The organism is Rhizobium nepotum 39/7 (assembly GCF_000949865.1).
Taxonomy (GTDB): Bacteria; Pseudomonadota; Alphaproteobacteria; order Rhizobiales; family Rhizobiaceae; genus Agrobacterium; species Agrobacterium nepotum.
This window is the reverse complement of sequence record NZ_JWJH01000002.1, coordinates 225,548-324,312: the sequence shown is the minus strand read 5'-3', so window position 1 is coordinate 324,312 and position 98,765 is coordinate 225,548. Positions and strand designations below refer to the sequence as shown.

Genomic DNA, 98,765 nt, shown 5'->3' with positions numbered 1-98,765 from the left:
GGATCAGGTCCCGCCGCTCCAGGTTTCTGTTTCAGCATCGGACGATCCGAAAACCGCGCACACTTTTCGGTCCGATGCCCTAGACTTCTGTTTTCACGAAGGAATTCACCGCAATGTGACTTCTTTTCGCCATGCGGAAAGGGCATCCTCGCGCCGTTGCATCTAGCGTCCGGTGCGCCTGCCGGAATCAAGGAGAGAGTGTATGAAACTGAAAACCATCGCGGCGGCCATGCTTTTCGGCTGTCTTTGCGCCGGAGCGGTTTACGCTGCCGGCGAAGTCGAAAAGCGTGAAGGCATGATGAAGCAGATCGGTGGCTCCATGGGTGCGCTCGCCGCCATCTCCAAGGGAGAAAAGCCTTACGACGCCGATGTCGTCAAGGCTGCCGTCACGACCATCAGCACCAACGCCAAGGCTTTCCCCGACCAGTTCCCGCCCGGCAGCGAGACCGGTAGTGCTGCGGCACCCGCCATCTGGGAAAACTTCGAGGACTTCAAGGCCAAGGCCGCCAAGCTCGGTACGGATGCGGATACGGTTCTCGCCGGTCTCCCTGCCGATCAGGCCGGTGTCGCCACCGCCATGAAGACGCTGGGAGCCGATTGCGGCGCCTGCCACCAGACCTATCGTCTGAAGAAATAATGTGTCGGAAGACCGCTTTCGAGCGGTCTTTTCCCGGTCGCGGGTAGGCCGTGAACCGCTCCCGCGTCATCCTCGCCCCTGAGGCGAGGATCCATAAGCCGTCGAATTGTGGATCCTCGGGTCAGGCCCAAGGAAGACGTTCAGCAAGCGGGAGGGCTATCGATAATCTCGACCGCCTTCGGGCGGCCAAACATGCTCGATCGGGCAAAAGGGGAGAGGGGTCATGTCTTCCATCTGGACGAAGCTTGCGGGCGGGATCGCGGTTGCGGCCATTGCGGGTTACGGAATTTTCGCGTGGGTCACTGCCCCTCAGCGGCTGGCGCCCAGCCATTGGGTCAGCCTTGGCGAGCCGGATCTGGCCAATGGCGAAACATTGTTCTGGGCGGGCGGCTGCGCAAGCTGCCATGCGGCGCCCGATGCCAAGGGCGATGCGCTTTTGACGCTTTCGGGCGGGCAGGCGCTGAAAAGCCCCTTCGGCACCTTCCATGTACCCAATATTTCCTCCGATCCGCAGCATGGCATCGGCAGCTGGACGCTGGCGGAATTCGGCGATGCCATGACGCGCGGTGTCGGCAGGAACGGCGAACATCTTTATCCCTCCTTTCCCTATGCCTCCTATGCCCGCATGACGCAAAAGGATATCAACGACCTCTACGGTTATCTGCGGGTTCTGCCCGCCAGCCCGAACGACGCGCCGGATCATGATCTGCCGTTCCCATTCAATATGCGGATAGCGCTGGGCGGCTGGAAATTCCTCTATTTCGATACGTCCGCGCCGCCCCGCGTCGAGCTTGCGAATGCCAATGCCGAATTGCTGCGCGGCCAATATCTGGTGGAAGGACCGGGCCACTGCGGCGAATGTCACACGCCGCGCAACGCGCTCGGCGGTTTTCTGGAAGGAAAATGGCTGGCCGGCGGCCCCAACCCGGAAGGCGAAGGCCGCATTCCCGATATCACGCCCAGCTCCGAAAGCATCGGAGCATGGGCGGCGGCCGATATTGCCAGCTATCTGGAAACCGGCTTCACCCCGGAATTCGACAGCGTCGGCGGCTCCATGGTCAAGGTGCAGCAGAACATGGCGCATCTGACCGCAGATGACCGCGATGCGATTGCTGCCTATCTGAAGGCCATCCCGGCGCGGTAGATTTGGGGTCGAAGACACGACGACCCGTCATGCCGGACTTGATCCGGCATCCAGCCACGGCGCGTCTGCGCCGTGAGAAGAGTCTTTCGCGATCAAGGACTTGATCGCGCTGGACCCCGGATCTAGTCCGGGGTGACGGAGGTGGAAGCGACGGCGCGCAGTTCGAACGAGAGCCCGCCATTGACTCCCGCACCCACCCGTCGGATAACAATCCCGTGATGGTTCCTTCCGGGCGTTCCGGAAGGTGAAAAGGGAACACGATAGGGAGACATCCTCATTCGTGGCTGCCCCCGCAACTGTGAGCGGAGAGCCTGAAACGAAATGCCACTGGTAAGCCATCTCGCCGAATCCGGGCGAGGGTGATGCCGGGAAGGTGTTTCAGGTTTTGACCCGTAAGCCAGGAGACCTGCCATCACGGAAATGTCCATGCCGGCGGGGTGTCCGGAAGAGCGGAATTTCAGGGTGGCCAGGCACAAGCTGCCTCCCTGTGTCAGTCTCGTTATCCCCGTGGTGAAGTGTATCGCATGCGGCTGCGCGGCTTTTTTCGCCGTTCCGCCGCATCTAAAGGCGCGGGGTCGCGCCGCAGGAGGGGTCACCATGTCCATCAACCAGAATACGGCGAATGCCGCCGTTTCAGCAAAAACGGGCAGCTTCGCGCAATCGCTGACGGCGATCGTGCTTGGCCTGTTCGTCGTCGGTTTTGTCGGCTTTTCGCATGTGGAAGCCGTTCACAATGCCACGCATGACACACGTCATGCCAATGCGTTCCCTTGCCATTGAGGGGTGAAGCATGTCGTTTTTTCGTAATATCGTTTTCACCGCCATTCTCGTCGGAATCGTTGGCGGTTTCGCCGTCTCCGCCATGCAGGCTTTCGGCACCACGCCGCTGATCCTGAAGGCGGAAACCTATGAAAATGCCGGCGGCGAAGCGCCCCACAGCCATGATGCTCCGGTCACGACCGGCGCTGCGGTTCCCGCGCACGAACATAATGAGGAAGCCTGGGCTCCAGCCGATGGCTTCGAGCGCACCGCCTATACCTTGGCCGCCAATATCCTGACCGCCATCGGTTATGCGCTGGTGCTGACGGGCCTCATCTCGCTGCGCGGCACCAATGCCGGCTGGCGCGAAGGTCTTTTGTGGGGTGTCGCCGGTTTTGCCGCCGTCATGCTCGCACCGATGATCGGCCTGCCGCCGGAATTGCCGGGCAGCCCGGCCGCAGCGCTTGAGGCGCGGCAGATCTGGTGGCTCTCGACGGTTGCCGCAACTGCGGGCGGCATTGCGCTGATCGCGTTCCGGCGCGAACCCTGGGCAATCGTGCTCGCACTGGTGCTGATCGTTGCTCCACATGTGGCGGGTGCGCCGCTGCCGCCGGAAGGCGAACATGCGCTGGCACCGCTGCCGCTGGAGCGCCAGTTCATCGTCGCCGCCACCGTGACCAGCTTTGTTTTCTGGGCCTTGCTCGGAACATTGAGCGCGTTTTTCCTGAAGCGCTTCCAGTCGGCATAAGCCTATGCAGGACGCAGCGGAATGGAGTGACGAACTCGATGCGCTGCGTTTTGCCGTTCCTGGTCACGGCGCTTTCTGCGCCGTGCACCGCCTTGCCTTCAAGGCAGTCCTCGGCGCCAGCCCCGAACGGGAAACGGCGCTTGCTTTTTTCCACGATCATGAGGCCGCTTTTACGGCCGCAGCGCTTGCCAAGATAAAACGCGCGGGCCTGCCCGCCGGTCGCAACCTGCATTTGAACAGCCGCGATATCCGCCGGGCGATTGCGGGCGAGGGTGCGGAGCCTGCGCCCCGCGTGTGCCGTGTGCTTGATAGAGGGTAATACCTGGTGAACTTTCTTCCGTCATGCCGGCCTTGGGCCGGTATCCAGCCGAAGCGCGTCTGCGCGGCGAAAAGAGTCTTCTCAGCCCAAAGACTTGGACTGGCTGGATACCGGCTCAAGGCCGGCATGACGGAGGGAAGGTCCGCAAACCATCCAGCCCATTGCTCCTCACCGGTGTTCCGCTGCAAAAGTTCCAAGTTCCGCCTCGGCTTCCGGACCAAAGAGGCCGAGGTTTTTCAGAATTTCCACAGCGAAACTGACCGGCGCACTGCCGGCTGCCGTGACGATGCCGCCATCGCTGACCGCCTTCGGCTGATCGCGATAAAGCCCATCGCCGCGATAGGCGGGATAGGCCTTGTGTGACGCGGGCGAGTTGCCGGTATGCGCCACATCGTTGAGGACGCCCGTGCCCGCAAGCGCGCTTGCTGCCGCGCAGATGCCTGCAACCAGCCGATCCCTGTCGCGAAACCGATGCACCAGCTCGCCAAGATCGGCAGCCGTTCCCTTTTCCCAGCTCAGACCGCCGGGAATGACGAGCGCATCGATGTTATCAGGGTCGAGCGCATCATAGGATGTGTCGGGCGTAACGTTGAGCCCGCCCATCGAAATCACGGGCCGCCCGTCCGGGGTAGCATAAACGATCTCGACGCCAAGATAGCCGCGCGCCGCCGCAGCAAGCAGCGCCGGTTCCCAGTCCGCAAAATCCTGCGCGAGCGCAATGGCGATCCGTGTCATGTCCGTCTCCGTTGGTTTCGATCAGGCGATGGGCTTGCATGTAGCGCATGCCGGTGACGAGCATATGGCGATCCGTGTCATGTCCGTCTCCGTTGGCTTCAATCAAGCGATCGACTGCATGTAGCGCATGCCGGTGACCGGCCGGGGCGCGAAATCCATGTTCTCGTAGAAACGATGCGCGGCTACATTGCCGGTCGTGGCGCTGACGGAAAGATAGTCGCAGCCGAGACGCTTGGCGATATCGCGGGCGCGGGAAACGAGGTGCTGGCCGGTGCCATGGCCGCGATGGCCGTCACGCACGAAAAGGTGGTGCAACTCAAGCCCACGACGGCCTTCCTGCGCCCTGTAGAGCGGCAGCATCAGCGCGTAGCCGATCAGTTCGCCGTCTGCTTCCGCCACGAGACCATGCACCCAGGGAAGCGGGCCGAACAGGTCGCGCTCCAGCTTCGCCGGCGTAATCGCCGCCGCATCGCCGTGGTAGGTGGCAAGCAGCGTGATCATCTCGTTCAGCTCAGGCAAATCCGCCTTGCGCGCGCCGCGTATGATGACGACGGGCGGTCTTTCCAGTGTAAGGGAGCTATCTTCGGTCATTTTTCTGGTCCTTCGGTTTTATCGGTGCCGTCAGGACGCTTGAAAAACAACAAAGCCGCCTGACGGCGGCTTGTTGACAAAATGATCTGTCGAGCCGCCCCTTACAGGTAGGCCCAAAAGTACGAGCAGGAGATGGGTGCGCGTTCGTTGATCATGCCAATGCAATGCGCCCGAATCTAAAATCTGTCAAGCCTGCTCTTCAGCCTCAATGTTCGCCCTCGCACATGCCGTGGTTGGAAAGCGCGCGGATGACGTAACAATCCTCGATCGAGTGGCCGTCGCAATGGGCGACGATGCGCTCCAGTTCGTATTCCAGATTCTTCAGTTTGGCGATTTTTTCGCGCACATCGGCCAGATGTTCGGCAGCGATGCGGTCCGCACCCTCGCAGGGCATCTGCCGATGCTGGCTGAGCGCGATCAGTTCGCGGATCGCGTCGATGTTCAGGCCGAGATCACGCGCATGGCGGATGAAGGCCAGCCTTTCGAGGTCGGATTTTTCGTAGCGGCGCTGGTTGCCGTCCGAGCGGTCCGCCTCGCGGATGAGACCCATCTGCTCGTAATAGCGGATCGTCGGCACCTTGACGCCGGTACGCTTGGACAGTTCGCCGATGGACAGCATGGCTTTCTCCCTATCTCCAGAGCGGCGGAGAGAAAACCGGTCCGATGCTCTAGTCTCTAGAGATATAGCTTTTCAGCCTGCCTTTCAATGGGTGTCAGGCGGTCTCGTCCACGCCGAGCGCCTGGGCCAGGGCTTTCAGAACTTCCGTCTCGATACCGGATGCGGCTTCAGGCTGCGCGGAGGCGGTCATCTCTAGAGCGGGATCGGCTTTGGCGGGCGCGCCGCTGTCGAGGTTCCACAATGCGGCGGCAAGGCCGGCGGAAGCGCTGGCGGCGGCCGGTGCGACTGCCGTGGCAACGCCCTCGGCACTTGAAATGGCGCGATGGGCCGCGCGGGTCAGTTCCAGCAGGGCCTCGGTGGCGGAATGGGTTTCCCTGTTTTTAGTCGGCTCAAGGGCCCGGACCGGAGTTGCGTAATAGCTGCTGATGCTTGCTGTGACAGTCGTCATGACTGATTCCCCCTAAATTCTGATGGGCTATTTCTAGGGGCCGAAACATTCGCGAAGATTGCGTCGCTGAGGGCTTGAACGAAAAATCGTCGCAATATAGTATACCCCCCTATAGTATATGAGGTACTGATGTCCCATACGATCCGCAACAAGGAGAAGCTTCTCGCCCGCATCCGCCGCCTGAAAGGGCAGATGGAGGCGGTGGAGCGCGCATTGGGCGATTCCAAACCGTGCGGCGAGGTGCTGCAATTGCTGGCCTCGGTGCGCGGCGCGCTTTCCGGCCTGACGGGCGAGGTGATGCAGGAGCATCTGCATGAGCACGTCGTGCATGCCGAAAACGAAGAGGAGCGGGCGCGGGCGGCGGAAGAGCTGGCCCAGGTGCTGAAGACCTACATCCGCTAGCATGTCTCCCAAAAGTCCCCGCGGTTTTGGGAAAAAGACATGCGCAAAACAAAATGCTCTAAAAATCGAACAGGATTAGCGACATGACGACGACATCCGAATTTCCCACTGCGGCCGGCCACGACCATGTTTTCCTCGGCCGGAACCATGAGCGCAACGAAAAGCGCGTGTGGATGGTGATTGCGCTGACCGCCGTCATGATGGTGGCCGAAATCGTCGCCGGCCACTGGTTCGGCTCCATGGCGCTGACAGCCGATGGCTGGCACATGTCCACCCATGCGGGCGCGATGCTTATCTCGGCGCTGGCCTATCTTTATGCCCGGCGCGAGGCGCGCAATCCGCGCTTCACCTTCGGCACCGGCAAGTTCGGCGATCTGGCGGGGTTTGCCAGCGCCATCGTGCTGGCGGTGGTGGCGCTGCTCATCGCCGTCGAAAGCGCCATGCGCCTCTTCAATCCGGTCGACATCGACTTCAATCAGGCGATCTTCGTCGCCATTATCGGACTTGTCGTCAATCTCGTCAGCGCCGTGCTGCTGAAGGACGATCATGGGCATGACCATGGACACGGGCACCATGCCCATGGCTCGCATGCCCATCACGATCATGGCTCCCACGCGCATCACGATGACAATGGTGCAAAGGGCGGCAGGGACAATAATCTGCGTGCGGCCTATCTGCATGTGCTGGCCGATGCGCTGACTTCGGTTCTCGCCATCGTCGCGCTGTTGCTCGGCAAATGGAACGGCTGGTCCTTCCTCGATCCGGCGATGGGCATCGTCGGCGGTCTGGTCATTGCCCGCTGGTCATGGGGGCTGATCCGCTCCACCGCGACGACGCTGCTCGATGCGATGCCGCAGGCCGAGGACTTGCCGCAGGAAATCCGCCAAAGCGTGGAAACGGACGAGGATCGCATCACCGATCTGCACGTCTGGCAGGTCGGCCCGGGGCATCACGCCGCCATTGTCGCCATCCATTCGCAGGCGCCCAAGGCGCCCGCCTTCTACAAGCAGAAGCTTGCCGCCATCCATGAACTCTCGCATGTAACGGTGGAGGTCAGCCCGGCAGGGGTCTGATGGGAATCGTCTATTTCAGTTGAGTGATGAAGGCGCTTGAATCCCCCTCCGTCATCCTCGGTCAAGCCCGAGGATGACGGAGAGTGCGGTAGAGGCTTCGTATTAAAAAGCCTATTCGGTATATTCAGAATAGGCGCTGCGCACCCATTCCGCTTTGGCTTCCACCTCGACTTCGGCAGATGCCGCAGCCGGCGCGCTGCCATTGCCCACGGCCCACAGCACATTTGCCAGCGAATGGGAAAGAATGGTGCTGGAAACGGTCGGGTTGCCGGGGCCGCGTTTTACAGCCTGTTCCTCGGGCGCGTTTTGCGCGCTGCCGGGTTTTTCGATGTCGCGGACACGAGCCTGATAATTGTATCCGCCAATATTGCTTTCGATCTGCATGCTGGTGATTCCGCGTTCAAAAGTTAACAAATGGTTAACGATGGCGGCTTGCCTGAAACTTGCGCTTGCTGCATTGCAACGACGTTCCCGGCTTGACAGGCGGCAAAGGGGTGCTTCGTTTTTAGATGGGGCGCAGATATGCGGGGGAGATTTGTGCGACGGAGACGAGGGAGGGGGACCCTGGCGTGGACAGGTCTTGCGCCCCACACTCGACGTCATCCTCGCCCTTGAGGCGAGAATCCATTTTACGACAATAAGCTCCCGGCCATGGATCCTCGCCTCAAGGGCGAGGATGACGTCGAGTGGGGGGCAAGGCGTGTCGACGCCCGGAATGCACGGGTCACGCCGTTTCCTTCTCGGCCAATGCAATCGGTTCCCGGATTGACATCCCCTCGATCTCGGCCTCGGGTTGCTGCGCTGCGGGCGTGACCATGGCCGCCACCAGCGTGTCGAGGCCGATGGCGCCGACCGGCTTGCCGTCTTCATCCACCACATGGGCGTTGGTCTCGTTCGCCTCCGACATATCGCGAGCGATGGTTTCCAGCGTTGCATTTTCCGGCACGGACATGCCCCAGGGTTTCGCCGTCGGCGGTTCCATCACTGTGGTCGCCTGAAGCACGCGGCTGCGATTGACGTCGCGCACGAAGTCGGTGACGTAACCATCCGCAGGGGACAGGATGATGCTCTGGCCGTCGCCCTGTTGCACCACTTTGCCGTCTTTGAGGATGGCGATGTGGTCGCCGAGCCGCAAAGCCTCGTCGAGATCGTGGGTGATGAACACCACGGTCTTTTGCAGCTCCTGCTGAAGATCGAGCAGCATCGTCTGCATATCGACGCGGATCAGCGGATCGAGCGCCGAATAGGCCTCGTCCATCAGGAGAATGTCGGCATCATTGGCAAGCGCGCGGGCAAGGCCGACACGCTGCTGCATGCCGCCGGAAAGCTGGTTCGGATAATAATCCTCATACCCGTCCAGACCGACGCGATTCAGCCAGTAACGGCCTTTCTCCTCGCTGTCCTTGCGCGGCATGCCCTGAATATCGAGGCCGTAGACGCTGTTTTCCAGCACAGTGCGATGCGGCAGGAGGCCGAATTTCTGGAACACCATCGCCGTTTTGTGGCGACGGAACTGCCGCAGTGCCGAGGCGCTCATACCGCAGATATCCTCGCCGTCGTAGAGAACCTCACCCGCTGTCGGATCGATCAGCCGGTTGATGTGGCGGATCAGCGTCGACTTGCCGGAGCCGGAAAGCCCCATGACGACGGTGATCTTGCCGCCCGGCATGGTGATGTTGATATCGTTGAGACCGAGCACATGGTTGTGTTTGTCGTTCAGCTCGACCTTGTCCATCCCGGCCCGCACCGCTTCGAGGTATTTCTCGGGATGCTTGCCGAAGATCTTGTAAAGATTCTTGATTTCGATGCTTTTAGCCATGGGAAACCTCGCGGTATTTCTGCAGACGTTTGCCGAAAGCCTGGCTCGCCCGGTCGAACATGATGGCGATGGCGACCAGAGCGAAACCGTTCAGGAAGCCCACCGTGAAAAACTGGTTGTTGATGGCTTGCAGCACATTCTTGCCCAGCCCGCCGACACCGACCATGGAAGCGACGACGACCATGGCGAGCGCCATCATGATGGTCTGGTTGATGCCGGTCATGATGGTGGGCAGCGCAAGTGGCAGCTGCACATTGAACAGCTTCTGGCCGTTGGAGGAGCCGAAGGCGTCTGCCGCTTCCAGCACTTCCCGGTCCACGAGGCGGATGCCGAGGCTGGTGAGGCGGATGACCGGCGGAATGGCGTAGATCACCACCGCAATCAGGCCCGGCACCTTGCCGATGCCGAAAATCACCACCACGGGGATGAGATAAACGAAACTCGGCAGGGTCTGCATCACGTCGAGCACGGGATTGATGATGCGCTGCAAGCGTTCGGAGCGCCCCATCAAAATGCCGAGCGGGAGGCCGATGACGATGGCGATCAGCGTGGCGATGGCGACGATGGAGAGCGTCGTCATGGCGTCACGCCACAGGCCGACGGCGCCGATCATGAGCAGGGAGATGGCGGTGCCACCGGTGATCTTGAAGCTGCGCCCGGCCAGATGCACGATCGCCAGAATGACCAGCATGGTCACGATCCACGGGGTCTGGATGAACAGCCGCTCCGAGGAATTGAGGAAGAGTTGCAGCGGATGCACGATCACATCGATCGCATCGCCGTAATTGCGCACAATGTCGCGAAAACCGTCATCGATGGTCTTGCGTGCCACGCGCATCGTGCCGTTGTCGATGGCCGGAAACTTGCACAGCATATCCGGCAGATAGTTACAGAGGGCCATTATTGTTGTTTTCCCTTTGGTTATAGGAGGCAGGATGGGCGTGGAGGTCGGAGCGCGGAGCACCCCCCCTCTGTCCTGCCGGACATCTCCCCCTCAAGGGGGGAGATCGACCTGCGGCGAGGTCTCGCCCATCACAAAAGTTGCGATTTGGAGGAAAGGGTGCGCCCTGCCGATCTCCCTCCTTGAGGGGGAGATGCCCGGCAGGGCAGAGGGGGGTAAAGCCACGGATAGAAACCGAAGCTTCCCCCTTCTGTCAGGCGATCACATCGAAGCCTTGATCTTCTCCGCCACCTCGGGCGAAACCCACTTCGTCCAGATATCCTCGTGGTTTTCGAGGAAATATTCCGCGCCGTCCTCGTTGGTGCCCTGGTTCTCGTCCATCCAGGCAAGGACTTCTGCGACCGTCTTGTTGTCCCAGTTGCGAGCCTTGATGTAATCCATCGTCACGCCGGCCTTGCTTTCGAAGTCCTTGGTGATGACGGTGTAGACATCGGCCACCGGATAGGCGTTGACCTTGGGGTCGGCGCAATCGACCTTGGCTGTGCAGTCGTCGAAATGGGCACGGTCGAGTTCGACGCCGTCATCCAGCTTCACCATTTCGTATTTGCCGAGAATGGCGGTGGGCGACCAGTAATAGCCGAGCCAGCCCTGCTTCTTTTCGAAGGCATTGGCGATGGAGCCGTCAAGGCCTGCGGCCGAACCGGTATCGACTAGGGTGAAGCCCTTTTTGTCGCCTTCGCGCGCCTTGTAGAGATTGGTGGTCGTCACTTGGCAGTTCCAGCCGGACGGGCAATTGTGCACGGCGCCCTTGCTGGCATCTTCCGGGGCGGGGAAGAGTTCGGGGTGTTTCAGCGCATCCTCGACGGTCTTGATATCAGGATGTTCGTCGGCGATGAATTTCGGAATCCACCAGCCTTCGACGCCGCCTTCAGTCAGGATTTTCGATGCTTCGATCATGCGGCCTTCCTTGACGGCCGCATCCAGAGGCTCGCGCACGGCATTCACCCACAATTCGGGCGCCATATCCGGCTGGCCTTTTTCGTTCATGGAGGCAAAAGTCGGCATGGTGTCGCCGCTGATGACGTTGACCGTGCAATCATAGCCGTTTTCCATGATGAACTTGTCGACGTAAGCCGCGACACCTGCGGATGCCCAGTTCATTTCGGCGATGGTGACGTTGCCGCACTCTTCGGCGGCATTGGCGGAATTTGCTGCACCGGCAGCGATGAAAAAGCCCGTTACGAGAATGGTCGAGGCCAGGAGTTTCTTCATGGGAGACCTCCAAGTCTGATGCAGTGTTTTCAACTGGCAAAGCGGGAGCACTGCAAAGCCCGGATTGCCAAGGGCGAACTGACATGGCGCGTGAAAATGCCGAAAAAATCCGGCGTTAAGAATATCCGCAAGACGTGTTGCAGGGTTGCCGCAGGAAGGGCGGCGAAAAGGCGCATGAATATGTCAACGACCGGCATAATACGGCCAGAAAGTGATATTGCAACGTGAAATGGCGCATTGCAGCTATGCGCTCAATTTTCGCAGGATTTTATAACGTCGTATAATACATGGGCGTTATTTTAATTTATGCAGGATATATTTTAAGTTGCAGTAACTGGAAATAAAAATTCATCTGTGACGGAAGTGGTGTTTATAGAAAAATCCAAGTCGAGTTTTTGTGGAAAAAAATATTCATAAAGAGGTTTTTGTGGGTATTTTCGTCCCACATGAGGCCGGGCGGCGGTTGAATCGCCGCCCGCTCTAAGTCAGTCCGTCACACGGCGTCCTTGCCCGCCACCTTCAGTGCGAAGGCATATTCGAAGGCGATTTCCTCCAGCCGCTGGAAACGGCCGGACTTGCCGCCGTGGCCCGCAGCCATATTGGTCTTGAGCAGGATGGGGGCTTCCCCGGTCGTCTTTTCGCGCAGCTTTGCCACCCATTTGGTCGGTTCCCAATAGGTCACGCGCGGATCGGTCAGGCCGGAAAGCGCCAGAATCGGCGGATAGGCTTTCTCGCCGACATTGTCATAGGGGCTGTAGGCGGCGATCCACTGATATTCCTCTTCCGATTCCAGCGGATTGCCCCATTCCGGCCATTCCGGCGGGGTCAGCGGCAACGTATCATCAAGCATGGTCGTCAACACATCCACGAAGGGAACGGCGGCGATGATGCCGGCGAACTTCTCCGGCGCCATGTTGGCGACAGCACCCATCAGCATGCCGCCGGCCGAACCGCCTTCCGCGATGATGCGGTCATAGGAGGTAAAGCCTTCCTGAACCAGATGATCGGCGGCAGCGATGAAGTCCTTGAACGTGTTCTGCTTGCCCTCCATCTTGCCGGTTTCGTACCACTCGAAACCCTTGTCCTTGCCGCCGCGAATATGGGCGATGGCATAGATGAAGCCACGGTCTGCCAAGGACAGCGTGGTGGTGGAGAAGGAGGCGGGAATGGAGATGCCGTAAGCGCCATAGCCATAAAGCAGGCAGGGGGCGGAACCGTCGAGCGCCACGCCCTTGTGATAGAGCAGCGAGACCGGCACCAGTTCGCCGTCATGGGCGGGCGCCATGATGCGGCGGGTGATGTAATCGTCCGGATTGTGGCCGGAGGGCACTTCCTGGGTTTTCAGCAGCGTGCGCTCGCGTGTCACCATGTCGTAATCGAACAGCTGGCTCGGCGTCGTCATCGAGGAATAGGAGAACCGGATGACGTCGGTGTCGTATTCCGCAGCGCCGTGCAGGCCGAGCGAATAAGCCTCTTCGGCAAAGGCGATGGAATGTTCCTCGCCGCTCCTGCGATCGCGGATGACGATGCGCGGCAGGCCGTCGCGGCGTTCCAGCCAGATCAAGTGGCGGGCATAGGCATCGACGGAGAGAATGAGGCGGCCCGGCTCGTGCGGGACGATCTCCTTCCAGTTTTCCTTGCCCGGCGCAGTAACCGGCGCTTCCATGATGCGGAAATCCTTGGCGTCGCCGTCATTGGTGAGGATGTAGAAGACGTCGCCGCCTTCGCACATCGAATATTCGATGCCCTCTTCGCGCTCCGCCACGACGGCAGGCTCGGCCATCAGGTCCTTCGTGGAAAGAATGCGGTATTCGCTGGTTTCATGGTCGTGAATGTCGATGAAGATGAAATCGTCCAGAACCGAAGCGCCGACACCCATGAAGAAGCCGGGGTCCTTTTCCTCATAGACCAGCCGGTCGGCCGATTGCGGCTCGCCGATAATGTGGTGGAAGACCTTCGAGGGGCGGTGGTTCTCATCCTGGAGCGTATAGAAGAAGCTCTTGCCATCAGGCGCCCACGCGCCACCACCGCCGGTATTTTCCACGACGTCGGCAAGGTCTTCGTCGGTTTCGAGATTGCGGATGCGTAGCGTGAAATATTCCGAGCCCTTGTCGTCATAACCCCAGATGCCGTGACTGTGATCGGAAGACTGGTCGAGACCGGCGAGACGGAAATAGTCCTTGCCCTCGGCCTCCTTGTCGCCGTTCAGCAGCACATGTTTTTCGCCGCCGTCGCGCGGGGTGCGGAAATAATGTGGCTGCTCGCCGCCGGTGACATACAGTGTGCCATAGGCATAAGGCCCGTCATTGACCGGAACGGAGGAATCGTCCTGCTTGATGCGGCCCTTCATCTCCTCGAACAGCTTCTCCTGAAGCGCCTTGGTGTCGCCCATGGCCGCTTCCATATAGGCGTTTTCCGCTTCCAGATGGGTGCGGATCGCCGGGTCGAGAAGGGTAGGGTCCTTGAACATGGCCTGCCAGTTATCGGCCCGGAACCATGCGTAGTCGTCGGTGCGGGTGATGCCGTGATGCGTGTCCTGAACGGGCCGTTTTTCGGCGGTCGGTTGAGCGGGCAGGTTTTTGAAAATCGGCAAGGGAAACTCGCTTTCCTGTAAAAATCCGTGGGCGGTACCAGATGCGGCACCAAGATGTAGAGCGCCCCTCCCGGCCGATCAAGTTTCAAATCTCCACAGCCGTAATGAGGCTTGGGCACAATTTCGTCAGCTTTCGATCACATTTTGGCAATATCTGGCAAATCGGCGATGATGCACGCCGGCCACCGGTCTGCCGCTCATCGACAAGAACAAACGAAAAAACTGACAGGATCCCATGCGAAAGCTTCTTCCCGCTGCCCTTTCTGCCTTTTTCCTTGCCTTGCAGGCTTTCACGCCCGCTTTCGCGATAGATGCCAGCGTCATGCGGCAGTTGAACGCGCTCGCTCCCGAGGAGCGCCTGGAGCAGCGCTGCGATATCGAGGCGATGGAGAGGATAGCGACCGAGCAGAAGGGCATGCGGCCGGACAAGGTCATCGCCTATACATTCGGCGATCCCGAGGTTGGCAATAATTCCATCAAGGCGCCGGGTGCGGTCTTCAGAAGCGCCGGCGAATGGTATAAGCTCAAATACAAGTGCCAGCTCAAAAGCGACAGCCTCAGCATCCAGTCCTTCGACTACCGCGTCGGCGACAGGATCCCTGAGGAGCAGTGGAAGAAGTTGTATCTTTACGACTGATCGCCGATTTTTCGGCTGCCGATGAGACTTTAGTCCCCGCTTTTCTTGCCGCCCCATCCAGCGCTCTGTAACCCTGTTCCCCGATCGAAATGAGGGACATGGACATGGCGACGCGATTCAAGGGACTTTCGGCTTTTCCGATCACGCCGGCCGATGAGGCCGGGCGGGTGGATACGCAAGCCTTTTCGGCTCTCATCGAGCGGCTTGATACGGCGGCGGTCGATTCCGTCGGCATTCTCGGCAGCACCGGCATCTACATGTATCTGTCGCGCGAAGAAAGACGCCGGACAGTCGAGGCGGCTGCGGCGGTCCTCAAGGGCAAACGCACCCTGATGGCCGGTGTCGGCGCGTTGCGCACCGACGAGGCCGTGGCGCTGGCGAAGGACGCGGAAGCCGCCGGTGCGGATGCGCTGCTTCTCGCACCCGTTTCCTACACGCCGCTGACGCAGGAAGAGGCCTATCACCACTTCGCCGCCGTCGCTGGCGCAACGGCCCTGCCGCTCGCCATCTACAACAACCCATCGACAACCCGGTTTTCCTTCAGCGACGAGCTTCTGGTGCGGCTTGCCTATATCCCCAATATCCGCGCCATCAAGATGCCGCTGCCGGCCGATTCGGATTATGCAGGCGAGCTTGCACGGCTGCGGCCGAAACTCACCGACGGTTTCGCCATCGGTTACAGCGGCGATTGGGGATGTGCCGAGGCGACGCTTGCGGGAGGCGACACCTGGTACAGCGTCGTTGGCGGCCTGCTGCCGGTTTCGGCGCTGCGGCTGATGCGGGCCGCTGAAGGTGGCGATGCGGAGGAGGTGCGCCGGATCGATGCGGCCTTCCAGCCGCTCTGGGCGCTTTTCAAGGAATTCGGCAGCATCCGCGTGGTCTATGCCGCCGCAAACATGCTGTCATTGACGGTGTGCGAGCCGCCCCGGCCGATCCTGCCGCTGACAAGTGCTGAACGCCAGCGGGTGGAAGAAGCGCTGGACGCCTTGTCTTCGCTGGAAGCCGCGCCATAATTCGGGCGTTTTGCAGGCGGATTGCCACGTCCTCACATTCCGGAAAATGAAAATGCTGCGTCGCCTGCCTTTCACCAGTCTGCCCTTTGCCGCTCTCTTCCTGTCTCTCTCGACCGCTGCTTTCGCGGGCACGGGTCTTGTCGAGCCGACCCTGAAAATGACGCCACGGCATGACGGCAAGGTGCGGGTAGCGATGACGCTGGACGCCTGCATGGGCAAGACCGATCACCGCATCCTCGATACGCTGGTGAAGGAGAAAATCCCGGCAACGATCTTCGTGACCGCCCGCTGGCTGAAGCATAATAGCGAGGCGCTCGCCGTGCTCATGGCGCATCCGGATCTGTTCGAGATCGAAAATCATGGCGAAAACCATGTACCGGCGGTGGACAAGCCCGTCTCCATCTACGGCATCGCCGCCGCCGGCTCTGAAATCGCGGTCGAGCAGGAGGTCGAGGGCGGCAGGCAGGCGATCGTCGCGGCCACCGGTCTTCAGCCGCAATGGTTTCGCGGCGCGACGGCGAAATACACCACCTCGTCCATGATCATCATCAACAGGCTCGGCATGCGGGTGGCGGGTTATTCCGTCAATGGCGACGGCGGTTCGCTGCTTGGCGCCGCCACGACGGCGAAACACATCGCCTCGGCCAAGGACGGCGACGTCATCATCTCCCACATCAACCAGCCCACGCATGAGGCGGGCGAGGGTGTGGTGAAGGGCCTTTTGGCGCTGAAAGCCCGCGGCGTGATTTTCACCCGCCTCGACGACCCGTCCTTTGCGCCGCCGGGGAATTGAGCGGAGCGGCTTTCTCCTCATTCCTGTGACAAGCACAGGAATGAGGTAGGCGAGGGTGCGTCTGCGTCCGTCATACATCCCCACATCCACGCCCGTTTTTCGGCGGCGCGCCGGCAAAATTTGCGTTAGCATCCTCTCATGCTGTTCAAACGACCCGACACCGAGACCCTGTATTCCGCCCTTGTGAACAAGGACCCCGCCTATGAAGGCGTGGCCTATGTGTGCGTGACCTCGACGAAGATTTTCTGCCGTTTCACCTGCACGGCGCGAAAGCCGAAGATCGAAAATTGCCGGTTCCGCGAGACCATCGCCGAATGTCTGGAGGCGGGCTTCCGCCCCTGCAAGCGCTGCAAGCCGATGCTGTCCTATGGTTCCGCCGACGAGACCGTCACTGCACTTTTGACGGCGCTGGAAAACGAACCAGCGCGGCGCTGGCGCGAGGAGGATGTGGTGGCGATAGGCCATGATCCCTCCACCGTGCGCCGCACCTTCAAACGCCGTTTCGGCATGAGTTTTCTGGAAATCGCGAGACTGCGGCGGCTGGGGGATGCGGCGACAAGCCTCGCGTCAGGTGAAGCTGTGATCGGCGCGCAGATCGATGCGGGTTACGAATCCGGCAGCGGTTTCCGCTCGGCCATCAACCAGTTTTTCGGCACGTCTCCCACCGCCATGAAGGGCAAGGGTTTCCTGAAGGGCGACTGGATCGACACGCCGATTGGCCCGATGCTGGCGGTTGCCGACGACCACGCCCTGCATCTCCTGGAATTCGCCGACCGGCCGGCACTTCCGGCCGAACTGAAGCGGCTGAAGGCTCGCACCGGCGCGGACATGGTGCTGGGCAGGACACCTGTGACCGGCCAGATCGCGACGGAACTCGCGGCCTATTTTTCCGGGCATTCGGCAGCCTTCGAAACCCGGCTTGCGGGCCACGGCACGCCGTTCGAGCGTGACGTCTGGCGCGCATTGCGGGAGATTCCGGCGGGTGAGATCGTCAGCTATTCTTCGCTTGCGACGTCGATGGAAAGGTCGTCCGCCGTGCGCGCCGTTGCCCGCGCCAATGGCGCCAACCAGATCGCCATCGTCGTTCCCTGCCACCGGGTGCTGGGGGCGGATGGCAGCCTGACCGGTTATGGCGGCGGGTTGTGGCGCAAGAAATGGCTGATCGAGCACGAGCGCCGCATGGCGAACAAGACGGCCCTGTCGTTGGCATCCTGAAGGGCCTTGGCGCGTTTTATCGCATTTTCGGGCGGAAAACCGGTACCCACTTTTCCTGGAACTGCTTAATCCGGCAGTTTGGGAACGACCCGGCGCGACGGAAAGAGTTCCCGCGTCAATGTCATGGCGATCAGTGACAGCGGCAGCGCCAGCATGGCGCCCGCAGCCCCCCACATCCATGTCCAGAAGATGATCATCACGAAGACGAGGAAGGGGTTTATCTCCATGTTGCGGCCCACCACCGCCGGAAAGGCGAGGTTTTCCATCAACAGGTGAATGGTGAAGAAGATCGCCGCCGGCAGCAGCGCCAGAATGATATTCTCATGGGTGATGATGCCTGCCACCGTCAGCGAAATCGTCATGGCGGTGATGCCGAGAAACGGCACGAAGCTGGAGAGGAAGGCGAACAGCCCCCATAAAAGCGGCATGGCCAGCCCGCCGAAATAGGCGATGACCACCATCGTCACGCCAAGCCCGGCATAGATCAGCGCCGCCGTGGCGAAATAGGTGCCGAGCACCTCTTCCACGGAACCGATGATGCGGATGGCCCGTAGCCTCTGGTGCCGGGCCGGAAAGGCCATGATGATCGCCTTGCGCAGCCGCAGCCGGCTGTAAAGGAACATCAAAAGCGCCGCGAGGAAGATCAGTCCCTGAATGACGGCGGGGGTGACGTTCGAACCGAGCACGGAAATGATCTCGCCGCTGCGCGAAATCAGCGATTCCATCGACATTGACCCCATGCTGAAGGTCGCCGCCGAAATATTCAGCCATCGCAGACTTTGCAGATAGGGCAGGAAGCGGTCGATGCTGCGTTCGATCAGCGCCGGTCCTTCCGTGGCGAGCTGCGACAGCGGATCGATCAGCGAATTGACGACGAGAAACATCACCGCCGCCACAAGGGTTGAGAGAATGAGCGCGACGCCGAAGCCGGGAATGCCGTAGGAGCCGAGTTTTTCCGCCGCGATGCCGAGGATCATGCCCACGACGATTGCCATCACCACCGGGATGAGGATGAGCGACAATTCGTGAATGACCGCCATCGATACGATGACGAAGATGCCGATCACCGACCATGCGACGACCACATCCAGCGCTTCCCGGCCAAGCGGTTGCTGGCTGCGCGCATCGTCGCGGCGCGATCCGTGCGTCGGCGTTTCCAGCGGATCGGCTCTTGCCACCGCAACGGCCCCATTGTTGGCAGCAGCGCTGGCCACAGTGCCGGTTTTGTCCGGTCTGGCATTTTCATTCATCGAACAGTCCCCCCAATAAAGTGAGAAACGTTCGAAAAATGTGGCGGTTCCGGGGCGGCGCCAAATTTCTGCCGCCCCGTTTCGTTACGCGGAAAGCTTGAGACCGATGCCCCAGGGATCTTTGAGGGCGATGCCGTCGCTTTGCCGTTCCGTGGCGATTTCCAGCCGGTCGAGTGCGGCGATGGCGTTGTCGAGAGCCGCGCTTTCGTTGAATTTCAAAGAATAACCGGAAAGGCCGGTCATATTGTCCTTGCGTTCCGTGGCGCCGCGGCTGTTCCAGATATTGGCCGCGACATGGTGATGATAGGCCCCGGAGCCGAAAAAGCTGGCCCCCGGATACCGCGCCATGATCTTCAGCCCCAGCACGTCCTGATAAAATTCATCCGCCTGCGGAATATTGCCGACCTGCAGATGGATGTGGCCGATCGCCGTTCCCTCGGCCGCACCGTTGAAGGCCGTCTTCGGTGCGTCGTCGTAAAGCGCCTGAAGATCGAGGCGCAGCGTGGCCATCTCCACCGTGCCATCCTGCTGGTATGTCCATTCGGACGGTGACCGGTCGCGATAGACCTCGATGCCGTTGCCCTCCGGGTCGGCGAGATAAAGCGCCTCGCTGACCATATGGTCGGACGCGCCCTGAAGCTGGATGTTGTTGTGGGCGGCATGCGCCAGCCAATGGGCGAGATCCTGCCGGCTCGGCATCAGGAAAGCGGTGTGGAACAGGCCTGCGGCATTGCGCGGCGCGCGTTCCGCAGCACCTGATGTGGAAAGCGTCAGCAGCGGCTGGCCGTTGACACCTAAAACCTCACCGCTCGGGCTTTTCTCGATGACGGAAAGACCGATGATCTTCTGGTAAAAATCCGACACGCGCGGCAGATCGTGAACGACGAGATGAGCCTGGCCGACATAAGCCGGGCGCGTCAGGGCGAATTGTTTGATTTCACTCATCATAATCTCCATATTGAATCCGATGCGCCGAGGCGTGGATCGCCCGTCGCCGACATCGGCCGACGCCGCTTCGCGGCGTTTGTCGAAAGTGAATATGGGCGGATTTCGTCGTTCAGCAAAGATCGCCGTCTGGCGATTGACCGTCCACTATTCGTTGACAATGCTCGGTTCCGGCTCTCGTCCCGGCTTTGACGTCGATCAAGGCGAAGGACGCGCTGGTGGGGAAATATGAGCTTGAGCCCGACACGCAAAACGGCAGATTACGCCAAAGGAGACAACCATGTACAAAAAGATCATCGTACCGGTAGACCTCAGCGCCATCGACAAGGGAGAAAAGATCCTTGCCAAGGCCAAGGCGCTGCTGGATGTCGACGGCGAGATCGTTCTCATCAACGTGGTCGAGGAGTTGCCCGGCTACATGGCGATCGACCTGCCTGTCGACCTCATCGAAAATGCCATCAAGGACGCCAAGACGAAACTTTCGGACATTCAGGCAAAGGCCGGGTTCAAAGGCAAGCACGAGATCAGAAGCGGCGCGCCGGCGCGTGAAATCATTGCGGCTGCTGAAGAGCACAAGGCCGATCTCATCATCATCGCATCGCATATGCCCGATTTTACCAACTATTTCATCGGCGCCACCGCCGACCGCGTGGTGCGCCACGCCAAGTGCTCGGTGCTGATCGACCGGTAAGGCTTGAGGTTACAGGGTTGCGGGCGAATATCCGCCCGCACCGGCTGGAGGAGAAGACCATGAATGTCGAAAGTTACGAGAAAATCCTGCGCGACCGCCAGCGCGAGCTTGATAGCCGCCTGCACAGGATCGAGGCCGATTTCGAGGAGCCGCGCAACCCCGATGACAACGACCGCGCCGTCGAGCGCAACAATGATGAGGTGCTGGACGAACTGGGGCAGGTGGGGCAGGACGAGCTGCGCGCCATCGACGCAGCCCTCGGCCGCATCGCGAACGGCACTTTCGGCACCTGCGTCAAATGCGGCAAGCGGATTTCGGAAGACCGGCTGAAGGCCGTGCCTTACACGCCGTTTTGCCAGGAATGCGCTGCGGCGCTTTGAGGCGTGACGTTGCCACTTGTTTCTTCTCCCCGCCGGGGAGAAGGTGGCCCGAAGGGTCGGATGAGGGGGAACCCTCACCGAATATCTCTACCCCCCTCAACCCGCTGCCGCGACCTTCTCCCAGGCGGGGAGAAGAAACAAGTGGCACGCGCCCGCTCCACAGGCGATTGCTCGGGTTAGTGGCATCACCCAACCTCTCATTTCGCAACAGCCACGAACGCAATTTGATCGCCGTTAACCCGCCGCTGTCTTGTTCCTGTCTAATATTGCCGTCATGCTTGGTCAAAAGCAGGCAAACGGGTATGGATTATGAGTAACGTGTGGCGGTTTGGGCGCCAGTATGATTTTCACGAGATCGTCGCCGATGGCATTGTGCACGGCGTCGGCATCGTGTTCGCGCTGGTGGGCGCCACGGCGCTTATTTTTTACGCCACCGCCTGGGGCAGCCTCAGCGCCATTGCGGCCGCCTGGATTTACGGTCTGGGTCTGGTCGCCTGTCTTTCCGTGTCCTTCACCTATAATATCTGGCCGCATTCCAACGTAAAATGGTTCCTGCGCCGGCTGGATCATTCGGCGATCTTCATCCTGATCGCCGCCACCTATACGCCGTTCCTGATGCGCGGCATTCACGAGCCGTTGATTGCCACCATGCTGGGGCTGATCTGGCTTGCCGCCATCTGTGGCATATTACTGAAATGCGTGTTTCCCGGCCGTTACGACCGCGTCGCCATCGGCCTTTATCTCGCCATGGGCTGGAGCGGTATCATGGTGGTGCAGCCGCTTTCGTCACATCTGGCGCCCGTCACGCTCTGGCTGATCGTCGCCGGCGGCGTCATCTATTCGCTGGGCGTGATTTTCCACGTCTGGGAAAAGCTGCGGTTCCAGAACGCCATCTGGCACGGCTTCGTGGTTGCCGCCGCCGTTGTCCACTATGTCGCCGTGGTCACCTCGTTCAGCCTCGTTCCCCTCGCATCCTGAAGAGTGCTTCCTGATATCGAGGGGGCACTGGACAGCCATCCACGCCATCGCCTAATGCTCGCCTGAAGATCGCGACGGCAAGACCGCCGGCGCGGTGCAGGCAAGAACGAGGGTGAACGATAATGAGCGTGGAACTGCGCGATGCGACCGTGGACGATCTCTCCGGCATCATGGAGATTTACAACGATGCGGTCCTGAACACGACGGCGATCTGGAACGAGGTGCTGGTCGATCTGGAAAACCGCAAGGAGTGGTTCGCCGCCCGGAAGTCACGCGGCTTTCCGGTCCTCGTCGCCATCCTCGACGGCAAGGTTGCCGGTTATGCTTCCTATGGCGACTGGCGCGCCTTTGACGGTTATCGCCACACCCGCGAACATTCGGTCTATGTGCATAAGGACGCCCGCGGCCACGGCATCGGCAAGCGGCTGATGCGGGCGCTCATCGACCATGCCTCAGGCAATGACGTGCATGTGCTGATCGCCGCGATCGAATCGGAAAACACAGCCTCCATCCGCCTGCACGAAAGCCTCGGTTTCACGGTCGCGGGCCGATTTTCGGAAGTCGGCACCAAGTTCGGCCGCTGGCTGGACCTGACCTGCATGGAGCTGAGACTAAGCTAACACCTCGGCGAGGATGTCAGTCAGGCGGGACGCCGGGCGAAGGCGAGCATGACGCCGAAAGCCATCATCATCGAGCCGCTGATCCGGTTGACGCGCTTCAGGGCGCGCGCATTGCGCATGAGACCGGACAGTCGCGAACCGACAAAGGCATAAACGGTAATCGCCACCACTTCGAGCAGCAGGAATATCCCGCCCAGCGTGGCGAAACTCTGCCAATAGGCGTCCTGCTGGATGAATTGCGGGAAAAAGGCGGTGAAGATCAGGATGGCCTTCGGATTGCCGGAGGCGACGAAAAACTCCTGCCGCAAATGGGTCCTGAGAACATTGCCGTTGCCCGAGGATACATCGGGAGCGGTAATGTCGGCCTTTGAGCGCATGAGCTTGAAACCGATCCACAGCAGGTAAAGAACGCCGATCCATTTGATCAGCGAAAACATCATCTCGGACGCCATCAAAAGCGCGCCTAACCCCAGCGCGGCAATCGCGATCATGCCTGCGAAAGCGACCAGCCTGCCGCTTGCCGCCATCACCGCCGTCGCCATGCCGTATCGCGCACCGACCGTCATCGACAGAAGATTGTTCGGCCCGAACGCCATGTTCAGGGCAAAGCAGGCGGGAATGAAGATGAGAATGGTTTCGAGCGCCATGGTCGTGATCCGGAAAGAGCGAGATGGCGATGATCTCACTCTCCGGCCCGGCTGTCGAGACGGCGGCATCAAATACAAAGGCCGGCGAGGAAGCCGGCCTTTCACCTGTCTTTTATCAAGCCTCTTTTATCAAATCGGTTCGAACACCATCGAATGGCCGTTGATGCAATAACGCAGGCCGGTGGGCGGAGGGCCGTCCGGGAAGACGTGGCCGAGGTGGCCGCCGCAATTGGCGCAGCGTATTTCGGTGCGCACCATGCCCAGCGTCGCATCGCGATGTTCCGTCACGGCGCCCGGTTTCACCGGCTCGAAATAGCTCGGCCAGCCGCAGCCCGCATCGAATTTGGTGTCGGAGAGGAACAGCGGCTCGTCGCAGGCGGCACAGCGGTAGAGGCCTTTCTGGAATGTATCCCAGTAGGGGCCGGTGAAGGGGCGCTCGGTGCCGTGCTCGCGCAGGATGCGATATTGCTCCGGCGTCAGCTGCTCACGCCAGTCGGCATCGCTCTTGTTCACTTTGGGAGATGTCAGATCGCTCATGGAATGATCCTTTCTGTTCCTGCCAGAAATAGTCATCGCTGCGGCCGATTGAAAGAGGCTAAATGTTATAACGAGTACGTTATGTGCGGGGGGCGAGAGTCGATTTGGGTTGAGATAGCGGTGCCTATGCCTTAACTGAAAAATCCGATTTGAAAAAGAACGCCATTCATTGGCGCGCAGGGGTGGGGGACACCCCGGGAGATGTGAATGACATCAGATGTCACGCCGCTGACATTCCTGTCGCTGTTTTTGCCGTTTCTGGCAGCGCTCGCCGCACCGGTGCTGGTGAAAAAATTGGGTCACAATGCCGCGTGGATATTGGCGATCGCGCCGGCGTTGGCTTTCGTGCACTTCGCGCTGATGCTGCCGGAGGTGGCGGCGGGCGGCGTGGTGACAGGCGGTTACGCCTGGGTTCCGAGTTTCAACCTCAGCTTCTCCTGGTTCATCGACGGCCTGTCGCTGACATTTGCGCTTCTCATCACCGGAATCGGCCTGCTGATCGTGCTTTACGCGGGCGGCTATATGAAGGGGCATCCGCAACAGGGCCGCTTCCTGTCTTTCCTGCTCTTGTTCATGGGCGCGATGCTCGGTGTCGTGGTCTCCGACAGCCTGCTGATGCTGTTCGTTTATTGGGAACTGACCTCCATCACCTCCTTCCTGCTGATCGGCTTCGATCATACGCGTCCCGCCGCACGCCGTGCCGCCTTGCAGGCGCTGGTGGTGACCGGCGGCGGTGGTCTTCTTTTGCTCGCCGGGCTGATTTTCATCTGGGACATGAGCGGCATGACGCAATTGTCGATGCTGGTGCGCGGCGGCGATATATTGCGCGACAGCCCGTTCTATCTGGCCGCGCTGCTTCTGGTTCTCGGTGGCGCCTTCACCAAATCGGCGCAGTTTCCGTTCCACTTCTGGCTGCCCAACGCCATGGAAGCGCCAACGCCGGTTTCCGCCTATCTGCATTCGGCGACCATGGTGAAGGCCGGCGTCTATCTTCTGATGCGCCTCAACCCCGTTCTTGGCGATACCGCCGCCTGGCAGATCCTGCTGCCGTTCTTCGGCGGGTTGACCATGCTCACCGGCGCGCTGCTGGCCGTGCGCCAGACCGATCTGAAGCTGATGCTGGCCTATACCACGATGTCGTCGCTCGGCCTGCTTGTCATGCTGACCGGCTTCGGTTCGGACCACGCCATCGAGGCGGCAGTGCTTTATCTGGTGGCGCATTCGCTGTTCAAGGGCGCGCTGTTCATGGTCGCCGGCATCATCGACCACGAGACCGGCACCCGTGACGTGACGAAGCTTGGCGGCTTGCGCAAGGCCATGCCGATCACCTTTGCGGCGGCGCTGGCGGCGGCGATTTCCATGGCCGGCCTGCCGCCCTTCTTCGGCTTTCTCGCCAAGGAAGAGATTTATTATGCGCTGGCGCATGGCAATCCCCGCGCAGTGCTGTTCACCGGCGTCGCCATTCTCGGCAACGCGCTGATGTTCGCCGTCGCCTTCGCCGTGGGCTTGAAACCCTTCATCGGCAGGCCGGTCAAGACCCCCAAACACGCACATGAGGGGCCGATCCTGCTCTGGCTCGGCCCGGCGCTATTGGCGGTGAAGGGGCTGACCATCGCGCTTTTTTCCGGCATCGCGCATTTCTACATTTCGACACCCATGGCGAGCGCTATCGCGGGCGAGGCGCGCCCGGTGGAAATCTCGCTCATTCCTCATATCGGCGTGCCGCTCGGCCTGTCGCTGCTGACGATCGCGCTCGGCGTCGTCCTCTATACGCAGCTATCCACTGTCCGTGGCCTGATGGTGCGCAGCTTCAAGGCGCTGGGGCCGGGGCCGGACAGGGGCTTCGACGTGTTCATCGCGGCGCTGGTCAAAATCTCGTTCCATGTGACGCGGCTCATCCAGCCCGGCAGGCTGGAATTTTACGTCACCGCCACATTCGCCATCGTCGCCGCCGCGCTGCTTGCGCCGCTGTTTCTCTATGGCGAACTTCCGGCCATGCCGGCATGGCCGCGCGACATGAAGATCCATGAGCTGACCTTCGTCGCCATTGCGGTTGCGGGCCTTGTCGCGGTGCTGACGGCTTCCAGCCGGCTTACCGCCATCATCGCGCTCGGCATTCAGGGTTTTGCCGTGGCGGTCATCTTCCTGCTGTTCGGCGCACCGGATTTGTCCTTCACGCAATTCATGGTCGAGACGCTGTCGGTGGTCATTTTGACGCTGGTGATGACGCGGCTTCGCCTGTCGCCGTCAGACCATCGCGGCCGTGGCCAGAAGCTTCTCGACAGCACCATCGCCATCGCCTGCGGCACCGGCTTCGCCCTGTTCCTGATGCGGGCGACTGAAGCGTCGTTCGACAATCGCCTCACCGATTTCTATAACACCTATTCCAAGGTCATCGCCCACGGGGCGAATGTGGTGAACGTCATCATCGTCGATTTCCGTGGCACGGATACGCTGGGCGAGATCGCGGTAGTGATGATAACAGGCCTTGCCATCCTCGCGCTCATCCGCATCCGCCCGGCCGCCGTCAAGGGACCGGCCAAAACCGCGAAGAAGAAGGGAGCACGGGCATGAACACGCTTATCCTGCGCACCGTTGCCCCTGTCGTCACCAGCCTCATGGTGCTGTTTTCCATCTTCGTGCTGCTGCGCGGCCATAACGAACCTGGCGGCGGTTTCATCGGCGGGTTGATTGCGGTTTCGGCGCTGGCGATCTACGGCATCGCCTATGGCGTGGCGGCAGTCCGGCGCGCCATCGTGTTTCATCCGCTCGCCATCGCCGGCGCGGGGCTGCTTATGGCGATGCTGTCCGGCCTCGTCTCGATTGCCGCAGGCGTGCCCTTCATGACCGGGCTCTGGGTCTATCCGAGCCTGCTCGGGGTCGAGATGCCGCTCTCCACCGTCATGTCCTTCGATATCGGCGTCTACCTCGTCGTGGTCGGCGCCATCACCTCCATTGCGCTTGCGCTGGAAGAAAGGGACAGCGACTGATGGAAGCGGTCTTCTCCATTCTCGTCGGCATCTTCTTCTCGGTGGCGATCTATCTGATGCTCTCGCGCCACAGCATCCGCATGCTGCTCGGCATCGCGATCCTTGGCAATGCGGTCAACCTTCTGCTGTTCACGGCGGGAAGGCTGACGCGCGAAGTGCCGCCGATCATTCCGCCCGGCATGGACGCCCTGCCGGCAGGCGCGGCCAATCCGCTGCCGCAGGCGCTGATCCTGACGGCGATCGTCATTTCCTTTTCCTTCTTCTGTTTCCTTCTGGTGCTGACCTGGCGTGCGTTCCAGGAATTGCAGACGGACGATACGGACGAAATGCGCACCGCAGAACCGGCAGGCGAGCCTTTGCCGCCGCTCGGTTATTGAGCGGGCGGGGCACAGACACATGGCTTCATCCACCACTTCCGCAATCTCCGATCTTTCCGCAGCACTCGTCGTCACGCCCGTGCCATTGTCCGACTGGCTGATCATTCTTCCCGTCGCGCTCTCGATCGGCGCAGGCGCGGTGCTGATGATGCTGCGCCACGCCATGCGCTGGCATGCGCCCATTGCCATCACGGCGCTCGTCCTGCTGGTGCTGCTCGATGCCGCTCTGTTGTGGAAGGTCGTGACCGAGGGGCCGTTCACCATGGTCATGGGCCGCTGGCTGCCGCCCTTCGGCATCGCGTTCACGGCTGATCTCACCGGCACGCTGCTGTCGCTCACGGCCGCCATCGTCGCGCTTGCCGCCGCCATCCATGCCAGCGCCGATATCGACGCCAGCGGCAGGCGATACGGATTTTATCCCTTCCTGATGCTGCTGATGGCGGGTGTCACCGGCGCATTTTTGACCGGCGACCTCTTCAACCTCTATGTCTGGTTCGAGGTGCTGCTGATTTCGTCCTTCGGTCTGATCGTACTCGGCTCCACGCGCGAGCAGATCGATGGCGCGCTGAAATACGCCATTTTGAACCTCATCGGCACGACGCTGTTCCTGATCGCAGTCGGTTATCTCTATGCCATCTTCGGCACGCTCAACATGGCCGATATCGCGCTGAAGGCGACCGGGCTGCGGGACACTGCACCGCTGATGACGCTTGCCAGCCTCTTCACTCTCGCCTTCGCCATGAAGGCGGCGGCTTTCCCGGTGAATTTCTGGCTGCCCGCATCCTATCACACGCCGCGCATCGTGGTTTCCGCGCTGTTCGGTGGCCTGCTCACCAAGGTCGGCATCTATGCGCTGCTGCGCGTCATGGTCATGCTGTTTCCGGTGGAGCGGGAGGAGCTGAGCATGGTCATCGCCATCTCTGCGGCGCTGACCATGGTGCTGGGCGCCATGGGCGCGCTTGCCCAGAACGACATCCGCCGCATGCTCGGCTACATCGTCATATCAGGCATCGGCTACATGATGGCGGGTATCGCCATCGGCACGCCTTCCGGTGTCGCGGGCGCGATCTTTTACGCGCTGCACTCCATGGTGCTGATGACGGCGCTTTATCTCGCTGCCGGCCACGCCGCGCGTCTCGGCGGCGGCTTTACCCTGTCGTCGCTCAGCGGCCTTTACCGGCAGGCTCCATGGTTTTCGGGCCTTGCGCTCGCATTGTTTTTCGCAGGCTCCGGCCTGCCGCCCTTTTCCGGCTTCTGGCCGAAGGTCGTTCTCGTCAAATCGGCGATCGATATCGGCGCCTGGTGGCTCGCCACCGCCATTCTCGCCTCCGGCTTCATCACCACCATCGCCTTCGGGCGGGTCTTCCTTCTGTGTTTCTGGCGACCGGCGGCGGCATCCACCGGCCAGCCTCCGGCACAGCCTGCGTCACCATTGGCTGTCCCGTCTTTCGCGCCGCTGGTCGGGCTGACATTGCTGGTGGTGTTTTTCGGCCTGTTTCCGGAAAGCCTGCTCAATCTCAGCCAGCAGGCGGCGGCGGGACTGGGCAATCCTGAAGCCTATATCCAGTCGGTATTTTCCGGGGGAGGCAGACCATGAGCCTCTATGTCGTGCAATTCCTGTTCGTCGCCGTGTGGCTTGCCGTAACCGGCAGCGTCACGCTGGCGAACATCCTCTTCGGTTTCATCGTCTCGCTGCTGGCGCTCGGTCTTATCCGCCACCAGATATCCGGCGGCGGTGGGGGTAAAGGTGGAGGGCGCCGGTTGCGTCCTGTCCGCGTGCTGTCGTTATTGCTGCTGTTCTTCAAGGAGCTGGCGTTGTCGGCCTGGAAGGTTGCCGTCATGGTGACGCGGCCGAAGCTGAACGTGCAGCCCGGCATATTCGCCTATCCGCTGGCGGTGGCGACTGATTTCGAGATTACGCTGCTCGCCAACCTCATCACGCTGACACCCGGTACGCTTTCGGTCGATATTTCCGAGGACAGAAAAACGCTCTACGTCCACGCGATCGATTGCAGCGATATCGAAGCCGCGAAGAACGACATCAGGAACGGTTTCGAAAAAAAGATCATGGAGGCGTTTCAGGGATGACGCCGGAACACATCGTTTCATTTGCAACTATACTTGCCACGGTTGTCCTTTCAGCCGCCTTTTTGCTGACAGTATATCGCGTTGTTGTTGGCCCCACCTTGCCGGACCGGATTGTCGCGCTCGACATGCTGGTCGGCATCGCCATCGGCTTCATTGCGGTCATCGCCGTCCGCACCGGCGTCGATCTTTATGTCGATATCGCCATCGCGCTCGGGCTGGTCGGTTTTCTGGCCACGGTGGCCTTTGCCCGCTTCGTGCTGTCACGCGGCGCGGATGGCCGGCGCAGATCGCAAACGGTGCTGGACGGTGAGCGGGCGTCGGAAACCGATGAAAATCCCGGGAGACCCCAGCAAGGTCGCGGAAAGAGAAAGGGCGGACGATGATGGACTGGTTCTTGGCTATTCTGGTTGCGGCGCTTACCCTCTCAGGCGCTGCTTTTTCACTGATCGCGGCGATCGGGCTCAATCGTCTGCCCGATGTCTACACCCGCATGCACGCGGCCTCCAAGGCCGGCACGGTGGGTTCTGGCCTGCTGCTTCTGGCCGTGGGCATTCACTCCATGGAACTATCGACGCTGGCGCGGGCGCTTGCCGGCTTCTTTTTCTTTGTTCTGACAGCGCCGGTCTCCGCACATCTTCTTGCCATGGCTGCACACAAGGCAGGTTATCCACTGTCCGATAAATCGGTAGTTGATGACCTAAAGAAAATTTGAAGTTGAATTACCCCTCAATAACAGGGGGTGTTCGTTTTCCATTACTACTTGGCATAGTATTTTATTACCCGTAATTTTTTGTATTCGAATTAGACTGTTTTGAACTGAAAAATTCATAATAGGAATTTGACTTTTGCTGTTTTGATGCTATCCAAATTAAGTGTAAAGTTGCTAGTCGTGACTTGCATCTAGCCTCTTCATAGTCGGCATAGGCATTTTATTAATGTCTAATCTATGGTCTGTCAGACCATTGCTGCCCATGTCGCGGGCACAAGTTGAATCTCGGATCAATTCGTTTCCGGTTTTCGCTTGAAATCTAGGGGTAGATTTCACGTTGGTTTCAACAGGGCGAAGGTGGGGCACCGGGTAACTTCACATCGCTCGATGCGGCGTTCGTCCGCGTCAGGGGATCAATAACAGGAGATACTTAAATGACGGAAACTGCATACGGTAACGCCCAGGATCTGCTGGTCGAACTGACGGCGGATATTGTGGCTGCCTATGTTAGCAACCACGTCGTTCCGGTAACAGAGCTTCCCGGCCTTATTTCGGATGTTCATACGGCACTCAGCGGAACATCGGCACCGGCATCGGTGGCGGTCAATGTTGAAAAGCAGAAGCCTGCCGTGTCCGTTCGCAAGTCGGTTCAGGACGATCATATCGTCTGTTTGGAGTGCGGCGGTTCGTTCAAGTCGCTCAAGCGCCATCTGACGACGCATCACAGCATGACACCGGAAGAATATCGCGAAAAATGGGATCTGCCGTCCGACTATCCGATGGTTGCTCCCGCCTATGCCGAAGCCCGTTCGCGGCTCGCCAAGGAAATGGGTCTCGGTCAGCGCCGCAAGGCAAACCGTTGATTTTTTAAAGACGAATCATGTCGGCCGTTTCTTCTCCCCGGCGGGGAGAAGGCGGCAGGGCATGCCGCAAAACTCGATCCTTTCGCCGGCCGGTCTCTTGACCGGCTTTTTTATTGCCGCGCATAATTTCGAAAGAGGAAAAAAATCCTCTGTCGGGTCTCGCATTTCTTCAAAAAATTAAACGAAATCAATCGCATGATTTTTCATGTCAAATTTGCACTTCCCCATAGCAGTCTCCGGATGTATGAATTAATTCCTATTCGTAAAGGAGTTGCATATGCCGCCGGACATAGTTTCTTTGCCTGCCCCCTTGCGGCCCTGCGTGCAGGCCACCGGTCGTAACTTTCGCCGCTTTCCGCCTGTGGCCGGACGGGATGAGATTTCGCAGGCTTGCCAGCTGGTCCGGCAACTGACCGGGGAGATGGTGCAGTTGACCGGGGATCGTCTGGCTGCGCGCCGGGACAGGCGGCGCCGCGAATGCCATATCCGCCAGATCGCCATGTATGTCTGCCATGTGCAGCTCGGCATCCCCATGTCGGATATCGGCCCCTGTTTCGGCAGGGACAGAACGACGGTCGGCCATGCCTGCCAGGTGGTCGAGGACCGCCGCGACGAGCCGGCCTTTGACGAATTCGTCGCCGTGCTGGAGCGGCTTACCGGCAGCATTTTCAACGTGATGAAGGGGGCGCGCGATGAGTGAGGCGAAAAGTGCTGCGGGCCTGCCTTCGGATCCCGTGCTGTTGCGGCTCTTGCGCTCCATTGCCGCGGGCAAGGCTGAAATCTCGGAGGATGGCGGCGATATGGTCTTACGCCGGCCCGGAGAAGAAAAAGAAAGGGCAGCGCGTCCGGCCCCGCGTTTTCCGGCCGCAACGGTCCGGCTCGCCATCTCGTCGGGGCTGATCGAGAGGCAGGAAACCACGCTTTCCGCTGCGCCACCGCTCGGCGCTTATCTGAAGCGGGCAATGGCCAAGGATCGCGAGGAGATTTTTCAGGAACAGCATTGGGATTTGCAGTCGGTGATCGTGGATGCCGGCGAGGGCAGGCAGTCGGCCCGGCTGAATCTCAACACCTCTATCCTGACGAGCCTTTCACGTCTGAAGGAGAAGGACGGCACGGCATTCTTTCCCCCGGATGCCCTGCAGGCGGGCGAACGCCTTGCCGCCGATTTCCACCGCGCGCACCTCAATTCCAGGGTAACGGCGACATGGGAGCCGAAAATAACGAGCCGCACCAGGGGCGAAGCGAGTGGCGGGCTCGATCTCACCGAGACGGCGATGGCTGCACGGGCAAGGTTTTCCCGCGCGGCCGATGCCATGGGGCCAGAACTCTGCGGCGTCGCCATCGATGTCTGCTGTTTCGAAAAGGGGCTGGAGGCGGTGGAGCGGGAGCGGCAATGGCCGGCGCGTTCGGCAAAACTGCTGCTGCGGGCCGCCCTGCTGTCGCTTGCCCGGCATTATGCGCCGCAGACGCAACGCGCCAGGCGGTCCAGCCATCACTGGGGCGACGAAGATTATCGCCCCCCGATGACAACAACGATGATGACGGGGTGAGGGGTCAGGCGGCCAGAAGTCGCGCTTCCTCGCGGATACGCTTGACCATGGAGCGCAGGCCGTTGGCGCGCTGCGAGGATAGATGTTCCACCAGCCCGATCTTGTCGAACACTTCGATGGCGTCGAGACCGGCGATTTCGGAGGCTCTTTTGCCGGAATAGACGGCGAGAACGATGGCGACGAGGCCGCGCACGATATGCGCGTCGGAATCACCCTCGAAGGTCATGAGAGGATCTTCCGCGCCGTCGCTGTGGCTGACGAGCCAGACCTGGCTCGCGCAGCCCTGCACCTTGTTCTCAGGCGTGCGCTTGTCCTCCGATAGATCGGGAAGCGCCTTGCCGAGTTCGATGACATAACGATAGCGATCCTCCCAGTCGTCGAGGAAAGCGAAATCGTCAAGGATCGTGTCGAGAGAGGCCATGTTTTGCGCCGTATCGTTCGTTATTGCATGTCTTGGCTACGATATAGGGCAAGTAAGCGCGGTTTTGAACCATGCGGGCCATGAAAAAGCCCACGGAAAGCAGGTTTCCGTGGGCAAGTCAGGCAGGCAGTCACGCAGACGGACATAACCGGCTGCGGAAAATGGATCGCGCGGCGATGTGCCGCCGGGAAAATTCAGGGTGCGGGGCGCTTCTGCGGCAGGGGAATGACAGTGCCGGTCTTCAGCATGTCGGTATCCTTGGGAAATTCGACGCTGATTGCCGGCGCTTCGGCCAGTTTTTCGTTCTCGCTGGCAAGCTCGGTGGCGGGAGCCGTTTTGTCGCCGGAGGCGAGCTGGGCGTCGAGCAATTCATAGGCGACCTTGGCGCCTTCCTTTGCCCGTTCGCCGAGCGCGTGGAAGGTTTCGGCGCCCTTGACGCAGACATCGGGTTTTTCAATGCAGATGGCGCTGACATAACGATAGGCCTCACCGGCTGCCGAAAAGGCGCTGGGAATATCGAATGCCGAAGGTTCCTTGGTAGGATCGTTGCTGCTGCCGAAATAGGACAGCGCCACGAGCACCAGCGAAAACCAGAATGTTCCTTTGATCAGAAACCACATTGTCAGACACCCTGCCAGATGATCTTTGTTTTGAAGCCCCGCCCGTTTCGGGTCATCGGCCTTTGTCCCGTTTTTCGGGCTTGAGAAGAAGCTACACGCGACCGGCGAACAGCCGATTGCAAAAAGCCGCGCAATTTAATTCAAATTGTATCTATTCTCCTCGCATCGGGACGTCGGCCAGCAATTCCTTCGCATTTTAACAGTCCATGTTAAGCATAATTACGACGGATGCCGCCTGTTCCGGGCAAAAGCTGGGGGTCGTGTTGCCACAAAGGTTAACGTGATGGCAAAAATGAAGCGAAATCCGTCGCTTACCCGTCATTAACCATGATTGGCAAAGCTTGGTTGAAATGCCCCGTAATGGGACTGAGGCGCATTTCACGGGCGTTTGCCGCCATTCTTTTTATCCATTCCTTAAGCCGGGGCCTTCTATTGTCGGGCTGTTAGATCCGTCTCAGGGATTCGGTATTGGTATTGCGTAACATGAGAAAAAAAGCGGTCGCATTGGTCGACCATGCCGCGGGCAGATGGCTTGCGCGTATGGAGGAGGACGCCGAAAGGCGCGCCGGAACCATTGCGCGCCTGCGCCGCCTGTTTGCCTTCAGCGCCGTTGGCCTTCTGGTTGTGCCTGCCCTGTTCAGCCTCGTCTTCAGCCCCGCCATCGCGCTGCCCATTGGCGCAGCCCTGGTGCTGGCGCTCTATCTGGCCGCAGCCGCCCTGCTGATCGCCTTTTCGCGTCCCGCGCGTGTCGCGGCGTCGCTCTCCGCCCATGCCGGCGACGACGACCTCGTTGCGGCCTCGCAGATGCCCGGCCTCGTGCTCACCATCAATGAAAACGGTCTCGTCGAGCGTGTCTCCGGCCGCGACCTTGAGACATTCCCGGCCGATCTTCAGGCCTGCAAGGGTCACGTCTTTGCCGAATATGTCTATGTCTCGGATCGTATCGAGCTGATGCAGGCTTTCGACCTTCTGCGGCAGGGCGAGGACAAGGCCGGCGCGGAACTGCGGTTCGAAACCGGTGCGAAATCGCGCCCGGTGCAATTCATTCACGCGCGTATGGAAATGACGGCGATCCGCACCGCCACCGGCCGGCTGCGCCGCGTCATCGCCCAGCTCTCCGATGTCACCGAGATGGAGCTGCTGCGCCGCGATGTCGCCCGCAAGGCGGCGGAGGCGGAATCGGCCAATGACGCCAAGTCGCGCTTTCTCGCCGCCGTCAGCCACGAGCTGCGCACGCCGCTCAACGCCGTCCTCGGCTTTTCCGACATTCTGGCGGGTGAATATTTCGGCAGGCTGGAAAACGACCGCCAGCGGGAATATGTCGGCTTGATCCGCCAATCCGGCGCGCATCTCCTGTCGGTGGTCAACACCATGCTGGATATGAGCAAGCTGGAAGCCGGCCGTTACGAGCTGATGATGGAAAGCTTCCCGATTGCGGAAACCATTGCGTCCTGTGAGGCCATGCTCGGTCTGCAGGCGAAGGAAAAAGGCCTGACGCTGACCAGTCGCATCCAGCGCGGTATCGGCGAAATTGCCGCCGACCAGCGCGCCCTCCGCCAGATTCTCATCAATCTGGCCGGCAACGCCATCAAGTTCACCGATGCGGGCGGCGTGATCTCGATCGATGCGGCGCGCGAAGGCAGGATGCTGAAACTGACGGTCAGCGATACCGGCATCGGCATCGCTTCCGACAAGATTGACCTGCTGGGCCAGCCCTTCATGCAGGTTCAGAACGAATATACCCGTCGCTATGAGGGCACGGGTCTGGGATTGTCTCTGGTCAAGGGGCTGGTAGCGCTGCATGGCGGCACTTTCGCCATTACCAGCCAGCCCGGCGAGGGGACAGTCGTAACGATCATGTTGCCTGCCGACGGTTCCGGCATGGCAGGTGGCGAAAACGCTGAAACCGAGTGTATGGTGGAGTTTCCGCCGCGCATCAGGCAGCTCGGCGAAATGGCCGCGATTATGAAAAAGGATGGTGACGATGGCCCCGCGAAAGCGAAAATCGCCTAAGAAAACAACGGCCCAGATCGGCGCCGGGATTGTTTCCTTGGTGGTTTCGGCCATCGGGCGCGAACTCCTGCGCCGTCCGAAACTGGTGGGCGGCTCAGGCGCCTTTGCGGTCGTCTTCGGTTTTGTCGCCGCCAATGCGCTCTGGTATCAGCCGGGCGTCCACCCGTCGCCTTTTCTGCGCACGCGGGATGCTGAAAATCCGAACGGCATTGCCGGTTATCGTGCGGCGGAGCCGCTCGGTACGCAGGGCAACGTCACCACCTTCCGGATAGAACGTCCCAGCGAAACCGACACGGCACCGCAACCTGCAGCCGAAACGGCGCCGCCCGCGACACCGCTTGTGGCGGAAAACCAGAAGCCGCAGCAGATCGTTGCCGATATTCAGGCCGAACTGAAAAAACGCGGACTTTATGAAGGCGAGGCGGATGGCCGGATGGGACCGCGCACGGCCGCCGCCATCATGTTCTTCGAGGAAACGCTCGGCATGGAGCAGACCGGCGAGCCGACGACACGGGTGCTGGCGGCGCTCAGGATCGACGGCGCAACCGTGGCCGCGATCCCCCGGGATCGGCCTTCCGACACCAGCGGCGGCATCGAGATCGACCCGGTCGCCGCGGCCATCCGCAAGGCGGAAAAACCGCAGGTCAAGGCCGAGCCGGTTTCCCTCACGGGCGGAGCTTCTGCCGCAAGGCCGGTAAACCGCGAGCTGATTGCCAAAATCCAGCAGGGACTGGTCAATATCGCCTATGCCGAGGTCAAGGTCGACGGCGTGGCCGGCGAGCAGACCCGCAACGCCATCCGCCATTTCGAAAAGCACTACCGTCTGCCGGAAACCGGCGAGCCGAGCGAAGCGGTGTTGAAGAAGCTGAAGTCGATCGGGGCGCTTTAGACGTCAAGGCAGGACGTTGCCGCTTGTTTCTTCTCCCCGCCGGGGAGAAGGTGGCCCGAAGGGCCGGATGAGGGGGCAACCTCTCAGCATATCTCTGGTCTCGCCCCCTCAACCCGCTGCCGCGACCTTCTCCCCGGCGGGGAGAAGAAACAAGCAGCGCCCTCTCGGCCCCATATACGCTTGCCCGGAAAGGCCTCGTCGATGCGCCTCAAATCCGAAATCTTCGTTTCAGCCCTTGTCCGGCGCGTCTTTTCCGCCGGTGGATTTGCTGCCGTCGAAAAGAAGGGCGCGGAGGCGGCGGGGGCAATCTTCGTGCGTCAACGTCTGCGGGACGGCCGCGAAAACCTCTACGGACCCGCGCCGCAAAGTTTTGCCGATGACGAGGAAATTCGTGCCGAGCGCCGCTTCGAGACGCGTCTTGCCGGCGTCGATGGCGAGGAAACCGCCGCCCTTCTGGAAAAGGAACGGCGGTTCGACAGCGATCTGTGGATTGTCGAGATCGAAACGGATGAGATCGGCGCTCTCCTGACGCTGGTGGATCAGCCTTAGGTCAGGGGCCGTCTGGTTCAGAACGGATCTGACAGATCCACGGAGAACCCCGGCGAGGTCCGGAATTGCTTCAGGTCCAGGCCGGCTTGCTTAACCTCACGTCCCTGTTTTGTGAACGACCGGAACGCTGTGGCTTGGCCGTTCGCGGCCATGCGTGTAGCTGTCGGCGCGCCGCCAGCTTTCCACCCGCTCTTCGCATTCCACGGTATCGAGACGGTCGAGCAGGGCTTCGGCGCGGCTCATGTCGCCTTCGGCGGCGGCAAGATGCGGATAGAAGCATTGCAGGATGAAGGCGGCCTCGGAAAATTCCATGCCGAGCCCGATGAGCGTGGTGGCGAGCTGCGCGCCTGATATATCGAGCATGATCCGCTCGGACAGCCAGTAGCTGGACGATAGCGAATCTGCCAGCGCCACCGCAAACTGCCGCGCATCGCGCTCGCGGGCAAAACGCACGAGCAGGGCTTCCTGCACGTCACCCAGACGTCGAAGACCAAGAACATCGCTTTCCGGCCTGTTGAGATGATGCGCCATCTGCTTGATCCGCTGGCGCATTTCCTCTTCGAGCGCGGATACGGCCGCAGTGCCTGCCGCTTCTTCTTCCGCTTTGGGTTCGGCGGTGCTGGCCACCGGCTGCGGAGCGACGGCAATCGTTTCCTCGTCGGGCCGCTTCAGGTCCTCGGTGTGGCGCAGGCCGACAAGCGCATCGATGACGGTTGGCGAAAGGTCGTCACGCCGGACGATGGCGCGGGCATGGGCGGCCCCTTGCGTGCGGGCAATGGTAATCAGCGTGTCGTCGTCGAGGCTTTTCGAAGAAATGAGGAATGGGGCGGCAATCGAAATCGGCTGGCAGGCGATGAAGAAGGCGACCGCCGAAGGCACGCTCGGATGCTGGGAAAGCGCTGCGATCGCTTCCCGCTTGGCTTCTTCGGTGGAGGCGTTGAAAAGCGGCATGAAAAGTTCGGCGAACTGCCGAAGGTCCGTTTTTGACGGATGGGACACAGTCTCGAAATTCGTCACCGTGGCCATAAGCACCACATCTTTCTTCCTCACGGCTCTTGGCCTCTCAAGTTCTCGAAACCGGTCGGTCAACGCACTACCCAACAAACGCAAACACAATATCGGTTCAAATTAGAGCAAATCCGTTGACACCCTGTTAACTATGGGGGCTGGCAAGCGATATTCTGCTGTTATCAACAAGGAATTTTTAAAACCTTCATGACGGGAAAAATGTCATGGAACTTTGCCGCATCGCCTTTGTTTCCAACGGATGTGGCTTTGTGAGGGATAAGTCGGCGCCCGGCGATTAGGGTTAACGGATCATTAACCTCTGTCTGTCTCTAATTTCATGGGCAGTATTAGGATTCCATGTTATTCTGATCCATGGAATAAACCCGAAAATGGCATGCCGAAGCCGTAATCTGCGCGTGATCCCGTATAAAATCGTCATCGGTTTCAGGGTCGTGCGAAAACCAGTCCGTGGACTGGAATATGCGCAATGTGATGGTGATGAAATTCCCGACGCAAGACGAGGCTTGCGCGGTCCCATGAACAACATTGACTCCCGAAGAGGAGACGAGCATGGCAGTTATTATTCCAATCGGCGACGCCCGACGAAGCCTGCGCCCCGCCGGCGTGGTCGGCAAGGTGATGGGTCCGGCGAAGGTCGTGCTGTTTACCGGCGTGCGTTATGAAAAACGCGATACGGAGCCGGACGGCAAGGATGCGCGCAAGAGCAAGCCCGCACCGGAAACCGTTTTCAAATCCTGATTACGCTTGATAGACCGGCGTTATTTCCACGGCGTCGGCTGGCATTTTGCCTCGTTCAGGAACCGTTCCGCTTCTTCCCCGAAACTTGGCTGCGGCACCATCGTGCGCAACACCACATACCCTTCCGTCTGATCCGATTCCGCCAGAATGGCCTGTGACAGCGACGGCGGCTGCGCCTTGCGGATCGCCGCGATCTGCACGGCATCGGCCACCAGAATATCCATCACCCCAGCGGCGGAGGTGCGGTCGTTCATGCTGAACACCTCGTTCGACGCCTTGTCGTAAACCGCGACGGACCAGAAGGGCACGGCGCCGACGGCGGTGAGTCTGACCGGCTTTTCCTCGATATTGAAGGTGCAGATCGCGACCCGTATGAAGGGATCGCCGCTTCCCAGCGTCTTTTTCTCCGTCGTTTCCTCAAGAAGATGAAACAGATGCGGCTTTCCTTCCGCCACCGCGCGTGTATAGGCGTCGCGATTGCTGAAATGCGGTATCGCCAGAAGAATGACGACATGCAGCACGGCAGCAGCGACGAGACCGGTGAGGATGGCGAGCAGGACCCTAAGCATTACCACACCCCAGCTTGCGGATTTGCGGCATGGCGATGTCGATCAGGCCGGAACTGCCGGCGACCGGCGTGTCGAGCAGCGTCATGACGAGCTTGAACGTCTGGCCCTGCGGCACCGCCAGCCAGTTATAGGTCTGGGCATCGGGGGCGATGGTGATGTCGATACCGCCGTCCGCGCTGCGCAGAAGTGTGCGCGAATTGAGCGCGAAGGGCCGTCCGGCATCCTCCGCCAGCACATTGCCCTGCTGGTCGGCAGTATAGAGCGTCCAGAAACGCGAGGGCGGCACGGCCCCCGCCAGCCGGTAGCGGCATTCGCCGGTCAGACGCTGGCCGTCGCTATCCACGGAAGCGGTAAAGGCCAGCCCTTCGGCCGTTCCGTAAAGCAGCTTTCCTGCATCCGCGCGGTGCGATTTGGCGTAGGGATCGGCCTCGATCGTCTGCGCTTCCGGAAAGGCGTCCCACGAGCCGATGCGGATCGAGCCGAAGCCGGATGTCGCCTCAAGTGCGGCCAGCGTCGCGGCAATGCCGCCGCCAAAGGCGATCAGTAGGGCGATGCCGACAAGGAGTGGAACTCGGAACACGCTGTTTTCCCGTTTTTGAACAGGTCGAGGACTATCACTGATTCCCTGTTTGGAAAATGGCGCGGCTTGTTTAGTCTTTGTGAAAATGATCAGAAGGGGGATTCCATCATGTCGCGACAAGTCGCCATATCTTCGCCGATATCCTGAAACTGCGCACCATCTGGGTGCCGCATTCCTATTCCGGCTGCTCGCAGCATGCGCCGAACGAACATCTGCCGAAGGAGATTGCCCGCGAGGCCCTTGCCATCATGGCCGGGCTTTATTGGGATATCGGAGAGGGGATAGTCCGCCGCTTTAGGCGCCCATGACCAGCTTGAAGGCGATGGCCCACATGGTGACGGCGATGATGCCTTCGAGGATGCGCCAGGCGGAAGGTTTTTCGAAGATCGGGCGCAGCCAGCGCGCGCCATAACCCAGCGAGAAAAAGAACAGCAGCGAGCCGGTGGCCGCACCCGCCGCAAAGGTCTTTTCGAAGCCCGGAAATTGCGTGGAGATGGTGCCGAGCAGCACAACGGTATCGAGATAGACATGCGGGTTGAGAAAGGTCAGCGCCAGGCAAATGGCGAGCGTCTGCCACAGGCTCGCCTCACGCTTTTCCGCGACGGAGAGCGCCTCCGATGAACGCAGCGCCGAATGCATGCTTTTGGCGCCATACCAGATGAGGAAGGCCGCACCGGCATACCGCATGATGGGATCGAGCGCCGGCATGACCGCACTTATGCGCTGAAAACCGAAAACACCGACGGTAATCAGCAATGCGTCGGAAACGGCGCAGGTGAAACACACGGCAAACACATGCGAGCGCGCCAGCCCCTGTTTGAGAACGAAAGCGTTCTGCGCGCCGATGGCGACGATGAGGCTCAGACCCATCGTCAGGCCGGTGAAAAATATCTGTATGTCCATGCTGGCTGCTGCCCCGTGCCTGTGCCTGTACGGATGGCCGATGCCACCACTTCCAAACAGAGTGCTTGGATATTTCGTTCACGTGGCTTAATCAAATTAAACAAATTCAGCTCAAATAAGAAAAAATAATGATCGGTCAAACCATACAACAGGGCGATTTTCTACGACGTTGTCTCCTCTCCACCCTCATTCCTGTGCTCGTCACAGGAATCCAGCCAGCCCAAGCCCTTGGGCTGAAAGGGCTCTCCCGCCGCGCAGACGCGCGTCGACTGGATTCCTGTGACGAGCACAGGAATGAGGGTGGAGAGTACTACCGCCCGGACGCTTCCCGCCCACCACGCCCATATCAACCTCTACAAGGAGGCCTTTGATGCTGGACTATCCCTCCATGCGGGCCGTCGCGCTCGTGGCCCAGACCGGCAGTTTCGAAAAGGCGGCGCAGGTGCTGTGCGTCACGCCGTCGGCCGTTTCCCAGCGTATCAAGCAGCTGGAGGAGCGGCTTGGCGTGGTGCTGATCGTGCGCGGCAACCCTTGCGTGGCGACGGAAAAGGGCGAATGGCTCTGCCGGCACATGGACCATGTCGGCATGCTGGAGAGCGAATTGTTCCGGCAGCTTCCGGCTCTCGCGGAAGCGGGGGAGGTGCCGGAGCGTGTGACGGTCAACATCGCCACCAATGCCGACAGCCTCGGTACATGGTTTCTGGATGCGGTTTCAAAATTCACCGGTGGGAGCGACTACCTCGTCAACATCGCGGTGGACGATCAGGACCACACGGTGGAATGGCTGCGCGGGGGCAGGGTGCTTGCCGCCGTCACCGCCCATGCCAAGCCCGTGCAGGGCTGCCGGGTCACTCCGCTTGGCGTGCTCAGATATCACGCCACCGCCAGTCCCGATTTCATGGCGCGTTATTTCGCCGATGGCGTTACGCCCGCCACGCTTGCCCGCGCGCCGGGGCTCACCTTCAACCAGAAGGACAGGCTGCAGGCCAGCTGGATCAAGATGACGCTGGGTGAGGATGTCTCCTATCCGACCCACTGGCTGCCCTCGACCGATGGTTTCGTGAAGGCAAGCCTTGCCGGCATGGGCTGGGGCCTCAACCCGGTGCAGCTGGTGCAGGATTACATCAAAGCGGGGAGGCTGGTGGAAGTCGTTCCCGGCACACCGTTCGATATCCCGCTCTACTGGCAGGTCAACCGGCTCGCCGCCGACCGCCTCAGCGCGCTGACCGCCCATGTGGTGGAAACGGCACGGGCGGCGTTGATGCCTTGAGCATTGGGCGCTCGATTTGCAGAGAAGGGGCTGTGGAGCGTGTGGCTCACCCCCCTCTGTCCTGCCGGACATCTCCCCCACAAGGAGGGAGATCGACCCGAGGCGAGGTCTCGCCCGTCTCAAGGTCAGTGAATGAAATGGCGGTAGCGCCGCTTGCCGATCTCCCCCCTTGGGGGGGAGATGCCCGGCACAGAGGGGGGTAAACCTCGCGCTCCGGCAGAAACCTACTAAGGCAAGGTACGCGGCCTTTACTGTCGGCCGGCCTGATCTTTGCCATCCCGCAACGAAGCTTCCGCCACCTTCTGCGTCGTCACGGTCAAAGGCGAGGCTTCCTTCATCTTTTTGGCGATGGAGCGGATGACGCGCGTTGCCTCTGCCGAAAGAGAACGCGGGCGGGTAAGCGCCGGCATGGCGGGCGCGCTGGCGGATGCGGCGGCGACTTCGGCCGAGGGCTGCGGGCGGGTGCCTGTCGGCAGCGGGTTCTGGATGCCGGGAATGGGGCGCAGCTCCATGCCCTGATGGGCATAATCCATCAGCCGTTTATAGGTCATGGCCGGAAGCGCGCCGCCGGTCATGTTGTTCATCGGCGTGAAATCGTCGTTCCCGAACCAGACCGCCGTGGTGTAATTGCCGGTGAAGCCCACATACCAGGCATCGCGGTAAGCCTGCGATGTGCCGGTCTTGCCGCCGGAAACGATGCCGTTTTCCAACGCGCCGCGCCGGGCCGTACCCATGACGGGAATGGTCACCAGCATCTGGTTCATCTTCGAATTGGCATCTTCGGAAAGCACCCGTTTGGCGGGCTCCTCGTCCCGGCCGAAATCGTAGAGAACCTTGCCCTCGTAATCCAGCACCTGTTCGATGCCGTGGCGGCGCGATTGCATGCCGTCGGCCGGGAACACGGCATAGGCCGTTGCCTGATCGAGAACCGTCAATTCCGATGTGCCGAGCGGGATAGTCTTGTCGCTGCGCAGCGGTGTGGTGACCCCCATCGCCTTGGCGGTATCGACGATCACCTGCGTGCCGAGCACGTCCTTGGCGAGCCGCACCGGCACGGTGTTGTAGGATTTGGCGAGCGCCACCTGCAATGTCACCTTGCCGGCATAGGAGCGGCCGTAATTCTGCGGCGACCAGCCGCGCCAGGTCACCGGCGCATCGGAAATCAGCGTCTCCGGCTTCATGCCCTTTTCCATGGCGGCCGAGTAGGTATAGACCTTGAAGGAGGACCCCGGCTGGCGCAGCGCCGCCGTGGCGCGGTTGAACTGGCTCTCGCCGTAATCACGCCCGCCGACCATGGCGCGCAATGCGCCGCCGTTTTCGAGCATCACCATCGCGCCCTGCTTGACGCGGTAGCCTTCGCCGAATTCGCGCAGGCTCATTTCCATCGCCTGTTCGGCCGCCTGTTGCAGGCCGGTGTCGATGGTGGTGCGCACGACGACGGTGTGATCCTTAAACTTGCCCTGCGCCGCCAGCCGCTGCACCTCGTCGAAGGCCCAGTCGAGGAAATAATCCGGCGCCTTCACATCGGCGCGGTCGATGACGGTGGCCGGGTTGCGCCTTGCGCCGATCACCTGACCCTCGGTCATCAGCCCGCTCTGCACCAGATTGGAAAGCACGGTGTTGGCGCGCGCACGCGCGGCCGGAAGGTTGACATGCGGCGCATATTTGGCAGGCGCCTTGAACAGGCCGGCCAGAATGGCGGATTCGGCAAGCGTCACGTCGGTCAGGTTTTTGCCGAAGTAAAATTGCGCCGCCGCCGCCGCCCCGAAGGTGCCGCCGCCCATATAGGCGCGGTCGAGATAAAGGCTGAGGATTTCCTTCTTCGACATGTTGGTCTCGAGCCAGAGCGCGAGGAAGGCTTCCTTGATCTTGCGCTCCAGCGAGCGCTCATTGGTAAGGAACAGGTTCTTGGCAAGCTGCTGCGTCAGCGTCGAGCCGCCCTGCACCACGCCGCCAGCGCGGGCATTCTCGCTCATGGCGCGGGCAAGGCCGATGAAATCGATGCCGAAATGGTCGAAGAAACGCCGGTCTTCCGTGGCCAGAACCGCCTTGATGAAATGATCCGGCATCTGGTCGATCGGGACGGAATCTTCATGAATGATGCCGCGATGGCCGATGGTGTTGCCGTAACGGTCAAGGAAGGTCACGGCGAAATCGCCGCGATAACGCCAGTCCTTCTTGGTTTCCTCAAAGGCGGGCATGGCAAGCGCCAGAAGCACGACGCAGCCCGCCGTTCCGAAGGTCAGCGCGTCGCAGGTCAGGTTGACGAGAAGTTTCTTCCAGCCGCGCACATGCAGTTTGCGCGAGGCGATGGTGACGTCTTCCCAGAAATCCACCAGCCTTGCCGCAGCCGTCCATAGGCCGGAGTCGATGAAGCTATCGATTCTCAGCAGGGTGTGTCGCTTTTTGCGACCGTTCTTATCGTCTTTTTCTTCCTGCACCTGGCGATGTTTTCCTGTTCAACGCAACGCGGACCGTCGATGTTTCTGCGCTTCACCCAATTCCGGACGCAAAACCGTGGCATGGTTCTGCCAGAATTGCTTGACGCGGCGGCTTGTCCCGGGCCAATGACCTTTTGCCACCCGCCAAAATGCTAAAATATCGTACAAACCAGCCCTTGGCGATACGATATTAAGGATTAGGGAACGGTTAAACCTTGCCCTCCAATAGATCAAAATGGAACGGAAATGTTAACGATGAATGACGCGCCGTTCTGGAAAACCAAATCGCTGGAGGAAATGACCGGCGAGGAATGGGAAAGCCTGTGCGACGGCTGCGGCCTGTGCTGTCTGAACAAGCTGGAGGACTGGGACACCGGCGAGGTGGCGTTCACGTCGGTCCGCTGTCAGCTGCTCGACGGCGAAAGCTGTCGGTGTTCCGACTATGATAACCGCCGCGCCACCGTGCCGGACTGTATCCAGCTGGATTTGAAGAAGGTCTACGAAATCGGCTGGCTGCCGCCCACCTGCGCCTATGCGCTGGTGCGTGACGGCAAGGATTTGTACTGGTGGCACTATCTCGTCTCCGGTGACGTGAACACCGTGCATCAGGCCGGTATTTCCGCGCGTGGCCGCACCGTCAACGAGCTGGATGTGGATGTTGACGACTTCGAGGATTATGTGGTCGACTGGCCGCTGACAGTGGGTGAGACGGCGGGCGAAAAGGCGAACGGATGACGGAAAGCGTCAATTTTCGCTTTGGTCCTATTCCTGCCCCATCGTTCTCTTAAGGCATGTCGCCCGAAAGTGTGCCGCGGTTTCGGGCGAACGGCAGGTCCAAAACAAGGACCGTCGTTCAGCCATTCCGGCAAATGATCCGCAAAATGCGGACGAGGGACATCAAAACGCATGCGCTATCGGCTGCCCGCCATCATTCTTTCGTGTATTGCCCTTCAGGGCATCCTGCCGTTTTCCGCCTCGGCCCAGCAATCGCAGGCCTTTGAATGCACGCTGGTCACCTCCATCGAAACCGGCGCGGTCATCAACCAGCAGGGCGCCTGTGACCAGCGCGTGGCGCCGGCCTCCACCTTCAAGGTGCCCCTGGCGCTGATCGGTTACGATGCCGGTATCCTGCTGGATGAGAAGACGCCCGCATGGGACTGGAAGCCGGGCACGGAGGCCCGCGCGCAGGACCGCAAGACGGTCGATCCGACCATATGGGAACAGGATTCTGTGCTGTGGTACTCGCGCGAACTCACCCGTAGGCTTGGCCCGGAAAAATTCGCCGCCTATGTGAAGCGCCTCGGTTACGGCAACGCCGATGTATCCGGCGAGCCGGGCAAGAATAACGGCCTCACCCATTCATGGCTCGGCGCTTCGCTGACCGTTTCGCCGGTCGAACAGGTGGGCTTCATCCGCCGCCTGCTGGCCGGAAATCTGCCGCTCTCACGCGATGCGCAGGCAAAGACCCGCGCGATCGTGCCGGTGTTCGACGCGCCGGAGAGCTGGAGCGTGCACGGCAAGACCGGCACGGGCTACATGCGTGATGAAAAGGGCAACCCCGACCGCAACCGCCCCTTCGGCTGGTTCGTCGGCTGGGCGGAGCGTGAAGGTCAGCACATCGTCTTCGCAAGGCTGCGCGTTGCCGACAAGCCATCGAACGAAGCGCTCGGCCCTTTGGTGCGCGACGCCTTCCTGCGCGATATTCCCCGGCTGGCGGTGCACAGGTAGCAGGGTCTACCGGGATCGTTCAGATCGCGTGTTTACCTGAAAAGTTCGGCATGCGTGCCGGTGCGCGTGAAGACGATGAGATTCTGCTTCTCATCAAGTGTATAGATCAACAGAAAGTCCCCGCCGGCATGGCATTCGCGATGATCGCGCCATTCTCCGGTCAACTCATGGTCACGAAACTGTGCCGGTAATGGCGCTTCGTTGGCGATGAGGAGAAGCATGATCTCCTTCAGCTTCACCATGTCGTAACGCCCGGAATTGTTCAGCCGTTGCCAGTCTTTAAGAAATTGCCTGGTGAAATCTGAACTTCGCGGCAGCACTGTTCGCTTTGATGCCGCCTGTTTTTCGTGACCTTTCCTGTCTGTCACCTTTTGTCGCCATCAAGAGCGTCGAACAAAGCTTCTGTCGTGCCGAAACGATTGCGCTTCGCGGCGGCGATAGCACGAGCGTCTTCAATCGCGGCAAGCGTTTCAGCATTCGGGCGCGTCAGTTCTATCGGCAGCGCTTTTTCGCGGGCAATTCGCGTCAACATCATTCGCATGACATCGGAAACAGTCAGCCCCAGACTATCAAGCACGGCAGTCGCATCGTCCTTGATTGCCTGATCGATGCGCGCTCTCACATATGCATTTGCGGTCATGATCGACCTCCTTTTTCAGATATCATATGTAGCTCAATTGAGCACCAATTTCAACGATCATGACTGTGTTGCCCGCATGCGTTCATAGCTGGCGACCGCACTCACTTTTCTGTGCGCAATAAAATGCATCCTCTTCCCTTGACCTTCCCATGATGGGAATCCCTACATAGGGTCTCGAAACGGGCAATGGTCGCCTATAGGGAAGTAACACTATGAATATCGGACAGGCATCGGAAGCATCCGGCGTTTCCGCCAAGATGATCCGCTATTACGAGCAGATCGGCCTCATCACCCCCGCCGCCCGCACCGGCAATAATTACCGAGTCTATGGCGAGCAGGACGTGCACAATCTGCGCTTCATCAAGCGGGCGCGCACGCTCGGCTTTTCGCTGGAAGAGACCGAAACGCTGCTGAAACTCTGGCAGGACAAGAGCCGCGAGAGTTCGGCGGTGAAGGACATTGCGCTCGTGCATATCGCGGATCTCGAACAGAAGATCGCCGAGATGAAGGGCATGGTGAAGACGCTGTCCCACCTTGCGCATTGCTGCGGCGGCGACCACCGGCCCGATTGCCCGATCCTCGACGATCTTGCGGCAGGCGTCGAAAAGACCGCCCACAAGCCCGCGAGAACCCACTGACATCGACTGGCGAACTCACATTGCGGACATGACGCGCAGTCATAGTCGGTGGAACGAATATGGAAGATGTGCTACTGAGTAGCATCATTCTCTTGAAACGGGACCACCGCTATGTCCGTAAAGGCATCTGTCTCCATTTCCGATCAGCAGGATATGTTCGCTCGCAGGTTGGTGGAGGAGGGGCGTTATGCCAGCCTCAGCGCCGTGGTCCAGCGCGGACTGGAATTGCTCCGGCAGGAAACCGAATTGAAGGAAGCCGAGCTTGCCGTCCTTCGCGAGTTGCTGGCTGAGCGCGGGCAGGGAGAGTTTATCTCCGTCGAAGATGGCAAGGACAGAACGGCGGCGATGATCGCAGCCAAAAAGGCCAGCTATGGCCTTTAAGGTGCTGCGTTCGACGGAAACGGATCAGGACCTCGGCCTCATTCTGGATCATCTCGTCCAGTCATATCTCGACCTTGGCGACGCCTTGCCAGGAGCTTTTACGCGAGCTGCGCGGCGCGTGGGCTCGATTGAAGCGGATATGGAAGCTCTTCACAAAGCGCCTTTTCAGGGGACGCTGTCACCCGAAATATTGCCCGGCCTTCGCCGGGTAACGAAAAATCAGGCGATTTTTTATTTCGATGTCGATGAGAGGGAAAAGACCGTTCGTATTCTCGCGGTGTTTTTCGGCGGTCAGGACCATCTGCGCCATATGCTGAAGCGCTTTGCATCCCCCGCTGACAGTCTTACCTAAACCTCGTCGAATGCGCCGCCTTCCCGCGAGGGGTTGCGGTTGATGACGCGCTCTTCCGCGTCGTCGGGAAGGGCTTCGTCGCTTTCCTGATAGGGATCGTCCTCGGTCTCGGTCTCTTCTTCCTCGATTTCCTGTTCGATCGACTGCGGAATTTCTCCCTTTGCCGGAAGGGCGTCGATGTCGAGATCGAGCAGGTCCTCGTCCATGGCATCTTCGTTGCGGGGCATGATTTTCTTGCGGTCCATGACGGTATCCTTTCTGTCGGTCATTGTACAAACGACCGGGGCGCGCAGAGGGTTCCTGATGCCAGCCAATTCGCGCAAACGGGAATAGGTGAAAAAGGCGCCTTGACCTCAATGGTGCTTGAGGTTCTAGTTTGCCGGCCGTATCGCAAAAAAAGAAAGGATACGGCTTTGACGAGTGTGGAAATGACGGAGAAAAATAGCTGGACGGAATTGCTTGGTGGGGCGAACCTCTCGCTTCTGACCGTTATTTCCTCCGGTATCGGCCTGCACGCCTTCAACCAGTTCGCGGTGGTGACTGCCTTGCCGGTCGCGGTGCGCGAGATCGGCGGCGCGGCCTTCTATAGCTGGGCCTACAGCCTCTATTTCGTCGGTTCCGTGGCGGGTGGCGTTACCGCCGTTCTGTTTCGCGAGCGTTTTGGCGCACGCAGTGTTCTATTCCTGTGCTGCCTGATCTTTTCATTCGGCTCCGTCATGTCGGCGCTCGCTGACAGCTTTTTATGGGTCGTCATCGGCCGGGCGTTGCAGGGGCTTGCCGACGGCCTGATCGTGGCTGTTTGCTACAGTCTCATACCCGCCGGTTTTCGTTCGGCCCTGCTGCCGAAGGTCTTCGCCATAGAGGCGGCCATCTGGGCGGTCGCGTCCTTCGTCGGGCCGCTGACCGGCGGTTTTGCAACCGAGCATATCTCCTGGCGCGCGACCTTCCTCCTGTCCGCGCCGCTGATCGTGCTGTTGCTGGCCTATACGGCGATTGCCGTCTCGGCGGAACGGCCGGTGGCGACGACGCGCAAGCCGCTGGTTCCACTGCTTCTCTGCCTTGTCGGCGCATTGGCCTTTTCCGCACCCTCCGCCTTTGAGGATGCCGGCCTGCGCATCGCCTCCCTGCTTGCCGGGGCGGCACTGTTGTGGGCCTCGCTGAAGGTGGGCACCCGCCCTGCCGCCGGCCTGTTCCCGAAGGATTCTTTCCGGCTGAAAACGGTGCTCGGCAGCGGTTTCTGGGTGTTGTTCCTGATGTCCTATGCCCATGCGCTGGGCAGCGTCTATCTCGCTTATGTCGCCATCAATTTCTGGCACCACGAGCCGACTTTCGCCGGTTTCATCGTCGTGACGATGCCGCTTGCCTGGAGCTTCGTGGCGATGCTGATCGGCAGTGTGCGTTCCAGCCGCCTGCGGGAGCTTTGCCTGCATTATGGCCCTTACCAGATGGTGCCCGGCTGCGCGCTGCTCGGGCTTGGGCTGGCGACGGGAAACTGGCCGGAAATGCTTGCGGGACAGATATTGATCGGTTCGGCTTTCGGCATGTCCTGGGCCGGCATCAGCCAGGCGGCCATGGAGGCTGCGCCGGAAGAGGAGCGCAAGATGACCGGCGCATTGCTGCCCACGGTCGCGACGCTCGGTGCTGCGGCCGGTGCGGGTGCAAGCGGTACGGTTGCTGCGGCAACCGATCTCGTCACGCAGATCGATCTTGCGGATGTAACGATGCCGATGGTCTATCTTTACGGGCTGGGTGTCATCGTGTCGCTGCTTGCGATCCTGACCACCCGCAGGCTACGGAGCGGCCAGCGCTAACGCCTCTACGGCGCGCGCGGTTACGACTGGGTGGTGGCGATGGTGATCGCCACCAGATAGACGACGAAGGCCATGATCGCGATTGCGCCGATAACGATGACAATGCCCTTGCCGGCGCGTTTTTTCTCGGCCTTGTTTTCGTTGGCTTCAGTCGGAAACAGGATGGGGTCGCGGGTATCGCGGATCTTGGTCATGCCGTTTCTCCTTTTGGCGGTTTCTGAATTATCAACCGCCATCTCCGCCAAAAGGTTCCTCATGGACGCAGCGCCCAGGTGGTGGCGTGGACCACCGCGCCGGGCGCCGCCGTGAGGAGGGCCGAACGCACTGGTTCGAAACCCTCGATACGTTTTGTCCCGACGTACCGGCCCCGGTTGGCGAAGACCTCGATGGAGCCGTAATCCAGAAAGATGCGGATGCGCGAGGCCCTTGCACCCTTGGCGATATAGTGAGGCGAGGGGCCGTCACGCCCGTCCTCGTGCCGGATCCACAGACCGGTTTCATCGGAAACGAGGCCAAGTTCGACTGTAGGATGATCGAGCGCAAGCTCGAAAGGCGCGCCGGGCGAGGCAAGCTCGATCAGCATCTCCACCGCCCCGTTGATGAAGGTGACGCGTTCGCCGGCCGCCAGGCGCGTGCGGTCGAGAATATGGCTGCGCAGGCTTTCCGTCGCGCCGATGGGTGGGGTCAGAAGCTCGCCGTTCAGATAGTGGAGCCGGCGCGGCAGCGTCATGGATGTGGGGAAATCGATCTCCGGATTGGCATCCGCCCAATTGGCGAGCCAACCGATGCCGATGATGCTGTCGCCATCCAGAAACGCCTGGAAGGCATAATTGTCAGTGCCGAAATCCAGCTCCTGGCCGAATTCCTTGGTGAAGACCTTGCCGTCGAACCAGCCGACATCGGCCATGGTCAGGTTCTTGCGGCCGGTCTCCGGGTCTTCCGAATGCATCAGCCCGTAAACCAGCACCCAGCGCGTGGAGCGGGCATTGGCCGGGCCGTCGAGCGGCAGCAGACAGGGGCATTCTATGGCGGTGGTCCTGTAGCGCGTTTCCACCCACAGCTTGCCCACATAGGTCCAGCCCGAGGCGGCGGTGGGGTCGAGCGTCTCGTATAGCAGGATGACGCCGCCGCCCTCGCTCTGGCTGCCCAGCACCATTTTCCAAAGCCCGTCCGGACCGCGAAAGACATGGGGATCGCGGAAATCCGGCGTCAGCCCCTGTCCGTCCGGGCGGGTCCCCAGAATGACCTCGGCCTGCCCGGCCATGATCAGATCGGAGGAGGTGGCGGTGAGCTGGATTTGCTGTTCGGGTATGCGGTCCTGAACCTGCTCGGTGAAGAACACCCGGATGCCGGTTCCTTCGACAAGCGGAATGGTGGAGCCGGAATAGGCGCCGCCGCGCTTGTCCGGCCGCGTCGTCAGGTCCTCGGAGGGAAACAGGAAGATCGGCAGATGCCGCCAGCGCAGATAATCCGACGAGACGGCGTGGCCCCAATGCATGGTGTTCCAGCGCAGCCCGTGTGAATAATGCTGGTAGAACAGGTGCGGCCGGCCTTCGAAGCGGCCAAAGCCGTTCGGATCGTTCATCCAGCCAAAGGGCGGGCGGAAGTGATAGCTGCCCGGCAGATCGGGGGCTGCATTGTCCGGCTTGCTATGAACGACGGTAATCCCGGTTTCGAGCACGTCGGCGGCGGTGAACCAGTAGATGACGGAAACGGCTGTGGTGACCGTGTCGTAGCTCAGCTCCACATGGCCGCCGCCGAAGACCTGATAGATTCTAAATCCGAACTCTTCGGTGTTGACGCTTGAAACTTCAGCGAATTTGCCATTCGCGTTGGAGAAGGAGACGGCGCCCGGTTCCGCCGGTTTTTTCGCCTTCAACCAGACATGGAAGGTGGCGTTGACCGGCAGGTCGGTATGAATTGTGCGGATTGCGCTTTCCGGCTCGGCGGTTACGGCGTCAACGATGGTCATTCCCGTTCCTTTTCGTTGCGGCTATTCTGGTTCAGGAAACGCAACGAATGGGACGAAAGAAAGTTCAACACAGGATGTTTCCCTCTCGCAACGAGCCGCTAAAAACGCCATATCAGGCAAAAGCAGGGAGTTTACCCGTGATCAAATTCGACAATTCCTATGCCCGCCTGCCGGAGCGATTCAGTGCCGCCGTTTTGCCGACGCCGGTGAAAGCGCCGCACCTCATCGCCTTCAATCGCGGGCTGGCCGACGAGCTTCTTCTCGACGTATCGGGCCTCGACGATGAAAAGCTGGCGGCGATCTTTTCCGGCAATGTGGTGCCGCAAGGGGCCGAGCCGCTGGCCATGGCCTATGCCGGCCACCAGTTCGGCGGGTTCGTGCCGCAGCTGGGTGATGGCCGCGCCATTCTTCTTGGTGAGGTGATCGACAGAAACGGCAAACGGCGCGATATCCAGCTTAAAGGCTCCGGCCCGACGCCGTTTTCGCGGCGGGGTGACGGGCGCGCGGCGCTCGGCCCGGTGCTGCGCGAATATATCCTGTCGGAAGCGATGTTTGCGCTCGGTATTCCCGCCACCCGGGCGCTGGCCGCCGTCCTTTCCGGCGAAAGGGTGCAGCGCGAGGTCGGCCTGCCGGGCGGCGTTTTCACCCGCGTCGCGGCAAGCCATATCCGCGTCGGCACCTTCCAGTTCTTCGCCGCGCGCGAGGATGACGAGGGGATCAGAAATCTCGCGGATTATGTGATCGACCGCCACTATCCCGAAGCGAAAGGCGCAGACAATCCTTACCTTGCAATGCTGCGCGGCATTGCAGAGCGGCAATGCGAACTCATCGCCCGCTGGATGATGGTGGGCTTCATCCATGGCGTGATGAATACCGACAATATGGCGGTCTCCGGCGAGACGATCGACTTCGGGCCATGCGCCTTTCTCGACGAATACCACCCGAACAAGGTGTTCTCTTCCATCGATGCGCAGGGGCGTTACGCCTTCAACAGCCAGCCGGGCATCGCCCAATGGAACATCGCAAGGCTGGCGGAATGCCTTCTCCCGCTGCTCGACCCGGAAGTGGAGAAAGCCGCCGAACTTGCCAATGCCGTGCTGGCGGATTTCGCCGCCGCCCTTCCCAAACGCTGGCTTGCCGGCATGCGCGAAAAACTTGGCCTGACGGTGGAGGAAGAGGGCGATATCGAGCTGGTGCAGGCGCTTCTGGCGCTGATGCAGGCATCGGAGGCGGATTATACACAGACCTTCCGGCGTCTTTCCCACGCGGCCGATGGCGATGCCGAGCCGTTTCGCGGCATGTTCATCGATATCGCAGCGGCGGACGAATGGCTGGCGCGCTGGCGGGAGAGAGCCGCGCGGGAAGATGTGTCCGATACAGAAAGGTCACGGGCGATGCTCGCCATCAACCCGGCCATCATTCCACGCAACCACCGTATCGAGGAACTGATCGCGGCGGCAGTGGAGGATGACGATTTCGAACCTTTCCACGCCATGCTGGCCGCGATTGCGACGCCCTTCGAGGAACGGCCGGACAATTTCGTCTACATGCAGCCGCCGATGAGCCATGAGAGGGTGTTCCGGACGTTTTGCGGGACGTAGCGCAGCCGCTCCACAGTATTGGACCGAGCGGATGCCACACGTTTCTTCTCCCCGCCGGGGAGAAGGTCGCGGCAGCGGGATGAGGGGGCAAGGGTGCGGTCTATCGCTGGCGTTGCCCCCTCATCCGACCCTTCGGGCCACCTTCTCCCCGGCGGGGAGAAGAAACAAGCTGCAACGCCACGCGCCATAGATGCCCTTAATTCACCCTACCCGCGCCAGCGGCTCATGCGCGCCATAATATCGGCCAAACCGGTTTTCGAGGAAATGCGGCAGCGTCACTTCTTCCTGACGGACGAAGCCCTTCTGCGGCAAAGAGCCTTCCGCCAGCAGATCGAGAACCGTGCAGATTCCGGCGGCGGTGGTGATCTGGATCGCGCTCATCATGCGGCCGGAAACGGGGCCGGCATAGACCTTGTTGGCATAGGTTTCCTGTAGGAAACGGCCGTTGCGGGTGCCGCAGACGGTGACGAAGACGATGACCACGTCCTGCATCGTGCCGGGCAGCGCGTTTTCGAACAGATCCTTCAGCACGTCGCGGCGATTGCGCAGGTTGAGGTCGTTCAAAAGCGCCTTCATGATCGCCACATGGCCGGGGTAACGGATGGTGCGGTAATTCATGGTCCGCACCTTGCCTTCCAGCGTGGCGCAAAGAGTGCCGAGACCGCCCGAGGTGTTGAAGGCCTCATAGGTGACGCCGTCGAGTGAGAATTCCTCGCGTTCCTCAAGGGCCGGAACGGCGGTGAGGCGGCCTTCGACGATCGCTTCGCAGGGCTCGATATATTCGTTGATCAGCCCGTCCGTGCTCCAGGTGAGGTTGTAGTTGAGCGCGTTGGACGGATATTGCGGCAAAGCGCCGACGCGCATGCGCACGCTGTCCAGCTTGTCGAACCGGGCTGCAAGATCGGCAGCGACGATGGAAATGAAACCGGGTGCAAGGCCGCATTGCGGGATGAGCGCGGTCTGTGCCGTTTCCGCCAGTGCCTTGACCTTGCGGGTGGATTCGACGTCTTCGGTGAGATCGAGATAATGCGTGCCGACAGCGACGGCCGCTTCCGCGATGCCCGCCGTCAGATGGAACGGGGCGGCGGACAGCACGGCAAATTTGCCTTTCAGCAGCGCTTCCAGCGCCGGGCGGTCGGCTATGTCGACGATTTCGGTGTCGATACGCTCATGCGCCGGCACATTCGCCAACTGGTCTGCCGAGCGATCCGCAACCGTGATGCGATAATCGCCGGTGACGGCCAGCATCCAGGCGATGGCCGAGCCGATATTGCCCGCGCCGATAACGACAATGTTTTTCATGTTCTTGTTCCCCGCAGTAAATTCGCATGTTTCCGCGCACAGGATGCGCCTCAAAGACAGAATGACAGCTTTCATTGGCGATTCGCAGCTTCACTATGTGCGGATAGTGGGTTAATATTGCGCAGTTAGACGATAGGATTGGTCACTATGACGATAGCCGAGAAGGACCGGGCGCTGCTCGCCCTGCTTTCCGAAAACGCCCGCATGCCGGTTGCGGAACTGGCGCGCAAACTCGGCTTTTCGCGCACCACGGTGCAGGCCCGCATCGAGCGGCTGGAGGCGGACGGTGTGATTGCCGGTTATGGTTTGCGGCTTTCGGAAAGCTATCTTTCCGGGCTGGTGCGCGCCCATGTGCTGATCACCATTGGCCCGAAGGCGCTGCCCGCTGTGACGGCGGCACTTTCCGCCATCAAGGAGGTAACGACGCTGCATTCGGTCAGCGGCACCTTCGATCTGATCGCCATTCTTGCCGCCCCCTCCATCCTCGATCTCGACCGGCTGATCGACCGCATCGGCGCGCTGGATGGCGTGGAACGCACGCTGTCGTCGATCATTCTTTCGACGCGGATTTCGCGGTAGGGTGTTGGTGGGGGTAGTTGGGAAGTGCGGTAAACCCGACTTCCGTCATGCCGGACTCGATCCGGCATCCAGCCGACGCGCGTCTGCGCGGCGAGAAAGACTCTTTTCAGCCCAAGGACTTGGGCTGACTGGATACCGGCTCAAGGCCGGTATGACGGAAGGGAGCGGCGCCTAAGCCGCAACCTTACCGTCATAAGCCCTCTGCGCCGCCAACACGGCATCGATATTGCCCTCCGCCCAGTGGGCGAGTGCCGCCACCGTGTCAGTCAGCGTGCGCCCAAGTGGTGTCAGCGAATATTCGACCGTGACCGGAACCGTTGGAAAGGCCTGCCGGGAAATCAGCCCGTCGCGCTCCAGCTTCTTCAGCGTCTGCGACAGGACCTTTTGTGAGATGCCCTTGATTTCCCGCCGCAGGAGGTTGAAGCGCACCGCTTCCACACGCAGCCGGTCAAGGATCAGCAGCGCCCATTTGTCGGCGATCCTGTCCAGAACCATCCGTGTCGGGCAGCGATCCTCGTAAACGTCAAAGATGCGTTCCATCGATGTCATCCTTTTGTTTCAGGGCCGGACAGGTTTCCGCAAGGATACCAGATAACCGGAAAGTGCTCTCTTTTCATGATTTCTAACACACAGTATGTGTGTTTTCGAAACATGGTTTCCATTAGATACTACGGAGATATGAGATGACTGGCAAGATACTTGTGATCGGTTCCACCGGCACCATCGGCACGCCGCTGGTAAAGGCGCTTTTGGCCAAGGGCGAAAAGGTGAAGGCGGCCTCGCGCACCGGCAATGCGGCGGACGGCGCGGAAGGGGTGCGTTTCGACTATACCGATGCCTCCACCTACGCGGACGCATTCGACGGCGTGGACCGGCTGTTTCTGATCCTGGCAGGCGGGCGTCTGGATACCATCGACGCGCTGACGCCGGTGGTCGAGGAGGCTGCTCGCCGCAAGGTGAAGATCGTGTTCCTCAGCGTCTTCGGCGTCGATGCCGACGATTCCATTCCCTATCGCCAGGTCGAGCTGAAGATCATCGCCTCCGGCGTGCCTTATGTCATTCTGCGCCCCAACTGGTTTGCCGATAATTTCCACAGCTACTGGAAGGCGGGCATCGAACACGGCCAGATTGCCGTTCCGGCGGGCGAGGGCAAAACGAGCTTCATCAATGTGCGCGATATTGCTGGCAGCGCAGCGGCGGCACTGACTACGGATGCCTTCGACGGCAAGGCGTTCAACCTGACCGGCCCGCGGGCGATCGGTTACGGCGAGGCGGCCGCGATCATTTCGCAGGCAATCGGCAAGCCGGTCTCTTACGGTCCCGTTTCGGACGAAGTCTTCATCGGCATCCTCACCGGTGCTGGCGTTCCGAAGGATTATGCGTCCTTCCTCGCCTCGATCTTCCATCCCGTGCGCGAAGGCTGGACCTCGGCAGTCACCGGCGATGTCGAGACGCTGACCGGCCACGCGCCGCGTTCGCTGGAGACCTATGTGGCCGACCATGTGGACGTGCTGAAAGACTGACGCCGGAAACGATACGCTCGCCGCGCCTACGCCGGATCGGTGGAGCCGCGGCGGGCCTTGAAGAACATCTTCAGCCGCTGGATATCCTCCGTGTTCCAGCCTTGCGGCTCCGTCACCTCCGTCCACGCATCGATGTAATGTTCCGGCGCATAGACATGGCCGTAACCGATCGGCGCCGTGGTGGCGGCGGCGACATCGAGACCGAGCTGCAGCAAGGTCACGACCGGGAACCAGCGGAAGGATGTGGAGACATCCTGTCCGTGATGGCTCATCCATTGCGGACGCCGGTAAAGCGAGGCGGGCTCGAAGAAGGTGATGGGGTCGCTGGCATATTGCAGATAGACGATACGCATCGGCCCCCACGCCACATCAGGCATATGCGCGGTGGTATATTGGTTGGCGAAGCGGATCACCGAGGAATCGCGGAAACGCGGCAGCCATTCCGGCGTACCCGCCACCCGGCCATCGGTGGCCATGCGCCATGTGGGACTGGAAAAGGGCGGGCCGCTCCACAGCGCGCCCTGGAAGGGATCGGCCAGCACGTCGTAAAGATCGGAGGATTTTTGCGAATTCAGCGAACCGAGGCTGAGGCCATGCAGATAAAGCTTCGGTCGCGTTTCCTTCGGCAGGGTCGTCCAATAACCGTAGACCGCCTGAAACAGTGCACGGGCCGTTTCCACGCCATAATCCGGTTCGGTCAGAAGTGCTATCCAGCTCGAAAGATAGGAATATTGTACGGCGACGCTCGCGACATTGCCGTCATGCAGATATTCGACCGTGTCGAGCGCTTCCGGATCGATCCAGCCGGTGCCGGTGGGAATGACGACCAGCAGCACCTTACGCTCGAAACCGCCGACCCGCTTCAGCTCTTCCAGTGCAAGGGACGCTCTTTGCTCGGGTGTCGATGCCGAATTTAAGCCCGCATAGACCCTGAGCGGCTCGCTGGCGGGGCGGTGGGTGAAGGTGGAAATCTCCTGTGCCTCCGGCCCGCCGACCACGAATTCCCGGCCTCTGCGGCCAAGCGATTCCCATGTCATCAGGGAAGCGCTGCTGCCGGTTTTGAGCGCGTCGGAAGGGCGCGGCACATCCGGTTCGATCAGCGCATCCACCTGTTTCAGCGAGGAATCCGCAAACTTCAGACCGATATCGAAGATCAGGCCGTTCAGCAGCATCCAGGACAGTACGATTGCGGCGGCGATGCCGAGCACATTGGCGAGCCGGCGCGGCAGGAAATGACGGCTGCGGGCCGAGAAGAACCGGCGGATGAGCTGGAAAAGCCGGCCCGCGCCGATCAGGAGGGCGGCGACCAGCACCGCGACGCTGCCGGTCTTGGTGGGATGGGCGCTGGGCAGCGGATCGAGTTCCATCAATATGCGGATCGAGTTCTGCCAGTCTTTCGCCTGCCACAAAAATCCTATCGCCGTAACCGCACTGGCAAGTGCTATAAGAAAACGGATGCCATGCCGGTTATGACGCGAGGGATGGGGCAATTCCAGATAGGTCCAGATCGCGGTAAGCGCCACGCCGATCAGATAACCGATGGCAAAGGAAAATCCGCACAGCACACCCTGCACCTGCCATGTGCGTGGCAGAAGAGACGGTGTGAGCGAAGCGCAGAACAGAACCGTGCCGAAGACGATGCCGGTTGCCGAAAGACCCGAGAACAACCGTCCAACCCATTGTTTCAACAACTTGACCTGCCCCTTTGCCTCACCGCTTTCGCGAGAGTGTAGTATGCGGCGGGCGAGGGTGCAAACCCCTCGGGAAGGATAAAAATCATCGTAATAGGAAAATAATCCTTTACAGCGTGACGGTGGTTTGATAGTGTTTGGATACAGTCGGAGATTTGCGGTTGAACGGCAATAGTCGGTTTGGCAGGTTGCGTTCGGGTTTGGTCACAAACGTCCCGCCATTCTCGACGTCATTCTTGGGCTTGTCCCAAGGATCTAAACGCGCCGATAAAATCAAGACGTTGCAGATCCTCGGGACAGGCCCGAGGATGACGTCGGCGTGTTTGGTGAGGGGCATCATTTATTGGATGATGCCCATGCCTCGTTCGTCTCCGAAAGGAGGATGACGATGGAGGGCGCTCAGACTTTGTCTGCAATCTGAACCGGTTCCGAGGGTGGTATTCCCCCAACCGGTGCGCTCGTGCGCATCATGGTATTTCTCTCGCAGGTCGACCTCATGACGAATTTCCGCAATTGCGATCTGGCGCTGCACGGCGTCTGGCCGGAAAGATGCGCCTATGGCGGCGAGGCGAGGCTGGAAACGGCACCTGAGATAAAATCGCGGGCCGACAAGCTGGCCGCCGAAGATGCGGCGCGCAACGGCGAGTTGCGGCAGGTGCTGAACGAGCTGACGGTGGAGATGCGCGATCAGTTTCACATGTATCGCAATCTGCGGCAGGCGAGCGAGGCGACATTATTGTCGGCGACGGAGGATGCTCCGGGCAAGCAGGCGCGCGCCGATGTGAAGGCCGCGACGGACCAGCTTTCGGTCGTCGTCCGCACGCTGGAACGGATCGACGCCCTGCAACGCCTGCTGGCGGAAGAAAGGGCGGCACTTGCCGGGGATGACGAGACTGATACCGAGGATTAGGAAGCCGCTGTTGCGCATTTCCTCGAACGTATCGACGAACTGGCCGAGCAGAAATGCCGCGCAAGACTGGAGGCGGAAGCGACACGGACGCCCAGTGCTCCGTCGGGGGCCAGTGCATGAGGGGTCTTTCGCCCGAACCGCGCCTGCAGGAACAGGTCTTTACCCTTCTGCGCGACTGGCGTTTTATCGGCAACCTGCCGCAGCAGCCGCCTGAGGGCGACTGGCGGACATGGCTTCTGATCGGCGGGCGCGGTTCCGGCAAGACCCGCGCCGGGGCCGAATGGGTGCACAGGATCGCCTCGCGTGAGAGACATTCGGATTTGCGCATCGCGCTGGTGGCGGAAACGCTGGGGGATGCCCGTGAGGTGATGATCGACGGCATTTCCGGCATCTGTCGCATCGCGCGCCGCCGCCGTCCCGTCTTCGAGGTCACGCGCCGGCGGCTCGTCTGGCCAAACGGGGCGATGGCGCAGATATTTTCCTCCGAAGACCCCGAAAGTCTGCGCGGGCCGCAATTCCACATGGCCTGGGCGGATGAACTCGGGAAATGGAAATATCCGCAGGAAACCTGGGATATGCTGCAATTCGGCCTGCGTCTGGGGGATGCCCCACGGCAATTGGTAACAACGACGCCACGGCCCATTCCGCTCCTGAAGGCGCTCCTCGCCGACCCCTCGAGCCGGGTGGCGCGCATGCCGACGGCGATGAATGCACAAAATCTTTCGCCGGGTTTTCTGAAAGCCATGCATGATCGTTATGGCGGCACGCGGCTGGGGCGTCAGGAAATCGGCGGCGAACTGATCGATGAGCGCGAAGGCGCGCTGTGGAAACGGGCCGATCTGGAAGCGATCGTGGACGCGGCGCACGAGCCGTTGACGCGGATCGTGGTGGCGGTCGATCCGCCCGCCGGTATTGGTGAAAATTCCTGCTGCGGCATCGTCGTGGCCGGACTTGGCATGTCTGGCAAACTGGTGGTGCTTGCGGATTGTTCGGTGGAAGGCGAAACGCCGGCCGGCTGGGCGCGGGCTGTGGTCGCCGCCGCCCGTCATCATGAGGCTGACCGGGTGGTGGCCGAGGTCAATCAGGGCGGCGAGATGGTGCGGGCGATGCTGCAGAGCATAGACGCCAACCTGCCGCTGACCTTGGTGCGGGCAAGCCGGGGCAAGTTCACCCGAGCCGAGCCGGTGGCCGCACTTTACGAACAGGGCAGGGTGCGCCACGCCGCACGGTTTGAAAAGCTTGAGGATCAGATGGCGGATTTCGGACCCGGCGGACTATCCTCCGGGCGCTCGCCCGACCGGCTGGATGCGCTGGTCTGGGCGATAACGGCGCTGACGACGGCGGTTGCCGGCGAGCCGAGGGTGCGGGGGATGTGAGACGCCACCTCCGGTCCGAACGCCGCCGCCCTATTGTTATTCCGGCAGCTAAAACCACGCGATGATGCCGTGTCAAATCTCCACAATCGACACATGTTCGCCCCGGTCAGAACCTGCCGGGGACAATGTCGAGTGCGCAAAGCGTTTAGCGATAAACGCGAGCGGTCTTTATTTCTTCGGAGATTGCGCCGGTTTCGGCTGAGAGCCGGTTTCGCGCATCTGGCGCCACTCGTTTTCGAGACGGTCATAAACGGTCTGGGGGATTGTCGCTGTCATGGTGGCATTCCTCCTTGAATGATCAACGCTGCACAATTGCGCGATGAACGGAGTTAGCGCTCCAAGGTTGCGGAATTCAAGAAATTTTTTACCTCGAAACCCCGGCCTGCGGATTAAAATCGATTAGGATTTTTTCAAATCGATTTAGTTCTGACGGCCGTCATGTGGAAAAACTTGAAGGGGTGATCGCCCCCGATTTTCAGGAGCCGGCTATGGCCTATGACGAGGCGCGATTCTTCGCGTCGGTACGAATTTCCATCTTTAGCGGTCGCCTGCGCGCCGCACAGCTTGCCGGAACGAGGACGATACTGGCGGGTTTCGATAAGGCGCTGACGGGCGGCGATCCGCGCTTTCTGGCCTATATGCTGGCCACGACATTTCATGAAACGGCGGCGACCATGCAGCCGGTGCGCGAGACATTGGCGGCAAACGATGCGGAGGCGATCGCAAGGCTCGACCGGGCTTTTGCGGCGGGCCGGCTGCCGATGGTGCGCAAACCCTATTGGCGGCCGGACGCTGACGGCAAAAGCTGGCTGGGGCGCGGCTTCGTGCAGCTGACGCATCGCCGCAACTATGGGGCTATGTCGGCGCTGACAGGAGTTGACCTGCTGGCACGCCCCGAGCGGGCCATGGAGCCGGATGTGGCAACCGCGATCCTGATCCGTGGCATGGCAGCCGGCAGCTTTACCGGCCGCAGGCTTTCCGATTTCTTCAGCGGTGAGCGCGAGGATTGGGAAGGTGCGCGCGCAATCATCAACGGCAATGACCGGGCGCGGCTTGTCGGCGATTATGGGCGGGCATTTCATCGCGCCCTTGTCGCAGCGCGGATTGAACCGGCGCGGGCCAGATGATAACCCGTTATTTGCGCCGGCAAGGCCGAATTCGAATTTTGCATGACAGGTGACACCGTGATCCGCCATATCGTTTTTTTCACCGTTCCCGAGGAAAACCGCGACTCCGTGCGCAAGGGGCTTTCAGGCCTGACCGCGATACCGCATTCGCTGAAGCTGGAAATCGGCGAAAACGTGAAGAAGGACCAATGGGGCAATTCGGTCGATTTCATCGTCTATGGCGAGTTTGAAAACGAGGCGGCGCTGGCAGCCTACAAGGCCGACCCCGCCTACGATCTGTCGACCCGCACGGTAAAGCCGCTGCGTGAAACCCGTGTGGCCGCCGATTTCAACAGCGATACGGCGGTAAAAGCGCCGATCCGGTAAGCGTTCTCTTTTCCTCAAAGAGGGCGGGGGCGCATCTGTGCTCGGTTTGCGGACAATAGGCGTAAACTATTCCTCCGTCATGCCGGACTAGATCCGGCATCCAGCCACGGCGCGTCTGCGCCGTGAGAAGAGTCTTACGCGATCAAGGACTTGATCACGCTGGACCCCGGATCTAGTCCGGGGTGACGGCATGCAGATGCCGCGCAGCATCAAAACAAGGACAATTCCATGCGATTTCCGTTTTCCCTGCCGTGGCGGCGCCCGGCGGATGGCAGAGCCGTGCCCGAACGCAAAACGGCAACGGGTGGCTTCATGGCGGTGGCGGCGCAGGGCGGCCAAGCCTTCTGGTCCGGCCGCTCCTATGCCGCACTTGCCCGTGAAGGCTTCATGAAAAACCCTGTGGCGCACCGTGCCGCCCGCATGGTGGCGGAAGCCTCGGCGTCGGTGAGCTGGCTGCTTTACGATGGCGATGAGGAGATCGGCGATCATCCGCTGCTGACGCTTCTGGCCAAGCCGAGCGCCCATATGGGCGGGCCGGATTTTTTCGAGGCGCTTTACGGCCATTTGATGCTGGCCGGAAACGCCTATGTCGAGCCGCTGCTGATCGGCGAGCGCCTGCGCGAACTGCATCTTCTGCGGCCCGACCGGGTCAGCATCGTCGAGGGGGCAGATGGCTGGCCGGTGGGTTACGACTACCGTGCCGAAGGCCGTGCCATCAGGCGCATCGCCACTGATCGTGATGGGCTGGGATTGCTGCATCTGAAGCTTTTCCATCCGCTGGACGACCGCGCAGGGTTCGCGCCGCTCGCCTCTGCGGGGGCCGCTCTCGATCTGCACAATGCCGCAAGCCAGTGGAACAAGCGCCTGCTCGACAATTCCGCCCGGCCTTCCGGCGCGCTGGTCTACCAGCCGAAGGAAGGCGGCAATCTTTCCACCGAGCAGTATGAACGGCTGAAACGCGAGCTGGAGGAAGGTTATCAGGGCGCGATGAATGCGGGCCGGCCGCTGCTTCTGGAAGGCGGGCTTGACTGGAAGGCGATGGGACTTTCGCCGCGCGACATGGATTTTCTGGAAGCACGCAACGGTGCCGCGCGCGACATCGCGCTGTCGCTCGGTGTGCCGCCGATGCTGATCGGCATTCCCGGCGACAATACCTATGCCAATTACCAGGAAGCGAACCGCGCCTTCTATCGCCTCACCGTGCTGCCGCTGGTCAACCGCACGGCGGCAAGGCTCTGCGGTTGGCTGTCGCCGATTTTCGGCGCCGGGCTACGGTTGGAGCCGGATCTCGACAGGGTCGCCGGGCTTGCCGGCGAGCGGGACGCGTTGTGGACGCGCATCGGCGCGGCGTCGTTTCTGACCGACGAGGAAAAACGGGAGGCGGTCGGGTACTAGGCGGCGAGGCCGCCGTACCGGATCGCATCTTCGAGCAATTTATGAACCAGCGGAATCGTTTTGTGAGGTCTGCCGCCCAAGCGATTCTGAAGACTCGCGAAACGGCGTTTTGAAAGTGCGCAACTGACCCGAGGACGACGCGGCGCGTCTGTCCGATTTTTCACATCTTAAACCGGAATGATTACCCATGTCTGAATTCGCCAATGAGGCCGGCATCTGGGCCGCCCGCATCACCGGTGCCGTGGCAGGCGCGGGTGTGTCGCTCGTCTATCTCCTGCCGAAAAGCAAACGCGAAGCGGCGAGCCGTTTCATCACCGGGGTCTCCTGCGGCATGATCTTCGGCGGGCCGGTCGGCCTGTGGATCGTGCAGCAGCTTGATATCGCCGGCGCGCTTTCCGGCCGCGAAATCATGGTGGCGGGCTCGGCCGCGGCCAGCATGGTGGCCTGGTGGGGGCTTGGCCTGCTGGTGCGCGTAGCCGACCGTTACAACGCCCGTCCGCGCGCTTAACCTCCACGCGGCTCCCCTTTCTTCACATCGCAGGAGTTTCCCATGCACGTCTATCGCGGGCCGCGCCCCGCCACGCGCAAATTCGCCAATCTGGAACTGTGCGGCATATCCGGCGACGGCACGTTTTCCGGTTATGCCAGCGTCTTCGGCGAGGTCGATCTCGGTCGCGACGTGATCGAGCGCGGTGCTTTCCGCCGCTCGATCGAGGAACGCGGCGCGGCCGGCATCCGCATGCTCTATCAGCACGATCCGGCCGAGCCTATCGGCGCATGGCGCACCATCCGCGAGGATGAGCGCGGCCTTTACGTCGAGGGCGTTCTGGCCCCCGGCGTCGCCCGCTCCCGCGAGGTGCATTCGCTGATGAAGACGGGCGCGCTGGACGGGCTGTCCATCGGTTTTCGCACGGTGCGTTCCAGTAAGGAGGGGCGCTCCGGCAAGGCGGCACGTTCCGGCGTCAGGCGCATTCTGGAAGCCGATCTCTGGGAAATCTCCGTCGTGACCTTTCCGATGCTGCCGTCGGCCAGGGTCTCCGACGTCAAGCACGCCCGTTTCTTCCGCGACCGCGAGACCGAACTGGTGCGCACCATGCGCCGCGCCGCGTGCTCGCTTTTCGACACCGCCTTCAAACGCTGACTTCCCGACAAACACTTCCGACACAAGGATGGCGACATGACAGACCAGACCACCAGACCGGCCGCAATGACCGTCGCGCCGCAGGTAAAGGCCGTGCCCGACACGATGACGGCGGCCTTCGACGAATTCATGGAGGCGTTCGAGGTCTTCCGCGACACCAACGACCAGCGGCTTGCCGATATTGAGCGCAAGATGGGCGCTGATGTCGTGACCCGCGACAAGCTCGACCGCATCGACAAGGCGCTCGATGACAACCGCAGGATCATGGACGATCTGGCGCTCAAGAAGGCGCGTCCGGCACTTGGCCGCAAGCAGGCGCACTCCACCGATCTGGATGAGCACAAGGCCGCCTTCGAGGCCTATATCCGCCGGGGCGAGGAGGGCGCGCTGCGCGATCTGGAGGCCAAGGCCTTTGCCGGATCAAGCGGTGCCGATGGCGGTTTTCTGCTGCCGACCGAAACGGATGGCGAGATCGGCCGCCGCATGACGGCGATTTCGCCGATCCGATCACTGGCGACCGTGCGGCAGGTGTCCACCGCCGTGCTGAAAAAGCCGTTTTCGCCCGGCGGACTGGCAACCGGCTGGGTCTCCGAAACGGCGGCCCGTCCGCAGACGGCGACGCCGCAGCTTGCCGAACTGTCCTTCCCGACCATGGAACTCTACGCCATGCCTGCGGCCACGCAGGGTCTGCTGGATGACGCGGCGGTCGATATCGAGGCCTGGATCGCTTCGGAAGTGGATATCGCCTTTGCCGAGCAGGAGGCTGCCGCCTTCGTCACCGGCGACGGCGTCAACAGGCCGAAGGGTTTCCTCTCCTATACGGCCGTCACCAACGACAACTGGAGCTGGGGCAATATCGGTTATGTCGCGACTGGTGTTGCGGGCGGCTTTGCTTCCGCCGGGCCGATGGATGTGTTGCTGGATGCCGTCTATGGGCTGAAGGCCGGCCATCGCCAGAACGGCAACTTCGTGATGAACCGCAAGACGCAAGGGGCGCTGCGCCGCTTCAAGGACACGACCGGCGCCTATCTCTGGCATCCGCCAGCCGCTGCCGGCCAGCCCGCCTCGCTGATGGGCTTCCCGGTGATGGAAGCCGAGGACATGCCGAACGTTACGGCAAACAGCTTCGGCATCGCTTTCGGGGATTTCCGCGCCGGCTACCTCGTCGTCGACCGCACCGGCGTCCGCATCCTGCGCGATCCCTATTCGGCGAAACCCTATGTGCTGTTCTACACCACCAAACGTGTGGGCGGCGGCGTGCAGAACTTCGAGGCGATCAAGCTGGTGAAGTTCGGGGTGAGTTGAAGGTAGATGTCTCGGCCCGTTTCTTCTCCCATCTCGGGGAGAAGAAACAAGTGGCACCCACCCACTCACTCACTCACGCGATTGCCATCTTCTCCGGAGACCCCATGACCTATGCCCTCATTCATCCGCCGCAGGCGGAGCCGCTGACGCTTGCCGAGGTCAAGGCGCATCTGCGTCTCGATACCGCCGATGAGGACGCGCTTCTCGCCGCGCTGATCCGTACCGCCCGCGAACATCTGGAACGCACGACCGGGCTTTGCCTCATACGTCAGACATGGCGGCTTTATCTCGACCGATGGCCGCCGAACGGCGTGATTCCGATTGGCAAGGGACCGGTGCAAGCCATCGAAACGATTGTTGTTTTCGATGGTAAGGGGCGCGCGACCGACATCGCCGCCGCCGACAGATTGCTCGACGGCGAGGCGCGGCCCGCAAGGCTGTGGCTGCGCGATCCGCCAGCGCCTGGGCGGGCGATGAACGGCATCGAAATCGACTTCGCTGCCGGTTATGGCGAGGCGGGAACGGATGTGCCCGATACGCTGAAACGAGCCATGCTGATGCATGTGGCCCAGATGTTCGCCTTTCGTGGCGCCGTCGCTCTGGAAAACCAGCCGGCGGGCGTTCCCGCCGGTTATGAGCGGCTGGTGTCGCCTTTCTGCCGTGTGGGGTTTTAAGCCATGAACCTCGTTTTTCTCGACCCCGGCAAGCTGACGGCGCGGCTGGAACTGGACGTGCGCATGCAAACGCCGGACGGGCAGGGCGGTGCTGCGGAAAGCTGGAATGTCCTGCGCTCGCTCTGGGCCGCGATCGAACCCGTGTCCGATACGTCCCACGAACGGGCCTCCGCCGAGGGCGTGACGATAACCCACCGCGTCTGGCTGGCCTGGCGCAGCGATATCGCCGCCGGCATGCGCTTTCGCAAGGGCCGGCGTATTCTGGCGATCCGCACCGTGATGGACCCGGACGAAACCGGCCGCTTCATCGTCTGCCGCTGCGAGGAGGAAAGCCCGTGAGCGCCGCAAACCCGCTTTTAAAGGCAATTTTCACAAGGCTTGCCGGGGACGCCGCGCTGGTGGCGCTCACCCCCGGTGGCGTCGTTGATCGGCTTTTGTCGCGTGGGCTCTTGCCGTCAATCGTCATCGGCGATCTCGAAAGCCGCGATTATTCGACGGCGACGGAAAAGGCCGAGGAGCATTTTCTGTCGCTTCAAATCTGGGGTGATGCCAATGGCCGCAAACGCGCGGAGGAAATCGCCGAGCGGGTGAAAATCCTGCTCGACGACGCAGCCCTTCCGCTCGCCGGCGTCTCGCTCGTCAATCTGCAATTTCTCTCCACCCGCTCGCGGCGCGAGCCGAAGACACGGAATTTCCTTGCGGAAATGCGTTTCAGGGCGGTGACGGAATAGGGCCGGCTCAGGAAGCCTGTTTGCGCACGGCTCTCCAGAGGATGACCAGCAGCAGAAACGAAATGCCGATCAGCACGGCGGCGATGGTCAGCATGGCCGATACCCCGCCACGATCCAGCGCCAGCGTGAAAATGACGGGGGCCACGGCAATGGCAAGGTTCTGCGGCAGGGAAATGCGCGCGGCCTGAAGGCCGTATTGCTCCGGGGAAAATACCGCCAGCGGCAATACGGCCCGGCTGACGGTGAGCACGCCAGCGCCAAAGCCGAAGAAAACGATGAAGCCGATGAAAGCGGGCATGGCCGGGGCAAAAACGATCAGCAGGATGAAGGACACGAGCAGCAGACAGAAGCCGATCACGGCGGTGACGAAAGGGCCTCCGTGTTTTCCGAGCAGAAAATCCAGCCCGCGCGCCGTGATGGCAAGTATGCTGCGCACGGCCGCCAGCTGCACGGCAAGCGATTGCGAAGCGCCCGCCTGCACCAGCAGCAAGGGCAGGAGCGGAGACAGGCCGAAGGTCGTGAAGGCGCTGATCGTCGTCATTGCCGCCAGAAGCACAAAGGCGCGTCGTGTATCGGCAGGCGCCGGTGAAATGGCGGTTGCGTCCTTCGGCTTCGCCACTCTGCGCGCCGGTCGCCCGGGAAGAGCAAAGACGTAAAGAGGCAGAAGAACGAAAAATTGCAGACAGGCATACCCGAAAAGGATGCTGCGCCAGCCGAAGTGCTGATTTGCGAATGCTGTGACGGGCAGAAAAATCGCCGCCGAAAGCCCGGTAAACAACATCAGAAGCGTCAGCGACCGTCCGCTTTCAGCACCGACACGCTCCACCACGGCGGTGTGGGCAGCCGTCGTCAGGCCGCAGGCTGCGGCAAAACCCATCACGACCCAGCCGAGGACATAGCTTGTTACGCCGCCTGCAAAGGCCAGCACGATAAAACCGGCGGTGAAGAGCAACGAACCCGCCACAAGGACGGGTGCTGCGCCGTGGCGCACGAGAGTTCTTCCCAGAAGCGGTCCGCACAGCGCGCTTATCGTCATCATGACGGTAAGGCCGGCAAAAACGATCTCGTTCGTGATTGCCAGTTCCTGGCCGATCCTGGGTCCGAGCAGGCCCAGCATGTCGAAACAGGTGCCCCAGCTGACGACCTGCCCAACCGCAAGCACGCTGATAAGGCGCGCACGAGACGTGGGAGGGGCGGCATCGGACATGAGGAAAATCGACGGTGCGAGGGGCTGGAAAGCTATTGGTAGCAGGCCTTTAGCAGGGCGGCAACATCAATCGAGACAACAAGGAGAACACGAATGGTGGCGCAAAAGGGCAAGGACCTGCTGCTGAAGATCAACAATTCCGGTGCCTACACGACTGTGGCGGGGCTGAGAACCAAGCGGCTGGCGTTCAACGCCCAGGCCGTGGACATAACGGACGGTGAAAGTGCTGGGCGCTGGCGAGAATTGCTGGCCGGTGCCGGCGTGCAGCGGGCGTCGCTGACGGCTTCCGGCATCTTCAAGGACCTGGTAAGCGATGCGCTGGTACGCGGCGCGTTTTTCGCCGGCACAATTCCGGGTTGGCAGATTGTCATTCCCGATTTCGGCACCGTCACGGGGCCGTTTCAGATCGTCGCGCTCGAATATTCCGGCCGCCATGATGGAGAAGTGCAATTCGAGATCGCGCTGGAATCGGCCGGTCTCCTCACCTTCGGAGCGATCTGATGCCGCAGGGATTGCGTTACGGGCGAGCCAACCGTCATCGCGGCGAGATCGAGGCGCTGATCGACGGGGAGCGGCGCATTCTGTGCCTGACGCTCGGCGCGCTTGCCGAACTCGAAACCGCCTTTCAGGCCGATGATCTGACCGCGCTTGCCGAACGTTTCGCAAGCGGGCGCATGAAGGCGGCGGATATGATCCGGGTGATCGGCGCGGGTCTGCGCGGCGCGGGCAATGTGTTTTCCGATGAGGATGTCGCCGCCACCACCGTCGAGGGGGGCATCGCCGGCCACGCCGCAATCGTCGCCGATCTTCTGACCACGACTTTCGCCGGTCCGAAAGGGCAGACGCCGCCGGACCCCTAAGCGCCGCAGCAGGCGAGGCGGGGAGTGTGACACCGCGTCCTTTCCCCTGGGAGGCGGTGATCCACACCGGCTTCTGCCTGCTGCGGCTTTCCTCCGAAACCTTCTGGCGGCTGACGCCAAGGGAATTCTTCGCGATGACGGGCGGCACACGCGCCATTTCCAGCACCATCGACCGTCCGGCGATGGAGGCGATGATACGGCTGTTTCCGGATGGGTGATCTGTGGCTTCCTCTTTTGGAGGCGCATTTTTCCGTGAAAACCACGAAGCAATTCAAAAATATACGGCTCCGTTTTGAATCAGAAAGGCAAGCGCGATGGCAGGCGAAGGATCGATTGCGGAGAGCCGCGAGGAGGCGGAAGCGCTCGCGGATGTGATGGGCGATCTCGAACGGCGCTCCGAGCGGTTCGGGGCGGCGCTGACCTCCGCCATGCAGGCGGCGACGACGGGCGGTAAAGGGCTGGACGATGTGTTGCGCGGGCTTGGACAAAAGCTCTCCGGCATGGCGCTTTCTGCCGGCCTGAAGCCGCTGGAGAGTATGATCGGCAATGCCGTCGGTGGGCTTTTGAATGGTGGTGGTTCGCTGTTTGCCTACGCCGATGGCGGGGTGCCGGGACGCAGTATCACGCCTTTTGCGGATGGCGGCGTCGTCTCCAGCCCCGCCTTCTTCCCGATGGGGGCTGGGCTAGGCCTGATGGGCGAGGCGGGCGCGGAGGCCATCCTGCCGCTGAAACGCGGTTCGGATGGCGCTCTGGGTGTTGCTGCACCCGCAGGCGGCGGCGGCGCGCAGATCGTCTTCAACGTGACTGCGACCGATGCGGCGAGCTTCAGGAAAAGCGAAGGCCAGATTGCCGCCATGCTCGCCCGCAGTGTCGGGCGCGGCCAGCGCGGATTGTGAGGCGCTGCATGCCCCTTCGGGCGCGCGACGTGTTTCCCAACACAGCAAAAAGATTCGTGGAACAACGACATGGCGGCATTTCATGAAGTGCGGTTTCCGCTGAGACTTGCGCTCGGCACCAGCGGCGGGCCGGTGAGACGGACCGATATCGTCAACCTTTCCAACGGGCGGGAGAACCGCAATCAGCGCTGGAAGAATGCCAGACGCGCCTATGACGCCGGATCCGGCATCCGCTCCGTCGCCGATCTTTACGAGGTGCTTTCCTTTTTCGAGGCGCGTCGCGGCGAACTTTACGGCTTCCGTTTTCGCGATCCGGTGGATTTCAAATCCTGCCCCCCGGGCACGACACCCGCCGCCGCCGACCAGCGGATCGGCACCGGCGATGGCATGACTGTAAGTTTTCAGCTGTTGAAGACCTATGCCGATGCGGGCGGCGCCTTCACCCGGCGGGTGGAAAAGCCGATCGAGGGTTCTGTCGTCGTTTCCATAGCGGGGGTGAAAGCCTCGCCAGCGGATTTTTCGGTCGATCATGCGACCGGCATGGTGACATTTCGCGCTGGGCAGGTGCCGCCTGCCGGCGCAGCCATCCGCGCCGGTTACGAATTCGACGTGCCGGTGCGGTTCGCGATCGATCGCATCGACGTGAACCTGACCGCCTTCGAGGCGGGGCGTATTCCCTCCATTCCGCTGATGGAAATCCTGCCATGAAGACAATTCCTCCCGCCCTTGCCGAACATCTGGAAGGCGACGCCACCACCACCTGCCATTGCTGGAAGGTGACGCTGAAGGACGGCGTGGTGATCGGCTTCACCGACCATGACGAGACCCTGTCCTTCGGCGGCACGGCCTATCTGGCCGCGAGCGGCTTTGGGGCGAGCGATGGCGACAGCGAGGTTGGGCTGGGCGCGAGTGCGGGCGAGGTGACGGGCGGTTTTTCCAGCGAGGCGATTTCGGAAAACGATCTCGCTGCCGGGCGTTTCGATGGCGCACAGGTGGCGCTGTTCCTCGTCAACTGGCAGGCGCCCGAACAACATCTGTTGCTGAACATGCGGGAAATCGGCGAGGTGACACGGGCGGGCGGAGCGTTTCGCGCCGAGCTGCGCAGCATCGCGCATCGCCTCGGCCAGCCGCAGGGCAGGGTCTATGGGCGGCGCTGCGATGCCGCACTTGGCGACAGGCGCTGCGGCGTCGATCTGGCACGGTTTACCGGCGGCGGCAAGGTTACGGGCGTAGATACGGCGGGCAATCTGCTGGCGACAGGGCTTGAGGCTTTCACGGACGGTTTCTTCAGTCGGGGCAAGATGAGGTTCCTGAGCGGACGGCTCACCGGCAAGAGTTTCGATCTCGATGGGCACGAGAAGCGCGGTGGCGACACGCTTCTGTCCTTCTGGTTGGCCCCGGAACAGGCGCCGTCAACGGGTGACGTTTTCGAAGTCACGGCCGGATGCGACAAGAGCTTTGCGACCTGCAAGGCGAAATTCGCCAATCATCTGAACTTTCGCGGCTTTCCGCATCTGCCGGGCGCGGACTTCGCCTATTCCTACGCCAGCGGCAGCCAGACCCATGATGGCAAGGCGTTGTTTCCATGAACGGGACTGGAGAAAGAGTGCTGGCGCTGGCGCAAGGCTGGATTGGCACACCCTACCGGCATCAGGCGTCATTGCAGGGCGTCGGCTGCGATTGCCTCGGCCTCGTCAGGGGCATCTGGCGCACGCTTTATGGCGAAGAACCCGAACTGCCACCGCCCTATGCGCCTGATTGGGCGGAGCGCGGCGGCGAAGACCGGCTGATGGCGGCGGCGAAGCGCTATTTCGCGACCGTGCGCGACATGGACGAAGCGATGCCGGGCGACGTTCTGCTGTTCCGCTGGCGGCGCGACGCGGCGGCGAAACATCTCGGCATCTTCGCCGGACAGCAACATTTCATCCACGCCTATGAACAGGCGGCGGTGGTGCGCTCCGCCCTCGTTCCGGGCTGGAAGCGGCGCATTGCCGGCGTCTTCCGTTTTCCCGATCCCTGATATTTTCCGAGGCGACCCATGGCGACCATTATCTTTCAGGCGGCGGGCGCAGCACTCGGCGGCGTTTTCGGCCCTCTAGGAGCCGTTATCGGCCGCGCGGCCGGTGCGCTGGCGGGCAATGCCGTCGACCGTGCGTTGCTTTCGAACGGGCGGACGGTGTCGGGCGCAAGGCTTTCGACGGCGCGGATTCCCGGTGCTGACGAGGGCGCCGCCATCAACCGGCTTTACGGCACGGCGAGGATTGGCGGCACGCTCATCTGGGCGACGCGCTTCGAGGAAAGCGTGGAGGTGGAGCGCCGCGGCGGCAAGGGCAATCGCGGCCCGAAGGTGGAAACCTATCGATACTTCGCCAATCTTGCCGTCGGGCTATCCGAAGGCGAAGCGGCCATGGTGCGGCGCGTCTGGGCCGATGGGCGGGAACTGGACCTGACAGACATCGAGATGCGCTTTTATCCCGGCAGCGAAACCCAGCTGCCCGATCCGTTGATCGAGGCGAAACAGGGCGCGGGCAACGCGTCGGCTTTCCGGGGGCTGGCCTATGTCGTGTTCGAACGCCTGCCGCTCGACAGCTATGGCAATCGCATTCCGCTCATGCAGTTCGAGGTGGTGCGGCCGGTCGGAAGGCTGGAAAAAACCATCCGCGCCATCACCATCATCCCCGGTGCGACGGAACACGGCTACGCCACGGCGCAGGTTTCCGAACGTACCGGCCTGGGTGAAAGCCGCATCATGAACCGCAACGGTCTTACGGCTTCGACCGACTGGCAGGCGGCCATCGACGAATTGCAGGCGCTTTGCCCCAACCTTCGCAATGTGGCCCTTGTGGTGAGCTGGTTCGGCACTGACATGCGGGCGGGCGAATGCCGCATTCTGCCGGGCGTGGAAGTGGCCGACCGCGACCGGGAAAGCGCCCCGTGGTCCGTCGCCGGCCTTTCACGTGGGGAGGCGCATCTGGTAAGCCACCACGATGGCGGACCGGCCTATGGCGGCACGCCGGATGATGCGAGCGTGGTGCAGGCGATAGCCGACCTCAAGGCGCGTGGGCTGAAGGTCTGCCTTTATCCCTTCGTGATGATGGATGTGCCGGCCAGCAACGGCCTGCCCGACCCCTATGGCAAAGGCGAGCAGGACGCCTATGGCTGGCGCGGGCGCATCACCTGTTTTCCGGCCCCCGGTAGGGCAGGTTCGCCCGACCGCAGCGAGGCAGCACGGGCGGAAATTTCCACCTTCTGCAACCGCGAAGAAGGATATCGCCGCATGGTGCTGCATTACGCGGCGCTGGCGGCAGAAGCGGGCGGCGTTGACGCCTTCCTGATCGGTTCGGAGCTTCGCGGCCTGACAGGCCTGCGCGACCGCAACGATGCCTTTCCTTTCGTGGAGGAACTGGTGCGACTGGCGGCGGACGTGCGCGCCGTTGTCGGGCCGGAGACGAAACTGACCTATGGCGCGGACTGGAGCGAATATTTCGGCTACCAGCCGGCGGACGGTTCGGGCGACGTGTTCTTCAATCTCGATCCTCTGTGGGCGAGCCCCGATATCGATGCCGTCGGTATCGACAATTACATGCCGCTTTCCGACTGGCGCGATGAGGACGTCGCAAACGGCAATCCTGATGGCATGAGCGGCCCGGACGATGCTGGCGCCTTCCACCGTGCGATGACGGCAGGCGAAGGCTTCGACTGGTATTACGCCAGCGACGCGGATCGCGTGGCGCGGCGGCGCACGGCCATCACCGATGGGCTGAAGGGCAAGCCATGGGTGTTCCGTTACAAGGACATCGGAAACTGGTGGCTGAACGCCCACTACGAGCGGGTGAAGGGCGCAGAGAAAACCACACCGACCGCATGGGTTCCGGGATCGAAGCCGGTCTGGTTCACCGAACTCGGCTGCCCGGCGGTAGACAAGAGTGCGACGCGCCCGAATGTCTTTCCCGATCCGAAATCGGCGGAAAACGCCTTTCCCCATTTTTCCCGCAGGGGCCGCACCGACAGCCAGCAGCGGCGGTTTCTGGAAGCACATCTTGAGCATTGGACGGGCGAAGGCGATGCCGCGATGGTGGACAGGAACCGGGTTTACCTGTGGACCTGGGATGCGCGGCCTTTTCCGGCCTTTCCGCAGAATGGAGCGGTCTGGAGCGACGGCGCAAACTGGCGCACCGGCCATTGGCTGAACGGGAGGCTGGGAACCGCGACGCTTGCGGATACGATTGCGACAATCCTCACCGATCACGGCTTTTCCGGTTTCGACGTCTCCGCCGTCAGCGGCGACCTGACCGGTTATGTGCAGGGCGACGTCACTTCCGCCCGCAACCTGCTGGAACCGTTGATGGCCGCGTTTCAGGTGGATGCCACTGAAGATGGCGGAACCCTGCGCTTCCGTTCCCGCAACTCGGCGGCGCTGCCCCTTCGTGACGTGGCCTTGGTCGCCGATCTGGAGGACGAGCCGCTATGGTCGGAAAATCGCGGCCATGACAGCGATTTCGCGGCTGAAGTCGTGCTGACCTCATTCAATCCCGCGCTTGATTACGAGCAGGCCAGCGTGCGTTCGCGTCGCATCGATGATGCCGGTAGCCGGGTGATGCGGCTCGATCTCAACGCTGCCCTCTCGGCGGAAACGGCGGAAGCGGCGGCTGAGGCCCTGTTGCGCGACAACCGGCAGGCGCGGCGCAGCTTGCGCTTTGCCCTGCCGCCTGGAGATATCGCTCTGGAACCCGGCGATTGCATCCGCCTTCCGCAAGGCGTTTTTGCGGAAGCTCCGGCAGGACGGTTTCTGGTCAGCCGGATCGAAGACGGCAATGTGCGTCAGGTGGAGGCACGCGCCTTTTCCGCTGCCCTCTCCGTTTTCGCAGGCGCTGCGGATGAACGGCGCACGGGTGGCGGAACCGGCACGGAAGGTTTTGCCCCGGAGGTGCTGTTTCTCGACCTGCCGCGCCATGACGGCCCCGCGCCGGAAGATTCGGCGCGGATCGCAGTTTTTGCGAGGCCCTGGCGGCCGGTTCTCGTCTCCGCTTCGCCGGGTGCGGAAGGCTATCGCCAACGCGTCGTGCTCGACCGGCCCGCGATGATTGGTGCGCTGACGATGCCTCTGACGCCTGGTCCGTCCGGCCGTTTCGACCGCAAAAACACCGTCCTGATCGATCTGCCCTCCGGCGAGCTTTCCTCGGTTGAGGAACTTTCGGTGCTGAACGGTGAGAACCGCATCGCGGTCAGGGCCGCAAACGGTGTCTGGGAGATCGTCGCTTTTGCGCGGGCCGATGAAATCGCGCCCTCTCGCTGGCGGCTTTCCGCCCTGCTGCGTGGGCTTGGCGGCACGGAAGATGCACTTGCCGCAGGCGCGGCCATCGGCAGCGCGGTCGTGGTGCTGGATGCGGCGGTAAAGCCGCTCGGCCTTGCCGCGAGCGAGTGCGGACGCCGCCTGAACTGGATCGCTGAAGCCGCAGGAAAGGTCGGTGCTCCCGCCGGGCCTTTCGCCTTCGAGGGCGGCTTGCGGGCGCAGACGCCGCTTGCGCCGGTGCATCTTTCCGGCGAGCGACGCAGGGACGGCGTTCTGCTGCGCTGGATGCGCCGGGGGTGGACAGAGGCCGATGGCTGGGACGCCACGGAGATACTGCTGGACGAGCCTTTCGAGCGTTACCGCGTGGAGGTGCTGGACGGCGAGGCCGTGCGACGCACGGTAGAGGTCTCCGGACCCTTCTGGTTGTACCCCGCCACCGATGAACTCACAGATTTCCCGGCATTGCGGGATCACATTTCCGTGCGTGTCCGCCAGCTCGGCCGCGCGGTGCCCTCGGGAGTGGCGGCGCAAGCCCTTCTCCCGCTCTGACAACTGCCTGAAAAACAACGCAAAGGACGAGATTATGGACACTACCAAGCCATGGTATCAATCGCGCACGATCTGGGGGGCGCTGATCGCGGTTTTCGCACCGCTTTTCAGCATCGCCGGTCTTAACCTGCCCGCAGGCCTGCAGGGCGAGCTGGCGGAGGGGCTGGTGACGGTGGCTGGCGGAATTGGCGGCCTCATCGCGCTTTACGGCCGCCTTTCGGCAACCCGCGCCATCCGCTGACAGGATTTGCGCCCATGCCGTCCCCACCGTGCGCCGTTGCGGCGGGGGCGGCATTCATTTGCCATTCAGACGCTTTGCGCTACAACTTCGGTCACAATACGGTTCGAGACGCACCCGATTTATCTGGAAGATTTGTGCAATGGCATCACCTCTCATCATCGCGACGCTTGCAGCCGGGCTTTCCGGTTTCACGGCGCCCGAGGCTGATTTGCAGGGCCATTACATTCTGGCTGCGAGCGACTGCGGCGCAGCCGTCTCCCGCGTGGTGCGCGAAACCGGCGGCCAGCTTCTTTCAGTCTATCCCTCGGGCGACGGTCAGTCCTGTGTCGTCACCGTTCTCGTCCAGGGCAATGGCGAGCGCCCGCGCAAGGTGACGATGCGCGTGCCGATGTAGCCTTGCCCGCATCGCCGAAATATCGGAAAACGATCCGAGAGACTTAGCATGACCGGCAACGCGCGCGCGGGCCGGGACACAGGAAAGGGCGGACAATGCGTATTCTCGTGGTTGAGGATGATGCCAATCTCAATCGTCAGCTGACCGATGCGCTGAAAGAAGCCGGTTATGTTGTCGATCAGGCATTCGACGGCGAGGAAGGGCATTATCTCGGCGATACCGAGCCTTATGACGCGATCGTTCTCGATATCGGCCTGCCGCAGATGGACGGCATCACCGTCGTCGAGAAATGGCGCGCCGCAGGCAAGGCCATGCCGGTCCTCATTCTCACTGCCCGCGATCGCTGGAGCGACAAGGTGGCGGGCATCGATGCCGGTGCCGACGATTACGTGACCAAGCCCTTCCATGTCGAAGAAGTTCTCGCCCGTGTGCGCGCGCTCATCCGCCGCGCCGCCGGCCATGCCTCCTCCGAACTCGTCTGCGGTCCGGTGAAGCTCGACACCAAATCCTCCAAGGCGACCGTCAACGGCGTGACGCTGAAGCTCACCTCGCACGAGTTCCGCCTGCTCTCCTATCTCATGCATCACATGGGCGAGGTCGTCTCGCGCACGGAGCTGGTCGAACATATGTACGATCAGGATTTCGATAGAGATTCCAACACGATCGAGGTGTTTGTCGGACGTTTGCGCAAGAAGCTCGGGGTTGATCTGATCGAGACGATCCGTGGTCTCGGTTACCGGATGCAAGCGCCGGCAGATGCGAAGTAACTCTCTTACCGCCCGCGTTCTGCTGCTCGCCTCTGCCTGGTCGGCGCTGGCGCTGGTGGTGATCGCTGTCGTGATTTCGACGCTCTACCGGCAGGGCGTGGAGCGCAGCTTCACCGATCTCCTGCGCGCCCAGCTCTATAACGTCATCAATTCCGTGACGATTTCCAACGAGAACACGCTGGCGGGCAGTCCGCAGCTCGGCGATCTCAGGTTTTCGCAGCCCGATACCGGCTGGTACTGGGTGGTGGAGCCGCTCGGCAACTTCCAGACCGCGCCGCTGGTCTCCTCTTCGCTCGGCGTGTCCTCATTGCCGGTGCCGAGCATCATCGATGCGCCATTCGACAACCGCTATGAGCGGTTTTATGCCGTCACCGATGAGGCGGGCAACAAGGTGCGTGTGGCCGAAACGGAAGTCGTGCTTGATGGTGAGGGCCGTGCGGCGCGGTTTCGCGTCTCCGGCAATCTGAATGTCGTTGAAGACGACGTGCGCGATTTTTCCAACAGCCTTTATCTGGCGCTCGCCGTCTTCGGCGTCGGCAGTCTGGTCGTCAACGGTCTGGCCATTCTCTACAGTCTGCGGCCGCTCGATCAGGCCCGCGTGGCGCTCGGCAAGATCAGGGGCGGGGAGGCGGAAAGCCTCGAAGGTGATTTCCCGCGCGAAATCCAGCCGCTGGCGAACGAGGTCAATGCGCTGATCGACAGCAACCGGCGGCTTGTGGAGCGCGCCCGCATGCAGGTCGGCAATCTCGCGCATTCGCTGAAAACGCCGATTGCCGTTCTTCTGAACGAGGCCCGCACGCTGGAGCCGCAGCATGGCGATCTGGTGCGTGCGCAGGCCGACGCCATGCAGGCGCAGGTGCAGTCCTATCTTTCCCGCGCCCGCATCGCCGCCCAGCGCGGCTCGATCCTTGCCCGAGTGGAAGCGGAGCCGGCGCTGGAACGGCTGGTGCGCGTGATGCGCCGCCTGAACCCCGACAAGCAGTTCGTGCTGAATTTCGAGCAGGCCGGCGCCGTGCTCGGCATGGAGCAGCAGGATCTGGAAGAGGTCGTCGGCAACCTTCTGGAAAATGCCGCGCGTTTTGCCGAGACGAGAGTGGTCGTCACGCTTACCGCTGGCACACACCCGTCCTCCGATGCCGAAATCGCGCGTCGCTCCTGGGTGGAACTGACTGTCGAGGATGACGGGCCGGGGCTGGAGCCGGGACAGATCAGCGAAGCGATGAAGCGCGGCAGGCGGCTGGACGAGAGCCGGCCAGGAACGGGCCTCGGATTGTCGATCGTTTCCGAGGTGGTGTCTGAATACCATGGCCGTTTTTCCCTCTCGCGCAGCGGGATCGGCGGGCTGAAAGCCGATCTGATTTTGCCCGGCCTCTCGAAAGAGCTTGCGTGAGCCACGAAAAAAGGCAAGAAATTCAATGCCGGTATATTAGGTGCAATGCGGTAGCGGAAAGAGGACAGGGTTTGGTTGACGTGTATGATGGTTGTCGCTCCGTGACGATGCGTTCGCTGGTGTCACGCCCGGCACTTCTCTCGATCCTGTGCGTTTCGATGCTGAGCGCCTGCACCACCACGGGCACCCGCCCGGCGGGCGGTGGCAGCCTGTTTGGCCGCTCGGCGCAGCCTTCGACACCGTTCCTTGCCAATCTGCAGGGCGGCATTGTCGGGCGAACCGGCGTGCAACTCGACAGGGGCGACCAGACCAAGGCGCTCGAGGCGGAATATAAGGCGCTGGAAACGTCCCCGGTCGGCACGCCGGTCTCATGGACCGGCGACGATGCCAGCGGGCAGGTGGTCGCCAACGCGCCCTATCAGGTCGGCAACCAGAATTGCCGGCAATATTCCCACACCCTGACTGTCGATGAAAAGGAAACCCGGGTGCGGGGTGCGGCCTGCCGCAATGCCGATGGCAGCTGGTCTCCTTTGACGTAAATCAACGTCGCGGACTTTCCACAATGACAGGAAGGGGCATCGTGGTGCAGCCGGAACATGCCGGGCGGTGCGGCGTGATGTCTCAAATTCACGTCATCTCCGTGCTTCGTGTTTCCATGTGCCGTGCATTCGAGTAATTGAGCCTTATGTTCTGGATTGTCGTTGCGATACTGACGGCGGCTGTCGCCATCGTCCTGATGTACCCGCTGATGCGGAAGACCGAGGTGTCGCAGACGCGCCGCGACGGCGAAGTTGCCGTCTATCGCGACCAACTCGCCGAACTCGACCGTGAACGCGCGGCCGGCCTGATCGGCGAAACCGAGGCCGAATATGCCCGCGCCGAAATTGGCCGCCGGCTGCTTGCCGCCGCCGATGCCGGGCAAGGTGCTGAAAGCAGCGCCCGGCCGCTTGGGCACAATCTCGCCGTAACCCTGATCACCGTTCTGCTGCCGGCACTCGGCCTCTGTCTTTACGTCTGGAAGGGAAGTCCGGAGGTGCCGGACATGCCGCTGGAAGCACGTCTCGAAAACCCCGGCAACGACATGAACCTTCTCGTTGCCCGGGCCGAAAGGCATCTGGCGCAGAACCCGGATGACGGCGCTGGCTGGGATATTCTCGCGCCGATCTATTTCAAGACAATGCGGCTTGGCGATGCCGAGCTTGCCTATCGCAATGCGCTTCGGCTCGACGGACCAAATCCGGAACGGCTGACGGGACTTGGCGAAACGCTGGTGGCGGGCAATGACGGCATCGTCATCGAAGCCGCGCGCAAGGCCTTTGCCGAGGCCGAACGGTTGAAGCCCGGCAACCCGCGCGCCCGTTTTTATCTGGCGCTTTCGCTGGAGCAGGCGGGCAAGGCCGAAGAAGCGCGTGCGGCCTTTGCGGCCCTGGCGGCGGATGCGCCGACCGGCGCGCCATGGTTGCCGCTGGTGCGCGAACATATCGCCAGAACCGGCGGTAAGGCAGCGCCCACAGCACCCGGCCCGACCGCAGACGATGTGGCGGCGGCGAAAGACATGACGCCCGCCGACCGACAGGCGATGATCGAGGGCATGGTGGCGAGCCTCGACGCCAAGCTGAAAGAAGACCCCGCTGATTTCGAGGGCTGGATGCGTCTCATGCGCGCCTATTCCGTCTTGAAGAACGAAGCGAAGGCGGGTGCGGCATTGAGAGCCGGCCTGCAGGCTTTTCCGCCCGAGGGCGAGCAGGGCAGACAGCTTCTGGCACTGGCAAAGGAATTGGGCGTTTCAGCCGGACCGGTCAGGGGGAGCGCTCCGCCGAATGCGGCGCCGCAGGGAGTGACGCAATGACCCGCAAACAGAAACGGCTGGCGATCATCGGGGGCGGCATGAGCTTCATCGTTGCGGCGGTGTTGCTCGTCATGTTCGCCTTCGGCCAGTCCATCGCCTATTTCTACATGCCGGCCGATCTGGAGAAGACGCCGGTCAATCCCGGCACCCGCATCCGCCTTGGCGGGCTGGTGGCGGAAGGCTCCGTCAAGCGCGGCGAGGGCCGCACGGTAAGCTTCACCGTGACCGACGGCGAAGCAAACGTACCGGTCAGCTATACCGGCATCCTGCCCGATCTCTTCCGCGAGGGGCAGGGCGTGGTGACGGAAGGTGTTTTCGATGCCGCGACCCACGGTTTTGTGGCTGACAGCGTTCTGGCCAAACACGACGAGAACTATATGCCGAAGGAAGTGGCCGATAGGCTGAAGGACAAGGGCCTGTGGCAGCAAACCGAGGGGGGCGGACAGCCTTCCGGTGCTTCCACAGACGGGGCTTCGGCCGACAAGACCGGAGCGACGCGATGATCAACGAGATCGGCCACTATGTTCTGGTTCTGGCGCTCGCCGTGGGGCTGATCGTCTCGACGCTGCCGGTGATCGGTGCACGCCGCAACGACCGCGCGTTGATGGATATCGCCTCGATCGGCTCCATCGTGATGTTCCTGCTGGTGGCCTTGTCCTTCGCTGCGTTGACGCGGGCCTATGCCGTCTCGGATTTCTCCGTCCGTAATGTTTGGGAAAACTCCCATTCGCTGATGCCGATGCTCTACAAGTTGACCGGCGTATGGGGCAACCACGAAGGCTCCATGCTGCTGTGGCTGTTGATCCTGGTGTTTTTCAGCATGCTCGTCGCCGTCTTTGGCCGCAACCTGCCGGAAACGCTCAAAGCCAATGTACTCTCCGTGCAGGCATGGATTTCCGTCGCCTTCCTGCTGTTCATCATGCTTACCTCCAATCCGTTCATGCGTCTGGAGCGGGTGCCGGCCGAAGGGCAGGACCTGAACCCGATCCTTCAGGATTTCGGTCTCGCCATCCATCCGCCGCTGCTCTATCTCGGTTATGTCGGCTTTTCCGTCTGTTTTTCCTTTGCCGTTGCAGCACTTCTGGAAGGCCGGATCGATGCGGCATGGGCGCGCTGGGTAAGACCGTGGACACTTGCCGCCTGGACCTTCCTGACGGCGGGCATCTCCATGGGGTCCTATTGGGCCTATTACGAACTCGGCTGGGGCGGCTGGTGGTTCTGGGACCCGGTGGAAAACGCCTCGTTCATGCCATGGCTTGCGGGCACGGCGCTGCTGCATTCGGCGCTCGTCATGGAAAAGCGCGAGGCGCTGAAAATCTGGACCGTGCTTCTGGCGATCATGACCTTTTCGCTGTCGCTGCTCGGCACCTTCCTCGTGCGCTCCGGCGTTCTGACCTCCGTGCACGCCTTCGCCACCGATCCGAGCCGTGGCATCTTCATCCTCTGCATTCTGACGCTTTTCATCGGCGGAGCCTTTGCGCTCTTCGCGTGGCGCGCGCCGACATTGAAGGTGGGCGGGTTGTTTGCGCCGATCTCGCGCGAAGGCGCGCTCGTCCTCAATAACCTGATCCTGACGGTATCGACCGCGACCGTGCTGATCGGCACGCTTTACCCGCTCATTCTCGAAACGCTGACGGGTGAAAAAATCTCGGTCGGTGCGCCGTTCTTCAACCTCACCTTCGGCCTCCTGATGATCCCGATCCTGATCGTCACGCCCTTTGGGCCGATGCTGGCCTGGAAACGCGGCGATCTTCTCGGGGCGTTCCAGCGGCTTTATGTGGCGGCGGCCGTTGCAGCCCTTGCCGGGCTGACGCTGTGGTATGTGGAAAACGGTGGTCCGGTGCTGGCGGCACTCGGCATTGCCGCCGGCTTCTGGCTGATCTTCGGGGCGTTCGCCGATCTCTGGTATCGCGCCAACTTCGGCAAGCTGGCCTTTGGCATTGCGTTCCGCCGCCTCAAGGGCCTGCCGCGCTCGGCTTTCGGTGCCGCGCTTGCCCATATGGGGCTTGGCATTACCGTGCTCGGCATCGTCACCGTCACCACCTTCGAGACCGAAACGGTTCTGGAAATGAAGCAGGGCATGGTGGCGGAAGCGGGCGGTTATAGCCTCACCTTCGATGGCATTCGCCATGCCGTCGGCCCGAACTTCACCGAGGATCGCGGCCATTTCACCGTGCGCAAGGCGGGCGTGGAGGTGGCCGACGTCTGGTCTTCCAAGCGGCTCTACACCGCACGCCGCATGCCGACGACGGAAGCGGGCATCGTGACCTTCGGCCTCAGCCAGCTTTATGTCTCGCTCGGCGATCCCATGGCCGATGGCGGCATGGTGGTGCGCATCTGGTGGAAACCCTTCATCCTCTGCATCTGGGGCGGCACGCTCTTCATGATGGCAGGCGGCTTCATATCGCTCTCCGACAGACGATTGCGGGTGGGCGCGCCGAACCGCAAGGCGAAGCCGGTAAAAGCGGCCGCGATGCCGGAGGCGGCGGAATGAGTGCGGCCTTCCTACCCTCATTCCTGTGCCTGTCACAGGAATCCAGTCGACGCGCGTCTGCGCGGCGAAAGACTCCTTTCAGCCCAAGGACTTGGGCTGGCTGGATTCCTGTGACGAGCACAGGAATGAGGGAGGGTGTGGTGAGGCTAACTCTTCTTCTCACCCTTCTGTTCGCCGCGTTTCCCGCATCGGCCTTCAATCCCGACGAGGTGCTGAAGGACCCTGTGCTCGAACAGCGGGCGAGGAACCTCACCTCGCAACTGCGCTGCATGGTCTGTCAGAACCAGTCGATCGACGACAGCAATGCCGAGCTGGCACGCGATCTGCGCGTTCTGGTGCGGGACAGGCTGGTTGAGGGCGACAGTGACGGGGCCGTGATCGATTACGTCGTGTCGCGCTACGGCGAGTTCGTGCTGCTGAAACCGCGCCTCAGCCTTCGCACCGTGCTGTTGTGGGGCGCGCCCATCGGTCTCACCCTTGCGGGAATTTTTGCCGTCTTTATCTTTTCGCGCCGCCGGGCAACGCAGGAGCGGCCGCAAAAGCTGAGCGCGGACGAAGAAGAGCGAATTCGCAATCTCATTGAAAAATAATCGATTTCCATGTCTGTCCTCGGTTCTTTTTCAACATTACGGATTTTTCATTCGTCAGACACTTCGCTGTAAGGTGTCACCTCCTATATCTTTCTCATCCACCGCTTCTCCCCGGTAAAACGGGCTCCAGTCTGAATGAAGAAAGAAGGTACACCATGTCTCACTCGCAAAACGGACGTTCCTCGCTGAAGACGGTTCTGAAGGCGACGACCGTTGGCGGTCTTGCCGCGCTGATGCTTTCGACCGGCATCGCCGCACCGATCACCCATTTGTTTGCCGCACCCGTCGAAGTGACTGCGCCGCAGGTTCCGAGCTTCGCCAATGTGGTCGACGCGGTTTCGCCCGCCGTCGTCTCCGTTCGCGTCCAGTCGAACGTGCAGCCCGCTTCCGACGACGCCAGCAACTTCTCCTTCAACTTCGGCGGCCGTGGTCTCGATCAGCTGCCGGACGACCATCCGCTGAAGCGCTTCTTCAAGGAATTCGGCGGCCCCAACCAGGATCGCTCCGACCGTGGCCCGAACCGCCATCGTGACGGCAAGGGTCCGCTGCGCCCGGTCGCTCAGGGGTCCGGTTTCTTCATCTCCGAAGACGGTTATGTCGTGACCAACAATCACGTGGTCGATGACGGTTCCGCCTACACGGTTGTGATGAATGACGGCACCGAACTCGAAGCAAAGCTCGTCGGCCGCGATCCGCGCACCGATCTGGCGCTGCTGAAGGTCGATGTGAACCGCAAGTTCACCTATGTGCAGTTTGCCGATGACAGCAAGATCCGCGTCGGTGACTGGGTCGTCGCCGTCGGCAACCCCTTCGGCCTTGGCGGCACGGTTACCTCCGGCATCATCTCGGCTCGTGGCCGCGATATCGGCTCCGGCCCCTATGACGATTACCTTCAGATCGACGCCGCCGTGAACCGCGGTAACTCCGGCGGTCCCGCCTTCAACCTCAACGGTGAAGTGGTCGGCATCAACACCGCGATCTTCTCGCCCTCCGGCGGCAATGTCGGCATCGCCTTCGCCATTCCGGCATCGGTGGCCAAGGACGTGATCGCCGACCTGCAGAAGGACGGCAAGGTCGAACGCGGCTGGCTCGGCGTGCAGATCCAGCCCGTCAGCAAGGACATTGCCGAATCGCTCGGTCTTGCCGAAGCGAGCGGTGCGCTCGTCGTCTCGCCGCAGTCCGGCTCGCCGGGCGACAAGGCCGGTATCAAGCAGGGTGACATCATCACCGCCGTCAACGGCGAGCCTGTCAAGGATGCCCGCGATCTGTCGCGCCGCATCGGCGGCATGGCCCCCAATGCCAAGGTTGAAATCTCGCTCTGGCGCGGCGGCAAATCGCAGTCGGTGACGGTAACGCTCGGGGATCTCGCAAGCGACGACGCCTCCAAGGCGACGCCGGGCCAGAACAACGACAGCGGCAGCCAGTCTTCCAGCGAGAAGGTGCTGTCCAGCCTCGGCCTGACGGTTTCTCCCGCCGATGACGGCAACGGCCTTGCCATCACCGACGTCGACCCGGACAGTGACGCTGCTGCCCGTGGCCTGAAGACGGGTGAAAAGATTACCTCCGTCAACAACCAGCAGGTGGCTTCCGCCGCCGAGATCGAGAAAATTCTCGAACAGGCCAAGAAGGACGGACGCTCCAAGGCGCTGTTCCAAATCCAGACGGACAATGGCAGCCGCTTTGTCGCTCTCGATATCGACCAGAGCTAAGAATGTGAAATGCGATGCCGGTTTCTCTTGCGAGGCCGGCATCGTATCCCGCTCTTGAGATGGGGCGGTTGAGTATGGCAGGGCGTTGCCGGCCATTTCTTCTCCCCGCCGGGGAGAAGATGCCCCAAAGGGGCAGATGAGGGGGCAACCCCTCGGTCTATCGCTAACGTCGCCCCCTCATCCCGCTGCCGCGACCTTCTCCCCGGCGGGGAGAAGAAACAAGCGAAAACCACCCGTCCATATGCAATCGCCCCGTCTCAAGGCCGGGAGACGCTAGAGATCAGGACTTCGGAGGAAATCTCATGGAAAACAAGGTTCAGGAAATGTCTGTCGCATCTGTTTCCGGTTGTGCGGAAAAGGGCGAGGGCGCTATGGTCCCGCACATGAAGATTCTTGTTATTGAAGACGATCTCGAGGCTGCGGCCTATATGACCAAGGCGTTCCGGGAGGTTGGTATCGTCGCCGACCACGCGAGCGATGGTGAAAGCGGCCTGTTCATGGGCTGCGAGAATTCCTATGACGTAATGGTGATCGACCGCATGCTGCCGCGCCGCGACGGGCTTTCTGTCATCAGCGAGCTGCGCCGGCGCGGCATCGAGACGCCGGTCCTTATTCTTTCCGCGCTGGGGCAGGTGGATGACCGCGTGACGGGCCTGCGCGCCGGCGGCGATGATTATCTGCCGAAACCCTATGCCTTTTCCGAACTGCTCGCCCGCATCGAAGTGCTCGGCCGCCGCAAGGGCAAGCCCGAGCAGGATATGATCTACCGGGTTGGCGATCTCGAACTCGACCGGCTGTCGCACGATGTCCGTCGCGGCGGCAAGGAAATCCTGTTGCAGCCGCGTGAATTCCGCCTGCTGGAATATCTCATGAAGAATGCCGGCCAGGTGGTGACGCGCACCATGCTTCTGGAAAACGTCTGGGATTATCATTTCGACCCTCAGACCAATGTGATTGACGTCCACGTGTCCCGCCTCCGCTCGAAGATCGAGAAGGACTTCGACAAGCCGCTTTTGAAGACCATTCGCGGCGCGGGCTACATGATGAAGGACGAGGGCTGATTGGCGAAAATGGCCCGCCTCAGAATATTGTTCCGGTCGACAGCGGTGCGCCTTTCGGCGCTGTATATCCTGCTATTTGCGCTCTGCGCCGCCTTTCTGGTCTTTTATGTCACCGCCCTTTCCGAACGGCTGCTGAACCAGCAGACGCGTGATGCGGTGCTGCAGGAAGTGTCGGACGTGCAGCGCATCTATAATCGCGGCGGCATCAACCCGCTTCTGCGGATGATGGAGCGCCGCGCCCGCCAGCCGGGGGCGAGCCTTTACATCATCGCCGGCCCGAATGGCGAAATCCTTGCCGGCAATGTCGCTTCCGTGCAGCCTGGCGTGTTCGACAAGGAGGGCTGGACGGGTTTCCCCTTCCGCTACGAGCGTTATTCCGAAAGCGGCGACAGCGTGCAGCATATGGCGACCGCCAATGTCTTCATGCTGGACAACGGCCTGCGTATCCTGATCGGCCGCGATCTCGGCGAGCCGACCAAGTTCCGGGCGCTGGTGCGCAACGCGCTGATGGTGGCGCTCGCCATCATGAGTGCCGGTGCGCTGCTGATCTGGTTCGGCATTGGCCGCAATGCCCTCAAACGCATCGACCGCATGTCGGCGGCGACAAAGAAAATCATGGCCGGCGATCTTTCGCAGCGCCTGCCGCAGGGCCGCTCCGGCGACGAATTCGACAGGTTATCCGGCTCGCTCAATGCCATGCTCGGCCGTATCGAGAAGCTGAACGAGGGCTTGCGGCAGGTCTCCGACAATATCGCCCATGACTTGAAAACGCCGTTGACCCGGCTGCGCAACAAGGCCGCCGCAGCACTGGACGATAATGACGAGACGAAACGGCGCGCGGCGCTCGAAGGCATCATCGCCGAATCCGACCAGCTTATCCGTACCTTCAATGCCCTATTGATGATTTCCCGCGTCGAGGCAGGCTCGATTGCCGCCGAGATGACCGATGTGGATATGTCGGCGATCGCCGCCGACAGCGCCGAGCTTTACGAACCGGTGGCCGAAGATGCCGGGTTGGCACTGGAGGCCGAGATCGAACCGGGCCTTTCGGTACAGGGCAACCGGGAACTGATCGGCCAGGCGCTTTCGAACCTCATCGACAACGCCATGAAATATGCCTGCGAGGGCGAAGGCGAAAAAAAACTCGTCGTGCGTCTGGCAAGGCAGCCGGACGCCATCGTGCTTTCCGTCGCCGACAATGGCCCCGGCATCCCCGCCGATAAACGCGGCGAGGTGCTGAAACGTTTCGTGCGGCTGGATGAAAGCCGCTCGAAACCCGGCACGGGACTTGGCTTATCCCTGGTGGAAGCCGTAATGGAACTGCACGGCGGATCGCTCGTGCTGTCGGACACCGACGCATCGAACGCCGCCCGCCCGGGACTGACCGTTTCGATGGTCTTTCCCGAGAACGGTCGCTGAGGCCTGATCCGGCTCAGAACGTATAGGACACACCAAGCATCGCGAAGGGTTGAATGTCCTTCTTCGAGAGGGGGCTTTCCTTGGCGTCGCCGATCAGGAAGCCGACGCCGCCGGCACCCGTCAACGTCCAGTTTTCCGTCATCAGGTAGGAGACGGAGGCACTGGCGTCGATGCGCTTGAAGCCCGACTTCGCGTCGTATCGGCGCAGGCCCGAACGGGCGGACTGGGCAGAGGTTACGCCGAAATAGGATTTCATATGGTTGTCGTCCGCCCAGGTGGCGGACAGATCAGCGCCGAAGATGAATTGCTCGTATTTCTGGGAGACGCTTGCGCCGACAGTGGCGGTCAGACTTTCGCTGCCGCCGATAGTCTTGTCCACCTTGGCATAGATTTCGAAGGGGTCGACGCCATAGGCGACGACGCCGCCGACCACGCCGCCCGCCTTGATGTCGCCCATCCCACGAAGATTTTTCTTGTCGTCCTTTTCCTTGCGCCCCTCTTCCCAGCCGCCCTTGACGCCCAGTCTGAAGCCGTTCTGGTTGAAGAGGTTGACGGTGGCGCCGCTGAAATCGATGCTCAGCGTATCGCCGTACTCGACGGAAACCAGCGGGAAGGGGCCGGCCTCGAATTTGTCTGAACCCTCGTATTTGGGCGCATAGACCGCACCCACGCCGAGCGTGATTTTCCATTCGCTGGAACTGCTGTAGCGGGCGTCGTCGAAATTGCCCTGCGGATCGGCCGACCTGTCCGATTTGCCGATATCGGCCGCAAAAACGGGCGTGCAGACGGCCTGCGCCATCGGCAACGCTGTCAGGCACAATGCCAGCGCGCGCAGGTTTTTGTGCCATTTTGCCGTAAAAATCTGTTTCATGATCATATCCGTTGCAGCCTTGATGAATTTCCGGGCTGGGCTTGAAGCGCCGGAAAACCTGGAGTCGGGTTTCGTTGAGGAGGACGCTACGCGGGCATAATTGCAGCGACATTACGCGGTGCGGTCCTCATCGTGCGAAACGAAAGCCCGAGTGCTGGATCTGGAAAACATCGGCATAAGCGGTTTTCCTGATCGCAAAGCGCCCCGCATTTGTTACAACGCGGGAGTGTATGCGCCCGGAGGCTTCGACGACGTGCGGCGGCAGGACGGTTTTCGGAGGCGGTGCGTCCCGAAAGCGAGGCACGGTCGAAGGGCGGACGGGACAGTCGGGAGAGGGAGAGAGACAGTGACGCAACCCCAAACCGCGCAAAGGCGGCTGAGCGAGGTTCTGCCGGGCGTGATCCGCCCCTATACGCAGACGGAACTGAAATCGGTTCTTTCGACGCTGAAAGACATCGGCAAGAATGAGCCGGCGGTGGCCGCGCTGCTTGCCGGTGAAAGCCCGCTGAAGGAATTCATTGCCGCGGCTTTCACGCTGTCGCCCTATCTGCGCGACATGGCTGCGGCCGATGAAGGGCTGCTGACACTGGCGATTTCCAAACCGCTGGAGCCGCTGCTGACCGATCTTGTCCGTCAGGCCCGCGATTGCTGGAAGCCCGGGCAAGAGGGTGGCGTGCCCGTCGAAAACGAGGTGATGTCGCGTTTGAGAATAGCCAAACGGCGGCTTTCCTTCGTCGCAGCACTCGCCGATCTGGCGCGCATCTTCACCGCCCGCGATACGACGCGCTGGCTGAGCGACATGGCGGATGCATCGCTTTCCGCCGCCATCGATCATCTGCTGCTCGTCGCCCATGAAAGCGGCAAGCTCAAACTGAAGAACTTCGCCGCGCCAAGTGAAGGCTCGGGACTGATCGTGCTCGGCATGGGCAAGCTCGGAGCACGCGAACTCAACTATTCCTCCGATATCGACGCGGTGGTGTTCTTCGAGCCGTCGGCGGGCATCATCGACGATCCCTATGATGCGACGGAGAATTTCGGCCGCATGATGCGCCGCCTCGTGCGCATCATGCAGGAGCGCACGGCCGATGGTTACGTCTTCCGCACTGATCTCAGGCTCCGGCCAGACCCCGGCTCGACGCCGCTCGCTATCCCCGTGGAAGCGGCGCTGCTTTATTACGAGGGCAGAGGTCAGAACTGGGAACGCGCCGCCTATATCAAGGCGCGGCCGGTGGCGGGCGATCTTGCGGCAGGCGAAAATTTCCTGCGCGAACTGACGCCCTTCATCTTCCGCAAATATCTCGATTATGCGGCGATTGCCGATATCCATTCCATCAAACGGCAGATTCACGCGCATAAGGGCCATGGCGCGATTGCGGTGAAGGGCCACAACGTCAAGCTCGGGCGCGGCGGCATCCGCGAGATCGAGTTCTTTGCGCAGACGCAGCAGCTTATCGCCGGCGGGCGTATGCCGGCGCTGCGGGTGCGGGCAACGGAAAATGCGCTTGCGGCGCTGACCGAGGCGCAATGGATCGACGCCGAGACGCGTGACAGCCTGACGGAGGCCTATTGGTTCCTTCGCGAGGTGGAGCACCGTATCCAGATGGTGCGCGACGAGCAGACCCATGTGCTGCCCGACACCGAGACGGAATTGAAGCGCATCGCCTTCATGCTCGGTTTTGCCGATACGAAGGCGTTTTCCGAAAGACTGGAAGAGGTGCTGCGGCTGGTGGAACGCCGTTACTCGGCGCTGTTCGAGCAGGAAACGAAGCTCTCCGGTGAGGCAGGAAATCTGGTCTTCACCGGGCAGAAAGACGATCCAGATACGTTAAAGACGCTCGCGGCATTGGGTTTCGAACGCCCGGAGGATATTTCCCGCGTCATCCGCACCTGGCATAATGGCCGCTACCGGGCAACGCAATCGGTCGAGGCGCGCGAGCGGCTGACGGAGTTGACGCCGGATCTGCTCAGAGCCTTCGGCGAAAGCAAGCGGGCGGACGAAGCCCTGCTGCGCTTCGACAATTTCCTCTCCGGCCTGCCGGCGGGCATTCAGCTTTTCTCGCTGCTCGGCAATAATCAGGCGCTGCTGTCACTGTTGGTGACGATCATGTCGTCGGCGCCGCGCCTTGCCGAGATCATCGCCGCGCGTCCGCATGTCTTCGACGGCATGCTCGACCCGGCGCTGATGAGCGATGTGCCGACGCGCGATTATCTCGGTAGCCGGATGGCGAGTTTTCTCTCCAATGCCCGCCACTACGAGGATATTCTCGACCGGTTGCGCATCTTCGCGGCCGAGCAGCGTTTCCTGATCGGCGTTCGGCTTCTGACCGGTGCTATCCGTGGTGAGATCGCCGCCCGCGCCTTCACCCATCTCGCCGATCTGGTGATCGAGGCGGCCCTGAATGCGGTTCTTTCGGAGATGGAGGCGGCGCATGGGCCTTATCCCGGCGGGCGCGTGGCCGTCATGGGCATGGGCAAGCTCGGCTCCTTCGAATTGACGGCCGGTTCGGATGTCGACCTCATCCTCCTCTATGATTATGACGATGCCGCCCATGAATCCACCGGCGCAAAGCCGCTTGACGTGGTGCGTTATTTCACCCGCGTCACCCAAAGGCTGATCGCGGCGCTGTCGGCGCCAACGGCCGAGGGCGTGCTTTACGAGGTGGACATGCGGCTTCGCCCCTCCGGCAACAAGGGGCCGGTGGCGACACGCATTTCCGCCTTTGAGAAATACCAGCGCGAGGAAGCCTGGACCTGGGAACATATGGCGCTTTCGCGCGCCCGCCTGATCTGCGGCGATGTTTCGCTTATCGAAGATGCGCGCCACATCGTTGCCTCGGTGCTTTCCCGGAAACGGGAGGTGGCGAAAGTCTCCGCCGACGTGCTGGAAATGCGCAGCCTCATCGAACAGGAAAAGCCGCCGGAAAACATCTGGGACTTCAAGCTCATCAATGGCGGTCTGGTCGATCTGGAATTCATCGCCCAATATCTGGCGCTCGTCGGCCCGGTGAAGGGTCTCGCCCCGCACGAACCCGGGCGCAATACGGCAGAGGCGTTGCAGGTGCTGGCCGCGCCGGTGATGGAGCAGCAATCCTTCGACGACTGCATGGCGGCAATGGCGCTCTATACCGAGATTTCCCAGATCGTGCGGCTGTGCATCGACGGCGCCTTCAACCCGAAGGAAGCTCCGGCCGGCCTCATCGATCTCGTCTGCCGGGCTGGAGACTGCCCGGATATTTCCACGCTGGAGGGCGAGGTGAAGCGGTTGGCGAAGACGGTGCGGAAGGCTTTTGTGGCGACGGTGAAGAATGGCGGGTGATGTGGGTGGGTGCGATACCCCCTCTGCCCTGCCGGGCATCTCCCCCTCAAGGGGGAGATCGATATGCGGCACCTTTTAGGCCACCTCTAATGTTGCGAATGAGCGAGTGTTAGCTCCTAGCCGATCTCCCCCCTTGAGGGGGAGATGCCCGGCAGGGCAGAGGGGGGTGCTGCGCGCCGCCGTTGCTTTAGCGCGACCCCACACCCACTCAATGCACTGTGCCGCAATGCCCCGCCACATGTGGGATGATGATCGTCACCACTGTTCCCCGGCCTTCGCAGGAGCGGATTTTCATCGTGCCGCCATGCAGCCTGACGAGCGAGCGGGAGATGGCAAGGCCGAGGCCGGAGCCGCCCTGGCTTTTGGCGTATTGGCTCTGCACCTGCTCGAAAGGCTGGCCGATCTTGTCGAGCGCCTGGGCGGGTATGCCGATGCCGGTATCGGCGATAGTGAGGATCATGGCGGCCTCGTGCACATGGGTGCGCAGCGCGATGCGGCCGCCATCGCCGGTGAATTTCACGGCATTGGAGAGCAGGTTGAGCATGATCTGCTTCATGGCGCGGCGGTCGCCCTGCATCGTCAGCCCGGCGCAGACCTTCTGCTGCACGGTGATGTTCTTCTGCTCGGCCTGAATGGCGGTCAGTCGCAGGGTTTCCTCGATGAGCGGCGCCAGATCGATCGTCTCGCGATTGATGCGCATATGGCCCGCCTCAATCTTCGACATGTCGAGAATGTCGTTGATGACGTTTAAGAGGTGCTTGCCGCTGTCGTGGATATCGCGGGCATATTCGGAATATTTCGGCGAACCGACCGGCCCGAACATCTCGTTTTGCAAGATTTCGGAAAAGCCGAGAATGGCGTTGAGCGGCGTGCGCAGCTCATGGCTCATATTGGCGAGGAATTCGGATTTTGCGAGGTTGGCGGCCTGGGCGCGCTCTTTCTCGGCGAGATAGTTGGCGTTGGCGTCGGAAAGCTCGGTCTTCTGCCGTTCCAGCTTGTGCTGCGAGGCGGAAAGATCGCCGATGGTGGCCATCAGCCGGCGTTCGGAATCGCGTAGGCGCTCCTGATGGCGCTTCAGAAGCGTGATGTCGGTGCCGACGGAAACGAGGCCGCCGTCACGGGTGCGGCGCTCATTGATCTGCAGCCAGCGATCGTCGGCGAGCTGCACTTCCGTGGTGCGCGAAAGGCCTGATTGGTCGGGGTCCGCAACGCGCCGCTCCACCACCGGGCGTGCGGCCGCCGCATGCACGGTGCTTTTCTCCGTACCTGCCACCAGCACGCTGTCCGGAAGACCGTAAGCCTTCTGGTAATGGGTGTTGCACATTACGAGACGGTCGTTCTTGTCCCACAGCACGAAGGCTTCCGAGGTGGATTCGATGGCGTCAGCCAGGCGCTGGTCGGCCTCGGCATAACGTTGTGCGAGGCGATGCTGTTCCGTAACATCCATGGCGATGCCGATGACGCGCGGGCCATTATTGGTGCGGATGACCTGGGCGCGGGCGCGCAGCCAGACATAGTGGCCCTTGGCATGGCGCATGCGGAAGATCTGGTCGATCTGGCGTAGATCGCCGCAGCCGACAGCGCGGGCAAGCTCGTAGAGATTACCGTCTTCGGAATGCATCATCCGCGCGGCATCGGAAAAGGACAGCGGCGCTGCTTTCGGCGGCCTGCCGAGGATTTCGTAAAGCGAGCCGGACCAGAACATGCGCCGTGTCGAAAGATCGAAGTCCCAGAGGCCGCAGCGGCCGCGCGACAGGGCCGTCTCCACCCGCAGGTTGGATTCGGCGAAGATGTCGTCGGCGTCGCGGGCGCGTTTGACCTGCATGTAATAGGCGTAGAGCACGACGAGAAGGATCGAGGATATGCCGGCGAAGAGTGTAACATTCATGGCGATTTCGCTGCGCCAGAACGAGCGGATCGGTTGAAGCGAGCGCCACGCGATCACCATGCCGCCATCGTCGCCGAAGGGGATCATCGTCGCATAATGCGGCTCGCCTTCGATATTGGTCTCGATGGTGCCGGGTGCGCCCGGAAATCGCTGTACGATGGCGATTTCAGGCAGCAAGGCGGGCAACGACGTGCCGATATAGAGCGTGGCGTCCTTGCCGGTACCGGCGAAAATCCGGCCGTTGCTGCCCGACAGAAGTACCATCGTGCCATCGGCAAGACTTCCGGAAGGCAGCGCTGCGGCAAGGCTCGCCTCGGCACGGGTGCGCTCTTGCGAGGCAAAGACAATACCGTTGTTGATAAGGGCTGCCTTGGCCGTCAACGCCGTCAGCGCCGTGGAGTGGCGGGCGGCCTCTTCCATGCGGCTGTATTCGGCAACGATGCCCAACATGCGCGAAGCCGCAATGACGACGAGGAAGGCGAGGATGAGAATGGGGATCAGGCGTTTCAGCAGGGTCTCGACCTGCGGCATCGGGCGGTCGGAGCCATTCATCAAACCCATCAGGTCGCTGGAGAGCCTTTCGCCCCAGGCCGCAAGATCAGAAAATTTGGCATACGGCCGCTCATCGCCCGCAGTCGCCCGCCGCACGTTCGTCATTGTCCCGCCTTCGTGATATCCCCAGTGATTCGAAGCGCCGCCGCTCGAATATACGTAGTGAATCAAATGCGATTCGCCGTGTCCAGAGGCAATAGTTAAAAGAATTTTAACCCCTTGAACCGACTCCGTATTTTTTCGGGACAGGTCCGACAGTCCGTTTCGAACTGCCGGAAAAGTGAAGGAAATCAGCCCTTCAGGATGCGCCCGACAATGTCGCTGACATCCGTTGAAAGGCCTTTTGCGTCGGCGATCGTCGAAAGTGCGGCCTTGGCATGTTCAGCGCGGCTTGCCTCCAGCGACCGCCAGGAGCGCATGGAGGTAAGAATGCGGGCGGCAAGCTGCGGATTGCGCTTGTCGATGGCGACGATCTGCTCCGCAAGGAACCGATAGGCCTCCCCGTCGGCACGGTGGAAACCGGTGGGGTTGGAGAAGGCGAGCGTGCCCACCAGAGAACGCACCCGGTTCGGATTGGTGGCGACGAAATGTTTCGATTTCATCAGCGCCTTGATGCGGTCCAGTGCGCCGTCACCCGGAATGGCGGCTTGCAGCGAGAACCACTTGTCGAGCACCAGCGCATTGTCGGCAAAGCGCGTTTCGAAGGCGGCGAGCGCTTCTTTCGTCTCGGTGCTATCGGGGAAACGCTGGGTCAACACGCCTAACGCATGCGCAAGATCGGTCATGTTGGTGGCGTCGGCATAGGCCTTTGCCGCCCGCAGCGGTGTTCCTTCCGCAAAGGCGAGATAGTTGAGCGCACCGTTGCGCAGCGAGCGACGTCCGGCACTGGCGGCATCCGGGCTATAGGCCTCGCCGTCAGCCGTGTCGTCCGCAAGCTGTCTGAAGGTTTCCAGTCCAGCCGTCGCAATCGCCTTGATCGTGGCATTGCGCGCCTTGTGAATGGCGTCGGGATCGTAGCCGCCGCCCAGTTCCCGGGCAATATCCGTTTCGCTCGGCAGCGCCAGCGCCTGCGCCCGGAAAGCCGGTTCGAGCGTGTCGTCACCGACGATTTCGATCAGCGTCGCGATGAGGTCCGCGTCGATGCGCACTTCCTTGCCGTTCTGGACGGCCTTGGTGGCGGTAATCAGCGTGGGCAAAGCCAGATCGGTGAGCGCCTGGAAGCGGGCGAACATATCCGTCTCGTGCCGGGCGATCTGCACGAGGTCGCTAGCACCCTGTTCGAAGTGCAGGTTGACCGGCGCAGAGAAGCTGCGGTTGATCGACAGCACCGGCCGCGAGGAAATGCCGGTAAAGGAAAATGTCTGGTTGCGTTCGGTCAGGTGCAGCACGCCGTTGCGGTATTCGCCGCCCGTAACTGCCTGCGGTTCGGCGATCTGGCCGTTATCGAGGATCAGCGCCAGCGACAGGGGAATATGCCGAGGCTGTTTCAACGGTTGGCCGGGCGTCGGTGCCACGGTCTGTTCCAGCGTCAGCCTGAAGGTGGCAGTGGCGGCATCGTAACCGGAGGAGACGGAGATGAGCGGCGTTCCGGCCTCGACATACCACAGCGAAAACTGTGACAGGTCGCGGCCGCTGGCATCGGCAAAACTCTTGACGAAATCCTCGACCGTCGCCGCGTCGCCGTCATGACGTTCGAAATAAAGGTCCATGCCCTTCTTGAAGTCGTCTTCCCCAAGGATCGTGGCGATCATGCGGGTGACTTCGGCGCCTTTTTCATAAACGGTCGTCGTGTAGAAATTATTGATTTCGCGGTAGGTATCCGGGCGCGGCGGGTGTGCCAGCGGGCCGGAATCCTCCGGAAACTGTTCCGATTTCAGGTGACGCACATCGGCGATGCGCTTGACCGGGCGCGAGCGCATATCGGCGGAAAATTCCTGGTCGCGATAGACCGTCAGGCCTTCCTTGAGGCAGAGCTGGAACCAGTCGCGGCAGGTGATGCGGTTGCCGGTCCAGTTGTGGAAATATTCATGCGCGATGATGCGCTCGATATTGGCGTAATCCGCGTCGGATGCGGTTTCCGGGTCGGCCAGAACGAATTTGTCGTTGAAGACGTTGAGACCCTTGTTCTCCATCGCGCCCATGTTGAAATCGGACACGGCGACGATCATGAAGATGTCGAGGTCGTATTCGCGGCCGAATCGCTCCTCGTCCCATTTCATCGAACGTTTCAGCGCGTCCATGGCATAGGCCGCGCGCGGCTCCTTGCCGTGCTCGACATAGATCTTCAGCACCACTTCGCGGCCAGAGACGGTGGTGAACGTGTCTTCCACCACGCCGAGATCGCCGGCGACGAGCGCGAACAGATAGCTGGGTTTCGGGTGCGGATCGAACCAGGCGGCGAAATGGCGGCCTTCATCGTAATTGCCGCCGCCGAGGAAATTGCCGTTCGACAGCAGCAGCGGATTGCCTTCCTTGGCGGCGATGATCGTCACCGTATAGGGTGCCAGAACATCCGGCCGGTCCGGGAAATAGGTGATGCGGCGGAAACCTTCCGCCTCGCATTGGGTGCAATAGACGCCATTGGTGCGATAAAGCCCCATCAGCTGCGTGTTGACCTGCGGATTGATGTAATTGGTGATGCAGATCTCGAAGGGGGCCTCCGCCGGCAGGTCGCGGATGGTCAGGCTATCCGGCGTCGCATCATATTGCGCGACGGGAACCTCCATCTGATCGAGCAGCAGGCCTGAAAGCTTCAATTCGTCGCCATCGAGAACGAGCGGCGCCGTCTGGTCCGAGCCTTCCCTGCGGTGAAAGATGAGACGGGCTTCGACCTTGGTATTTCTGGGGTCGAGTTCGAAGGTGAGATCCACCCGCTCCAGAACGAAATCGGTGGGGCGGTAATCCGCCAGGTGAACGATCTGGCCCGTGTCTGTTCGCATGACTATTCCTGAATAACTTTGTCGTTGTCCTCCGGGGCATCATGTCGCCATAAGGCCCGGATGTAAAATAGGTGCAGTATTCGTCACGATCATGTGCGCGTCGGAGGACGTTCTGTCCCACCATGGAAGGCTTTTCCAGCCCCGCAGACGATCCTCCCGCTGCCGGACCTGCGGACCATGTCAGCAAATGTTGAACGATTGCTGAAATTGTATTTTATTTTCTTCAAATTTTAGCAGGTGCGCCTTTGACGGTCGAAAACGGTCCCGCGCCGCAGTCAGATCAACCGAATTCATGGGTGAATAACAATTTTTGATGTAAGCGATTGGTGTAATTGTTCTAGCCTTGCGCTAGTCCAATTCCCCTTAGGTCGTCCTTCCCCCGTGAAAAATTACCCGATGGCGTGTTTGCGCAGCCGATATGAGTAACTGCCCGATGAACGCCGAACCGACAAATCCCTTTCGGGGGATAAGCATGAAGCTGATTTCGGTCGGCTTCTTTCTGGTAATGCAGACCTGTATCAAGGCCTCCGGTCCCGATGTGCCGGCGGGCCAGATCACCTTCTTCCGTTCCGCTTTCGCCATCATTCCCATCGTCGTTTACCTTGCCTGGCTGCATGCGCTGACAAGCGCGCTGCACACCAACAATCTCGTCGGCCATTTCAAGCGCGGTTTTCTCGGCATTCTCTCCATGGCCTGCGGTTTTTACGGGCTGACCCTGCTGCCGCTACCCGAATTCATCGCCATCGGTTACGCCTCGCCGTTACTGGCCGTCGTCTTTGCAGCCTTCATCCTGCGCGAGAAGGTGCGCATCTACCGCTGGAGCGCGGTTTTTGTCGGCATGATGGGCGTGCTGGTGATCCTGTGGCCGAAGC

Annotated in this window: 104 protein-coding genes, 2 pseudogenes and 1 riboswitch (1 of these 107 cut by a window edge); of the genes and pseudogenes, 74 read left to right on the top strand and 32 right to left on the bottom strand. The window is 61.3% G+C overall.

Features of this window, described 5'->3' with window-relative positions; translation table 11 throughout:
• The first annotated feature begins 202 nt into the window (after nt 1–202).
• From RS75_RS03210 to RS75_RS03190, 5 genes are all read left to right on the top strand, one after another.
• A complete protein-coding gene (locus RS75_RS03210; RefSeq protein ID WP_045017277.1) occupies nt 203–637 on the top strand; it encodes a c-type cytochrome in 435 nt (144 codons plus the stop codon).
• Nucleotides 638–860: 223 nt separating this feature from the next.
• Nucleotides 861–1,781, top strand: a complete 921-nt coding sequence (locus RS75_RS03205; RefSeq protein ID WP_045017274.1) for a cytochrome c — start codon at nt 861–863, stop codon at nt 1,779–1,781.
• A 202-nt stretch (nt 1,782–1,983) separates the two neighbouring features.
• A riboswitch (cobalamin riboswitch) is annotated at nt 1,984–2,209 on the top strand.
• 169 nt (nt 2,210–2,378) lie between these two features.
• Entirely contained in the window at nt 2,379–2,561 is a 183-nt protein-coding gene (locus RS75_RS03200) for a CbtB domain-containing protein (RefSeq protein WP_045017271.1), read from the top strand.
• A gap of 10 nt (nt 2,562–2,571) precedes the next feature.
• Nucleotides 2,572–3,288, top strand: coding sequence for a CbtA family protein (locus tag RS75_RS03195; RefSeq protein WP_045017268.1), 717 nt, complete (start codon nt 2,572–2,574; stop codon nt 3,286–3,288).
• A gap of 4 nt (nt 3,289–3,292) precedes the next feature.
• On the top strand, nt 3,293–3,607 hold the full coding sequence (locus RS75_RS03190) for a hypothetical protein (protein ID WP_045017266.1): 315 nt from the start codon (nt 3,293–3,295) through the stop codon (nt 3,605–3,607).
• Nucleotides 3,608–3,775: 168 nt separating this feature from the next.
• Here RS75_RS03190 and RS75_RS03185 read toward each other — a convergent pair whose 3' ends face one another.
• Entirely contained in the window at nt 3,776–4,342 is a 567-nt protein-coding gene (locus RS75_RS03185) for a type 1 glutamine amidotransferase family protein (protein WP_045017264.1), read from the bottom strand.
• On the opposite strand from RS75_RS03185, the gene RS75_RS27290 reads away from it, so the two are divergent.
• Entirely contained in the window at nt 4,341–4,466 is a 126-nt protein-coding gene (locus RS75_RS27290; protein WP_267884601.1) for a hypothetical protein, read from the top strand. The genes RS75_RS03185 and RS75_RS27290 overlap by 2 nt on opposite strands.
• Here RS75_RS27290 and RS75_RS03180 read toward each other — a convergent pair.
• The 3 genes from RS75_RS03180 to RS75_RS03170 form a co-directional block, all read right to left on the bottom strand.
• A complete protein-coding gene (locus tag RS75_RS03180; RefSeq protein WP_045017262.1) occupies nt 4,445–4,933 on the bottom strand; it encodes a GNAT family N-acetyltransferase in 489 nt (162 codons plus the stop codon). The genes RS75_RS27290 and RS75_RS03180 overlap by 22 nt on opposite strands.
• A gap of 205 nt (nt 4,934–5,138) precedes the next feature.
• Nucleotides 5,139–5,552, bottom strand: coding sequence for a MerR family transcriptional regulator (locus RS75_RS03175; RefSeq protein WP_045017259.1), 414 nt, complete (start codon nt 5,550–5,552; stop codon nt 5,139–5,141).
• A gap of 94 nt (nt 5,553–5,646) precedes the next feature.
• Nucleotides 5,647–6,000, bottom strand: a complete 354-nt coding sequence (locus RS75_RS03170; protein ID WP_045017256.1) for a hypothetical protein — start codon at nt 5,998–6,000, stop codon at nt 5,647–5,649.
• 129 nt (nt 6,001–6,129) lie between these two features.
• Here RS75_RS03170 and dmeR point away from each other — a divergent pair, with 129 nt between their 5' ends.
• On the top strand, nt 6,130–6,402 hold the full coding sequence (dmeR, locus tag RS75_RS03165; RefSeq protein WP_045017253.1) for a Ni(II)/Co(II)-sensing transcriptional repressor DmeR: 273 nt from the start codon (nt 6,130–6,132) through the stop codon (nt 6,400–6,402).
• A gap of 83 nt (nt 6,403–6,485) precedes the next feature.
• The gene (gene dmeF, locus RS75_RS03160; protein WP_045017250.1) at nt 6,486–7,475 is read left to right on the top strand and encodes a CDF family Co(II)/Ni(II) efflux transporter DmeF; all 990 of its coding nucleotides are present in this window, start codon (nt 6,486–6,488) and stop codon (nt 7,473–7,475) included.
• 111 nt (nt 7,476–7,586) lie between these two features.
• Here dmeF and RS75_RS03155 read toward each other — a convergent pair whose 3' ends face one another.
• From RS75_RS03155 to RS75_RS03135, 5 genes are all read right to left on the bottom strand, one after another.
• The gene (locus RS75_RS03155) at nt 7,587–7,859 is read right to left on the bottom strand and encodes a hypothetical protein (protein ID WP_045017247.1); all 273 of its coding nucleotides are present in this window, start codon (nt 7,857–7,859) and stop codon (nt 7,587–7,589) included.
• A 340-nt stretch (nt 7,860–8,199) separates the two neighbouring features.
• Complete coding sequence (locus RS75_RS03150; protein WP_045017244.1) at nt 8,200–9,294, bottom strand: quaternary amine ABC transporter ATP-binding protein; 1,095 nt, start codon at nt 9,292–9,294, stop codon at nt 8,200–8,202.
• A complete protein-coding gene (locus RS75_RS03145) occupies nt 9,287–10,195 on the bottom strand; it encodes an ABC transporter permease (RefSeq protein WP_003511991.1) in 909 nt (302 codons plus the stop codon). Before RS75_RS03145 ends, RS75_RS03150 begins: the two co-directional genes overlap by 8 nt.
• Nucleotides 10,196–10,456: 261 nt before the next feature.
• Nucleotides 10,457–11,467 carry an ABC transporter substrate-binding protein gene (locus tag RS75_RS03140; RefSeq protein WP_045017242.1) on the bottom strand — a complete coding sequence of 337 codons (1,011 nt, stop codon included), beginning with the start codon at nt 11,465–11,467 and terminating at the stop codon, nt 10,457–10,459.
• 493 nt (nt 11,468–11,960) lie between these two features.
• Nucleotides 11,961–14,060, bottom strand: a complete 2,100-nt coding sequence (locus tag RS75_RS03135; protein ID WP_045017239.1) for a S9 family peptidase — start codon at nt 14,058–14,060, stop codon at nt 11,961–11,963.
• A gap of 235 nt (nt 14,061–14,295) precedes the next feature.
• Between RS75_RS03135 and RS75_RS03130 the strand changes: the two genes are divergently transcribed.
• The 4 genes from RS75_RS03130 to RS75_RS03115 all read left to right on the top strand — a co-directional run bounded on the left by RS75_RS03130 (nt 14,296) and on the right by RS75_RS03115 (nt 17,718).
• On the top strand, nt 14,296–14,697 hold the full coding sequence (locus RS75_RS03130; protein WP_045017236.1) for a DUF930 domain-containing protein: 402 nt from the start codon (nt 14,296–14,298) through the stop codon (nt 14,695–14,697).
• A gap of 104 nt (nt 14,698–14,801) precedes the next feature.
• Nucleotides 14,802–15,710 carry a dihydrodipicolinate synthase family protein gene (locus RS75_RS03125; protein ID WP_045017346.1) on the top strand — a complete coding sequence of 303 codons (909 nt, stop codon included), beginning with the start codon at nt 14,802–14,804 and terminating at the stop codon, nt 15,708–15,710.
• A gap of 52 nt (nt 15,711–15,762) precedes the next feature.
• Nucleotides 15,763–16,503: a polysaccharide deacetylase family protein gene (locus RS75_RS03120; RefSeq protein WP_045017233.1), complete on the top strand. Its 741-nt coding sequence runs from the start codon at nt 15,763–15,765 to the stop codon at nt 16,501–16,503.
• A 138-nt stretch (nt 16,504–16,641) separates the two neighbouring features.
• Nucleotides 16,642–17,718, top strand: a complete 1,077-nt coding sequence (locus RS75_RS03115) for a bifunctional transcriptional activator/DNA repair enzyme AdaA (protein ID WP_045017230.1) — start codon at nt 16,642–16,644, stop codon at nt 17,716–17,718.
• Nucleotides 17,719–17,783: 65 nt separating this feature from the next.
• Here RS75_RS03115 and RS75_RS03110 read toward each other — a convergent pair whose 3' ends face one another.
• Both RS75_RS03110 and RS75_RS03105 read right to left on the bottom strand, forming a co-directional pair.
• Nucleotides 17,784–18,968, bottom strand: a complete 1,185-nt coding sequence (locus tag RS75_RS03110; RefSeq protein WP_045017227.1) for an AI-2E family transporter — start codon at nt 18,966–18,968, stop codon at nt 17,784–17,786.
• Between the two features lie 84 nt (nt 18,969–19,052).
• Nucleotides 19,053–19,913 (bottom strand): VOC family protein, encoded by an 861-nt coding sequence (locus RS75_RS03105; protein WP_045017224.1) that lies wholly within the window; start codon nt 19,911–19,913, stop codon nt 19,053–19,055.
• Between the two features lie 280 nt (nt 19,914–20,193).
• Here RS75_RS03105 and RS75_RS03100 point away from each other — a divergent pair, with 280 nt between their 5' ends.
• The 4 genes from RS75_RS03100 (at nt 20,194) to RS75_RS03085 (ending at nt 22,582) form a co-directional block, all read left to right on the top strand.
• Nucleotides 20,194–20,604: a universal stress protein gene (locus tag RS75_RS03100; RefSeq protein ID WP_045017222.1), complete on the top strand. Its 411-nt coding sequence runs from the start codon at nt 20,194–20,196 to the stop codon at nt 20,602–20,604.
• A gap of 59 nt (nt 20,605–20,663) precedes the next feature.
• On the top strand, nt 20,664–20,984 hold the full coding sequence (locus RS75_RS03095) for a TraR/DksA family transcriptional regulator (protein ID WP_045017220.1): 321 nt from the start codon (nt 20,664–20,666) through the stop codon (nt 20,982–20,984).
• A gap of 309 nt (nt 20,985–21,293) precedes the next feature.
• The gene (trhA, locus tag RS75_RS03090; RefSeq protein WP_045017219.1) at nt 21,294–21,962 is read left to right on the top strand and encodes a PAQR family membrane homeostasis protein TrhA; all 669 of its coding nucleotides are present in this window, start codon (nt 21,294–21,296) and stop codon (nt 21,960–21,962) included.
• A 122-nt stretch (nt 21,963–22,084) separates the two neighbouring features.
• Nucleotides 22,085–22,582: a GNAT family N-acetyltransferase gene (locus tag RS75_RS03085; protein WP_045017218.1), complete on the top strand. Its 498-nt coding sequence runs from the start codon at nt 22,085–22,087 to the stop codon at nt 22,580–22,582.
• Between the two features lie 20 nt (nt 22,583–22,602).
• On the opposite strand, the gene RS75_RS03080 is transcribed toward RS75_RS03085, so the two are convergent.
• Together RS75_RS03080 and msrB are read right to left on the bottom strand one after the other, a co-directional pair.
• Nucleotides 22,603–23,229 (bottom strand): LysE family translocator, encoded by a 627-nt coding sequence (locus tag RS75_RS03080; protein ID WP_045017216.1) that lies wholly within the window; start codon nt 23,227–23,229, stop codon nt 22,603–22,605.
• A 129-nt stretch (nt 23,230–23,358) separates the two neighbouring features.
• Complete coding sequence (gene msrB, locus RS75_RS03075) at nt 23,359–23,766, bottom strand: peptide-methionine (R)-S-oxide reductase MsrB (protein ID WP_003512009.1); 408 nt, start codon at nt 23,764–23,766, stop codon at nt 23,359–23,361.
• A gap of 207 nt (nt 23,767–23,973) precedes the next feature.
• Here msrB and RS75_RS03070 point away from each other — a divergent pair, with 207 nt between their 5' ends.
• From RS75_RS03070 to RS75_RS03025, 10 genes are all read left to right on the top strand, one after another.
• The gene (locus RS75_RS03070; RefSeq protein ID WP_045017214.1) at nt 23,974–26,340 is read left to right on the top strand and encodes a putative monovalent cation/H+ antiporter subunit A; all 2,367 of its coding nucleotides are present in this window, start codon (nt 23,974–23,976) and stop codon (nt 26,338–26,340) included.
• Nucleotides 26,337–26,756: a Na+/H+ antiporter subunit B gene (locus tag RS75_RS03065; RefSeq protein WP_045017212.1), complete on the top strand. Its 420-nt coding sequence runs from the start codon at nt 26,337–26,339 to the stop codon at nt 26,754–26,756. Before RS75_RS03070 ends, RS75_RS03065 begins: the two co-directional genes overlap by 4 nt.
• Nucleotides 26,756–27,133 carry a Na+/H+ antiporter subunit C gene (locus RS75_RS03060; RefSeq protein WP_003512021.1) on the top strand — a complete coding sequence of 126 codons (378 nt, stop codon included), beginning with the start codon at nt 26,756–26,758 and terminating at the stop codon, nt 27,131–27,133. The genes RS75_RS03065 and RS75_RS03060 overlap by 1 nt, the downstream gene beginning before the upstream one ends.
• Nucleotides 27,134–27,152: 19 nt before the next feature.
• Complete coding sequence (locus RS75_RS03055) at nt 27,153–28,730, top strand: Na+/H+ antiporter subunit D (protein WP_045017208.1); 1,578 nt, start codon at nt 27,153–27,155, stop codon at nt 28,728–28,730.
• Complete coding sequence (locus RS75_RS03050; protein WP_045017206.1) at nt 28,727–29,221, top strand: Na+/H+ antiporter subunit E; 495 nt, start codon at nt 28,727–28,729, stop codon at nt 29,219–29,221. The genes RS75_RS03055 and RS75_RS03050 overlap by 4 nt, the downstream gene beginning before the upstream one ends.
• Complete coding sequence (locus tag RS75_RS03045) at nt 29,218–29,604, top strand: cation:proton antiporter (RefSeq protein ID WP_045017203.1); 387 nt, start codon at nt 29,218–29,220, stop codon at nt 29,602–29,604. Before RS75_RS03050 ends, RS75_RS03045 begins: the two co-directional genes overlap by 4 nt.
• Entirely contained in the window at nt 29,601–29,933 is a 333-nt protein-coding gene (gene mnhG / locus RS75_RS03040; RefSeq protein ID WP_045017201.1) for a monovalent cation/H(+) antiporter subunit G, read from the top strand. Before RS75_RS03045 ends, mnhG begins: the two co-directional genes overlap by 4 nt.
• Before the next feature lie 431 nt (nt 29,934–30,364).
• Nucleotides 30,365–30,793, top strand: coding sequence for a MucR family transcriptional regulator Ros (gene ros, locus RS75_RS03035; RefSeq protein WP_045017199.1), 429 nt, complete (start codon nt 30,365–30,367; stop codon nt 30,791–30,793).
• Nucleotides 30,794–31,070: 277 nt separating this feature from the next.
• Nucleotides 31,071–31,493 carry a helix-turn-helix domain-containing protein gene (locus tag RS75_RS03030; protein WP_045017197.1) on the top strand — a complete coding sequence of 141 codons (423 nt, stop codon included), beginning with the start codon at nt 31,071–31,073 and terminating at the stop codon, nt 31,491–31,493.
• The gene (locus RS75_RS03025; RefSeq protein WP_045017194.1) at nt 31,486–32,343 is read left to right on the top strand and encodes a DUF6456 domain-containing protein; all 858 of its coding nucleotides are present in this window, start codon (nt 31,486–31,488) and stop codon (nt 32,341–32,343) included. The genes RS75_RS03030 and RS75_RS03025 overlap by 8 nt, the downstream gene beginning before the upstream one ends.
• A 4-nt stretch (nt 32,344–32,347) precedes the next feature.
• Here the strand turns inward: RS75_RS03025 and RS75_RS03020 are convergent, their stop codons facing one another.
• Together RS75_RS03020 and RS75_RS03015 are read right to left on the bottom strand one after the other, a co-directional pair.
• Entirely contained in the window at nt 32,348–32,764 is a 417-nt protein-coding gene (locus RS75_RS03020) for a SufE family protein (protein WP_045017192.1), read from the bottom strand.
• Nucleotides 32,765–32,958: 194 nt separating this feature from the next.
• Entirely contained in the window at nt 32,959–33,384 is a 426-nt protein-coding gene (locus tag RS75_RS03015) for a DUF5330 domain-containing protein (protein ID WP_045017191.1), read from the bottom strand.
• A 483-nt stretch (nt 33,385–33,867) separates the two neighbouring features.
• On the opposite strand from RS75_RS03015, the gene RS75_RS03010 reads away from it, so the two are divergent.
• From RS75_RS03010 to RS75_RS03000, 3 genes are all read left to right on the top strand, one after another.
• On the top strand, nt 33,868–35,397 hold the full coding sequence (locus tag RS75_RS03010) for a sensor histidine kinase (protein ID WP_045017189.1): 1,530 nt from the start codon (nt 33,868–33,870) through the stop codon (nt 35,395–35,397).
• On the top strand, nt 35,369–36,286 hold the full coding sequence (locus RS75_RS03005) for a peptidoglycan-binding domain-containing protein (RefSeq protein ID WP_045017344.1): 918 nt from the start codon (nt 35,369–35,371) through the stop codon (nt 36,284–36,286). The genes RS75_RS03010 and RS75_RS03005 overlap by 29 nt, the downstream gene beginning before the upstream one ends.
• A 201-nt stretch (nt 36,287–36,487) precedes the next feature.
• Nucleotides 36,488–36,835 (top strand): DUF1491 family protein, encoded by a 348-nt coding sequence (locus RS75_RS03000; protein WP_045017187.1) that lies wholly within the window; start codon nt 36,488–36,490, stop codon nt 36,833–36,835.
• A 96-nt stretch (nt 36,836–36,931) separates the two neighbouring features.
• Here the strand turns inward: RS75_RS03000 and RS75_RS02995 are convergent, their stop codons facing one another.
• Nucleotides 36,932–37,861: a DUF2336 domain-containing protein gene (locus tag RS75_RS02995; RefSeq protein WP_234704221.1), complete on the bottom strand. Its 930-nt coding sequence runs from the start codon at nt 37,859–37,861 to the stop codon at nt 36,932–36,934.
• 552 nt (nt 37,862–38,413) lie between these two features.
• On the opposite strand from RS75_RS02995, the gene RS75_RS02985 reads away from it, so the two are divergent.
• The gene (locus RS75_RS02985) at nt 38,414–38,602 is read left to right on the top strand and encodes a hypothetical protein (protein ID WP_045017182.1); all 189 of its coding nucleotides are present in this window, start codon (nt 38,414–38,416) and stop codon (nt 38,600–38,602) included.
• Between the two features lie 20 nt (nt 38,603–38,622).
• Here the strand turns inward: RS75_RS02985 and RS75_RS02980 are convergent, their stop codons facing one another.
• Both RS75_RS02980 and RS75_RS02975 read right to left on the bottom strand, forming a co-directional pair.
• On the bottom strand, nt 38,623–39,171 hold the full coding sequence (locus RS75_RS02980) for a DUF1254 domain-containing protein (protein WP_045017180.1): 549 nt from the start codon (nt 39,169–39,171) through the stop codon (nt 38,623–38,625).
• Entirely contained in the window at nt 39,164–39,751 is a 588-nt protein-coding gene (locus RS75_RS02975; RefSeq protein ID WP_045017177.1) for a DUF1214 domain-containing protein, read from the bottom strand. Before RS75_RS02975 ends, RS75_RS02980 begins: the two co-directional genes overlap by 8 nt.
• Before the next feature lie 128 nt (nt 39,752–39,879).
• Here RS75_RS02975 and RS75_RS27025 point away from each other — a divergent pair.
• Nucleotides 39,880–40,059: pseudogene (locus tag RS75_RS27025) on the top strand (hypothetical protein); the annotation flags it as partial.
• Here the strand turns inward: RS75_RS27025 and RS75_RS02970 are convergent.
• Nucleotides 40,046–40,654: a LysE/ArgO family amino acid transporter gene (locus RS75_RS02970; RefSeq protein WP_045017175.1), complete on the bottom strand. Its 609-nt coding sequence runs from the start codon at nt 40,652–40,654 to the stop codon at nt 40,046–40,048. The pseudogene RS75_RS27025 and the gene RS75_RS02970 overlap by 14 nt on opposite strands.
• Nucleotides 40,655–41,024: 370 nt before the next feature.
• Here RS75_RS02970 and RS75_RS02965 point away from each other — a divergent pair, with 370 nt between their 5' ends.
• Complete coding sequence (locus RS75_RS02965; protein ID WP_045017173.1) at nt 41,025–41,924, top strand: LysR family transcriptional regulator ArgP; 900 nt, start codon at nt 41,025–41,027, stop codon at nt 41,922–41,924.
• 248 nt (nt 41,925–42,172) lie between these two features.
• Here RS75_RS02965 and RS75_RS02960 read toward each other — a convergent pair whose 3' ends face one another.
• Complete coding sequence (locus RS75_RS02960; RefSeq protein ID WP_045017171.1) at nt 42,173–44,365, bottom strand: transglycosylase domain-containing protein; 2,193 nt, start codon at nt 44,363–44,365, stop codon at nt 42,173–42,175.
• Between the two features lie 255 nt (nt 44,366–44,620).
• Between RS75_RS02960 and RS75_RS02955 the strand changes: the two genes are divergently transcribed.
• A complete protein-coding gene (locus RS75_RS02955; protein WP_045017169.1) occupies nt 44,621–45,100 on the top strand; it encodes a YcgN family cysteine cluster protein in 480 nt (159 codons plus the stop codon).
• Nucleotides 45,101–45,271: 171 nt separating this feature from the next.
• Nucleotides 45,272–46,093, top strand: a complete 822-nt coding sequence (gene blaOXA, locus RS75_RS02950) for a class D beta-lactamase (RefSeq protein ID WP_045017167.1) — start codon at nt 45,272–45,274, stop codon at nt 46,091–46,093.
• Nucleotides 46,094–46,125: 32 nt separating this feature from the next.
• Here blaOXA and RS75_RS02945 read toward each other — a convergent pair whose 3' ends face one another.
• Nucleotides 46,126–46,461 (bottom strand): type II toxin-antitoxin system YafQ family toxin, encoded by a 336-nt coding sequence (locus tag RS75_RS02945; RefSeq protein ID WP_045017165.1) that lies wholly within the window; start codon nt 46,459–46,461, stop codon nt 46,126–46,128.
• The gene (locus RS75_RS02940) at nt 46,458–46,733 is read right to left on the bottom strand and encodes a type II toxin-antitoxin system RelB/DinJ family antitoxin (RefSeq protein ID WP_045017163.1); all 276 of its coding nucleotides are present in this window, start codon (nt 46,731–46,733) and stop codon (nt 46,458–46,460) included. Before RS75_RS02940 ends, RS75_RS02945 begins: the two co-directional genes overlap by 4 nt.
• Before the next feature lie 212 nt (nt 46,734–46,945).
• Between RS75_RS02940 and cueR the strand changes: the two genes are divergently transcribed.
• The 3 genes from cueR (at nt 46,946) to RS75_RS02925 (ending at nt 48,104) form a co-directional block, all read left to right on the top strand.
• On the top strand, nt 46,946–47,371 hold the full coding sequence (gene cueR, locus RS75_RS02935; RefSeq protein WP_045017161.1) for a Cu(I)-responsive transcriptional regulator: 426 nt from the start codon (nt 46,946–46,948) through the stop codon (nt 47,369–47,371).
• Between the two features lie 111 nt (nt 47,372–47,482).
• Nucleotides 47,483–47,752 (top strand): ribbon-helix-helix domain-containing protein, encoded by a 270-nt coding sequence (locus tag RS75_RS02930; RefSeq protein WP_045017158.1) that lies wholly within the window; start codon nt 47,483–47,485, stop codon nt 47,750–47,752.
• Entirely contained in the window at nt 47,742–48,104 is a 363-nt protein-coding gene (locus RS75_RS02925) for a type II toxin-antitoxin system RelE/ParE family toxin (protein ID WP_045017156.1), read from the top strand. Before RS75_RS02930 ends, RS75_RS02925 begins: the two co-directional genes overlap by 11 nt.
• On the opposite strand, the gene RS75_RS02920 is transcribed toward RS75_RS02925, so the two are convergent.
• On the bottom strand, nt 48,101–48,349 hold the full coding sequence (locus RS75_RS02920) for a hypothetical protein (protein WP_045017342.1): 249 nt from the start codon (nt 48,347–48,349) through the stop codon (nt 48,101–48,103). The two genes, RS75_RS02925 and RS75_RS02920, sit on opposite strands and share 4 nt — an antisense overlap.
• 183 nt (nt 48,350–48,532) lie before the next feature.
• Here RS75_RS02920 and RS75_RS02915 point away from each other — a divergent pair, with 183 nt between their 5' ends.
• Entirely contained in the window at nt 48,533–49,915 is a 1,383-nt protein-coding gene (locus tag RS75_RS02915) for an MFS transporter (protein ID WP_045017154.1), read from the top strand.
• 20 nt (nt 49,916–49,935) lie between these two features.
• Here the strand turns inward: RS75_RS02915 and RS75_RS26835 are convergent, their stop codons facing one another.
• Together RS75_RS26835 and RS75_RS02910 are read right to left on the bottom strand one after the other, a co-directional pair.
• The gene (locus tag RS75_RS26835; protein WP_052679645.1) at nt 49,936–50,109 is read right to left on the bottom strand and encodes a hypothetical protein; all 174 of its coding nucleotides are present in this window, start codon (nt 50,107–50,109) and stop codon (nt 49,936–49,938) included.
• Nucleotides 50,110–50,168: 59 nt separating this feature from the next.
• Nucleotides 50,169–51,887: a glycoside hydrolase family 32 protein gene (locus RS75_RS02910; protein WP_045017152.1), complete on the bottom strand. Its 1,719-nt coding sequence runs from the start codon at nt 51,885–51,887 to the stop codon at nt 50,169–50,171.
• Nucleotides 51,888–52,027: 140 nt separating this feature from the next.
• Between RS75_RS02910 and RS75_RS02905 the strand changes: the two genes are divergently transcribed.
• The gene (locus tag RS75_RS02905) at nt 52,028–53,488 is read left to right on the top strand and encodes a protein adenylyltransferase SelO (protein ID WP_045017340.1); all 1,461 of its coding nucleotides are present in this window, start codon (nt 52,028–52,030) and stop codon (nt 53,486–53,488) included.
• A 201-nt stretch (nt 53,489–53,689) separates the two neighbouring features.
• On the opposite strand, the gene RS75_RS02900 is transcribed toward RS75_RS02905, so the two are convergent.
• Complete coding sequence (locus RS75_RS02900; RefSeq protein WP_045017338.1) at nt 53,690–54,790, bottom strand: saccharopine dehydrogenase family protein; 1,101 nt, start codon at nt 54,788–54,790, stop codon at nt 53,690–53,692.
• A 147-nt stretch (nt 54,791–54,937) separates the two neighbouring features.
• On the opposite strand from RS75_RS02900, the gene RS75_RS02895 reads away from it, so the two are divergent.
• The gene (locus RS75_RS02895; protein WP_045017150.1) at nt 54,938–55,369 is read left to right on the top strand and encodes an Lrp/AsnC family transcriptional regulator; all 432 of its coding nucleotides are present in this window, start codon (nt 54,938–54,940) and stop codon (nt 55,367–55,369) included.
• A gap of 171 nt (nt 55,370–55,540) precedes the next feature.
• On the opposite strand, the gene RS75_RS02890 is transcribed toward RS75_RS02895, so the two are convergent.
• A complete protein-coding gene (locus RS75_RS02890; RefSeq protein ID WP_045017335.1) occupies nt 55,541–55,909 on the bottom strand; it encodes a winged helix-turn-helix transcriptional regulator in 369 nt (122 codons plus the stop codon).
• A gap of 143 nt (nt 55,910–56,052) precedes the next feature.
• On the opposite strand from RS75_RS02890, the gene RS75_RS02885 reads away from it, so the two are divergent.
• Nucleotides 56,053–56,892 carry an SDR family oxidoreductase gene (locus RS75_RS02885; protein WP_045017148.1) on the top strand — a complete coding sequence of 280 codons (840 nt, stop codon included), beginning with the start codon at nt 56,053–56,055 and terminating at the stop codon, nt 56,890–56,892.
• 26 nt (nt 56,893–56,918) lie between these two features.
• On the opposite strand, the gene RS75_RS02880 is transcribed toward RS75_RS02885, so the two are convergent.
• A complete protein-coding gene (locus tag RS75_RS02880; protein ID WP_045017146.1) occupies nt 56,919–58,559 on the bottom strand; it encodes an alpha/beta hydrolase in 1,641 nt (546 codons plus the stop codon).
• A 520-nt stretch (nt 58,560–59,079) separates the two neighbouring features.
• Between RS75_RS02880 and RS75_RS02870 the strand changes: the two are divergent.
• The 11 genes and pseudogenes from RS75_RS02870 (at nt 59,080) to RS75_RS02820 (ending at nt 67,608) form a co-directional block, all read left to right on the top strand.
• A pseudogene (locus RS75_RS02870) lies at nt 59,080–59,613 on the top strand (hypothetical protein).
• Nucleotides 59,610–60,869: a DNA-packaging protein gene (locus tag RS75_RS02865; protein WP_045017142.1), complete on the top strand. Its 1,260-nt coding sequence runs from the start codon at nt 59,610–59,612 to the stop codon at nt 60,867–60,869. Before RS75_RS02870 ends, RS75_RS02865 begins: the two are co-directional and overlap by 4 nt.
• Nucleotides 60,870–61,357: 488 nt before the next feature.
• Nucleotides 61,358–61,996, top strand: a complete 639-nt coding sequence (locus RS75_RS02860) for a lysozyme family protein (RefSeq protein ID WP_045017333.1) — start codon at nt 61,358–61,360, stop codon at nt 61,994–61,996.
• Nucleotides 61,997–62,038: 42 nt separating this feature from the next.
• Entirely contained in the window at nt 62,039–62,362 is a 324-nt protein-coding gene (locus RS75_RS02855) for a Dabb family protein (protein ID WP_162484786.1), read from the top strand.
• Nucleotides 62,363–62,590: 228 nt separating this feature from the next.
• Entirely contained in the window at nt 62,591–63,757 is a 1,167-nt protein-coding gene (locus RS75_RS02850) for a phage portal protein (protein ID WP_045017140.1), read from the top strand.
• A 187-nt stretch (nt 63,758–63,944) separates the two neighbouring features.
• Nucleotides 63,945–64,265 (top strand): DUF6107 family protein, encoded by a 321-nt coding sequence (locus RS75_RS02845; RefSeq protein ID WP_003497097.1) that lies wholly within the window; start codon nt 63,945–63,947, stop codon nt 64,263–64,265.
• Nucleotides 64,266–64,307: 42 nt separating this feature from the next.
• Nucleotides 64,308–64,898, top strand: a complete 591-nt coding sequence (locus RS75_RS02840; RefSeq protein WP_045017138.1) for an HK97 family phage prohead protease — start codon at nt 64,308–64,310, stop codon at nt 64,896–64,898.
• A 36-nt stretch (nt 64,899–64,934) separates the two neighbouring features.
• Nucleotides 64,935–66,203, top strand: a complete 1,269-nt coding sequence (locus RS75_RS02835; RefSeq protein WP_045017136.1) for a phage major capsid protein — start codon at nt 64,935–64,937, stop codon at nt 66,201–66,203.
• A 104-nt stretch (nt 66,204–66,307) separates the two neighbouring features.
• Nucleotides 66,308–66,877 carry a head-tail connector protein gene (locus RS75_RS02830; protein WP_045017134.1) on the top strand — a complete coding sequence of 190 codons (570 nt, stop codon included), beginning with the start codon at nt 66,308–66,310 and terminating at the stop codon, nt 66,875–66,877.
• Nucleotides 66,878–66,880: 3 nt separating this feature from the next.
• Nucleotides 66,881–67,216 carry a phage head closure protein gene (locus RS75_RS02825; RefSeq protein ID WP_045017132.1) on the top strand — a complete coding sequence of 112 codons (336 nt, stop codon included), beginning with the start codon at nt 66,881–66,883 and terminating at the stop codon, nt 67,214–67,216.
• Nucleotides 67,213–67,608 (top strand): DUF3168 domain-containing protein, encoded by a 396-nt coding sequence (locus RS75_RS02820; protein ID WP_045017130.1) that lies wholly within the window; start codon nt 67,213–67,215, stop codon nt 67,606–67,608. Before RS75_RS02825 ends, RS75_RS02820 begins: the two co-directional genes overlap by 4 nt.
• A 7-nt stretch (nt 67,609–67,615) precedes the next feature.
• Here RS75_RS02820 and RS75_RS02815 read toward each other — a convergent pair whose 3' ends face one another.
• Nucleotides 67,616–68,815 (bottom strand): MFS transporter, encoded by a 1,200-nt coding sequence (locus RS75_RS02815; RefSeq protein ID WP_045017128.1) that lies wholly within the window; start codon nt 68,813–68,815, stop codon nt 67,616–67,618.
• A gap of 93 nt (nt 68,816–68,908) precedes the next feature.
• Here RS75_RS02815 and RS75_RS02810 point away from each other — a divergent pair, with 93 nt between their 5' ends.
• From RS75_RS02810 to RS75_RS02715, 20 genes are all read left to right on the top strand, one after another.
• Complete coding sequence (locus RS75_RS02810; protein WP_045017126.1) at nt 68,909–69,316, top strand: phage major tail protein, TP901-1 family; 408 nt, start codon at nt 68,909–68,911, stop codon at nt 69,314–69,316.
• Nucleotides 69,316–69,675: a gene transfer agent family protein gene (locus RS75_RS02805; protein ID WP_045017124.1), complete on the top strand. Its 360-nt coding sequence runs from the start codon at nt 69,316–69,318 to the stop codon at nt 69,673–69,675. The genes RS75_RS02810 and RS75_RS02805 overlap by 1 nt, the downstream gene beginning before the upstream one ends.
• A gap of 26 nt (nt 69,676–69,701) precedes the next feature.
• Complete coding sequence (locus RS75_RS02800) at nt 69,702–69,893, top strand: rcc01693 family protein (protein WP_045017121.1); 192 nt, start codon at nt 69,702–69,704, stop codon at nt 69,891–69,893.
• Nucleotides 69,894–69,989: 96 nt separating this feature from the next.
• The gene (locus RS75_RS02795; RefSeq protein ID WP_045017120.1) at nt 69,990–70,571 is read left to right on the top strand and encodes a phage tail tape measure protein; all 582 of its coding nucleotides are present in this window, start codon (nt 69,990–69,992) and stop codon (nt 70,569–70,571) included.
• A 69-nt stretch (nt 70,572–70,640) separates the two neighbouring features.
• Complete coding sequence (locus RS75_RS02790; protein WP_045017117.1) at nt 70,641–71,279, top strand: TIGR02217 family protein; 639 nt, start codon at nt 70,641–70,643, stop codon at nt 71,277–71,279.
• The gene (locus tag RS75_RS02785) at nt 71,276–72,160 is read left to right on the top strand and encodes a DUF2163 domain-containing protein (RefSeq protein ID WP_045017115.1); all 885 of its coding nucleotides are present in this window, start codon (nt 71,276–71,278) and stop codon (nt 72,158–72,160) included. Before RS75_RS02790 ends, RS75_RS02785 begins: the two co-directional genes overlap by 4 nt.
• Nucleotides 72,157–72,591 (top strand): C40 family peptidase, encoded by a 435-nt coding sequence (locus RS75_RS02780; RefSeq protein WP_045017112.1) that lies wholly within the window; start codon nt 72,157–72,159, stop codon nt 72,589–72,591. The genes RS75_RS02785 and RS75_RS02780 overlap by 4 nt, the downstream gene beginning before the upstream one ends.
• 18 nt (nt 72,592–72,609) lie before the next feature.
• The gene (locus RS75_RS02775; RefSeq protein WP_045017111.1) at nt 72,610–76,413 is read left to right on the top strand and encodes a baseplate multidomain protein megatron; all 3,804 of its coding nucleotides are present in this window, start codon (nt 72,610–72,612) and stop codon (nt 76,411–76,413) included.
• Nucleotides 76,414–76,447: 34 nt separating this feature from the next.
• The gene (locus RS75_RS02770) at nt 76,448–76,654 is read left to right on the top strand and encodes a hypothetical protein (protein ID WP_045017109.1); all 207 of its coding nucleotides are present in this window, start codon (nt 76,448–76,450) and stop codon (nt 76,652–76,654) included.
• A gap of 139 nt (nt 76,655–76,793) precedes the next feature.
• Nucleotides 76,794–77,048, top strand: a complete 255-nt coding sequence (locus RS75_RS02765) for a hypothetical protein (RefSeq protein ID WP_045017107.1) — start codon at nt 76,794–76,796, stop codon at nt 77,046–77,048.
• Between the two features lie 95 nt (nt 77,049–77,143).
• Nucleotides 77,144–77,815, top strand: a complete 672-nt coding sequence (locus RS75_RS02760; protein WP_003512135.1) for a response regulator transcription factor — start codon at nt 77,144–77,146, stop codon at nt 77,813–77,815.
• The gene (locus tag RS75_RS02755) at nt 77,805–79,205 is read left to right on the top strand and encodes a sensor histidine kinase (protein ID WP_045017102.1); all 1,401 of its coding nucleotides are present in this window, start codon (nt 77,805–77,807) and stop codon (nt 79,203–79,205) included. The genes RS75_RS02760 and RS75_RS02755 overlap by 11 nt, the downstream gene beginning before the upstream one ends.
• 107 nt (nt 79,206–79,312) lie before the next feature.
• Nucleotides 79,313–79,744 (top strand): membrane protein, encoded by a 432-nt coding sequence (locus RS75_RS02750; RefSeq protein WP_045017329.1) that lies wholly within the window; start codon nt 79,313–79,315, stop codon nt 79,742–79,744.
• Nucleotides 79,745–79,890: 146 nt separating this feature from the next.
• Complete coding sequence (ccmI, locus tag RS75_RS02745; protein ID WP_045017101.1) at nt 79,891–81,054, top strand: c-type cytochrome biogenesis protein CcmI; 1,164 nt, start codon at nt 79,891–79,893, stop codon at nt 81,052–81,054.
• Nucleotides 81,051–81,557: a cytochrome c maturation protein CcmE gene (gene ccmE / locus RS75_RS02740; protein ID WP_045017099.1), complete on the top strand. Its 507-nt coding sequence runs from the start codon at nt 81,051–81,053 to the stop codon at nt 81,555–81,557. The genes ccmI and ccmE overlap by 4 nt, the downstream gene beginning before the upstream one ends.
• A complete protein-coding gene (locus tag RS75_RS02735; RefSeq protein ID WP_045017097.1) occupies nt 81,554–83,548 on the top strand; it encodes a heme lyase CcmF/NrfE family subunit in 1,995 nt (664 codons plus the stop codon). Before ccmE ends, RS75_RS02735 begins: the two co-directional genes overlap by 4 nt.
• A 125-nt stretch (nt 83,549–83,673) precedes the next feature.
• Nucleotides 83,674–84,138 (top strand): cytochrome c-type biogenesis protein, encoded by a 465-nt coding sequence (locus RS75_RS02730; RefSeq protein WP_045017095.1) that lies wholly within the window; start codon nt 83,674–83,676, stop codon nt 84,136–84,138.
• Between the two features lie 155 nt (nt 84,139–84,293).
• Entirely contained in the window at nt 84,294–85,847 is a 1,554-nt protein-coding gene (locus RS75_RS02725; protein ID WP_045017094.1) for a Do family serine endopeptidase, read from the top strand.
• 302 nt (nt 85,848–86,149) lie between these two features.
• A complete protein-coding gene (locus tag RS75_RS02720) occupies nt 86,150–86,908 on the top strand; it encodes a response regulator transcription factor (RefSeq protein ID WP_045017093.1) in 759 nt (252 codons plus the stop codon).
• A gap of 9 nt (nt 86,909–86,917) precedes the next feature.
• On the top strand, nt 86,918–88,327 hold the full coding sequence (locus tag RS75_RS02715; protein ID WP_045017091.1) for a sensor histidine kinase: 1,410 nt from the start codon (nt 86,918–86,920) through the stop codon (nt 88,325–88,327).
• A 13-nt stretch (nt 88,328–88,340) separates the two neighbouring features.
• Here RS75_RS02715 and RS75_RS02710 read toward each other — a convergent pair whose 3' ends face one another.
• The gene (locus RS75_RS02710) at nt 88,341–89,204 is read right to left on the bottom strand and encodes a MipA/OmpV family protein (protein WP_045017088.1); all 864 of its coding nucleotides are present in this window, start codon (nt 89,202–89,204) and stop codon (nt 88,341–88,343) included.
• A gap of 340 nt (nt 89,205–89,544) precedes the next feature.
• Between RS75_RS02710 and RS75_RS02705 the strand changes: the two genes are divergently transcribed.
• On the top strand, nt 89,545–92,514 hold the full coding sequence (locus RS75_RS02705) for a bifunctional [glutamine synthetase] adenylyltransferase/[glutamine synthetase]-adenylyl-L-tyrosine phosphorylase (RefSeq protein ID WP_045017087.1): 2,970 nt from the start codon (nt 89,545–89,547) through the stop codon (nt 92,512–92,514).
• Between the two features lie 208 nt (nt 92,515–92,722).
• Here RS75_RS02705 and RS75_RS02700 read toward each other — a convergent pair whose 3' ends face one another.
• Entirely contained in the window at nt 92,723–95,059 is a 2,337-nt protein-coding gene (locus RS75_RS02700) for a PAS domain-containing sensor histidine kinase (protein WP_045017085.1), read from the bottom strand.
• A 185-nt stretch (nt 95,060–95,244) separates the two neighbouring features.
• Nucleotides 95,245–97,893 (bottom strand): aminopeptidase N, encoded by a 2,649-nt coding sequence (gene pepN / locus RS75_RS02695; protein ID WP_045017084.1) that lies wholly within the window; start codon nt 97,891–97,893, stop codon nt 95,245–95,247.
• 433 nt (nt 97,894–98,326) lie between these two features.
• Between pepN and RS75_RS02690 the strand changes: the two genes are divergently transcribed.
• Nucleotides 98,327–98,765 carry the 5' end (the start) of a DMT family transporter gene (locus tag RS75_RS02690; protein WP_045017326.1) on the top strand. Its footprint extends 500 nt past the window's final position, so the window shows 439 of its 939 coding nt (coding positions 1–439); its start codon is at nt 98,327–98,329; its stop codon lies off the right edge, out of view.

Bases quoted from the DNA above. Each gene is read 5' to 3' on its own strand.
- RS75_RS03180 (WP_045017262.1), bottom strand. From the start codon at position 4,933: ATGACCGAAGATAGCTCCCTTACACTGGAAAGACCGCCCGTCGTCATC.
- RS75_RS02700 (WP_045017085.1), bottom strand. From the start codon at position 95,059: ATGACGAACGTGCGGCGGGCGACTGCGGGCGATGAGCGGCCGTATGCC.
- RS75_RS03170 (WP_045017256.1), bottom strand. From the start codon at position 6,000: ATGACGACTGTCACAGCAAGCATCAGCAGCTATTACGCAACTCCGGTC.
- RS75_RS03095 (WP_045017220.1), top strand. From the start codon at position 20,664: ATGAATGTCGAAAGTTACGAGAAAATCCTGCGCGACCGCCAGCGCGAG.
- RS75_RS02985 (WP_045017182.1), top strand. From the start codon at position 38,414: ATGGCAGTTATTATTCCAATCGGCGACGCCCGACGAAGCCTGCGCCCC.
- RS75_RS02980 (WP_045017180.1), bottom strand. From the start codon at position 39,171: ATGCTTAGGGTCCTGCTCGCCATCCTCACCGGTCTCGTCGCTGCTGCC.
- RS75_RS03110 (WP_045017227.1), bottom strand. From the start codon at position 18,968: ATGAATGAAAATGCCAGACCGGACAAAACCGGCACTGTGGCCAGCGCT.
- RS75_RS02835 (WP_045017136.1), top strand. From the start codon at position 64,935: ATGACAGACCAGACCACCAGACCGGCCGCAATGACCGTCGCGCCGCAG.
- RS75_RS27290 (WP_267884601.1), top strand. From the start codon at position 4,341: ATGTCCGTCTCCGTTGGTTTCGATCAGGCGATGGGCTTGCATGTAGCG.
- RS75_RS03030 (WP_045017197.1), top strand. From the start codon at position 31,071: ATGCCGCCGGACATAGTTTCTTTGCCTGCCCCCTTGCGGCCCTGCGTG.
- RS75_RS03120 (WP_045017233.1), top strand. From the start codon at position 15,763: ATGCTGCGTCGCCTGCCTTTCACCAGTCTGCCCTTTGCCGCTCTCTTC.
- RS75_RS03000 (WP_045017187.1), top strand. From the start codon at position 36,488: ATGCGCCTCAAATCCGAAATCTTCGTTTCAGCCCTTGTCCGGCGCGTC.
- RS75_RS02815 (WP_045017128.1), bottom strand. From the start codon at position 68,815: ATGTCCGATGCCGCCCCTCCCACGTCTCGTGCGCGCCTTATCAGCGTG.
- RS75_RS02965 (WP_045017173.1), top strand. From the start codon at position 41,025: ATGCTGGACTATCCCTCCATGCGGGCCGTCGCGCTCGTGGCCCAGACC.
- RS75_RS02840 (WP_045017138.1), top strand. From the start codon at position 64,308: ATGCACGTCTATCGCGGGCCGCGCCCCGCCACGCGCAAATTCGCCAAT.
- RS75_RS02795 (WP_045017120.1), top strand. From the start codon at position 69,990: ATGGCAGGCGAAGGATCGATTGCGGAGAGCCGCGAGGAGGCGGAAGCG.
- RS75_RS03065 (WP_045017212.1), top strand. From the start codon at position 26,337: ATGAACACGCTTATCCTGCGCACCGTTGCCCCTGTCGTCACCAGCCTC.
- RS75_RS03155 (WP_045017247.1), bottom strand. From the start codon at position 7,859: ATGCAGATCGAAAGCAATATTGGCGGATACAATTATCAGGCTCGTGTC.
- RS75_RS02910 (WP_045017152.1), bottom strand. From the start codon at position 51,887: ATGACCATCGTTGACGCCGTAACCGCCGAGCCGGAAAGCGCAATCCGC.
- RS75_RS03210 (WP_045017277.1), top strand. From the start codon at position 203: ATGAAACTGAAAACCATCGCGGCGGCCATGCTTTTCGGCTGTCTTTGC.
- RS75_RS02940 (WP_045017163.1), bottom strand. From the start codon at position 46,733: ATGACCGCAAATGCATATGTGAGAGCGCGCATCGATCAGGCAATCAAG.
- RS75_RS03125 (WP_045017346.1), top strand. From the start codon at position 14,802: ATGGCGACGCGATTCAAGGGACTTTCGGCTTTTCCGATCACGCCGGCC.
- RS75_RS03140 (WP_045017242.1), bottom strand. From the start codon at position 11,467: ATGAAGAAACTCCTGGCCTCGACCATTCTCGTAACGGGCTTTTTCATC.
- RS75_RS02780 (WP_045017112.1), top strand. From the start codon at position 72,157: ATGAACGGGACTGGAGAAAGAGTGCTGGCGCTGGCGCAAGGCTGGATT.
- RS75_RS02785 (WP_045017115.1), top strand. From the start codon at position 71,276: ATGAAGACAATTCCTCCCGCCCTTGCCGAACATCTGGAAGGCGACGCC.
- RS75_RS02850 (WP_045017140.1), top strand. From the start codon at position 62,591: ATGCGATTTCCGTTTTCCCTGCCGTGGCGGCGCCCGGCGGATGGCAGA.
- RS75_RS03175 (WP_045017259.1), bottom strand. From the start codon at position 5,552: ATGCTGTCCATCGGCGAACTGTCCAAGCGTACCGGCGTCAAGGTGCCG.
- RS75_RS03205 (WP_045017274.1), top strand. From the start codon at position 861: ATGTCTTCCATCTGGACGAAGCTTGCGGGCGGGATCGCGGTTGCGGCC.
- cueR (WP_045017161.1), top strand. From the start codon at position 46,946: ATGAATATCGGACAGGCATCGGAAGCATCCGGCGTTTCCGCCAAGATG.
- RS75_RS02790 (WP_045017117.1), top strand. From the start codon at position 70,641: ATGGCGGCATTTCATGAAGTGCGGTTTCCGCTGAGACTTGCGCTCGGC.
- RS75_RS02900 (WP_045017338.1), bottom strand. From the start codon at position 54,790: ATGAAAAACATTGTCGTTATCGGCGCGGGCAATATCGGCTCGGCCATC.
- RS75_RS02970 (WP_045017175.1), bottom strand. From the start codon at position 40,654: ATGGACATACAGATATTTTTCACCGGCCTGACGATGGGTCTGAGCCTC.
- pepN (WP_045017084.1), bottom strand. From the start codon at position 97,893: ATGCGAACAGACACGGGCCAGATCGTTCACCTGGCGGATTACCGCCCC.
- RS75_RS03050 (WP_045017206.1), top strand. From the start codon at position 28,727: ATGAGCCTCTATGTCGTGCAATTCCTGTTCGTCGCCGTGTGGCTTGCC.
- dmeF (WP_045017250.1), top strand. From the start codon at position 6,486: ATGACGACGACATCCGAATTTCCCACTGCGGCCGGCCACGACCATGTT.
- RS75_RS03045 (WP_045017203.1), top strand. From the start codon at position 29,218: ATGACGCCGGAACACATCGTTTCATTTGCAACTATACTTGCCACGGTT.
- RS75_RS02770 (WP_045017109.1), top strand. From the start codon at position 76,448: ATGGACACTACCAAGCCATGGTATCAATCGCGCACGATCTGGGGGGCG.
- RS75_RS02725 (WP_045017094.1), top strand. From the start codon at position 84,294: ATGTCTCACTCGCAAAACGGACGTTCCTCGCTGAAGACGGTTCTGAAG.
- RS75_RS03015 (WP_045017191.1), bottom strand. From the start codon at position 33,384: ATGTGGTTTCTGATCAAAGGAACATTCTGGTTTTCGCTGGTGCTCGTG.
- RS75_RS02825 (WP_045017132.1), top strand. From the start codon at position 66,881: ATGAACCTCGTTTTTCTCGACCCCGGCAAGCTGACGGCGCGGCTGGAA.
- ccmE (WP_045017099.1), top strand. From the start codon at position 81,051: ATGACCCGCAAACAGAAACGGCTGGCGATCATCGGGGGCGGCATGAGC.
- RS75_RS02995 (WP_234704221.1), bottom strand. From the start codon at position 37,861: ATGGCCACGGTGACGAATTTCGAGACTGTGTCCCATCCGTCAAAAACG.
- RS75_RS03005 (WP_045017344.1), top strand. From the start codon at position 35,369: ATGGCCCCGCGAAAGCGAAAATCGCCTAAGAAAACAACGGCCCAGATC.
- RS75_RS03200 (WP_045017271.1), top strand. From the start codon at position 2,379: ATGTCCATCAACCAGAATACGGCGAATGCCGCCGTTTCAGCAAAAACG.
- RS75_RS03145 (WP_003511991.1), bottom strand. From the start codon at position 10,195: ATGGCCCTCTGTAACTATCTGCCGGATATGCTGTGCAAGTTTCCGGCC.
- RS75_RS02810 (WP_045017126.1), top strand. From the start codon at position 68,909: ATGGTGGCGCAAAAGGGCAAGGACCTGCTGCTGAAGATCAACAATTCC.
- RS75_RS03020 (WP_045017192.1), bottom strand. From the start codon at position 32,764: ATGGCCTCTCTCGACACGATCCTTGACGATTTCGCTTTCCTCGACGAC.
- RS75_RS03085 (WP_045017218.1), top strand. From the start codon at position 22,085: ATGAGCGTGGAACTGCGCGATGCGACCGTGGACGATCTCTCCGGCATC.
- RS75_RS03070 (WP_045017214.1), top strand. From the start codon at position 23,974: ATGACATCAGATGTCACGCCGCTGACATTCCTGTCGCTGTTTTTGCCG.
- RS75_RS03055 (WP_045017208.1), top strand. From the start codon at position 27,153: ATGGCTTCATCCACCACTTCCGCAATCTCCGATCTTTCCGCAGCACTC.
- RS75_RS03060 (WP_003512021.1), top strand. From the start codon at position 26,756: ATGGAAGCGGTCTTCTCCATTCTCGTCGGCATCTTCTTCTCGGTGGCG.
- RS75_RS02765 (WP_045017107.1), top strand. From the start codon at position 76,794: ATGGCATCACCTCTCATCATCGCGACGCTTGCAGCCGGGCTTTCCGGT.
- ccmI (WP_045017101.1), top strand. From the start codon at position 79,891: ATGTTCTGGATTGTCGTTGCGATACTGACGGCGGCTGTCGCCATCGTC.
- RS75_RS02955 (WP_045017169.1), top strand. From the start codon at position 44,621: ATGAATGACGCGCCGTTCTGGAAAACCAAATCGCTGGAGGAAATGACC.
- RS75_RS02895 (WP_045017150.1), top strand. From the start codon at position 54,938: ATGACGATAGCCGAGAAGGACCGGGCGCTGCTCGCCCTGCTTTCCGAA.
- RS75_RS02925 (WP_045017156.1), top strand. From the start codon at position 47,742: ATGGCCTTTAAGGTGCTGCGTTCGACGGAAACGGATCAGGACCTCGGC.
- RS75_RS03150 (WP_045017244.1), bottom strand. From the start codon at position 9,294: ATGGCTAAAAGCATCGAAATCAAGAATCTTTACAAGATCTTCGGCAAG.
- RS75_RS03100 (WP_045017222.1), top strand. From the start codon at position 20,194: ATGTACAAAAAGATCATCGTACCGGTAGACCTCAGCGCCATCGACAAG.
- RS75_RS02860 (WP_045017333.1), top strand. From the start codon at position 61,358: ATGGCCTATGACGAGGCGCGATTCTTCGCGTCGGTACGAATTTCCATC.
- RS75_RS02930 (WP_045017158.1), top strand. From the start codon at position 47,483: ATGTCCGTAAAGGCATCTGTCTCCATTTCCGATCAGCAGGATATGTTC.
- RS75_RS02760 (WP_003512135.1), top strand. From the start codon at position 77,144: ATGCGTATTCTCGTGGTTGAGGATGATGCCAATCTCAATCGTCAGCTG.
- RS75_RS03195 (WP_045017268.1), top strand. From the start codon at position 2,572: ATGTCGTTTTTTCGTAATATCGTTTTCACCGCCATTCTCGTCGGAATC.
- RS75_RS02845 (WP_003497097.1), top strand. From the start codon at position 63,945: ATGTCTGAATTCGCCAATGAGGCCGGCATCTGGGCCGCCCGCATCACC.
- RS75_RS02915 (WP_045017154.1), top strand. From the start codon at position 48,533: ATGACGGAGAAAAATAGCTGGACGGAATTGCTTGGTGGGGCGAACCTC.
- RS75_RS02730 (WP_045017095.1), top strand. From the start codon at position 83,674: ATGAGGGAGGGTGTGGTGAGGCTAACTCTTCTTCTCACCCTTCTGTTC.
- RS75_RS02865 (WP_045017142.1), top strand. From the start codon at position 59,610: ATGAGGGGTCTTTCGCCCGAACCGCGCCTGCAGGAACAGGTCTTTACC.
- blaOXA (WP_045017167.1), top strand. From the start codon at position 45,272: ATGCGCTATCGGCTGCCCGCCATCATTCTTTCGTGTATTGCCCTTCAG.
- RS75_RS03190 (WP_045017266.1), top strand. From the start codon at position 3,293: ATGCAGGACGCAGCGGAATGGAGTGACGAACTCGATGCGCTGCGTTTT.
- RS75_RS02755 (WP_045017102.1), top strand. From the start codon at position 77,805: ATGCGAAGTAACTCTCTTACCGCCCGCGTTCTGCTGCTCGCCTCTGCC.
- RS75_RS02735 (WP_045017097.1), top strand. From the start codon at position 81,554: ATGATCAACGAGATCGGCCACTATGTTCTGGTTCTGGCGCTCGCCGTG.
- ros (WP_045017199.1), top strand. From the start codon at position 30,365: ATGACGGAAACTGCATACGGTAACGCCCAGGATCTGCTGGTCGAACTG.
- RS75_RS02710 (WP_045017088.1), bottom strand. From the start codon at position 89,204: ATGATCATGAAACAGATTTTTACGGCAAAATGGCACAAAAACCTGCGC.
- msrB (WP_003512009.1), bottom strand. From the start codon at position 23,766: ATGAGCGATCTGACATCTCCCAAAGTGAACAAGAGCGATGCCGACTGG.
- RS75_RS02750 (WP_045017329.1), top strand. From the start codon at position 79,313: ATGCGTTCGCTGGTGTCACGCCCGGCACTTCTCTCGATCCTGTGCGTT.
- RS75_RS02715 (WP_045017091.1), top strand. From the start codon at position 86,918: ATGGCCCGCCTCAGAATATTGTTCCGGTCGACAGCGGTGCGCCTTTCG.
- RS75_RS02830 (WP_045017134.1), top strand. From the start codon at position 66,308: ATGACCTATGCCCTCATTCATCCGCCGCAGGCGGAGCCGCTGACGCTT.
- RS75_RS02885 (WP_045017148.1), top strand. From the start codon at position 56,053: ATGACTGGCAAGATACTTGTGATCGGTTCCACCGGCACCATCGGCACG.
- mnhG (WP_045017201.1), top strand. From the start codon at position 29,601: ATGATGGACTGGTTCTTGGCTATTCTGGTTGCGGCGCTTACCCTCTCA.
- RS75_RS02775 (WP_045017111.1), top strand. From the start codon at position 72,610: ATGGCGACCATTATCTTTCAGGCGGCGGGCGCAGCACTCGGCGGCGTT.
- RS75_RS03105 (WP_045017224.1), bottom strand. From the start codon at position 19,913: ATGAGTGAAATCAAACAATTCGCCCTGACGCGCCCGGCTTATGTCGGC.
- RS75_RS03025 (WP_045017194.1), top strand. From the start codon at position 31,486: ATGAGTGAGGCGAAAAGTGCTGCGGGCCTGCCTTCGGATCCCGTGCTG.
- RS75_RS03130 (WP_045017236.1), top strand. From the start codon at position 14,296: ATGCGAAAGCTTCTTCCCGCTGCCCTTTCTGCCTTTTTCCTTGCCTTG.
- RS75_RS02890 (WP_045017335.1), bottom strand. From the start codon at position 55,909: ATGGAACGCATCTTTGACGTTTACGAGGATCGCTGCCCGACACGGATG.
- RS75_RS03080 (WP_045017216.1), bottom strand. From the start codon at position 23,229: ATGGCGCTCGAAACCATTCTCATCTTCATTCCCGCCTGCTTTGCCCTG.
- RS75_RS02720 (WP_045017093.1), top strand. From the start codon at position 86,150: ATGGAAAACAAGGTTCAGGAAATGTCTGTCGCATCTGTTTCCGGTTGT.
- RS75_RS02855 (WP_162484786.1), top strand. From the start codon at position 62,039: ATGACAGGTGACACCGTGATCCGCCATATCGTTTTTTTCACCGTTCCC.
- RS75_RS03115 (WP_045017230.1), top strand. From the start codon at position 16,642: ATGCTGTTCAAACGACCCGACACCGAGACCCTGTATTCCGCCCTTGTG.
- RS75_RS02805 (WP_045017124.1), top strand. From the start codon at position 69,316: ATGCCGCAGGGATTGCGTTACGGGCGAGCCAACCGTCATCGCGGCGAG.
- dmeR (WP_045017253.1), top strand. From the start codon at position 6,130: ATGTCCCATACGATCCGCAACAAGGAGAAGCTTCTCGCCCGCATCCGC.
- RS75_RS26835 (WP_052679645.1), bottom strand. From the start codon at position 50,109: ATGACCAAGATCCGCGATACCCGCGACCCCATCCTGTTTCCGACTGAA.
- RS75_RS03185 (WP_045017264.1), bottom strand. From the start codon at position 4,342: ATGACACGGATCGCCATTGCGCTCGCGCAGGATTTTGCGGACTGGGAA.
- trhA (WP_045017219.1), top strand. From the start codon at position 21,294: ATGAGTAACGTGTGGCGGTTTGGGCGCCAGTATGATTTTCACGAGATC.
- RS75_RS03010 (WP_045017189.1), top strand. From the start codon at position 33,868: ATGAGAAAAAAAGCGGTCGCATTGGTCGACCATGCCGCGGGCAGATGG.
- RS75_RS02920 (WP_045017342.1), bottom strand. From the start codon at position 48,349: ATGGACCGCAAGAAAATCATGCCCCGCAACGAAGATGCCATGGACGAG.